This is a genomic window from Streptomyces glomeratus (assembly GCF_021462825.1).
GTDB lineage: Bacteria > Actinomycetota > Actinomycetes > Streptomycetales > Streptomycetaceae > Streptomyces > Streptomyces glomeratus.
This window is the reverse complement of sequence record NZ_JAKEEB010000007.1, coordinates 173,015-283,866: the sequence shown is the minus strand read 5'-3', so window position 1 is coordinate 283,866 and position 110,852 is coordinate 173,015. Positions and strand designations below refer to the sequence as shown.

Genomic DNA, 110,852 nt, shown 5'->3' with positions numbered 1-110,852 from the left:
GGCCCGCCGCCGCGCCGACGGCCTGCCCGGTCTCGCGATCGGCTGGGGCCCCTGGGCCGAGGTCGGCATGGCCGCCCACATGGCCGACCGCATGGCCAGGACCGGCACCGCGATGATCCCTCCGGAGCAGGGCGTCGACGCCCTCGTGGCCCTGCTCGGCGCGCCCGTCGCGCAGATCGGCGTGATGCCGGCCGTCGGGCGGGAACGGCCCGTCCGGGCCGGGTCCGGTGACGGTTCTCGGCCGGCCCCCGCCGCCCCGTCCGCCCCGTCCGAGTCCTGGCGTGCCCGGCTGACGCGGACGCCGTCGGCCGAGCGCCCCGGGCTGCTGCGCGGCTACCTGGAACGGCAGCTCGTCACCCTGATGGAGCTGCCCGCCGGGTACCGCGTCGACGGGCACACCACGTTCGCGGAACTCGGCATGGACTCGCTGATGGTCGTCGAGCTCCGCAACCGCCTCCAGCGCGATCTGGAGGTCTCGCTCGGCTCGACCGTCGCCTTCAACCACCCCACGGTCGAACAGCTCCAAGCACACCTGGAGGAACAGCTCGGCCTCGACGCGGAGCCCGCCGGCGCGACGGCGCCCGCGGACGCCTCCGGCCGCCCGGACGACTCCCGCCACCCGGAGAACTCCGGCGGTCGCGACGCCCCGGGCGACCCGGACGCCCTGCCCCTGGACGACCTTCGGGCGCTTGTCGACCGCGAACTCGACCTGCTGCTGAACGACGATGAGGACGCCACGCCGTGACCGACCACCACGACAGCACCGACGCGCTCAGGCTGCGCAAGGCGCTCACCGCCATCCGCGGACTGCAGGCCCGGGTCCGCGAACTCGAGCAGGAGCGGTCACAGCCGATCGCCGTCATTGGTATGGGCTGCCGCCTGCCGTCGGCGCCCGACCCGGACGCCTACTGGGAGCTGCTGCGCACCGGGCGTGAGGCGATCGGGGACATTCCCGCCGACCGGTGGGACGTGAAGGCCCTCTACGATCCCGACCCCTCGGCCGAGGACCGCATGTACTGCCGCCGCGGCGGCTTCCTCGACGACGTAGCCGGGTTCGACGCGGCCTTCTTCGGGATCTCACCGCGCGAGGCCAAGCGTCTGGACCCGCAGCAGCGGCTGCTCCTCGAAGTGGCGTGGGAGGCGCTGGAGGACTCCGGGCGCGACCCCCGCCGGCTCGGCGGCAGCCGCACCGGCGTGTTCGTCGGCATCTCGGAGGCCGAGTACCTGCACCAGATGCAGCGTGGGGCCGCGCACTCCGTGGAGATGCACGATGTGACGGGTACGGCCCTGAGCGTGGCCAGCGGCCGGCTCTCCTACCACCTCGGTCTGCGCGGCCCCAGCCTGGCACTGGACACGGCCTGTTCGTCGGCCCTGGTGGCCGTGCATCTGGCGGTACGCAGTCTGCGCGCAGGCGAGTGCGACATGGCACTCGCCGGCGGAGCCAGCCTGATGCTGTCGCCGGACGCGTTCATCGCGTTCTGCAAGGGCTCGGCGCTCGCCGCCGACGGCCGCTGCAAGACCTTCGACAGCCGCGCCGACGGCTACGCGCGAGGCGAGGGCGCCGGCGTCGTCGTACTGAAGCGGCTCGCGGACGCCCTCGCGGACGGCGACCCCGTGCACGCGGTGATCCGGGGCACCGCCGTCAACCAGGACGGACGCACCAACGGGCTGACCGCGCCCAACGGCCTCGCCCAGCAGGAGGTCATCCGGGCGGCGCTGGCGGACGCCGGGATCGCGCCGCACGAGGTGGGCTATGTCGAGACGCACGGCACCGGCACCCAACTCGGCGACCCCATCGAGGTGGAGGCGCTCGGCGCTGTCTTCGGCGACCGCGGCCCGTCGGGGCCGCTGCTGATCGGCGCCGCGAAGACCAACATCGGGCACCTGGAGGCCGCCGCCGGGGCGGCCGGACTGATCAAGGCCGTCCAGGTGCTGCGGCACGGCCAGGTTCCCGCCAACCTCAACTTCCGGGAGCCCAACCCGCACATCCCGTGGGCGGACCTGCCGGTGGAGGTGCCCACCGGGCTGCGGGACTGGCCCGAGGGCACCCGCGCCGCCGGAGTCAGCTCCTTCGGCTTCAGCGGGACCAACGCCCATGTCGTCCTGGAAGCGGCCCCCGTACCGGCCGCGCCCGCCGCGACCCAGGGCCCCGACCGGCCCCGCCATGTGCTGCCGCTGTCCGCGCGCAGCCCCGAGGCGCTGCGCGAACTCGCGGGCCGCTACGCCACGTTGCTCGCCGACCCTTGCGCGCCCCCGCTCGCCGACGTCGCCCACACCGCCGGCACGGCACGCTCGGCCCACCCGCACCGGCTGGCGGTCCCCGCGGCCGACGCCACCGAGGCGGCCGGGCTGCTGGCCGCCTACGCGGAGGGCCGCCGCGCCCGTGTCTCGTCGGGCCACGCCACCGAACGCCCCGCCGTCGCCTTCCTGTTCACCGGCCAGGGATCCCAGTACGCGGGGATGGGCCGGCTGCTGTTCGACACGCACCCGGGCTTCCGGCGGACCCTGGAGACCTGCGACGAGATCCTGCGCGGGCACCGCCTCCTGGACGTCCCGCTGCTCGACGTGCTGTACCCCAAGCCGGACGGCCCGGGACAGGGCCTGATCGACCGCACCTCGCACGCCCAGCCGGCGCTCTTCGCGCTGGAGTACGCGCTCGCGGAGCTGTGGCGCTCGTGGGGCGTCGAGCCGCAGGTCGTGCTCGGGCACAGCACAGGGGAGTACGCGGCCGCCTGCGTGGCGGGCTTCTTCAGTCTGGAGGACGGACTGCAACTGGTCGCCCGCCGAGCCCGGCTCATCGAGGACACCACCTCGGGCGGCGCCACGGCGGCGGTCCTCGCGCCGGCGGACGAGGTCGTGCCGGTTCTCGAACCCTTCGCCGGGCAGGTCGGTGTCGCCGGGCTGAACGGGCCCCGCGAGACCCTGATCGCGGGCACCGCCGACGCCGTCGCCGAGGCGCTCGCGGAGCTGAAGGCCCGGGGGCTGGACGGCCGGCCGCTGCGCGTTCCGCACGCCCCGCACTCCCCGATGATCGAGCCCGCCCTCGCCGCGTACGAGGAGGCCGCCGCGCGGGTCACGTACACCGCGCCCCGCGTCAGGATGATCTCGAACGTGACGGGCGGACCGGTCGACACGGTGGACGCCGCCTACTGGCGCCGCCACATGCGGGAGCCGGTCCGGTTCTCCGACGGCATGGCCGCCCTCGCCCGGGAGGACTGCGGCGCGATCCTGGAGATCGGTCCCCAGCCGGTGCTGCAACTGATGGGCCGGCAGAGCTGGACCGGACCCGCCGTGCGCTGGCCGTCCTCGCTGTGGGAGGGCCGCGACGACTGGAGGCAGATGCTGCACAGCGTCGCCGAGCTGTACACGGCGGGCGTGGACGTCGACTGGGCCGCGTTCGACGGCCCGTACCCGCGTCGACGCGTGCCGGCTCCCACGTACCCCTTCCAGCGCACTCCCCACTGGTTCGCACGGAGAGAAGAGTCCACTGTGTCCGAGCAGCCCTCGCCCCAGGTGTACGACCCCGCGCCGGCCACCGAGGCGGGGCGGCACGAGCGCATCCTCGCCGATCTGCGGGAACGCATCGGCGCCGGACTGGAGATGGAGGTCGCGGACATTCCGCCCGGGACCCCCCTCGTCGACCTCGGGGCGGACTCGCTGCTGATGGTGCGGATCATCCAGGACCTCACCGATCTGTACGGCATCACCCTCACCGTGGGCCGGCTCTTCGACGACCTGGACACCCCCGAGGCCCTCGCGGAGCATGTGGACGCCCACGTTCCCGCCGGGCACCCCCTGCCGGGCGACACCCCCGCCCCGGTCCGGATGCCCGCCCCGGCCTCCGTGCCCGCCCCTGCGCAGGCCGCCGGACCCGTGGCGCCCACCGCCCTGCCGGCCCTCCCGGCCGGCGCCGCGGAACAGGGCGGACTCGCCCGGCTGATGGCGGCCCAACTCGAGGTGATGCAGCGCCAGCTGGAGGTCCTGGCCCGGCATGGGGACGGCGCACCCGCCGCCCTGCCCGGCCCCACCCCGGCCGCCGCCCTGCCCGTACCGCGCCGTGAGACGGCCGCCGCACCGGCCGCCGCCGCCCGGCCCCCCGCCGCGGCCGGCACCCCGCCCCGGGAACTCACCCCGCGTCAGCGCGCCCACCTCGACGAGCTGCTGGACACCTACAAGAAGCGGACGGCGGGCTCGCTGGCGCGAGCCGTCGACCACCGGGCGCGGCGGGCCGACACCCGGATGCGGTCCGTGCGGCCCGAGACCCGCTCCGTCTCGTACCCGGTGATCGGCGAGCGGGCGCGTGGCGCCCGCTTCTGGGACATCGACGGCAACGAGTACATCGACATCGCCATGGGAGTCGGGGTGCTGCTGTGCGGCCACGACCCCGACTTCGTCACCGGGGCCGTCGCCGAGCGGCTGGAATTCGGCCTCCAGCTCGGCCCCATCTCGTCGCTGTCCGACGAGGTCGCCGAGCTGGTGTGCGAGATGACGGGCGTGGAGCGGCTGTTCTTCGCGGTGACCGGCACCGACGCGGTCCGCGGCGCGCTGCGCATGGCCCAGGCGGCGACCGGCCGCTCCCGGTTCGTGATGTTCTCCGGGTCCTACCACGGCCAGGACGACCGGGTGCTGGCCCTTCCGGACGTGCTCGGCGACCCCACGCACTCCGTCCCGATGGCACCCGGCATCTCACCGCAGGCCGCCCAGGACCCGCTGATCCTCACCTACGGCGCCGCCTCGTCGCTGAAGGCCATCGAGGAGCACGCGGACCAGCTGGCGGGTGTGCTCGTCGAGCCCGTGCAGAGCCGCAACCCGGCGCTGCAGCCCGCGGACTTCCTCAAGGAACTGCGTGAGCTGACCGCACGGCTCGGCATCCCGCTCATCTTCGACGAGGTGATCACCGGCTTCCGGGTGCACCCGGGCGGCGCACAGGCGCACTTCGGGGTGAAGGCCGACATCGTCGCGTACGGAAAGGTCGTCGGTGGCGGCCTGCCGGTGAGCGTCGTGGCCGGCAAGGCCGAGTTCCTGGACCGTGTCGACGGCGGGGTCTGGGCCGACGGGCCGGGCCCCGACCCCGACAGCGAGAAGACCTACATCGGGTCGACGTTCGAGATGCACCCGCTGGCCATGGCCAGTGCCCGGGGCATCCTGCGCCACCTGCGCGACCAGGGCCCCGGGCTCCAGGAGGCCCTCACCGCGCGCACCACCCGCCTCGCGGAGACCCTCAACGCCCTCTTCGAGGCCGAGGAGGTGCCCATCCGGGTGCTGCACTTCTCCTCGGTGTTCCGGTTCGCCTGGCGCGGCAACGCCAGCTACGCGTACCAGCCACTGGAGATCGAGGTGTTCCACTTCCACCTCCTGAGCCGGGGCATCTACATCTGGGAGGGACGCACCTGCTTCCTGTCCACCGCGCACACCGACGAGGACATCCAGGGCATCGTCACCGCCGTCGAGGAGTCCATCGCGGCCATGCGCGACGGGGAGTTCCTGCCGCCCGCCCCCGGTGCCACCACGAGCGCCCCGCGTCCCGTTCCCCTCGGCGAGGAGCAGCGGCCCCTGCCGGCCCTGGAACGCCGTGCCGAGGGCGGTCCCTCGTGGACGGTGCCCGAGGACATCCGGTTGCACGGGCCCCTCGACCTGCCCGCGCTGCGCCGCGCCATGGCCGCCCTGACCAACCGTCACGAGGCGCTGCGCACGGTCTTTCCCGACGGCGGCGCGAGCGGAACCGCCGAGGTGCGGCCCGCCGCCGACATCCCCGTCGAGGTCGTCGATCTCAGCGGGACCCCCGCCGGCCGGCGCGACGCGGCGGTCGGGGAGTGGTGGCGGGAGGCGATGGGACAGCCGTTCTCCCTCACCGAGGGTCCGCTGCTGCGCGTCGCCGTGCTCAGGCTCGCCGACGACCTGCACGAGCTGACCCTGCTCGCCCACCACATCGTGTCGGACGGCTGGTCCGTCTCCGTCCTCACCGAGGAGCTTGCCGCGCTGTACACCGCCGAGCGCCGTGGCACGCCCGCGACGCTCGGCCGCCCCCTCCAGCACCGCGACGTCGTGGAGTGGCAGCAGCGGCGGCGGCCCGAGCTGGGCGAGCAGCAGGCGTACTGGCTGGAGCTGTTCCGCGACGGCTTCCCCGACACGCTGCTGCCCACAGACCGTGCCCGCGACGGCGACGCGGGCTCCCACCACGGCGCGCGGTTCACCACCACCCTCGACCCAGAGCTGCTCACCGCGGTCAAGAAGGTGGGGCGGGCCCACAAGGCGAGCCTGTTCATGACCCTGCTCACCGCGTACAACCTGCTCGTCCACGAACTGACCGGCCAGGACGACATCGTGGTCGGCACCCCGCAGGCGGGCCGCACCCTCAAGGGCAGCGAGTCGGCCGTCGGCTACTGCGCCCACTTCCTGCCGGTGCGCAGCCGGCTGGCCGCGGACGCCACCCTCGCCGACCACCTGCGGGCCACCCGGACGGCCGTGCTGGCCGCGTTCGAGCACCAGGAGGTGCCGTTCGCGCGGCTGCGCGAAGCGCTCGGCGCGGACCCCGCCACCTACCCGCTGCCCCTGCGGACCGTCTTCAACCTGGACCGGGCCACCCCGTGCCCCGACTTCGGCGGACTGCGGGCCGAGTTCCGGCCCGTGCCGACGCGGTTCGCGCTCACCGACTTCCGCCTCGACGGCCTGGAACACGACGGCGGACTGCGCCTGGACTTCGACTACCGCACGGACCTCTTCGACGACGTCACCGTCCGCGCCTGGGCGGCACGGTTCCGGGCGCTGCTGGAGGCACTGGCCGCCCATCCGGAGCGACGCGTCGACGACCTGCCGCGCTGAAGGCCCCCGAGTACCCATAGAGCCGCGACCCGAGGAGAGCCCGTGATACCCGTACTCGCACTCGCCGACCTGGAGGCCGGCCGGCGGGCGACGCTCGACCAGCTGCACGACGCACTCCGTGACCACGCCATCGTCCACGTCGACGCCCGGGCCGAACTCGGCCCGGAGTTCTTCCCTTCCCTCCACGAGCAGACGCGGGCGTTCTTCGCGCTGCCCGAGGAGGCCAAGCAGGCCCTGGACATCGACAAGTCGCCCAACTACCGGGGTTATGTGGCGCAGGGCGCCGAGTACACCAACGGCGTGCCCGACCTGAAGGAGTCCTTCGAGTTCGGCAAGGAGACCGCGGCGCCCGAGGGCGAGGAGCAGCCCTGGCACGCCGGCCTGTACGGGCCGAACCAGTGGCCCGACGCGTCCGTGCTGCCCCGCTTCCGGCCCGTGGTCGAGGCCTACTCGGCGGCCATGGACCGCATCGCCCTGGCGACCCTGCGCGCACTGCTGCTCACCCTGGACCAGCCGGCCGACTCGGACCACGCCGTGACGAGCGGCGAGCTGTGCTCCTACTCCCGGCTGATCCGCTACCGCGACCCGGCCGGTTTCGGCGCCGGGGACTCCCGGCTGGAACGGCACACCGACAGCGGGCTGCTGACCGTCAGCCTCCAGGAGCAGCGCGGACTGGAGGCCGAGGCGGCGGACGGCCGGTGGGTGCCGGTGGAGCCGCCCACGGATGTCTTCTCGGTGTTCGGCGGCGAGCTGATGGAGGTGTGGACGCACGGCTACTACCGGGCCTGCCCGCACCGCGTCCACAACTCGGCGCTGCGCACCGAGCGTCTTTCCTACGCCTCGTTCTTCCTGCCGGACCTGCGCCGGCCGCTGGTGCCGGCCGACCGCGCGTCCAGTCCCCGGCTGAGCGGGCCGGTCGCGGTGCCCGCCGGCAACTCCTGGCTCGCCGGGGGCCGGGAGCTGTCCACGACCGCTCCCGTCGGCGAGCTGGAGTGGGCGCGCATGAACGTGATCTTCCCCGGGCGGAACAACGACGGCCCGGACACCGAGAACGGAGAGGGGCAATGAGCGACAACACCCACGGAACGGCCTTCAAGGAAGTCCCGGTCATCGGCATCGGCCCCCTGGTGACGCCCGACCCCGACCCCGAGGAGCTGCGGCTGACCGTGGAGCGGATCGGCGAGGCCTGCCGGGATGTCGGCTTCTTCTACATCACCGGCCACGGCATCTCAGACGCCGACAGCCGTGCCCTGTTCGACGCGGCCCGGGACTTCTTCGCCCTCCCCCTGGAGGAGAAGATGAAGATCCGTCTCGGCATCACCGAGCAGTTCCGCGGCTATGTCCCGCTGGGCGGCGAGGTCACCGCCGGCAAGACGGACTGGCACGAGTGCCTGGACCTCCAGCCGCAGTCCGGCCGGCAGGCCAGCACGATCGCCGCAGCCGCGGCGGCCCGGCGGGCCGACCTCCATCCCCTGGACGACCCGGGCCAGTGGCCCCCGGCCCTGCCGTCGTTCCGTGAGACCGTGATGCGGGCCTGGGACCAGCTGTACGGCCTGAGCGCCCGCATCGCCGCCGGCATGGCCCTCAGCCTCGGCCTGGACGAGCACTACTTCGCGCCGTTCCACGGCGTGGAGCTGAGCGACCTGCGGATGGTGCACTATCCGCCCTACAACGAGACCATCGGCAGGACGGCGCCCGACAAGCTGTCGATGGACGAGGTCGACCACGGCTTCGGCGCCCATGTCGACTACGGCTTCCTCGCCGTGCTCCAGCAGGACGAGGTGGGCGGCCTCGAGGTGCGCAACGCGGAGGGCGACTGGATCCCGGCACCGCACATCCCGGGCACCTTCCTCGTCAACATCGGCCAGATGATGCAGCGCTGGACCAACGACCGTTACCGCGCCACATGGCACCGCGTCCAGCTCCCGGGGGCCGTCGACCGCTACTCGATCCCGTTCTTCTTCGAGCCCGCCTACGACGCCGTGATCACACCGCTGGACGTCTGCTGCGACGACGACAACCCGCCGCGCTACGAGCCCTGCCGGTTCGGCCCCTATGTGGTGGAGCTCTTCTCCAAGGCCTACGACTGAGCCGGCGCGGCACGTCACGACTCCCGCACACCCGACACCAGGAGACAGGTACCCCTTCATGGACAAGCCCCTGATCGTCAACTCGTGGAACGAGTGGGACCCGCTGCAGGAGATGGTGGTCGGCTCCGCCGACAACGCCAACTTCGAACCCACCGAGCCGGGCAGCCGTCCCGCCGTCCGCAACGCGCCCGACACCCCGTTCCCCACCGGCCCCAAGTCCAAGGAGGCCATCGACCGGGCCAACGAGGAACTGGAGGGTCTCGTACGGCTGCTGAAGTCCCAGGGTGTCACAGTGCGCCGCCCGGAGACGCACGACTTCTCCGCCCCGGTGCGCACCCCCGACTTCGAGGCGGAGAACCAGTACTGCGCGGTCTGCCCACGCGACGTGATGATCACCATGGGCAACGAGATCATCGAGGCCACCATGTCGCGCCGCGCCCGGTACTTCGAGTACCAGCCCTACCGCAAGCTGGTGTACGAGTACTGGAACGCCGATCCGCGCGTGGAGTGGACCACCGCGCCCAAGCCGTCCATGGCCGACGGGATGTACCGCGAGGAGTTCTGGGAGTGGCCGCTGGAGAAGCGGCACGCCCGGATGCATTCCTTCGAGTTCTGCATCACCCAGGACGAGGTCGTCTTCGACGCGGCGGACATGAGCCGGCTGGGCCGCGACATCCTGGTCCAGGAGTCGATGACCACCAACCGGGCCGGCATCCACTGGCTCAAGCGGCACCTGGAGCCGCGAGGGTTCCGCGTCCACCCGGTCCACTTCCCGCTGGACTTCTTCCCGTCGCACATCGACTGCACCTTCGTACCGCTGCGTCCGGGGCTGATCCTCACCAACCCGGAGCGCCCGCTGCGCGAGGGCGAGGAGCGGATGTTCCTGGACAACGACTGGGAGCTGGTCGAGGCCCCGCAGCCGGTCCTGAGCAACGACGAGATGCCGCTGTACTGCCAGTCCTCCAAGTGGCTGTCGATGAACGTGCTCAGCATCTCCCCGACCAAGCTGATCTGCGAGGAGCAGGAGAAGCCCCTCCAGGAGCTGCTCGACAAGCTCGGCTTCGAGGTCTTCACCGTCCCCTTCCGCAACGTCTTCGAGTACGGCGGCTCCCTGCACTGCGCCACCTGGGACGTACGGCGCGAAGGCACCCGCGAGGACTACTTCCCCCGTCTCGCCTACCAGCCGCTGGTCTGACCGCTCACGATGGGAGCCCCCATGTACATCCTCGGCATCAACTCGGTCTACCACGAGTCGTCGGCCTGTCTGCTGAAGGACGGGAACGTGGTCGCGGCGGCGGAGGAGGAACGCTTCAACCGCATCAAGCACGGAAAGCAGGCGCGCGCCGACAACCCCGACGAACTGCCCGTGAACGCCATCCGGTTCTGTCTGGACAAGGCAGGCATCACCCTGGCGGACGTGGACCACGTGACCTGCGCGGCCGACCCCGCGGAGATCAAGGCCGTCAAGGACGGGGGACTGCCCTCCCCCTGGGACAGCGCCGAGAAGCAGTCGCTGTTCCTGGGCACCCTGCCCAACATCCCCAAGAAGTTCGCGGAGCTGGGCTTCACCGGCGACTTCCACTGGGTGGCGCACCACACCGCGCACGGCGCGTCGGCGTACTTCGCGTCCACCTTCCCCGACGCCGCGGTGCTGGTCGTGGACGCGCTCGGCGACGACGCCTACTCGACCCGCTTCTACCACGGCAAGGGCAACGAGCTGGACTGCGTGCAGAGCGTCCGCTACCCGGCGTCCATCGGCTACCTGTGGGAGCTGGTGTCGGTCTTCCTCGGCTTCGGGGTCTACGACGCCGCCAAGGTCATGGGACTGGCCGCGTACGGCGACCCGCAGCGGTTCGCGGAGGGCTTCGCCCGGCTCGCCTGGACCACCGACGACGGCGGCTTCGACATGCGCCACGACGTGCTGAACTTCAGCGACATCCTGTACTACCCGCCGTCCGCGGACACCTCGGGTCTGGAGTCGGTGCTCGGCGTCCGGCCGCGCCGCCCCGAGGAGCCGCTGGAGGACGTCCACCACGACATCGCCGCGGCACTCCAGGAGAAGACCAACGAACTCGTCCTGCACATGGCGCGCCATCTGCACGGCCTGACGGGCGCGAGCAGGCTCTGCCTCGCGGGCGGTGTCGCCCTCAACTGCGTCACCAACCAGGTGGCCTTCGAGCAGGGCCCGTTCGAGGAGCTGTACGTCCAGCCCGCGGCGCACGACGGCGGCCTGTCCCTGGGCGCCGCCCTCCATGTGTGGAACGCGATCCTCGGCAAGGAGCGCGGCCAGGAGATGCGCCACGCCTACTGGGGCCCGTCCTACACCGAGGCGGAGATCGACAAGGAGCTGGCCGCCCGCGACGGCCTGGTGGTGGAGCGTCCCGAGGACTTCGAGGCGCACGTGGCGCGACTGCTCGCCGAGGGCCATGTCATCGGGCTGTTCCAGGGCGCCATGGAGCTCGGTCCCCGGGCGCTCGGCAACCGCAGCATCATCGGCGACCCCCGCAGCCGCTCCATGCGCGACGACCTCAACCACAAGGTCAAGCACCGGGAGTACTTCCGTCCGCTGGCGCCCAGCGTGCTCAGCGAGGCGGTGCCCGAGTGGTTCGAGATCGCCAAGGAGACCAGCGCGGGCGACTTCATGCTGATGGCCTACCCGGCGAAGGCCGACAAGCACGACCGGATGGGTGCCGTCCTGCACGTCGACAACACCTGCCGCATCCAGGCCGTCCGAGCCGACGTCAACCCCCGCTTCCACCGCATCATCAGCGAGTTCGAGGCCCTCACGGGTGTGCCCATGGTGCTGAACACCTCGTTCAACGACCAGGAGCCCATCATCTGCTCTCCGGCCGACGCTCTGGCCACCTTCCTCAAGACCGAGATCGACTACCTGGCCATCGGACCGTTCCTGGTACGCAAGGCGGACGCGGTGGGAGGCAGGGAGGAGGCCGCCGAGTGAAGCTGCACATCGCGCGCCTCCAGGAGGCGGTGCGCCGCATGGTCGAGGACCGGGGGCCGTACTGGGCTCCCGACCCGTCCGACGTGCACCTCGCCGACCGGGTCGCCGCCCTGCGGGAGGCCGGCGGAACCGACACCGCCGGCCGGTCCGCCGCGGGGCGGTACCTCGCCGAGGTGATCGTCGCGGCGGTGGCGCTCGCCAACAGCTACGGCATCCCTCTTCAGCAGGCCTTCAACGAGGCGTCGTGGCCGGCCGACCTGACCGAGGGATCGCTGTGGCCCGAGCGGCCGCTGCCGCTTCCGCAGGCCGTGGCCCGGCTCGAGGCCGCGGCCGCGCCGGTCCGCCGCACCCTGGCCTTCGACCGCTCCGACGCCCGGCAGGGCAGCGATCCGAGTGTGGTGGCCCTGCGCCGTCTTCTGCCCGGTCTGCTGACGGCCGCCATGGCCGGCTTCGCCTCGCACGAGGAGCTGACCGATCAACTGGTGCGGCTGCTGGAGAGCACCCGGAGCATGGACCGGGCGGCGGAGGAGTCGGAGTTCGACCCGTCCCGGGCCGAGTCGGTGCGGATCATCCGCCCCGTCCAGATGGAGACCTTCTGCCCGTTCGCCCAGAAGTCGGTGCTGTGGGGGCCGCCGGCCTACGACGAGGACCGCTCGTTCGGGGACAACATGAAGGCGTCCCTTCCGGCCGTGCGCCGCTTCCTGAGGATTCAGGACCGGGATGTCATCGACGGGTTCGTGTACGCCTTTCCCACCCGGGTCTTCGGCGGCACGTTCGACGACCTGACCCAGCTTTTCCGGGATTTCGTCGAGTTTCTGCACAGAAATCTCACCGAGGCGGCTCCCGCGGGTCTCGACCCGGCGATCGCCGCGGATCCCGAGTGGTTCTTCGTGCTGGAGGGAGAGGAATGTTTCATCAGTGTGTTCGCGCCCTGCTACCCGCATGACCATTCGCGGTACATGAATGGCGTCGAGGGCCATTTCCTCTTCATGCTGCAGCCCGAGGCGGCCATCGTCCGGGTGCTGACGAAAGACGACTACCACCCGCGTTCCGAGGCGATACGCCAGCGATTCCGGGACGGATTCCAGCGCTATCCGCTGGCCGACCTGGAGATCGACCGGTTCCTGCTTCCGCTGCGGGCGGACGATCCACCGGTCAGGTGGTACGAACTGGCCCCCACCCGCTGAACCGGCCGCGGACGACGGCGGGGTGGCCCGGGACCGGGTCCCGGGCCACCCCGCCGCCCGGCGTCGGTGCTCGGCGGCTCAGCTCAGCAGCAGCTTCCCGATCCGGCGCGAGGCGACGTACAGCCCGCCGGCGGCCAGCACGGCGAGGAACCCGACGTGACCGATCATGGTCGGGTCCAGGGTGCCCGCGGACAGTCCGCGGGCCAGCTCGATGCCGTGGTACAGCGGCGACAGCTCCACCAGCCACCGCAGCGACGGCGGGTACACCGACATCGGGTAGAAGGTCGTGGAGAACAGGAACATCGGCATCACGACGGCGTGGATGTAGTCGAACTGCGACGACGACCTCAGCAGTGTCGCGCACACCATGCCGATCGCCGCGAAGGCGGTCGCGATGAGCAGGGCCGTCGGGATCAGCAGCAGGGCCCACGGGGACGTGGCCAGCCCCATGGCCGCCATGACGCCGAGGAACGCCGTCGCGTACAGGCCGCTGCGCAGCACCGCCCAGGAGATCTCGCCGATCGCCACGTCGAGCGTGCCCATGGGCGTGGCCAGCACCGCGTCGTACAGCCGGTCGAAGCGCAGCTTGTAGAAGATGCTCAGCGTCTCGTAGACCGCGCCGTTCATCGCCGAGGCCACGAGAAGTGCCGGGGCGACGAACGCCACATAGCTCATGGGGCGGCCGTCCGGGCCGGTCACATCGCCGATCAGCGAGCTGAAACCGACCCGGAACGCCAGCAGGTAGAACAGCGGCTCGAAGACCCCGGACACCAGCACCAGCCAGGCCCGCGAGTACAGGAGCACGCTGCGCTCGACGAGACGGAAGGACAGCCCGGCGTAGGAGCTGGAGGGCAGCATCCGCAGCAGCGGACCGCCGCCGACGGGCCGTCCGGCGACGGCCGGCCGTGCGTGGGGGACCCCGGCCGCCGGGATCCGGGTGGGGGGCGTCCCCTCGGTCATGTCAGATCACCAGCCTGCGGTAGAAGCTCCGGCGGCCGGCCAGCATGCCGGTGACCAGCATGGCCACCAGGAACAGCGCGTGCCCGAGGGCCGGCAGCGGCGACAGACCGCCCAGCGTGACCGCTCTGACCAGCTCGTTGCCGTGCCAGATGGGGGAGATCCACACCAGGGGCAGGCACGGCCCGGGCAGCCGGTCGACGGGGAAGAACGTGCCGGCGAACAGCGTCATCGGCAGGACGACGAACCGGTTGAGGGCGACGAAGGCGTGTCCCTCCCCCCGGGTGACGGCGGCGAAGGCCATGACCGGGGCGGCGCACGCCGCTCCGGTGAACACCGCCAGCGGCAGCGCGAGCAGCACCCCTGGTCCGGTCCAGGCACCGAAGAGTGCGGCGGCGAGCCCGTAGATCACCGCGGAGATCGACAGGCGCAGGACGATCCACAGCAGTTGCGCCCCGTACAGCTGCTGGGGCGTGATGGGCGTGGCGACGACCGCGACGTAGTCCTGCTTCCACTTGAAGCCGGACAGGACGGGGTGGCCGGCTTCGTTCACCGCGGTGGCCACGATGCCGCTGACCAGCAGCGACGGGGCGATGTACTGGAGGTAGGTGATACCGCCCAGGAACGAGCCGTCCTTGACCTGGGAGCCGAGGCCGAGGCCCATCGCGCCGAGGAACAGCAGCGGCTGGAGGCCGGAGGAGTACAGGTTCGCGCGCCAGTAGCGCCGGTACCAGGACCACAGGACCTCCATGCGCAGTGCCATGGCCCGCCAGGGGCCGACCACCGAGCCCGTGGCCCGGACGGGCGTGGTCAGGGTCTGCCGGGGGGTGTCGGTGGCCATCTCAGTCCACCAGGGTCCGGCCGGTCAGACGCAGGAACACGTCCTCCAGGGTGGAGCGCCGCACCAGGCTGGACAGCGGCCGGACGTCCCGCTCCGAGACGCGGGCGGCCGTCGCGTCGGCGTTCTTGGTGTACAGCAGCAGCCGGTCCGGCAGCACTTCGACGCGCTCGGCGAGGTCCTCCACGGCGGACACGTAACGGGTCTGGGTGCCGGGATGGAACCGCAGCTCCAGGACCTCGCGGGTGGAGTACTGCTCGATGAGCCCGGCGGGGGATCCCTCGGCGACGATCAGGCCGCCGTCCATCACCACCAGCCGGTCGCACAACTGCTCGGCCTCGTCCATGTAGTGCGTGGTCAGGATGAGGGTGACGCCGCTCTGCTTGAGCCGGAACAGCCGCTCCCACAGCAGGTGCCGGGCCTGCGGGTCCAGACCGGTGGTCGGCTCGTCCAGAAGCAGCACCTCGGGGTCGTTGACCAGGCCGCGGGCGATGGCCAGCCGCCGCTTCATACCGCCGGACAGCGGCTGGACCTCGTCGTCCGCGCGGTCCGAGAGGCGGGCGAACTCCATGAGCTCGACGGCCTTGTCGCGCACATGCGCCCGTGACAGCCCGAAGTACCGCCCGTAGGTCTGGAGGTTCTGCCGGACGGTCAGTTCCATGTCCAGGTTGTCGGTCTGCGGGACGGTGCCGATGCGGGCCCGGATCGCCGGACCGTGCGTCTGCGGGTCCATGCCGAGCACCCGCAGGGTGCCGCCGGTGCGGGGCGAGGTGCAGGCGATCATCCGCATGGTCGAGGACTTCCCCGCGCCGTTCGGACCGAGCAGGCCGAATGCTTCCCCGCGGGCCACCTCGAAATCGATGCCGCGCACCGCTTCGAACGAGTCGAACCGCTTTTTCAGGCCTCTGGCCGAAACGACTGCGGTATCGTCGAAGCCCGCCTCGGTCCTGCTCACAAGCCACCTCCCCCATCATTCCATTGGCCGGTCGGATCCTATGAGGTCCGTGCACCACCCGCAACAACTCCAAGAGCCGACATGCGATGTTCGTGCCTGCCGCATGACGTCCAGTCACATTCCGTCGGCAGCGCCCTCATCGAGCCTTGCCGCACCTTCGGGCCGGTGTTAGCGTGACCACCGTGAACGCAATCGACCAGCACAACTCGTCCGTGGATACGGGATATTTCGTCGAGGTGTCCATTCCCGGAATGGAACTCTGGCCGGAGTTGCGAAACCGCGCCCGAAGTCTTCGCGAGCACGGCGTTCCCGTTCTCTTCCTCTGTGCCGCCGAGTTCGTCTCGGTGTACGAGGAGGTCGCCGACGAAGTGGTCGTCTGTTCCGACGTCTTCTCCGAAGAGGCCGTGGTGGAGGCGCTGACCCCCTACCGCGGCAGGCTCGACCGGTTCTCGATCGTCAACGACAAGATCTGGCCGATGCAGTTGGGCGCCGCGCGCCGCCTCGGCATGGACTTCCCCGGCTTCGAGGGGCAGCTGAACTGCCGTATCAAGCCCAGGCTGCGGGAGGTGCTGGGCGGCGTGCTGCCGCTGCGCACCGAGGTGTTCAAGGCCGCCGACCTGTCCCGGGAGAACGCCGCCGCCGTGGTCGAGCGGCTGGGCGTGCCCTTCGTGATCAAGCCGATCTGGGGCCAGGCGAGCGCCTTCGTCGAGATCGTGCAGGACCCGGAGCGCGCCTACGACGAGCTGGCGGAGACCTTCGAGGGCCTGCGCGAGGGCCATCCGCACGGCCCGTTCGACGACGGGACCCGGGTGTGGGACCCGCGCGGCGAGGTGCTGCTGGAGTCGTTCATCGCCGAGGGCCGGGAGCTGTCGTTCGAGGCGTTCGTGCAGGGCGGTCAGCTGGTGTCGCTGCTGATCCAGGAGAAGCTGCTCTGGGCCCAGGAGGACGGGTTCCGCCTGGAGACGGCGAACGTCTGCCCGACGCCGTTCGTCTCGGCGGAGGAGGAGGAGCGCATCCGTGTGATCCTCCAGGACGCGCTGCGCAAGCTCGGCGTGGACGACACCTTCGTCCACATCGAGCTCAAGTGGGACGGCGAGCGCGTGTCGATCATCGAGGTGAACCCGCGCATCGGCGGGGGCAGCGTGGCCAAGACGCTCATGGCGTGGCTCGACGTCGACGTCCGTGACATGGGCCGCAAGCTCCAGATGGGCGAGCCGCTGCCGCGGACGTACCCGCGCGCCAAGGAGGGCTTCCTGCTCGGGGTGTTCGTCAACGCCGAGGAGTCCGGGATCTTCAAGGAGTTCACCGGACTGGACTGGGTGCGCGCCCAGCCGGAGTTCGACTTCGAGCAGCAGTACCTGCAGCCCGGCCACCGGGTGCCGGCCCGTGGCGAGTCGAAGGCCACCCGCGAGGGCTGGATGTACACCTACGACGCCTTCTACCACTGCACGGACGTCGACCGGATCTCGTATCTGCACGAGGAGACACGGAACCGCGTCAAACTTGTGTTCGAATAGGAGGGGGTGGGGCCGGGTGTCCCCGGCGCCCCGCTGTGCGGATCGGTGGGCCACCGCCGGGTGAGAGACTGGTGGCCCAGAGACCGTTCCGACCCGGGGGTCGGCCAGAAAGGAGCCCGGCCGTGTCCAGTGCGCGGACCATCCGCCAGTTCGAGCAGCGTATGGCCGAGGTCCTCAGGATCCGGCCGGCCGAGGTCAACAAGATCTTCCGGGGCGCCCGCCCGACCTCCATCAGGGTCAACCGGCTGCTCGACGAGGACACGTACCAGGACACGCTGCGGGCCGTGCGGGAGAAGGCGCCCAAGGCCTTCCCGGTCGACTGGTGCGAGCACACGTTCCTGTGGCCGGAGAGCGACGGCTTCGAGGACATGCTCGCGCTGGCCCACGAGGGCCGTGTCTACCTCCAGAACGCCTCCAGCCTCATCCCGCCCGTGGCGCTGTCGCCGCGCCCCGGCGACAGCGTCCTCGACGTGGCCGCGGCCCCCGGCGGGAAGGCATTCCACCTCGCCGCGCGGGTCGGCAACGACTGCCGGCTGTGGCTCAACGACGGCGCGGCCCCCCGCGCCCGCAAGATGGGGGAGCTGGCCGAGCTCTACGGCGTGCGCTACGCGGAGCTGACCACGCACCCCGCGCAGTACATCGACAAGTCGCTGCCCGCCGAGTCCTTCGACCGCATCATGCTGGACGTCCAGTGCTCCGGCGAGGGCCGGATCGACCTGCGCCGCCCCAGCTCTCTGCGGTTCTGGTCCGAGGAGCGCATCGAGAAGTACAAGTTCCTCCAGACCAAGATGATCAGCGCGGCCTACAAGCTGCTGCGGCCCGGCGGCGTCATGGTGTACTCCACCTGCACCCTCAGCCCCGAGGAGAACGAGTTCCCGGTCAGCCGGAACCTCGAGCGGCACAAGGACCTCACCCTGGAGCCGCTGGACTTCTCGGAGCCGTCGTTCCTGCCCGGCGTCACCTCCTGGCGGGGCATGAAGTTCGACGAGCGCCTGAAGGACGCCGTCCGGGTGGCGCCCACCGACACCTTCGAGGGCTTCTTCGTCGCCCGCATCGTCAAGGCGCCGGCCGGGAGCGAGTAACCCGCGCGCGGGCCGTGCCGCCGCTCCCCGACCGGCCCTCGGCTCAGCCGGCCGGCGGAACGACGTCCGCCGCGACCTTCTGCTCGGCGACGTCCAGAGCGTGCCTCGTGCCCTCCTCGTCGTCGGCCACCGCGATCAGCGCCGCGAGCCGCGGAATCGGGTTCCTCGGCGGCAGTAGCAGCCGGGTCCCGGGCGGGGCCAGCACCGTGGCCTGGACGATGCCGGGCACGGCGGCGGCCTCTTCGAGATCGACGCCGCGCACCTCGCAGTCCTCCGCGGGATAGACGAAGCGGACCTCCGCCGTGCGGGCCCGGTCGCGCTCCGCCGCCGCGGGGAACCGGGGCGCGCGGCCCAGGGCGATCTCGGCGGCCGCCTTCACCAGGTCGATTCCGGTGGCCATCCGGCTGATCAACGGGATCAGATCCCCGCCGAGCCGGCCGTTCAGCTCGACCAGCCGGGGCCCGGCCGGCGTGAGCCGGACCTCGGCGTGCGTGACCCCGAAGTCGACCCCGAGCACCCGGTGTGCGGCCCGCACCAGTTCCACCACCTCCGGCGGCAGCGACTGCGGGGTGACGGCCGTCACCAGATGGCCGACCTCCTCGAAGTACGGCGGGAACCCGAGGCGCTTGCGGGCCACGTGCACACAGTGGACCTCCCCGTCGAAGACCGCGCTGTCCACACTGATCTCGGGTCCGTCCAGGTACTCCTCGACGAGGATGCCCTCACCGGCCGGCAGTGTGGCGTACGCCGCCTTGGAGGCCAGCTCGAAGGCCGCACGGACCGCGTCCCCGTCCGTGGCTTTGACCACGCCGATGCTGCCGGCCAGCGAGCGCGGCTTGACCACGACCGGCCAGCCCGACTCCGCCGCCGCGTCCGCCGCCTCGTCGGCGGACGTCACCAGCCGGTGGCGGGGCGACGGCAGTCCCGCCTCGGCCATCAGCGACCTGGTCAGGTACTTGTCCCGGCACCGGGCCACCGCGGTGGGCGACATATGCGGCAGCCCCAGCTTTGCGGCGGCCGCGGCGGTGGCCTCCAGAACCAGCTCGTCCCAGGTGAACACCCCCGTCCGCCCGTCCGGACCGGCGAGTTCGGACACGGCGGCGGCGATCGCGCCCGGATCCGTGCAGTCGACCACCCGGTGATCCGCCAGATACCGGGACTGCCAGGTGGGGGGCGCCGGCAGAACCGCCGTCAACTCGTAGTCCTCGACGAGCGAGTGGAAGGAGTACTCCCGGTAGGGCTGCCCTCCGCTTCCCACGACCGTCAGCCGCGGCCTCGCCTGTCCTGTCACAGCATGTCTCCCCTCGATGATGCCGGTGCGGTCGTGCCGGTGTGCGAGAGGCCGGCCGGCTCAGCGTCCCGCGGCGCGGCCGAGGAGTTCCCGGCCGTCTTCCCCTCGTACGTGATCGACACGGATCCCACGATCCACCAAGAACGCGACGGATGCCACGGCCGCAGGTGAACGTCGCCCGACGGGTATCCCGGCGGGCCGCAACACCGTTCCCCGGCCGAGGAGTTCGGGACGTCCCGGGTAGGCGGTCAGCCGCGCCGCGCCGGACCGCTCGCTCACCCCTATCTCCGTGGGCGGGACACGCAGACCGTCCCCGGTGGCCTTCAGGACCGCCTCCTTGTACGTCCACCACCGCACCAGCATCCCCGGCCGCAACTCCTCGGGCGCCTCACCCAGCTCGGCCCGCTCCTCCGACCGCAGCGCGCGTTCCAGGGCGGCCGGCCGTGGCGCGGCCGGGCCTCCGGGCGGCGCCTCGGCCGCGTCGAGACCGACCGCCGCGCCCGTGCTCACCGCCACGGCGACCGCTTCGCCCGCGTACGACACCGACACATGCAGCGGTCCCTCGATCCGGGGCCGTCCGTGCGGCACGGCGCAGTCCGGACAGTCCCGCACCACCGGCACCTCCCGCGCGGCACACCCCAACTCCCGGGCGGCGGCCAGCCGCAGCAGGGCGGCGGACACGGTGAAGCGGCGCCGGTCCGCCTCCCTGGCGTAGCGGTCGCGGCGGATGGCCTCGGCGGGGCCCAGCAGGGCGTCCAGTTCCGGCCGGTAGTCGCCGCCCCGGGCCCACCACACCCGGCAGGCGGCCGCCGGGATCATCCGACCCTCTGCCCGGCGGACTCCACGGCCGTGCGCACATCCCGTACGACATGTGTCAGCAGGGGCCGTGGGTCGTCGCTGAAGTAGAAGTGGCCCCCGTCGAACAGCCGGGTGCCGAGGAACGCGGCGGACCGCTCCGTCCACGCGGCCAGCTGCCGCGGCGGCACGGAGGCGTCGTCGTGGCCGCCGTACACCGACAGGGGCACGCGCAGGGGCGGGCCCGCGGTCGACTCCCAGGTCTCCACCAGGCGCAGGTCGGCCCGGATGAGGGGGCCGAAGATCCCCCACAGGCCCGGGTCGTCCAGCAGTTGCCGGGGCGTGCCGCCGAGTTCGGCGACATGCCGGCGCAGCTCCTCGTCGCCGAGCGTGTGGCGGCGCAGGGTGAGCGGGGTGCCGGGTGCACGGCAGGCGGAGACGCCGAGCCAGACCGGCGGAACGCGCCCTTCCGCGACCAGCCGGCGGGTCAGCTCGTAGGCGACGATGCCCCCCATGCTGTGCCCGAAGAAGGCGTAGGGGACCTCCGGTTCGGGACGGACGGTCTCGAGGAAGAACGCCAGAAGGCCGTCGAGGTCGTCGATCGGCCGTCGTCCCATGAGGGTGCCGTGTCCCGGCGCGTCGAGGGCTTGCAGCTCCCAGCCGTCCGGGAGCAGCCGGCGCCAGGCCTGGAACAGGCTGCTCGATCCCCCGGCGTGGTGGAATCCGAACAGCCGGACCTCGCCGGGGTGACGCGTTGCGGTACCGCTCAAGGGTGGTCCTTCCGTGCCGGCCGTGCCCCTTGGGGCCACGGTGCCCGTTCATTGCAGCTGCCTTGTCCGCCGGCAGCCTGACGGCGTTCGCGACGGTGGCGTGCGATCCGGGGGCCACGAGGGTGATGCCGGCCGCGCGTCACACCGGTGCCGAGGGCGACCGGCCGCCTGGTCGTGGTGATCCATCGCCGTCGGGACCGGTACGCCCCCTACGAAAACTACGTCAATCACGCTGGCTGTGCGGTGAGTTGCGTCACCGCGCAGGTCGGTGTCGCAGGCGTGCCCGCGGACGCCGCCGAGTGGCGCTCGTGGCGGCCATCGACGATGTGCCCGCCGTCCGCGGGCGCCCGTGATCAGGCCAGGCTGTCCCGCCAGGCCCGGTGCAGATCGGCGAACCGGCCGGTGCCCGCGATCAGTTCGGCGGGACTGCCGTCCTCGACGACGCGTCCGCCCTCCATGACCAGCACCCGGTCCGCGATCTCCACCGTCGACAGCCGGTGCGCGATGACCACGGCCGTACGACCGCGCAGCACCGTCTCCATGGCCCGCTGCACCGCCCGTTCGCCGGGGATGTCCAGTGAGCTGGTCGCCTCGTCGAGGATCAGGGCCGCCGGGTCCGCCAGCAGTGCGCGGGCGAACGCGACGAGCTGGCGCTGACCGGCCGAGATGCGGCCACCGCGCTTGCGGACGTCGGTGTCGTAGCCCTCGGGCAGCGCGCTGATGAAATCGTGCGCACCGATCGCCTTCGCCGCCCGCTCGATCTCCTCGTGCGTCGCGTCCGGACGGCCGATCGCGATGTTCTCGGCGACCGTGCCGGAGAACAGGAACGCCTCCTGGGTCACCATCACCACCGCGCGCCGCAGTTCGGGCAGGGCGAGGTCCCTCAGGTCCACACCGTCCAGCAGGACCCGGCCGCCCGTGGGGTCGTAGAAGCGGGCGAGCAGCTTGGCGAGCGTCGACTTGCCGGCGCCCGTCGCGCCGACCACCGCGACCGTCTGCCCGGCGGGCAGCGTCAGCGAGAAGCGCGGCAGCACCTCCCCGCCCGTCCGGTACGCGAACCGCACGTCCTCGAACACGACCTCGCGGCCCGGCTGTCCGCCCGCGCGCCCCGGGAGCGGCACCGGCGCGGACGGCTCGGGCACCGACGGCGTCTGCGCCAGCAGCCCCGCGATCTTCTCCAGCGAGGCCGCCGCCGACTGGTAGGCGTTGAGGAACATCCCGAGCCGGTCGATGGGGTCGTACAGGCGCCGCAGATACAGGACCGCGGCCGCGAGCACACCCAGCGCCAGCGAGCCGCCCGCCACCCGGTAGGCGCCCCACAGCACGATGCCGGCCACGGCCGTGTTGGCCACCAGCCGGGAGCCGGTGACATAGCGGGCCATCTCCAGGAGCGCGTCGCCGTTGGTCCGGGCGTGCCGGGTGTTGAGGTCGCGGAACTCTCCGTCGTTGACGGCCTCCCGGCGGAACGCGCGCACCGGCCGGATGCCGTTCATCGTCTCGGCGAACTTGACGATGACCGCGGCGATCGCGGTCGACCGGCGGCGGTAGATCCGGCCCGCGCGGCGCCGGTAGAGCCGCACCAGCCAGTACAGCGGCACCAGGGACGCCACCGCCACCGCGCCCAGGCCGGGGTCCAGCCAGAGCAGCATCACGGAGATGTAGACGAACGACAGGATGACCGTGACCAGTTCCTGGAGGCCCTCGCTGAGCAGTTCCCGCAGCGACTCCACGTCCGTCGTGGAGCGGGAGATCAGCCGGCCGGAGGTGTAGCGCTCGTGGAAGTCGACGCTCAGTGCCTGCGCGTGGCGGAAGATCCGGCCGCGCAGATCGAGCAGCACGTCCTGGTTGACACGGGCCGAGGCGACGACGAACGCGTACTGGAGCCCGCCGCCGGCCGCGGCGGACAGCAGATAGCCGACTCCGACCGCGATCAGCGGACCGTGGTCGCCGTGCCGGAAGGCCGGTACGGCACGGTCGATGGCGTACGCCACCAGCAGCGGGCCCACCTGCACCGCGGCCTGCTGGAGCAGGAGCAGGACACAGGTCGCCACGGTCCGGGCCCGCAGCGGGGAGAGCAGGGAACGCAGCAGTGCGGCCGTGGCGCCCGGGGGTGTGGGCAGGGCGTCACGGTCGAACAGGTCTCCGGAAGTGGCGGACGGCGGGACGGGCAGGCCCCTCTCCTCGTCCTCCTCGTTCGGCGCGGCGGTCGTCTGCGCCGTCATCGGGCCTCCTCGCGGTCCTCGCCGTGCCCGGGGTCTCCGGACATCAGATGGGCGTACTCGGCGTTGGTGCGCAGCAGTTCCTGGTGGGTGCCGACGGCGGCGATGCGGCCGCCGGAGAGGAGGGCGACACGGTCGGCGAGCAGGACCGTGGACGGGCGGTGCGCCACGACCAGCGCGGTCGTGCCGTCCAGCACCCGGCGCAGGGCGGCCTCCACCGCAGCCTCCGTGTGCACGTCCAGGGCGGACAGGGGGTCGTCCAGGACCAGGAACCGGGGCCTGCCGACGACCGCGCGGGCCAGGGCGAGGCGCTGCCGCTGGCCGCCGGAGAGACTGAGGCCCTGCTCGCCGACCTGCGTCCGGGTGCCCTGCGGAAGGGAGTACGCGAAGCCGGCCTGAGCGATGCCGAGGGCACGCTCGAGGTCCTGCTCACCGGCGGTGTCCGGAGCCCCCATGAGGACGTTCTCGCCGACGGAGGCGGAGAAGAGCGTGGGTTCCTCGAAGGCGACGGCCACCTCGGAGCGCAGCTCCTGGCGGGACATGGCCGTGATGTCCAGGCCGTCCAGCGTGATGCGGCCCGAGCTCAGTTCGTGCAGTCGGGGGATGAGCGCGGTGAGGGTGGTCTTCCCGCTGCCGGTGGCACCGACCAGGGCCATGGTCTCGCCGGGGCGGATGTGCAGATCGATGTGGTCCAGGACGGGGGGCGAGCCGGAGGGGGCGTCGGGGTAGCGGAACCGGACGCCCTGGAACCGCAGTCCGCTGTCCTCGGACTTCGGTGACCGGCCGCCCGGGCCCCCGGGTCCTTCCGTCTCCGGCTCCTCGTCCATGACTTCGAAGAACCGATCGGTCGCCGTCGCCGCCTCCTGGCTGATCGCCAGCAGGAACCCGATCGAGTCGACGGGCCACCGCAGCGCGAGCGCGATGGACAGGAAGGCCACCAGGGTGCCCGCGGAGAGGTCGCCGTTCGCCACCCGCACGGTGCCCAGCACCAGTGCCGCGCCGATCGCGACCTCCGGCAGGGTGACGATGACCGCCCAGATCCATGCGAGCAGCCGTGCCTTCTCCAGCTCGGTGCCGCGCAGCGTGCGGGAGAGCTCCCCGAACGCCCGTGCCTGGCTGCGGTGGCGTCCGAACCCCTTGATGATCCGGATGCCGAGCACGCTCTCCTCGACCACGGTCGTCAGATCGCCCACCTGGTCCTGTGCCCGCCGTGCCACCTGCGAGTACCGCCGCTCGAACACCGCGCACATGACCACCACCGGGATGCCGGGCCCGAGGATCACCAGGCCGAGCGTCGCGTCCTGGGCCAGCATGATGATCACACCCACGACGATGGTCACCCCGTTGACCAGCAGGAACGTCAGCGGGAAGGCGAGAAACTGACGCAGCAGCATCAGATCCGTCGTACCTCGCGACAGCAGCTGTCCCGAGGCCCAGCGGTCGTGGAAGGCGACCGGAAGGCGCTGCAGATGCCGGTACAGATCCGCGCGCATGTCGGCCTCGACGCGGGACAGCGGCCGTGCCACCAGCCACCGCCGTATCCCGAACAGCACCGCCTCGGCGATCCCGAGCAGCAGTACGTACAGCGCGCCGAGCCACACGCCCGCCGGGTCCCGGTCGGCCACCGGCCCGTCCACCAGCCACTTCAGGACGAGCGGGATCACCAGGCCGACGCAGGAGGCGACGATCGCGACGGACGCGGCGGCGAGAAGCCGTGTCCGCACCGGCCGCACATACGGCCACAGACGCAGCAGGGTGCGGACGGCCGAGCGCTCCTTGGGCGTTACACGTTGTGTGGGCATCACTGGCGAGCGTACGGAACGGCACTGACAGTGCCCACCGAGTTTTGGCCGGACCCGGCTCCGCCGTAAGTCCTACGACCTGCGTGTTCGGGGTCGTACGACCTGTCGTGGCGGAGCCGGCGCACGGCACCGGTCACGCCCTCTTCAGTCCGCCACCCGCAGCAGCAGCACCGCCCGGGCGGGCACCGTCACGGTCGAGCCGGCCGGGTACGCCGTCCCCGGCGCACGGGTCTGCTCCTCCCGGGAGGTGTCCACGACCAGCTCGTACCGCCGCGCCCAGGGCGGTCCCGGCAGCACGAAGCTCACCGGCCGGTCCCCCGCGTGCAGGACCGTCAGGAAGCTGTCGTCGGCCACCGGTGCCCCCCGGGAGTCCCGGCCCGGTATGTCGCGGCCCGACAGATACATGCCGAGGGTGGCCGCGGGCGCGTACCAGTCGTGTTCCGTCATCTCCTCCCCGCGCGCCGTGAACCACGCCAGGTCCCGCAGTCCGTCCGCCGAATGGGCCCGTCCGGAGAAGAACGCGCGGCGGCGCAGCACCGGGTGGCGGTGGCGCAGCGCGATCAGGCGGGAGGCCAGCTCGAACAGCTCCCGCCATCCGGGGTCCCGCAGCAGGCCCCAGTCCACCCAGCCGGTCTCGTTGTCCTGGCAGTAGGCGTTGTTGTTGCCGCGCTGGGTGCGGCCCATCTCGTCACCCGCCACCAGCATCGGCACCCCCGTCGACAGCAGCAGCGTGGTGAGGAGGTTCCGCAGCTGCCGCCGCCGCAGCGCCCGTACCCCCTCCTCGTCCGTCTCCCCCTCCGCTCCGCAGTTCCAGGAGCGGTTGTCGTCGGAGCCGTCGCGGTTGCCCTCCCCGTTGGCCTCGTTGTGCTTGCGCTCGTATGTCACCAGGTCGCGGAGCGTGAAACCGTCGTGCGCGGTCACGAAGTTGACGGACGCGTACGGGCGGCGGCCACCCCAGGCGTACAGGTCGCTCGAACCCGACAGGCGGTAGCCGAGGTCCCGTACGTCCGGCAGCGCGCCCCGCCAGAAGTCCCGTACGGCGTTGCGGTAGCGGTCGTTCCACTCCGTCCACAGGGGCGGGAACGCGCCGACCTGGTAGCCGCCCGAGCCCACGTCCCAGGGCTCCGCGATCAGCTTCACCCGGCGCAGCACCGGGTCCTGGGCGATCACGGCCAGGAACGGGGAGAGCATGTCGACGTCGTGCATCGACCTGGCCAGCGCCGCCGCCAGATCGAAGCGGAAGCCGTCCACCCCCATCTCCGTGACCCAGTAGCGCAGGGAGTCGGTGATCAGCCGCAGCACATGCGGCTGCACCACGTGCAGTGTGTTGCCGCAGCCCGTGTAGTCGGCGTACCCGCGGCCGTCGGACTGGAGACGGTAGTAGCCGCGGTTGTCGATGCCCTTCAGGGACAGGGTCGGGCCCTGCTCGCCCGCCTCCGCCGTGTGGTTGTAGACCACGTCGAGTATCACCTCGATCCCGGCCGCGTGCAGGGCCCGCACCATCCGCTTGAACTCGCCGACCTGCTGGCCGGTCGTCCCCGTGGAGGCGTAGGCGGCGTGCGGGGCGAAGTAGCCGATCGAGTTGTAGCCCCAGTAGTTGCTCAGACCCCGCCGCAGCAGATGGTCCTCGTGGGCGAACTGGTGCACGGGCAGCAGTTCCACGGCCGTCACGCCGAGCCGCACCAGGTGGTCGATCGCCGCCGGGTGCGCCAGACCGGCGTAGGTGCCGCGCAGCTCTGCGGGGATGCCGGGGTGCAGCCGGGTGAAGCCGCGGACGTGCAACTCGTAGATCACCGAGTCCGCCCACGGCGTCTTCGGCCGCCGGTCGTCCGACCAGTCGTCGTCATCGTGCACCACGACGCCCTTGGGCACGTACGGAGCCGAGTCCCGCTCGTCGCGCACGGTGTCCGCGACCCGCTGGTCGGGCCAGTCCCGCACATGCCCGTACACCTCCGGCGGCAGACCGAAGTCGCCGTCCACCGCGCGCGCGTACGGGTCGAGGAGAAGCTTCGCCGGGTTCCAGCGCGCGCCCGTCCACGGGTCCCAGCGGCCGTGCACCCGGTAGCCGTACCGCTGGCCGGGCATCACGCCCGGCACGAATCCGTGCCAGATCTCGTGCGTCAGCTCGGTGAGCGCGACCCGGGTCTCCCGGCTCTCGGGGCCCCGCCCGTCGAACAGGCACAGCTCGACCGCCTCCGCACCGCCGGCCCACAGCGCGAAGTTGGTGCCCATGGCCCCGTCCGGGCCCGTGCGAAAGCGCGCCCCGAGCGGGGTGGGCGCGCCCGGCCACACCGGCACGGCCGGCACCGGGCGCCGCCTGCCGTTGAGCACGGCGGCCGGGCGCGCGGACCGTCCCCCGTCCGCCCGCTCCCTCTGCACTGCCTCCTGCTCGGCTGCGCTCGACACCGTTCAGCCTCCCGCGGCTCGTCGGGGCGACACGGGAAAAGGGCGCGCGGCATCCCGCCCTTTTCTGGCCTGCCCGCCTTCGGGGCGCCTCGGCCGGTGCCGGGAGGCCGGCCGCGCGGGACCCTCGGGCCTCGCACGCTCGGTCGTCCGGCACGGGCGCGCCCCTGCGGCTCACGGGCGCGGCTTCCCGTCGCGTCGTCCTCCCCACTGTTCTGCCCAGAGCGTGGCTCGCACTCACGTTTCCCCAGGAGACCTGGGTCGTTGGGCCCGGCGTGATGCACGTACAGACGCACGCGCGGCGCACGGCAGCCGCCCTGGCCGCCGCACTGACCTGGGCGGGCCTCGTGGCCGGCTGCACCTCCCACGGAGACGACGACGTGCTCGACAAGCCGCCCGCGCCCGAGGATGTCATCCGCGTCTTTCCGGACGACGGCAGCAGGGCCGTGGGCCCGGGCCGGCGGCTGCGAGTGCGGGTCGCGCGCGGCCGACTGGAGTCGGTGACCGTCGTCAGGTCCCAGGACGCGCAGGACTCCCCGGTGCCCGGCCACCTCTCCGCCGACGGCAGGGTCTGGCAGCCCGACGACGACCGGCTCGCCCTCGCCGCCCGCTACACGGTCGACGCGGTGGCCCACGACGGCCACGGCCGCCGGTCCGCCCGGCACGCCACGTTCACCACGTTCGTCCCCGGCCGGCGGTTCATCGCGTACGTCACCCCCGAGAACCGCTCCACGGTGGGCACCGGGATGATCGTCTCCCTCCAGTTCAACCGGGAGATCGAGCGCCGGGCCGCCGTCGAGCGCGCGATCCGGGTGACCGCGTGGCCGCCCGTGGAGATCCGCCCGCACTGGTTCGGCGGGGACCGTCTCGACTTCCGGCCCCGGGAGTACTGGAGACCCGGCACCCGGGTCTCCGTCACCCTGCGGCTGCGGGACCTGGAGGGCGCGCCCGGGGTCTACGGCCTCCAGCACAAGACGTTCTCGTTCACCGTCGGCCGCAGTCAGGTCTCGCTCGTCGACGCGGCGGCGCACACCATGCAGGTCCGCCGCGACGGCAGGCTGATCGCCACGGTGCCCATCACCGCGGGCGCCCCGAGGACCACCACGTACAACGGGAAGATGGTGGTCATGGAGATGCTCGAGGTCACCCGCATGGACGGCCGCACGGTCGGCTTCGGGGGCGAGTACGACATCCCCGACGTCCCGCACGCCCTGCGCCTGACCGACTCCGGCACCTTCGTGCACGGCAACTACTGGGCGCCGGGAGCTCCCGGGCACGTCAACGTCAGCCATGGCTGCGTGGGTCTCAGGGACGTCAAGGGCGGCGGCCCGGACACCCCCGCGGGCTGGTTCTTCGACCGCAGCCTCGTGGGGGATGTGATCGAGGTCGTGCACAGCGACGACAAGAAGGTCGCTCCCGACAACGGGCTCGGCGGCTGGAACATGAGCTGGCAGGAGTGGAAGGCGGGCGGCGCGGCGCAGTAGCACGGGGGGCGCGGGGGTTCGCGGGGGTGCGCGACCGGCGGCCCGTCATGCGCCTTGGCGCGCCCGAAGTTGGGACTGAACAGTGACAATCGCGGGGAGTCATCCGGCCGGGGGGTGTGATTAATTTGCGCAATGCGCGCGCGGTCGCGCTGCAGTGAGGGGTGCAGGCCTGGGATCGGGCCGTGCGAGGGGAGAAGGAACGTGAGCGGGCGACCGATATCGGGGGCGTCGGTTGGTGCGGGGACGCGGGGACGCAAGGGATTCACGGCACTGATACTCGGTGCCCTCCTGCTGACCGCCACCGCGTGCGGCGGGGGAGGGAAACCGGGCGCGGGGGCCGGTGACGGCAGGGGCCAGGACTCCGGCAATGCCGGGAGCAAGCAGTCGCAGGCCGTCGTCACCATCGCGCCGAAGAACGGCGCCGAGGCCGTGGACACCGCGGGCGTCCTGAAGGTGACGGCCGCAAAGGGCAAGCTGACCGAGGTCAGGGTCGAGGACGCCAAGGGCCGTGCGGTCGCCGGGACGATGTCCGGCTCGGGCACCACCTGGACGCCCTCGACCCATCTGGCCGCGGCCACGACGTACAAGGTCCACGCGGTCGCCAAGGACTCCGCCGGACTCACGTCCGCCGAGGAGTCCTCCTTCACCACGCTCACCCCGAAGAACACCTTCGTCGGCATCTACCGGCCCGACGACGGCACCACCGTCGGCGTCGGCATGCCGTTCTCGATCCGCTTCACCCGGGGCATCACCCACCCGGCGGACGTCCGGAAGGCCATCACCATCAAGACCGAGCCGGCCGTCGAGGTCCGCGGACACTGGTTCGGCAACGACCGCCTCGACTTCCGGCCCGAGCACTACTGGAAGGCCGGCACCAAGGTCACCGTGAACCTCGACCTCGACGGCGTCGAGGGCCGGCCCGGCGTGTACGGCAAGCAGAGCAGGACCGTGCGCTTCACCATCGGCCGCAGCCAGGTCTCCACCGTCGACGCCAAGACCCACAAGATGGTCGTCACGCGTGACGGCAAGGTCGTCAAGACCCTCCCGGCCACCACCGGCAAGCCGGGCTACGACACCTGGAACGGCCAGATGGTCATCAGCGAGCGTCTCGACGTGACCCGGATGAACGGCGAGACCGTCGGCTACGGCGGCGAGTACGACATCAAGGACGTGCCCCACGCCCAGCGCCTGACCGACTCCGGCACCTTCATCCACGGCAACTACTGGGGCGGCGACGCCTTCGGCAACTACAACGCGAGCCACGGCTGCGTCGGCCTGCGCGACGTGCGCGGCGGTTACGACAAGTCCGTCCCGGCCGCCTGGTTCTACGGCAACTCGATGATCGGTGACGTGGTCGTCGTGAAGCACTCCCACGACCGGACGGTCGCGCCCGACAACGGGCTCAACGGCTGGAACATGCCCTGGGACGAGTGGATCAAGTAACCGCTTCTTCGGACCGGGCCCGGTGTGCCGCTGTGAGCGAGCACACCGGGCCCGGTGGCGTTAGTGCCCGTTAACCTTCCTGGCATGACTGTGCATCTCGAAGTCGCCGAGGGCGTCGGCACCCTGAGCCTGGACCGCCCGCCGATGAACGCGCTGGACGTCGCCACCCAGGACCGGATCAAGGAACTCGCCGAGGAGGCCACGCGCCGCGAGGACGTGCGCGCCGTGGTTCTCTACGGCGGGGAGAAGGTGTTCGCGGCGGGCGCGGACATCAAGGAGATGCAGGGCATGGACCACACCGCGATGGTGCTGCGCTCCCGCGCCCTGCAGGACTCCTTCACCGCCGTGGCCCGCATCCCCAAGCCGGTCGTCGCCGCCGTCACCGGCTACGCCCTGGGCGGGGGCTGCGAGCTGGCGCTCTGTGCGGACTACCGCATCGCCGCCGAGAACGCGAAGCTGGGGCAGCCGGAGATCTTGCTCGGCCTGATCCCGGGGGCGGGCGGCACCCAGCGGCTGGCGCGCCTGATCGGCCCGTCGAGGGCCAAGGACCTCATCTTCACCGGGCGGATGGTGAAGGCCGACGAGGCGCTCTCGCTGGGCCTCGTCGACCGGGTGGTCCCGGCCGAGGAGGTGTACACCGAGGCGCACGCCTGGGCCGCCAGACTCGCCCAGGGGCCGGCGATCGCGCTGCGCGCCGCGAAGGAGGCCGTCGACACGGGTCTGGAGACGGACATCGAGACCGGTCTCGCGGTCGAACGGAACTGGTTCGCGGGGCTGTTCGCGACCGAGGACCGGGAGCGCGGGATGCGCAGCTTCGTGGAGGAAGGGCCCGGCAAGGCGAAGTTCGTCTGATCGCGGTCGCGAACCGAGCCGCTCCGGGTGGACCTGAGAATTGTTCAGGAAATCACGCTGATCCACTTGCAGTTGACGCGGCGTCTTACCCGTGTCCCTCGAAGGAGCGGATTATGACAGCCTTAAGGCAACCTTAAGGCTGTCTCGCATCCGATGCGTGGTTCTTGCCGCCAACTGAGCCGTCTTTCCAGGTCAGTTGGTGCATCGAGGGCCCCAAGTTGCGTCTGACATATGTCAATCGAATCGTGTGGAATGTGTGGTTCCGGGGGGCGTATTCCGTTGTAACGCCCCCTGGTGGCCCTCTGGGCGGCCATGATGGGGCCATGGCGGGGCTGGAGGGTTTCGAACAGCCGCGGCGGCACGCAAGTGCGACCGCGGCACGCTGGTCGCCTGCGGTCGAGGACGAACGGGCGCTGAAGGCACTGGAGTTGTTCGGCAACCCCGCCGAGGCGGAGGTCCCGCTGCCGTCCCTTCCCGAATCCGCGGCCACCGCGCGCCGCCTGGCGCAGGTCGTGGTCCTGCGGCACTGGGGGCTCTCCCCGAGAATGGCCGAGGACGCGGTGCTGCTCGTCTCCGAACTCGTCGGCAACGCCGTACGGCACACCGGTGCCCGCGTCTTCGGGTTACGTATGCGCCGTCGCCGGGGCTGGATCCGCGTCGAGATCCGCGACCCCTCCCGCGGGCTGCCCTGTCTGATGCCGGTGCAGGACTTGGACGTGAGCGGCCGAGGCCTCTTCCTCGTCGACAAGCTCGCCGACCGCTGGGGCGTCGACCTGCTGCCGCGCGGCAAGACGACCTGGTTCGAGATGCGCGCGGCCGACCGCTGACCGCACGCCCCGAACCACCGGCCGGCGTGCGCCCGTACGGCGAAAGCCCCCACCGCCAGGCGGCCGGGCTTCCTCCTGAGCCACCGCACGGAGCCGGAGCGCGTGGGCGGTTCGTCCGATCATGTGCCGGTGCGACCCGCCCTTACCCCGGGCGGGCCAATCGCTGATTTGGGCACCTTCTGGGCCTTAAATGGGGAGAGTGACCACGCCCGTCCCTCCCTCTCCCCCGGATCCCGCAGTCTCGGACCCCACCCCACGGGACCGTGCGACGGGCACCCCGTGCCCGGCGCCCGACCGTCGCTCGGCGCTGCGAGCGGGCGCGGGGTTCGTCGTCGGCGCGATCGCCACCGCCTGTTCCCCCGGCCCCACCGTCGTCCACCCGTCGTTCCCCACCCCGACCGCCGACGGCCTCTCCGCCGGGTCCGGCATCCATGCGCCCGCGCCCCGTGCCCTTCCCGGCCAGCCCGACCAGATCTCCCACGGTCCCCGCGACCGCCCCCGGGTGGCCCTCACCTTCCACGGGCAGGGCGACCCCTCCATCGCCACGGCGATCCTCGACACGGCCGAGCATGCGGGCGCGAGGATCACCGTGCTCGCGGTCGGCACCTGGCTGGACGAACACCCCGACATAACCCGACGGATCCTCAAGGGCGGTCACGACCTCGGCAACCACACCCAGCGCCACCTCGACATCAACACCATGTCCGAGGCGGACGCACGCGCCGAGATCCAGAAGTGCGCGGACCGGCTGCGGCGGCTCACCGGTTCCATCGGCACCTGGTTCCGCCCTTCGCGGGCGCGCCGCGCGACCCCGCTCGTCTCGCGGCTGGCCCGCGACGTCGGCTACCCGCACGTCCTGTCGTACGACGTCGACTCGCTCGACCACACCTCGCCGGGCGCCCCGGCCGTCACCCACAAGGTCGCCGACGACGTCCGCAACGGGTCCGTGGTGAGCCTGCACTTCGGGTATCCGGACACGGTCGTCGCCCTTCCCGCCATCCTCCACGCACTCGACCGCCGCGGCCTCTCCGCGGTGACCACCACGGAGCTGTTGAGCTGATGCCCCTCTCGACCGTCACGCGTGTACTGATCGCCGGCGCCGCTCTCGTCGCGCTCGCCGGCTGCAGCAGCGGATCCTCCCACAAGGACCGGAGCCTCGGTTCCAAGGCCCCGGCCCGCCGTTCCCAGCAGCAGAGCGCCGTGCAGGTCCTGCCGGGCATGCCGCCCGTGCTGGACCGGAACGACATCTACACGGCCGACCGGCCGGGCCGGCTCGCCGGGGCGGTCAGGGACTACCCGTCCCGGGTCTATGTTCCCAACACCAACTCCAACACCGTGACCGTCATCGACCCCAAGACGTACAAGGTCATCGACACGATCCCGGTCGGCCGGCAGCCCCAGCACGTCGTGCCGTCCTGGGACCTGAAGACCCTGTGGGTCAACAACGACCTGGGCAACTCCCTCACCCCCATCGACCCGAGGACCGGCGAGGCCGGCCGGCCGGTCGCCGTGCACGACCCCTACAACCTGTACTTCACCCCGGACGGCAAGTACGCGGTCGTGATGGCCTCCAAGGACCGCCAGCTGGTCTTCCGCGACGCGCACACCATGAAGGTGGTCAAGGCCCTGCCGGTGAGCTGCTACGGCGTCAACCACGCCGACTTCTCGGCCGACGGCCGCTACTTCATCGTCTCCTGCGAGTTCAGCGGCGAGCTGATGAAGGTCGACACAGCCAAGATGGAGGTCACCGGCCAGCAGAAGCTGCCGTACCACGGGGCCATGCCGCAGGACGTGAAGATCTCCCCGGACGGCAGGACGTTCTACGTCGCCGACATGGTGGCCGACGGAGTGTGGATCCTGAACGGCGACACCTTCGCCAAGCCGTCCTTCCTCGCCACCGGCAAGGGCGCGCACGGCCTCTACGTCAGCCGCGACTCCCGGAACCTGTACATCTCCAACCGCGGCGAGGGCACCATCTCCGTCTTCGACTTCCCGGAGAACAAGCTCACCGCCAAATGGCGCCTGCCGGGGGGCGGCAGTCCCGACATGGGCGGCGTCTCCACGGACGGCACCGTGCTGTGGCTGTCCGGCCGTTACAACTCCGTGGTGTACGCCATCGACACGCACACCGGGAAGCAGCTCGCCCGGATCAGGGTGGGCAGCGGTCCGCACGGCCTCGCGGTCTATCCGCAGCCCGGCCGCTACTCGCTGGGGCACACGGGCGTCTTCCGCTGACGGACGGCGTGCCGGAGCAGGCCGGCCCGCCCGGGTGGCCGCCGCGCTGAGGACCCGGGCGTGCCGTTAATCTGACCTGCGTCAGTAGGACGGCCGTACGACGGCAAAGGCACCAAGAAGGGGCGGATCGGTGGCGGACATCGAGGAAGCACGCAGGCAGTTCGAACGGATCGACGCGGACGGTGACGGATTCATCACCGCCGCCGAGTTCAAGTCCGCCCTGGCCCAGGGGGGCGACTGGAACGTCACCGAGGCGGTGGCCGAGGCCGTCATCAAGACCCGTGACCTCAACGGCGACAAGGTTCTGTCGTTCGACGAGTTCTGGACGTACCTGAACAAGTGAGCCGATGACGAAGGGGCGCCCGCCCGGTGAGGGACGGGAGCCCCTTCGTCGGCCGTCAGGCGCACTCGGCAGGAATAGCCCCGACGGTCCCGGGGTTGGTGCTGGCCACGAACGTTGTGCAAGGACACCGACCCCCGGAAGGGCGAGACGAGTGATGAAGATCGGCATCATCGGGGCGGGCAACATCGGCGGCAACCTCACCCGGCGGCTCACCGCCCTCGGGCACGACGTCTCCGTCGCCAACTCCCGCGGTCCCCACACGCTCACCGCACTGGCCGAGGAGACGGGCGCGACGCCCGTCACGGTCGAGGAAGCGGCACGCGGCGCCGAGGTCGTCGTGATCACGATCCCCGTCAAGGCGGTACCGGACCTGCCGTCCGGGCTGCTGGACGGCGCGGCCGAGGGCGTCGCCGTGATCGACACCGGCAACTACTACCCCAGGCAGCGGGACGGACGGATCGCGGCGATCGAGGACGAGGGCCTCACCGAGAGCCGCTGGACCGAACGGCAGATCGGCCACCCCGTGATCAAGGCGTTCAACGGCACCTATGCCCAGGACCTCCTGGACGGCCCACGCCCCGCCGGCGATCCCGACCGGATGGCGCTGCCGGTCGCGGGCGACGACGAGGCGGCGAAGCGCACGGTGCGGGCCCTGATCGACGCGCTGGGCTTCGACACGGTCGACGCCGGCGGCATCGACGACTCCTGGCGCCAGCAGCCCGCCACCCCCGTGTACGGCCTGCGGGCCGGCGCCGACGCCGTCACCAAGGCCCTCGCGGAGGCGTCCCCCGAGCGCACCCCCGAGTTCCGCGGGTAAGGCCGCCACCTCAGCCCGGCAGGGAGACCCCGTCCCCGCCGGGCATCTCGCCACGGTTCGCCGGGCCCGCCCGGCCGTCAGCCCCAGATCCCGGCCACGGACGCGGCGACCGCCACGCCCTGGGCGTGGCCCGCGCGGGCGGCGGCCGGGCGGCGTGAGTCGTCCGCCCGATTGCGGCCCCTCGCCCGCCGCGCGGCACGGTCCGGCGAGAGCAGGACGACGTGCGTCCCGTCGTCGGACAGTTCGTCCGCCTCCCGCGAGGCGCTGGGATGCGGGCCGACCGCGCGGGGCACCGGTACGACCGCCGGCACTCGCCGGCAGCCGCGGGCAAGGCGGAGGTCGGCGGTCGAACGGGAGCCGGCAGGGCACGGTCCGGCCGGACGTCACCACCGAGGACCTGCTGTTCGCCCTGGCGGCGCTGGGCCGGGCCGCCCCGGCACTCACCTCGGCCCGGCCCGACGCCTGGCGCCGTCCGCTCGCCCTGCTCCTCGACGGGCTGCGCGCACGCCCCGCCGTACCCCGTCTGCCCGCGCCTTCGCTCACCGCCGCCGAGCTGGGCGAGGTGCTGCTCGATCCGGGGCCGCACGGACGGTTGTGAGGGAACGCGAGCGGTTCAGGCGCTCTTGGCCCACGCCAGCAGGGCGGCCATGCTCGTGAAATTCGCGACGTCCTTGTCCACGGGGTCCGAGGTGTACTGGTGGAAGCGCCACGGCGCCTTGATGCGGGGCTTGCCCGCCGTGACGTAGTCGGCGATCCACAGGCCGTCCCCGGCGTAGGAGGTGGTGTCGATGGTGAGCCAGAAGTTGCGGCTGGCGTAGAGGACGACGCGGTTGTTCGGCCGGAGCTGCTTCACCTGGCGGATGAAGCGGTCCTTCTCCGCGCTGCTCGCGTGTGTGCCGTCGCCGGTCGTCTCCCAGTCCACGGCCAGTACGTCGCCCGCTTTCTCCGGGGCCTTGGCGACGAAGTACTCGGCCTGGGCCTCGATGTTCCCGGGCCACAGGAAGTGGTAGAAGCCGACCACGCAGCCGGCGTCCCGGGCCGTCTTGGTCTGGGCCGTGAGTTTGGGGTTCACATACGAACGCCCCTCCGTCGCCTTGATGAAGACGAAGGAGAGGCCGTCCGTGTCGTAGGCGGATGACTGGTACGCGCTGACATCGATGCCTCGCAGCATGGGGGCTCCCTGAAGTGCTCGTGGGGGGCAGGGATCGCTGCCTGGTTCACCCTGATACCGGTGGTATGCCCCCTGGGCGGGAGTGTCAGCCGCGGTCGGCCACCGAACTGAGGAGCGAGGCCGGCTTGGCCGCCCAGTCGGAGGTGATCACGCTCGCGTGACGCGCGGCCAGCAGCCGGAGTCGTGCCGTCACTTCCGCGTCCGTCGGGTTGGTGGACGAGATCGCCGGAGAGACACCGGCCGCGTCCGTCATGATCAGCAAGTAGTGGTTGGTGTCGTACCAGGCGGTGTCATAGCCGTTGTTGACGTAGGTCGCCGCGTCCCCGTCGAAGAACACGAACCACGGGCGGATCGAGGCGTCGTAGCGGGCGGCGCGCGGATCGCCGGAGGAGGCGCCCAGGACGGCCGGGAACGCCTCGGCCTTGGAGATGTTCCCGGATGCGTACAGGTCGCGCAGGTAGTCCCCGTACTCCCGGTCGGTCCAGTAGTGGTCGAACGGGTTGTTCATCTCGACCGTGCCCGGGATGAGTTCGAAGAGGACCTTGCCCTTGAGGGCGTCCCGGGAGGGCCAGCCGTTCGCCTTCGCGGCCGCGTCCGGCGTCGAGTACGCCGAGCCCAGCAGGTCGGAGGGCTTGTAGACCATATCGCCGAGCTTCGAGGACACCAGCGCGTCGAACTCGTCCGGGCCGAGGCCGCCGTTGTTGTTGAAGCCGTTCTTCATCTCCACCTTGAAGACGATCGGCCGGTGGGCGGGGTGCAGCCGGTGCCAGGCGGCGATGTTGTCGAGGCAGCTGCCGAGGTCCTGGTTGCGGCTCTTGCTGTACAGCTCGTCCGGGGTCTTCGCGGCCTCGCAGTTGTTGTCGTTGCCGAACGGGTTGCTGTGGCTGACCCGCCAGCGCTTGCTGATGCTGTCGGTGTAGACGTCCAGTTCGAGCAGCGAGGCACCGGAGTCCAGTGCCTGCGCGAAGTACGTGTACTTGGCCTTGTCGTAGGCGTTGTGCGTCCCGATCGTGGTCGCGTCGGCGAACGTGGGCGTCGCCGCATGGGCGGTGCTCCCCGCTGCCATCACCATCGCGGCGGCACCCAGCAGTGCCGCCGCCTGTCTCGTCACTCGCACGTCAACTCCCCTTCCAAGCGGCCGAGTTGGCGGCAGCCTAGAAGGAGTGGATTACTGCACGGTAGCCCCGGGGGGAACATCGGCCCCGAGGGGCCCGGAGCCGTGGACATCGCCGCGGTCGTTCGCGTACGGGTCCGCTGTGTGCACAGCGCCGTGCGGGCCGCCGAAGGGTGCGGGTCGCCGCATCTCCCTGAGACGGCTTGCCGGGGGCGAAGCCATCCAGACGACTTTGCTCACCCGGGTATCACCGCGGCGGTACCCGGCAGCGGAGAGGGCCCCACACCGTGCCACCCCTCTCCCAGGCCGTCGCCTTTGGGAGCGGCATCGCGATCGGCTCCACGACGCCTCCGCAACGAGGCGACAAGCTGACCTTCACCGGCAGACCGCGGCGGTTCCCCCGAACAGAGGCCCCCCGTCGTTACCGAAGCCGTTGGGCCGTTCGAAGGAGTCCAGGCAGCGAGACGGCCGAGAGCCTCACGGACCGTCAGCTGCCTGTTCTCCTGCTCTCAGCGCGAATACGAGTCGGGGCAGGGCCGACGCCCAGGCCCCTCCCCGGCATCAATGGCCCATACAAGGGAGAGTTACGGATATATCCGCGCTTTGTAACGCGAATCGTTTCCTTGGCCTGGTGTCGCCGAGGAGGGCCACAGTGTGGGGCCTCGGCACCGAGCCGGGAATTTCGGATTGCACGCCCGGCCCCGACCAGGGTCGGTGTGCACGAACGTGAGGTGACAGATTCATGTCTGTTTCTCGTACGGCGGTCCGCCTGATCGCCACCTGTGTGGCTTCGGGCGCACTCGTCTGCGCGGCCGCCATGCCGGCCCTGGCCGCCGGCGCCGGCGATGACCGCGACAACGGTAGGGGTTACTCGCTCGGCCACGGGAGCGAGCACGACCACGACGGTCCCTTCGGCGACCGGGATCGTGGCTGGCACCGGGGCTGGGACCGGGGCTGGGAGCGGAACCGGGGCTGGCACCGGGGCTGGGGCTGGCACCGGGGCTGGGACCGGGGCCGGGACGGGCACCGCGGCTGGTACGGCGACCGGTACCGGGACCGCGACCGCTACTTCGGCCACCGCTAGCCCGCCCCGGGGGCTGTGCCGTGATACGGAGGCCGACACCCTCTGCCGCCCGTCGTCATGGCCGGCACGGCCGCTACACCCAGCCGGAGGGCCGAAGACCGCTCCTCGCGGTCTTCGGCCCTCCGGCCACGTGCCGCACCCGTGCGGCCGTCGCCCGGGTACCGCACCGCCAACGCCCGTTCCGCCACGTGAGCAGGGAAGGCCCTGACAGCGCTGAGGAAACGCGCTGGTCAGGGCCTTCTGCCTGGCAAGGGCCTGCTTTCTAGCACTCGATGATGTTGACCGCGAGCCCGCCCCGCGCCGTCTCCTTGTACTTCACGCTCATGTCGGCGCCGGTCTCCTTCATCGTCTTGATGACCTTGTCCAGGGAGACCTTGTGCGAGCCGTCCCCGCGCATCGCCATGCGGGCCGCCGTGACGGCCTTGACCGCCGCCATGCCGTTGCGCTCGATGCACGGAATCTGGACCAGGCCGCCCACCGGATCGCAGGTCAGGCCGAGGTTGTGCTCCATGCCGATCTCGGCCGCGTTCTCCACCTGCTCCGGGGTGCCGCCCAGCACCTCCGCCAGCGCGCCCGCCGCCATCGAGCAGGCCGAGCCGACCTCGCCCTGGCAGCCGACCTCCGCGCCGGAGATGGACGCGTTCTCCTTGAACAGCATGCCGATCGCGCCCGCGGCGAGCAGGAAGCGGACCACGCCGTCCTCGTCCGCGCCGGGCACGAAGTTGATGTAGTAGTGCAGCACCGCCGGGATGATGCCCGCGGCGCCGTTCGTCGGGGCCGTGACCACGCGGCCGCCCGCCGCGTTCTCCTCGTTCACCGCCATCGCGTAGAGGGTGATCCACTCCATCGCGTGGGCCAGCGGGTCGCCCTCGGCACGCAGCTGACGCGCGGTGACGGCCGCGCGGCGGCGCACCTTGAGGCCGCCCGGCAGGATGCCCTCACGGGACAGGCCGCGCGCCACGCATCCCTGCATGACCCGCCAGATCTCCAGCAGGCCCTCGCGGATCTCCTCCTCCGTCCGCCAGGCCCGCTCGTTCTCCAGCATCAGCGAGGAGATCGACAGACCCGTCTCCTTCGTCAGGCGCAGCAGCTCGTCCCCGGTGCGGAAGGGGTACTTCAGGACCGTGTCGTCGAGCTTGATGCGGTCCGCGCCGACGGCGTCCTCGTCGACGACGAAGCCGCCGCCCACCGAGTAGTACGTCTTGGTCAGCAGCTCTTCACCCGAGGCGTCGTAGGCCCACAGGGTCATGCCGTTCGCGTGGTAGGGGAGCGCCTTGCGCCGGTGCAGGACCAGGTCGTCGTCGAAGGAGAACGCTATCTCGTGCTCGCCGAGCAGCCGGAGGCGCCCGGACGCCTTGATGTCCTCCACCCGCTGGTCGGCGCTCTCCACGTCCACCGTGCGCGGAGAGGAGCCCTCCAGCCCGAGCAGGACCGCCTTGGGTGTGCCGTGGCCGTGGCCCGTGGCGCCGAGGGAGCCGTAGAGCTCCGCGCGTACGGACACGACCGATTCCAGCCGGCCCTCGCTGCCCAGGCGGCGGGCGAACATGCGTGCCGCGCGCATCGGGCCGACCGTGTGGGAGCTGGACGGGCCGATGCCGATCGAGAACAGGTCGAAGACCGATATGGCCACGGTGACTCCTCAATTACGGGGTGGTGCAGGGGCCGGCCGGGCACCGCGCCTCACTCCAGTGTGCGCGGTGCCGGCCGGTAGGTGACTTACTTGCCGAGACCGGGGTACAGCGGGTGCTTGCCGGCCAGGGCCTTCACCCGGGCCTTCAGCGCCTCGGCGTCGTAGGACGGCTTCAGCGCCTCGGCGATGACGTCCGCGACCTCGGCGAAGTCCTCGGCCGTGAAGCCGCGGGTCGCCAGGGCGGGCGTGCCGATCCTGAGGCCCGAGGTGACCATCGGCGGGCGCGGGTCGTTCGGGATCGCGTTGCGGTTGACCGTGATGCCGACCTCGTGGAGGCGGTCCTCGGCCTGCTGCCCGTCCAGCTCGGAGTCACGCAGGTCGACCAGGACGAGGTGCACATCGGTGCCGCCGGACAGGACGTCCACGCCCACGGCCCTGACGTCGTCCTTGACCAGGCGCTCGGCCAGGATGCGGGCGCCCTCCAGCGTCCGCCGCTGCCGCTCCTTGAAGTCCTCGCTCGCCGCAACCTTGAAGGCGACCGCCTTGGCCGCGACCACATGCTCCAGCGGACCGCCCTGCTGGCCGGGGAAGACAGCGGAGTTGATCTTCTTGGCCAGCTCGGCCGTCGACAGGATCACGCCACCGCGCGGGCCGCCCAGCGTCTTGTGGGTGGTCGTGGTGACCACATGGGCGTGCGGGACCGGGTTCGGGTGCAGACCCGCCGCCACCAGACCGGCGAAGTGCGCCATGTCGACCATGAGGTACGCGCCGACCTCGTCCGCGATCCGGCGGAACGCGGCGAAGTCCAGCTGCCGCGGGTAGGCCGACCAGCCCGCGACGATCAGCTTCGGCCGGTTCTCCTTGGCGAGGCGCTCGACCTCGTCCATGTCGACGGTGCCGTCGGCGCCGACGTGGTACGCGACCACGTTGTAGAGCTTGCCGGAGAAGTTGATCTTCATGCCGTGGGTCAGGTGGCCGCCGTGCGCCAGGTTCAGACCCATGATCGTGTCGCCGGGCCGGAGCAGCGCGAACATCGCCGCCGCGTTGGCCTGCGCGCCCGAGTGCGGCTGCACATTGGCGTGCTCGGCGCCGAAGAGCGCCTTGACGCGGTCGATGGCGATCTGCTCGACCACGTCGACGTGCTCACAGCCGCCGTAGTAGCGGCGGCCCGGGTAGCCCTCGGCGTACTTGTTGGTGAGGACCGAGCCCTGGGCCTCCATGACCGCGACCGGGGCGAAGTTCTCCGAGGCGATCATCTCGAGGGTGGACTGCTGGCGGTGCAGCTCGGCGTCGACGGCGGCGGCGACGTCCGGGTCGAGCTCGTGCAGGGGTGTGTTCAGAAGCGACATGGATGCGGTTCCTCAGCTGCCGGAGAACTCGGTGTACTCGTCCGCGGTGAGCAGGTCGGCGGGCTCCTCCGACACGCGCACCCGGAACAGCCAGCCGCCCTCGAAGGGGGCGGTGTTCACCAGCGACGGGTCGTTCACCACGTCCTCGTTGACCTCCGTGACCTCGCCGGAGACCGGGGAGTAGAGGTCGCTGACCGACTTCGTCGACTCCAGCTCGCCGCAGGTCTCGCCCGCGCTCACCGTGTCACCGACCTCCGGGAGCTGGACGAAGACGATATCGCCGAGTGCGTTGGCCGCGTGCTCCGTGATGCCGACCGTCGAGACGCCGTCCTCGGCGGCCGACAGCCACTCGTGCTCCTTGCTGTAACGCAGCTGCTGGGGGTTGCTCATGGCCTGAATTCTCCTGTACGCGGGGGAGTGATGGTGAAGGGGGGACTGCTGAAGACGCGCGTGGGCAGGGCGGACGGGTGCGGTCCCCGTCCGGCCCGGGCCCAGTGTCTACTTCCGGCGCTTGTAGAACGGCAGCGCCACGACCTCGTACGGCTCATGGCTGCCCCGGATGTCCACCGCGACCCCGGCCGTTCCGGGCGCGGAGTGCGCGGCGTCGACGTACGCCATCGCGATCGGCCGGCCCAGCGTCGGCGAGGGGGCGCCGGAGGTGACCTCGCCGATCACCTCGCCGCCGGCGACCACGGCGTACCCGGCCCGCGGCACACGCCGGCCCTCGGCCACCAGGCCGACCAGGACGCGCGGCGGGTTCTGCGCCGCACGCTCGGCGGCCTCGAGGAGCGCGGTGCGCCCCACGAAGTCGCCCTCCTTCTCGAACTTCACGACCCGGCCGAGCCCGGCGTCGAAGGGGGTCAGCGAGGTGGTCAACTCGTGCCCGTACAGCGGCATGCCCGCCTCCAGGCGGAGCGTGTCCCGGCAGGACAGGCCGCAGGGGACCAGGCCGGCCGGCGCGCCCGCCTCGGTCAGCGCCTGCCACAGCTTCTCGGCGTGCTCGGGGGCGACGAACAGCTCGAAGCCGTCCTCGCCGGTGTAGCCGGTGCGGGCGATGAGGGCCGGGACGCCGGCGACCGTGCCGGGCAGGCCCGCGTAGTACTTCAGGCCGTCCAGGTCTGCGTCGGTCAGGGACTTCAGGATGCCGGGGGACTCGGGGCCCTGGACGGCGATCAGCGCGTAGGCGTCCCGGTCGTCGCGCACCTCGGCGTCGAAGCCGGCGGACCGCTCCACGAGCGCGTCCAGCACCACCTGGGCGTTGGAGGCGTTGGCGACGACCATGTACTCCCGCTCACCGAGCCGATACACGATCAGGTCGTCGAGGATGCCGCCGTCCGCCTGGCAGATCATGGTGTAGCGGGCGCGGCCGACGCCGACGGAGCCGATGTTGCCGACCAGGGCGTGGTCGAGCAGCCGGGCCGCCTCCGGTCCGGTCACCGTGATCTCGCCCATGTGCGAGAGGTCGAAGAGGCCCGCCCCGGTCCGGACGGCGATGTGCTCGTCGCGCTCGGAGCCGTACCGCAGGGGCATGTCCCAGCCGGCGAAGTCGGTCATCGTGGCGCCGAGCGAACGATGCAGGGCATCGAGCGCGGTGCGGCGCAGGGGGCTGCTGCTCATCGGTTGTGCTCCCAAGGCGATGGGTGTCCCCCGCGCGAGCGTGGGGGAGGGGCGAGGTCGTTCCTCCCCATCTGTCATCGGAACCTGAGAGGTTCGCCATGACCCCGCCGGGCGGGTCGTCACGGCTTGCACCTTGGGTGGAGCCACCTGAAGCGGCCCGCTTTCCAGATGTGCCTCGCCCGCGCGGTATCGGGGCCTGAGAGATTCAAGGGAGGGACTTGCTCCTTCGGCGCCCGGGCGGTCGTACGGCAGAGGTACGGGCCCGGGACTCTCCCGCGCGGATTCAAGCGGCCGGTATGCAGTTGGCGGGCACATCATTGCATGCCTCGTCCGATCGTGGCAGGGCCGCATCTGTAACCGGCCTGTGGCGCTACGACGACGGAATCACGAGACACCGCGCATTACCTTCTCTTTACACTCGACGGGCACGGGACTTCCTGACCCCCAGGGGAGGACGATCACGGTGAACAGGACGACGGCGTACGCGACGACCTCGGGCATCGCGGTGCCCGGGCAGCCGGGATCCCCCGCCCAGCAGGCCCACCGGCCGCCGCGGGCGGTCAGGGTCCGCGACCTGCGCGACCGCGCGGGCCGTGGCCCCCGGGGCCTCACCTTCGGCCCGAGCGACGTCGTCGTGGTCACAGGACTGCCCGGCAGCGGCAAGTCCACTCTCATGCGCCGTGCCGTGCGGGGCGTGCGGATCGACTCCCAGGACGTCCGCGACCGCTGGGACGCGCGCCTTTCCCGCTTCCTGCCGTACGCGGTCTACCGCCCCCTCGTCCGCCTCGCCCACTACGCCGGTCTGCGCCACGCCCTGCGGGCCGGCACCGGCGTCGTCGTCCACGACTGCGGTGCGCAGACCTGGGTGCGTGCCTGGCTGGCCAGGTCGGCCCGCCGTCGCGGCGGCACGCTCCATCTGCTGGTGCTCGACGTCACCGCGGACACCGCCCTGGCGGGCCAGCGGGAGCGCGGCCAAGGCGTCTCGCGGTATGCGTTCCTCAGGCACCGCCGGGCCACCCGGCGCCTGCTGGGCTCCGTCGAGCGGGGCACGGTCCCGGACGGCTGCGGCTCGGTGGTGCTCCTGGACCGGGAAGCGGCGGACGTCCTGGGCCGCATCGACTTCGAGGGCTGAGCCGTATCCACTCGGGGGCGGCTGCCTGGGCTTCGGGGGGCGGGTCGTATCCGCGTCGCGGGTTGAGGTGCGTCGGCTTCGGGGTGCTGGGTCATGTCGGCCTGGCGGGCCGAGTCGGGTCGGTTCCGGGGCCCGGGCCGTGTCGGCATCGCGGGCCCAGCCGATCGACTCGGGGGCTGGGGCCGTATCGGGTAGGCGGGCTGAGCGGGTCCGCTTCGGGTGGAGCTGAGCCGTATTCAGTTCGGGCGCCGGGCCGGGCCGGGCCGTGTCGCCACCCCCGTATCGGTGTCGCGGGTTGAGGTGCGTCGGCTTGGGGCCGTGTCGATTTCGGGGGCTTTCTGATGCTTTCGGGGACTAGCGTCGGCTTCGCGGGCCTGGGCCGTACCCGCTTCGCTGGCCGAAGAGGGGGTCGGCGGGCCGTGTGGACTTCGGTCGCTGAGCCATGCCGACTTCGCGAGCCGGGTAAGGCGACGGCGGCTCCGGAGCCCCGACGTCGTATTGCTGTCGCGGGCCGATCCGCATGAACCCGGGGGGGCGGCCCGTACCGGCTGCTCGGCCCGACCCGTACCGACTTCCCGGAGCCGAGCCGTACCGACTTCCCGGACCCGAGCCGTACCGGCTGCTCGCCCGAGCCGTGCCGACTTCCCGGACCCGAGCCGTACCGGCTGCGCGGCCCGAGCCGTACGACTTCCCGGACCCGAGCAGTACCACCCCGGGGCCTGAGCGGTACCACTCCGGGGCCACCGCCGTACAGGCTCCGGCCGAGCGGTGGTCCCGGCCCCCGCACCCGATAGCCTTGCCGGTCTCAGCAGCGGTTCCTCAGCAGGCGGTAGCAGATGGACTTCCCGGCGGACCTTCCCGCGGACTTCCCCGCACAGGCACACCCCCACCCACACGGCGGATGGCCGGGCAACGAGCTGGAGGAGGTGCTCTCCGCCTCGCTCGGCATCCCCTCGGCCGGTGGCCGGATCGTCGAGGTCCTAGGCCGCAGCTTCCTGTGGGTGCCGCTGCCGAACGGCGGCGGCCCGCACAGCGGCCCGCTCGACCTGCCCACGACGGAGATCGAGGGGCAGGCGTATGTGCCGGTGTTCAGCTCGGAGGAGCAGTTCCGCCAGGTCGTCGGCAACCACATGTCGTACACGATCGCGCCCGCCGTCGAGTTCGCCCGCGGGCTGCCCCCGCAGGTCGGCATCGCGGTCAACCCGGGCGGCATGGTCGGAGTGCCGCTGCCGCCGGACGCGGTGGCCGAGCTGTGCCGCGTCGGGCGTACCCCGCTGGACGGCCCGGTGAGCGGCGGGCGTGTCCGGCTCTTCGAGCCCGACTGGCAGGACGACCCGGTGGACTTCCTCGCCGCCGCGTCGGCCGAGTTCGCGGCGACCGGGGTGGTGCTCACCGCACGCCGCTGCCTGGCCGCGATCGAGACCGCCGACCCGGTGATGTTCATCGGCGTCGAACTCTCCTCCCGGGACGCCGACATACGCGCGCTCCCGCTGGAGGCGCTCGGCCGGGCGCTCGGCAAGGTGCCGGTGCCGACGCCCGTGAACATGGTGTTCCTGGACGTGGCCCAGGACCCGGTAGGGGAGTGGCTGCGGGAGCGGGTGCGGCCCTTCTACCAGCACGGTTACTGAGCCTCCGCCCGCACGCTCACCGAGCCGCCCGCGGACGCGGCGCGCGGTGCCGGGGGATGTGGGGTGGTACGCGCCGAGGTGCTGTCAGTATGGCGCCTTAACCTGGTTTCATGGCCGGGACGGAACAAGCCCGCTTCCGGCCGGGGGGCCCGGCCCGCGGCGCGGCCGCACACAGGGGGATGCGGTGTTCTGCGGACAGGGGAGAATGGCTCGGTCGGGGTGACGCGGCTGAAAACCGTGCACACCGCACCGAAGAGCCTCCGTCGGGGTTGTCAGGTTTGTCGTGAAGGGGCGGTAGAGGGTGAGCGCGTCGGGCACGGCCGCGGCCGGACAGGTCGAGCAGATGCTGCGCCAGGTGACGCCCGGGCGTTACGACGCCTACGAGGCGCTGCTGCGCGCACTCGCGACCCCGTCGTCCGGCCAGGTCTGGATGCTGCTGTGGCACGGCCAGGCCGGATCGCCCGACGCCCAGTACGGAAACATGGAGGTGAACGGCTACGGCTACGCGCCCTGCGTCACCTCCGCCCAGGAACTCTCGGCCAGCGGCTGGAACCGCTCGTACGAGGTGGTCGACGGCCTCGACGTGGCCCGCACCCTCTACCCGGACCACTACGGCCTCTGGCTGAATCCGCACGCGCCGGGCGGCGGCGTCGGCATCCCCTGGCTGGACCTGCGCCGTATCGCGACCGGCCTCGAGCGCCAGCCCGCCGGCCCGCTCCGGCTCGGCGAACCGGCCATCGAGATCCCGCAGTTCTACGCCCTCCTCACGCAGAACGCGCACCGAACGCCCGCCGTGCGCTCGCTGCGCCGCGCCTGGGTGCAGCCCTCCCTCGGCGCGCCCTATCTGGCGATCGGCCTGGACGTCTACGACACCTCGCCGCCCGCCGTCGACTCGGTGCGCGCGATGATGCAGCAGTCCGTGGTGGCGGTCCCTGAGGGACTGCCCGTGTCGACCGTCGCGATGTCCGACGAGTACGACCCGGTCGCGATGTGGCTGCGCGCCCACGCCCGCCCGTTCTACGACCGCGAGGCCCATGCGTCCCCGGCCCAGGCTCCGGCGGGCGGGGGATACGGCTATCCGCCGGTACGCGGCGTGTACTGACCGCCGGCCGCGCGGAGCTGCTCCGCCGCGGTGTCCGGCTGCCGGTCACCTCCGTCGCCCGAGAGCCCCTCTTCGCGCGTAGATCGGCGTGGATGGTCCAAGTAGCGTGTGAAGTGTCCCGATTGGCGGGTGTCCGCACCCCGCTACCCATCGTCCGGATAACGGAACCCCTCTACCCGTATCACGTTTACGCATCCTTTCACCCTCAAGTCTGGCAACTGATCGCCGAAGCGTTGAAGACTCCCGCTTCAAGGGGTTCGCCCCCTGTGTACGACGGACTGATCATGCCGCCAACCGCGGCAAGTGCGCGCCGGTCACCGCCGGTTGAGAGGGGTCCCTGCCAGATGACGGCACCATTGCACGAGCCGACCGCGGAAGCGGCGCCGAGTGCTGCCGAGGAAGCGGCCGTAGTCAGCGCTGACGCGAAGGCTGTACAGGGGCGTTCCCTGGGCCGGATCGCCTGGGAGCGCCTCAAGCGGGACAAGCTCGCCCTGACGGGTGGCGTAGTCGTGCTTGTCCTCATCGTGATCGCGCTGCTCGCGCCCGTCATCACGAACCTCGTCGGACAGGACCCGGACGCCTACCACGAGAACCTGATCGACCCGCTGTTCGGCACACCCACGGGTTCGCTGGGTGGAATCAGCGGCGACCACCTGCTGGGCATCGAGCCGGTCAACGGCCGCGACATCTTCGCCCGCATCCTCTACGGCGCCCAGATCTCGCTCCTGGTCGGCTTCCTCTCGGCGGTCGTCGCCGTCATCCTCGGTACCGTCCTGGGCATCCTGGCCGGCTTCTTCGGCGGCTGGGTCGACTCCGCCATCAGCCGGGTCATGGACGGACTGCTCGCCTTCCCGCAGCTGCTGTTCATCATCGCCCTGGTCTCTGTCATGCCGAACGAGATGCTGGGACTGAGCGGCACGGGCGTCCGAGTGTTCGTGATGATCCTGGTCATCGGCTTCTTCGGCTGGCCCTACATCGGACGTGTGGTGCGCGGCCAGACGCTCTCGCTGCGTGAGCGCGAGTACGTGGAGGCGGCCCGCTCGCTGGGTGCCGGACGCTTCTACATCCTCTTCAAGGAACTGCTGCCCAACCTCGTCGCGCCGATCATCGTGTACACGACGATGATGATCCCCACCAACATCCTCACCGAGGCGGCGCTCAGCTTCCTGGGCGTGGGCGTCAAGCCGCCCACGGCCTCCTGGGGGCAGATGCTCTCGAACGCGATCGACTACTACGACTCGGACCCGATGTACATGGTGGTCCCGGGCGTGGCGATCTTCATCACCGTTCTTGCCTTCAACCTCTTCGGCGACGGCGTGCGCGACGCGCTGGACCCGAAGGGCTCCCGCTGAACTGCCGTACCCCAAGCGACCCGTGGCACTACACACGGGGTCTCTCATCTAACCCGGAGGATCCGAGATCGTGACTACCCAACGCACCTCAGGGCGGCGCAAGCAGGCCATGGCCGCTGCCGCCGTGGTCGCCGCGCTGCTGACCACGGCGGCGTGCGGCGGCGGCAAGGACAGCGACGGTTCGAAGAACGGCGCGGCCGGCTTCGACGCGGCGAACAACAAGGTCGCCCAGGCCTCGCTGGCCAAGAAGGGCGGCACGCTGAGGTTCGGCGGTGCCCAGGACGCCGACTCGTGGGACACCACCCGCGGCTACTACGGCTTCGCGTGGAACTTCATGCGCTACTACAGCCGTCAGCTCGTCACGAACAAGACGGAGCCGGGCAAGGAAGGCGCCAAGCTCACCCCGGACCTCGCCACCGGGCTCGCCAAGGTCAGCGACGGCGGCAAGACGTACACGTACACGCTGCGCGACGGGATCACCTGGGAGGACGGCAAGCCGATCACCTCCAAGGACATCAAGTACGGCATCGAGCGTGTCTGGGCGCAGGACGTGCTGTCCGGCGGTCCCACCTACCTCAAGGACTTCCTGGACCCCGACGGCAAGTACCAGGGCCCGTACAAGGACAAGGCCGCGGACCACCTCGGTCTGAAGGCGATCGACACGCCCGACGACAAGACGATCGTCTTCCACCTGCCCAAGGCGAACGCGGACTTCGAGGAAGTGCTCGCGCTGACCTCGGCATCCCCGGTCCGCCAGGACCAGGACACCAAGTCCAAGTACTCCCTGCACCCGTTCTCCTCGGGGCCGTACAAGTTCGAGTCGTACAACCCGGGCAAGGACCTGACGCTGGTCCGCAACACCAATTGGAAGCAGTCCTCGGACCCGGTCCGCAAGGCGTACCCGGACAAGATCACGATCAAGTTCTTCTCGAACGCCAACGACCTCGACCAGCGCCTGATCAACGGCGACATCGACCTGGACATCAACCAGACGGGCATGTCGCCGCAGGGCCGCACCGCCGCCCTGAAGCAGCACAAGGCGAACCTGGACAACCCGGTCTCCGGCTACATCCGCTACGCGGTCTTCCCGCAGAGCGTGAAGCCGTTCGACAACATCCACTGCCGCAACGCCGTCATCTACGGCGCCGACCACGTGTCGCTGCAGACCGCGCGCGGTGGCCCGGTCGCCGGTGGTGACATCGGCACCAACATGCTGCCGCCGTCCGTCCCGGGCTCCGAGGGCCAGAAGTACGACCCGTTCGAGCTGGCCGGCGCCAACAAGACCGGCAATGCCGCGAAGGCCAAGGAAGAGCTGAAGGCCTGCGGCCAGCCGAACGGCTTCAAGACCACCATCGCCGTCCGCAACAACAAGCCGGTCGAGGTGGCCACCGCCCAGTCCCTGCAGGCGTCGCTGAAGAAGATCGGCATCACCGCCGACATCGACCAGTACGACGGCTCGCAGACCACCGGCATCATCGGCAGCCCCTCGAACGTGAAGAAGAAGGGCTACGGCGTCATCATCATGGGCTGGGGTCCGGACTTCCCGACCGTCCAGGGCTTCGGTCTGCCGCTGTGGGACAGCAAGTACATCCTGCAGAGCGGTAACAACAACTACGCCCTGATCAAGGACAAGGCGATCGACGGGCTGTTCAACGACTACGTCAACACGCTCGACGAGGCGAAGAAGACGCAGATCGCCACGCAGATCAACCACAAGGTGATGGAGGGCGGTTACTACCTGCCCTTCGTCTTCGAGAAGTTCATCAACTGGCGCGGGGACCGACTGGCGAACGTGTACACGACCGACGCGTACAGCGGTCAGTACGACTTCGTCAACCTGGGCCTCAAGTCCGCGAAGTAAACCCCGGCACACCCGCCGCACGGCACGAAAGGCAGGTGAAGGCCGGCGCGGCGGGACCGCGGGCCACCGGACAACCTCCGGTGCCCGCGGTCCCGCGGCGGGCCGTAAGCTGTGCTCGCTTACCTCATCAGGCGGCTGTTCGCCGCCGTAGTGATGCTGGTGGTCATCATCCTGGTGGTCTTCAGCATCTTCTTCCTCGTCCCCAAGTGGGCAGGCGTCGACATCGCCACGAGCTTCGTGGGCAAGCAGGCCGACCCCGCCGCCGTCCAGGCGGTGCGGGAGAAGCTGGGCCTCGGTGACCCGATCTACATCCAGGTCTGGGATTTCTTCAAGGGCATCTTCGCCGGCCGCACCTACGCGGCGGGTGGCGACGTCACCCACTGCGCCGCGCCGTGCTTCGGCTACTCCTTCCGCAGCGAACAGGCCGTCTGGCCGGTGCTGACCGACCGCTTCCCGGTGACCCTGGGTCTCGCGCTCGGTGCCGCGGTGCTGTGGCTGGTCTTCGGTGTCGCAGCGGGTGTCCTCTCCGCGCTCAAGCGCGGCAGCCTCTGGGACCGCAGCGCGATGGTCGTCGCCCTCGCGGGCGTCTCCCTCCCGATCTACTTCACCGGTCTGCTGTCCTTGGCGATCTTCGCCTTCGGTCTGAAGTGGATCGACGCGCAGTACGTGCCCCTCGGTCAGAGCTTCACCGGCTGGCTCGGCGGCATGATCCTGCCGTGGGTCACCCTCGCCTTCCTCTACGCGGCGATGTACGCGCGGATCACCCGGGCCACCATGCTGGAGGTCCTCGGCGAGGACTACATCCGCACCGCCCGCGCCAAGGGCCTGCGCGAGCAGACCGTCATCGGCAAGCACGCCATGCGCTCCACGATGACGCCCATCCTGACGATGCTCGGTATGGACCTCGGCGCCCTCATCGGCGGCGCGATCCTGACCGAGACCACCTTCAGCCTGCCCGGCCTCGGCCAGGCCGTGCTCAACGCCATCAGGAACCAGGACCTGCCCATCATCCTGGGCGTCACCCTGATCACCTCCCTCGCGGTGCTGCTCGCCAACCTCGTGGTGGACGTCCTGTACGCCGTGATCGACCCCCGAGTGAGGCTCGCATGACCGAACTCAGCAAGAGCGGAGCGGCCGTGGGGGAGCCCGCCACCGCCTCCCCTGCTTCGACCGCCTTCCTGGAAGTGCGCGACCTGAAGGTGCACTTCCCGACCGACGACGGCCTGGTGAAGTCCGTCGACGGGCTCAGCTTCCAGCTGGAGAAGGGCAAGACCCTCGGCATCGTGGGCGAGTCCGGCTCCGGCAAGTCCGTGACCTCGCTCGGCATCCTGGGCCTGCACACCGCGGGCCAGTACGGCAAGCGCAAGGCGCAGATCTCCGGCGAGATCTGGCTGAACGGCACCGAGTTGCTGTCCGCCGATCCCGACCACGTGCGCAAGCTGCGCGGCCGCGACATGGCGATGATCTTCCAGGACCCGCTGTCCGCGCTGCACCCGTACTACACGATCGGCCAGCAGATCGTGGAGGCGTACCGCATCCACCACAACGTCGACAAGAAGACCGCACGCAAGCGCGCGATCGAGATGCTCGACCGGGTGGGCATCCCGCAGCCGGACAAGCGGGTGGACAGCTACCCGCACGAGTTCTCCGGCGGTATGCGGCAGCGCGCCATGATCGCGATGGCGCTCGTCAACAACCCCGAGCTGCTCATCGCGGACGAGCCGACGACCGCCCTCGACGTGACCGTCCAGGCGCAGATCCTCGACCTGATCCGCGATCTGCAGAAGGAGTTCGGCTCCGCGGTCATCGTCATCACCCACGACCTGGGCGTCGTCGCCGAGCTGGCCGACGACATCCTGGTGATGTACGGCGGCCGCTGCGTGGAGCGGGGCCCGGCCGAGAAGGTGTTCTACGAGCCCCGGCACCCCTACACCTGGGGCCTGCTGGGTTCCATGCCGCGCCTGGACCGCGAGCAGCAGGAGCGCCTCATCCCGGTCAAGGGCTCCCCGCCCTCCCTCATCAATGTCCCGTCCGGCTGCGCCTTCAACCCGCGCTGCCCGTACGCCGACGTCCCGAAGGACAACGTGACCCGCACGGTCCGGCCGGAGCTGACCGAGGTCGGCAGCCGCCACTGGGCCGCCTGCCATATGACGCAGGAGCAGCGGGAGCGTATCTGGACCGAAGAGATTGCGCCGAAGCTGTGAGTGAGAACGCAGAGGACAAGGCAGTGAGCATCCCTGCACAGAGCGACGGCGCGGAGGCGAAGAGCTCGGGTGCGGCCACCCTCACGAAGGACGCCGCGCCGGGCGAGACCCTGCTGAAGGTCACGGGGCTGCAGAAGCACTTCCCCATCCGCAAGGGCCTTCTCCAGCGGCAGGTCGGTGCGGTGCGCGCGGTCGACGGTATCGACTTCGAGGTCAAGTCCGGCGAGACCCTGGGCGTCGTGGGCGAGTCGGGCTGCGGCAAGTCGACGATGGGCCGGCTGATCACCCGGCTGCTGGAACCGACGGCCGGCACCATCGAGTTCGAGGGCAAGGACATCACGCACCTCGGTGTCGGCGGCATGCGCCCGATGCGCCGCGATGTGCAGATGATCTTCCAGGACCCGTACTCGTCGCTGAACCCGCGCCACACCATCGGCACGATCATCGGCGCTCCCTTCCGGCTCCAGGGCGTCACGCCCGAGGGCGGGATCAAGAAGGAAGTGCAGCGGCTGCTGTCGGTCGTGGGTCTCAACCCCGAGCACTACAACCGGTATCCGCACGAGTTCTCCGGCGGTCAGCGCCAGCGCATCGGCATCGCCCGCGCGCTCGCGCTCAACCCGAAGCTGGTCGTGGCCGACGAGCCGGTCTCCGCGCTGGACGTGTCCATTCAGGCACAGGTCGTCAACCTGCTCGACGACCTCCAGCAGGAGCTGGGCCTGACGTACGTGATCATCGCGCACGACCTGTCGGTCGTCCGGCACGTCTCGGACCGGATCGCGGTGATGTACCTCGGCAAGATCGTCGAGCTGGCCGACCGGGAATCGCTGTACAGGGCGCCGATGCACCCGTACACGAAGGCGCTGATGTCGGCGGTGCCGATCCCGGACCCCAAGCGCAAGTCGGCCAAGAGCGAGCGGATCCTGCTCAAGGGCGACGTCCCCTCGCCGATCGCGCCGCCGAGCGGCTGCCGTTTCCACACGCGGTGCTGGAAGGCGACGGAGATCTGCCGGACGACCGAGCCTCAGCTTCTGGAGCTGAAGCCCGGCCAGCGCGTGGCCTGCCACCACCCGGAGAACTTCGAGGACCAGGCGCCGCAGGACACCGTGCTGCTGTCCGACGCCAAGGAGGCGGCCGAGCTGGTGCCGGACGCGGTGCTGGAGGAGTCGGCGGAGACGTCGGCGGCCGTGGCCGCGGAGGTCCACGCGGACACGGCCGAGCCGGCGGCGGAGGAGCCGTCCGAGCCGGCCGCCGAGGAGGCCACTGAGGCTCCGTCTTCGGAGGCGGCCGAGGCCGGTTCCGAGGAGGCCCCGTCCTCGGAGGCCGCGGAAGAGGCTCCGGACGCCGCGGAGGCTTCCACGGAGGAGACCGCCGAGGATGCCGCCCCCGGCGCATCGGACGCGTCCGACGACGCGCCGGAGTCCGGCGGCCGGAAGTAGACAGACGGTCGCATCGGCACATGTGCCCCGGCAACCCGCACTCCGGTTGCCGGGGCACACGCGTCAGGAGCCAGTGACCGAGTTGCGCATGACAAATTGGTAAAGCCATGTACATGACCGAACGGGAGAGCGCAGAGTCTGGCGTGTCCGTCTGATCGCCGGATCGACAGCACGCTCGAAGGGACGACTCATGGCACTCTCCCGTTCGGCACGCTTAGGGACGCTCGCCGCCGCGGCGGCCTCCTTCCTCGTCATCGCGGCCTCCTCCGCCCCCTCGCCCGGGGCGGACGGCATCGGCGACTCCTACTTCCCGCAGCTCGGCAACGGCGGCTTCGACGCCCGCCACTACGCGCTCGACGTCGCGTACGACCCGGGCAGCGGCCGTCTCGACGGCCGTACGACGATCAGCGCCCGGGCCACGCGGAGCCTCACGTCCTTCGATCTCGATCTCCAGAAGCTGGACGTCACGCGGATCGAGGTGAACGGCAGACGGGCCGCGTTCACGCGTGAGGGCGACGAGATACGCATCACCCCGCGCGGTGTGCTTCCCCGGGGCCGCGACTTCACGGTCACGGTCACCTACGGCGGTGTTCCCGAGCCGCTCGGCGGCCCCATCGTCTTCGGCTCCCAGTACGGGTGGATGAAGACGGCCGACGGCGTCTTCGTCGCCTGCGAGCCCAATGCGGCCTCCACCTGGTTCCCCTCCAGCGACCACCCCTCGGACAAGGCCACCTACGACATCCGCATCAAGGCGCCGAAGGGCCTGACCGCGGTGTCCAACGGCCGGCTGGTGTCGGCATACGACGAGGGCGGCCGGACCGTCACCCACTGGCGGGAGTCCCGGCCGATGGCCACCTACCTGGCGACGGCCACCATCGGCAGGTTCGATGTGCGGACCGGGAGGACGCCGTCGGGAATCCCGATCTACGTGGCCATCGACCCGTCCCTCGAGAGCGGCGAGAACGTCGACGTCTACGCCGTCACGGCCGAGGCCACCGACTACTGGTCGCAGATATTCGGCCCGTACCCCTTCGAGGAGACGGGTGCCATCGTCGACGACATGCCCGAGGCGGGCTTCTCGCTGGAGGTCCAGTCCAAGCCCGCGTACTCGGCCGTCCGCAACGAGACGACCATCGTGCACGAGCTGGCCCACCAGTGGTTCGGCGACTCGGTCTCGGTGGAGCGCTGGAAGGACATCTGGCTCAACGAGGGCTTCGCGACCTACGCCCAGTGGCTGTGGGCCGAGCACAAGGGCACCCGCTCCGCGCACGACTCGTTCCTCGCGGCGTACAACGCCCGCCCGGCCGAGAGCGCGTTCTGGCAGATCCAGGTCGCCGATCCGCAGCGTGACACCATGTTCGCCTCGGCGGTCTACCAGCGCGGCGCGATGGCCCTCCAGGCGCTCCGCGAGCGCATCGGCGACACCGCGTTCTTCAGGCTCCTGCCCGCCTGGACGAGGCTTCACCGCTACGGCAACGCGAACACCGGCGACTTCGTCCGGCTCGCGGAGCAGGTCTCCGGGCGGCAGCTGGACGACGTGTTCCAGAAGTGGATCTACAGCACGGGGAAGCCGGTCTTGTAACCTAGATTTTTCGGAGCCCTGGCCTTGCATTGCAAGGTGCATTCACTCGGATGGGTGAGAATGTAAAGGTGCTCCAGCAACTGTTCAGCCCCTCCGTCCAGCACACGCTGGATCTCGTAGGCATCTTCGTCTTCGCGATCTCCGGCGCGCTGCTGGCCGTCCGCAAGAACTTCGACGTCTTCGGCATCGCCGTGCTCGCCGAGGTCACGGCGCTGGGCGGAGGGCTGTTCCGCGATGTGATCATCGGTGCCGTACCGCCGGCCGCGTTCACGGACCTGGGGTACTTCCTGACCCCCCTGCTCGCCGCCCTGCTGGTCTTCTTCCTCCACCCGCAGGTGGAGCGGATCCAGGTGGCCGTCAACGTCTTCGACGCGGCCGGCCTCGGCCTGTTCTGCGTCGCGGGCACGACCAAGGCCTACGACTACGGGCTCGGCCTCACCGCGAGCGCGGCCCTCGGCCTCGCCACGGCGGTGGGCGGAGGCGTCCTGCGCGACGTCCTCGCCAACGAGGTGCCCTCGCTGCTGCGCTGGGACCGCGACCTCTACGCGGTGCCGGCCATCGTCGGCGCCACGATGGTCGTGCTCTGCATCCGCTACGACGCGCTGACCCCGCTGACCTCGGCGCTCGCGGTCGTCACCGCTTTCGTGCTACGCCTTTTGGCGATGCGCTTCCACTGGCGAGCGCCGCGCGCTTGGAACCGTCGGTCAACGGTTGCCGAGGAGTAGTCCCGGCGGTGTTCCTCCCGGTCATCTGCTGGCTGAGCCAGGTGAACACGTACGGGATCTGCGGCCGCCACAGGGCCATGCTGTGCCCGCCCGCACTGCGCGGGATCAGCACCGCGCGCACCACGGTCGGAGGCTTGGCGATCTGCTCCAGCGCGGCGGCCGCCTGGTAGCCGTCACCGAGCTGGCCGGACAGGTAGAGCGAGATGTGCGGCGGGGTGTGCCGTCCCTTCAGCAGGAAGTAGGGGTTGTTCGCCCGGCGCAGCGCGGCGCTCCGCGCGGCCAGCGACTTGCGTTCGCCGATCGGGTCGTTGTAGCCGGACAGGCTGATCGCGGCCCGGTAGCGGTCGGGGTGCGCGGTCACGAGCTTCGTGGCGCAGTGCGCGCCCGCCGAGTAGCCGGCCGCGGCCCAGCCGTTCGGTGCGGACTGGGCGCGGAAGTTGTCCATCACCATCTTCGGCACGTCGATGCTGAGCCAGGTGTCGGCGTTCACCACGCCGGGGACGTTCGCGCAGCCCGTGTCGACCTTGGCGATGAGGTTGGTGCGCGGCGCCACCAGGATGAAGGGCGCCACCTGCCCGCTGCGCATCAGCGGCAGCAGCTGCTCGTGCGCCTTGAGCGATCCGAACCACGCCTTCGCCGAGCCGGGATAGCCCGAGAGCAGCTCCACTACGGGGAACTTCTTGTTCTTGTAGGCGGGGTCGTCGTACTGCGGCGGCAGCCAGACGTAGACCTCGGCCTCGACGCCCGACACCTGCCCCTTGAGCTGGGTGACGCGCACGCCGCCCGCCGCTTGCATGCCCGGCCCCTCGGCCGGGGTGAAGGTCTGGCGGACCTTGGGCAGGGTCCTGATCTGGATTCCGCCGGTGCCGTCCTTGCCGAGGTCGGCGGCTTGGCGCACATGGTTGCCCGTGCCGAGCAGATCGGACCAGTTGTCGTACAGACTGTTGGCGTTGTTCACCAGGACGAAGACCAGGGTGACTGCGGTGACCTGCGCGAACAGCAGCATCATCATCCGGGCGGCGTGGCGCAGCAGTACCGGGCCGCGGATCCGGGACCACAGGACCAGAGGCAGGATGAGGGCGACCGCCACGAGGACGATCGACGTGAGGAGGAACGGCGTCCCTGTCAGGCTCATCGGCGTGGCGGCTCTTCCTGTGAACGGGCGGAACAAGCTGTACGTCTTCTCAGAGGGAAACCGGAGGCCAAGGGTCACGGACGAGTGCGGACACTTACCTAAAAATTGCCAAAAGCTCACCTGAGGATGGCTGGATCCGAGCGCCCGCGTCTGGAATGTCACGGACTTGAAACAGGGAAAAGCTACTGCTTAGTAATTTCTCGTTGTACGGTTTGTGCATGCCAGAAGGAGCTACCGCACAGGCCGCGACGGCGATGATCGGCGACAGCGAGTTCGACCGCGACACCGCGGTCACCCTCCGGGAAACCGGCGTCTACGACATCGACCTCTCCGCCGGCTGGACGATCATCAGCGCCGTCAACGGCGGCTATCTGCTGGCCGTGCTCGGCCGTGCCCTCGCGGACGCCCTGCCGCACGCGGACCCGTTCACGATCTCCGCGCACTACCTCACCGCCTCGCAGCCGGGACCCGCAGTGATCCGTACGGACGTGGTCCGCACCGGCCGCACCCTCTCCACCGGCCAGGCTTCCCTCTTCCAGTACGACGACGAGGGCCGCGAGGTCGAGCGCATCCGCGTCCTCGCCTCGTACGGCGACCTGGATGCCCTGCCCGACGACGTGCGCACCACCGCGCGGCCGCCCGCCATCCCGCCCATGGACCAGTGCTTCGGCCCCGAGGACGGCCCGGCGCCGGTCCCCGGCAGCTCGGCGATCACCGACCGGCTGATGATCAAGCTGGACCCGGCCACCCTCGGCTGGGCCCTGGGAGCGCCCTCCGGAAAGGGCGAGATGCGCGCCTGGTTCGGGCTCGCCGACGGCCGCGACGCGGACCCGCTGTCGCTGCTCCTCGCGGTGGACGCGCTGCCGCCCACCGCCTTCGAGCTCGGCATCTCCGGCTGGGTGCCGACCGTCGAGCTGACCGTGCACGTGCGGTGCCGTCCGGCGCCCGGACCGCTGAGGGTGTCCATCACCACCCGCAACCTCGCCGGCGGCTTCCTGGAGGAGGACGCCGAGGTCTGGGACAGCCGGGACCGCCTGGTCGCGCAATCCCGTCAGCTGGCCCGGGTCAGGCTGGGCTGAGCCGGACGCGGAACCGGGCCGCGCCCCGGCGGGGGCACGGCCCGGTTCCGCGGTCCGGCCGGGTGCGGGTCAGCGGGCCGCCGTCGGCCCGCGGCCCAGCCAGGCCGCCAGCCGCCCGTAGGCGTCGGCCCCCTCGGGAGCCGGGCGGGCCGAATCGAAGGGCACGTCGTCGCCGCGCTCCGGCTCGGGCAGCACGAGACGGGCGACGCCGAGCGCGAACTCGGCCACATCCGGGTCGAGTTCGAGCGGCCGGCCGAGCGCTTCCCACAGGTCCCAGGTGTGGGTGACCTTCTCCATCACATACCCGGACAGCGCGTTGCGCCCCGTCGTCTCGCCCCACGGCACCCGCACCGGCGCGTCCAGCCGGGCGTCGTCCGCCCAGGCCCGCCGGACCTCGCGGCCGGCCGCGACGTACGCGGCCGCCCAGCCGTCGTCCGCGACGCCGTCCGCGAAGGGGCGCACGGCCAACCCGTCGCCGCCCGCGCCGACCACGGCGATCCGGCGGGTGCCGCCGACGATGTGCGACAGCAGCGTCCGTACGTCGAACTCGGTACACGGTGTGGGGCCGGCGAGCTGTTCCGGCCGTACGGTCTCGATCAGCGCGGCGACCTGCGCGGAGGCGCGGGCGTACACGGGACGGGGATCGGTGTTCATGAGGGTCCTTCCGGTGAGTCGGTGCCCCGAGGTTCCCCGCAGAACCTGACAGTTTCCGTCAACTTTTGCGGGCCTTCCGCCGCCACCGCGATGCTGGGCCGGTGAAGTCGGACCGCCTGCTCTCGATCCTCCTGCTGCTCCAGACCCGCGGCCGCGTCCCGGCCCGCGAACTCGCCGACCGGCTGGAGGTGTCGGTGCGCACCATCTACCGCGACGTCGAGGCCCTGTCCGCCTCCGGCGTGCCGGTGTACGCCGAGCGGGGACGGTACGGCGGCATCGAGCTGCTCGCCGGATTCCGTACGGACGTCACGGGGCTGACCGCCGACGAGTCGCGCGCCCTGTTCGTCCTGGCCGCGCAGGGCGCGCACGCCGCCCTCGGTCTGGACGCGGCCCTCGGTTCCGCGCTGCGCAAGGTGATGGCGGCGCTGCCCGTGCCGCACCGGCCCGCCGCCGAGGCCACCAGCCGCCGGATCCTCGTCGACGCGACGCGTTGGAAGGGCGGCCCGCAGGCCGCCGTCGACCTGGACATCCTGCACGACGCGGTGTTCGCCGACCGCCGGCTGCGGCTGCGCTACCGGCACAGCGGGGACGACGAGCCGCACACCTACACCGTCGACCCCTACGGGCTCGTCTCCAAGGCGGGCGTCTGGTACCTGGTCGCGGACCGTCGCGGCAGACCGCGGCTCTTCCGTGCGGACCGGGTGCGTGCGGCGACCCTGCTGAGCGATCCCGTCCGGCGGCGCCCGGGGGTCGAACTCGCCGACGCCTGGGAGGTGCTGCGCCGACAGGTCGAGGAGCGGCCGGGCGGTCTCGGGGTGACGGTCCGGGTGCGCCGCGAACACCTCGACATGTTCCGGCGCCTGACCGCCTTCGCGCTGGTGGACCTGCCGGAGGAGGACGGCGACGGCGCCTGGGTGACGGCCCGGCTGTCGTACGGCGCCGTGCGCGAGGTGCGCTCACTTCTGGTGTTCGCCGACCGGGTGGAGGTGCTGACGCCGCCGGAGGCGCGCGAGGAACTGGCCCGGGCGGCCGCCTCCGTCACGGACCTGTACGCCACGGACCGACCCGCTACGACTTCCAGTGATGGCGCCCGATACTGATCAGGCGCAGCCGCTGGGCCGCCATCCTGGCCACCTGATCCCGCTCCTCGGCGGCACCCTCCCGTGCCTCCAGGAACTGGCAGGCACTCGCCAGCATCTGGTCGACGTACAGGCCGGCGAGCATCAGCAGGTCGTCCTGGCTCCACCCCTCGGACTCGGGGTGCCCGGCCAGCGCGACCGTCACCTCCTCGGCGAACCGGGCCAGTTGACGCCGGATCTCCTCGCGCACCGGCTGGACGCCACCGTGCCGCTCCCGCGCGATGAACCGTACGTGCGCGGGGTACGCGTCCACATGGCGGGCGATCAGCTCGACGGTGCGCACGATGCGCTCGTCGCTGTCGCCGTCCGCGGTGACCGTTGACTCGATCATGGGGTGGAGGCTGCCGAGGGCCTCCTGGACCAGTTCCACGCCGAGGTCCGCGGTCGACCGGAAGTGCCGGTAGAAGGCGGTGGGGGCGACGCCCACCGCGCGGGTGACCTCGCGCAGACCGAGGCTGCTCAGGCTCTGCTCCTCCAGCAGCCCGAGCGCCGCGTCCAGGAGTGCCTGACGGGTCTTCTGCTTCTGGGCCTGCCGGATGCCGAGGGTGTGACTCATACCATGCAGTTAACAACTGTTCGCTGGAATTGGAAAGCCATAAGACACGTTAGACTGGGAAGTCAGTGAACGAGTGTAACTACAAGCGTTCACCGAACTGTAACGCGAGGTATCCCGGAGGGGGATCCGATCCCATGCTGTTCCTCGTCGCCGCCCTACTGCTGCTGGGGACCGTCCTCGGCACCGTGGCCCACGCCCCGCTACCCGTCACCCTCGTGGCCGCGGCCGGTATCGCCGTCTGGCTCGTGATCTTCGCGGTCCGCGAGCGGCACGGGCGCCGGCGGCACACGTCGGCCCACTGATCGCCGTACGCCATCCGACCGTTCGGGAGTTGACCGCATCATGAACCTCACCGCGACACGCAACGAGAGCACCACCACCCGGGCCACCGGGAACACCACGGCCCCGGCCCGCCGCACCGGCACGCGCGACGCCGAGGGCATGGCCGTGGCGTCCTTCATCCTCGGCCTGCTCGGCCTGCTCGTCCTCAATGTCTTCCTCGGCCCCATCGCCATCGTCCTGGCCGCCGTGGCCCTGTGGCACGGCACCGCGCGCCGTGGCCGCGCCTACCTCGGCCTCGGTCTCGGGATCGCGGACCTGGTGGTCCTGGTGACCGCCATGCAGGTGGACCACACCGTTTCCTGGAGCTTCTAGGGCCGGGCGCCTCGACGGCCGGGGCGCGCGGCAGCACCCGCTCCGCTGACGGGCCCCACCCCGCCCGGAAAGCGGCCGGTCATAGAATTGGCGCACCATGGCTTACCTCGACCACGCCGCGACCACCCCGATGCTCCCCGAGGCGGCAGAGGCACTGACCGCCCAGCTCGTGGCCACCGGCAACGCCTCGTCGCTGCACGCATCCGGCCGCCGCGCGAGGCGCACCGTCGAAGAGGCCCGCGAGACCCTCGCGGATGCCCTCGGCGCCCGCCCCAGCGAGGTCGTCTTCACCTCCGGCGGCACCGAGGCCGACAACCTCGCCGTCAAGGGCCTGTACTGGGCCCGCCGCGGCGCCGACCCCGCCCGCACCCGCGTACTGTCCAGCCCCGTCGAACACCACGCGGTGCTCGACGCCGTCCACTGGCTCGGCGAACACGAGGGCGCCACGGTCGAGTACCTGCCGGTCGACTCCTACGGCCGCGTCAGCCCGGAGGTCCTGCGCGAGGCCATCGCCCGCAACCCCGGCGATGTCGCGCTCGCCACGGTCATGTGGGCCAACAACGAGATCGGCACGGTCATGCCGGTCCGCGAACTGGCCGATGTGGCGGGCGAGTTCGACGTCCCGCTGCACGCCGACGCGGTCCAGGCCTTCGGGCAGGTACCGGTCGACTTCGGCGCGTCCGGCCTCGCCGCCATGACGGTCTCCGGCCACAAGATCGGCGGCCCGTACGGTATAGGCGCGCTGGTCCTCGGCCGCGAGTACAGCCCGGTGCCCGTGCTGCACGGCGGCGGCCAGGAGCGCCATGTGCGCTCCGGCACCCTGGATGTGCCGGCCATCGCCTCCTTCGCGGTCGCCGGACGGCTCGCCGCCGAGCAGCGCGAGTGGTTCGCCCGTGAGATCGGCGCCCTGCGCGACGCCCTGATCGGCGCGGTACGTACGGCGGTCCCGGACGCGATCCTCGGCGGGGACCCGGTGCACCGGCTTCCCGCGAACGCCCACTTCACCTTCCCCGGCTGTGAGGGCGACTCGCTGCTCCTGCTGCTGGACGCGCAGGGAATCGAGTGCTCCACGGGCTCCGCCTGCACCGCCGGGGTGGCCCAGCCGAGCCATGTCCTGCTCGCCACCGGAGCCGATGCCGACCTCGCCCGCGGCACCCTGCGCTTCTCCCTCGGCCACACCTCCACCGAGGCGGACGTGGAGGCGGTCGCGAAGGCGATCGGGCCCGTGGTGGAGCGTGCGCGCAGCGCGGGCCTGAGCTGAGCGGCCCCTTTCCGGCCCCATGGATACTCGCGAGCCCGGGGCGCCGGACGACCCGTACTCTTGAAGGGCTATGACTGAGACCCCGCAGCGCCCCCTCCGCGTCCTCGCCGCCATGTCCGGCGGAGTCGACTCCGCCGTCGCCGCCGCCCGTGCCGCCGAAGCGGGCCACGACGTGACCGGCGTCCATCTCGCGCTGTCCGCGAACCCGCAGTCGTTCCGCACGGGCGCGCGCGGCTGCTGCACCATCGAGGACTCGCGCGACGCCCGCCGCGCCGCGGACGTCATCGGCATCCCGTTCTACGTCTGGGACCTCGCCGAGCGGTTCCGCGAGGACGTGGTCGAGGACTTCGTCGCCGAGTACGAGGCCGGCCGCACCCCCAACCCGTGCCTGCGCTGCAACGAGAAGATCAAGTTCGCGGCGCTGCTCGACAAGGCCCTCGCGCTCGGCTTCGACGCCGTCTGCACGGGCCACTACGCCAAGGTCGTCACCCTCGACGACGGCACGCGCGAACTGCACCGCGCCTCAGACATGGCCAAGGACCAGTCGTACGTCCTCGGTGTGCTCGACGAGAGGCAGCTGGCGCACGCGATCTTCCCGCTCGGCGACACGGTCACCACCAAGGACGAGATCCGCGCGGAGGCCGAGCGCCGGGGCCTCGCGGTCGCCAGGAAGCCCGACTCGCACGACATCTGTTTCATCGCCGACGGCGACACCCAGGGCTTCCTGGCCAAGCGGCTCGGCAGGGCCGAGGGCGACATCCTCGACGAGTCCGGCAGCAAGGTGGGCACCCACGAGGGCGCCTACGGGTTCACGATCGGCCAGCGCAAGGGCCTCAGAATCGGCACCCCGGCACCCGACGGCAAGCCGCGCTACGTCCTCGACATCTCGCCCGTCACCAACACCGTGACGGTGGGCCCGGCCTCCTCCCTGGACGTCGGCGCCCTGACCGCCGTCAAGCCCCGCTGGTGCGGCACCGCACCGGCCGGCCCCGGCACCTACACGGCCCAGCTGCGCGCCCACGGCGGCGAGAGCGAGGTCACCGCGGAACTCGTCGACGGCGAGCTGCGGGTCACCTTCGGCGAGCCGGTCCGCGGCGTCGCCCCCGGCCAGGCGATCGTGCTGTACGACGGCACGCGCGTGGTGGGCTCGGCGACGATCGCGTCGACGACACGCGCGACGAGCGCGGTCGCCTGACCCCGGGCACGCGGCCGCTGCGGCGTGCGGCCGCTAGCTCGTGAAGAACTCCGCCAGCACCGGAGCGAGCACCTGCGGCTCCACCATGTGGTTCTGGTCCTCCAGGGTCCGGTAGGTGCCGCGGGGTGCCGACCGCGCGACCGCCTCGGCCGCCCTGCGCAGCCACTCCGGGCTCGCGCCGCCCGCCAGGGACAGTACGGGGACGGGGATCGAGCCCAGCCGCTCCCCGGGCACCAGTCCGTTGCCCATCACGGCGTCGTCGTAGGCGAGGGTCGGGGCGATCGCCTCCATGTCGGCCCACATGGGGGACTGCCGGGCGCTCGCGATCACCTCCGGGGCCAGACCGGTGAGCCGGAGGAAGAGCTCCACCGCGTCGCCGCGCCGGCCCTGCCCGAGCGCCTCGTGGAGATTCACGGTGTATTCCGCGCGTTGCGGTTCGCCGCCCCCGAAGTCGGCGTACGGCGTCTCGTAGACGGCGACCCCGCGCACCGGCAGCCCGCTCGCCGCCGCCTCCAGGGCCAGCGCGCCGCCGGACGAGATGCCGTAGAGCCACGCCTCCTCGCCCGCCGCCTCGATGAGCGCCGCGAGGTCCTCGACCTCGCGGGCCACGGCGTACGGCTGTGTGTCGCCGCTCCCGCCGCGGCCCCGGCGGTCGTACACGATGACGCCGAAACGGTCGGAGAGGCGTGCGGCCAGGGGCGCCACCGTGGCGCCCGTGGACATCGCACCGCTCACCAGGACGACCGCCGGGCCCTGTCCGGTGCGTTCGAAGGCGATGCGGGTGCCGTCGCGCGAGATCGTCTGCTTGTCCATGTCTGTGAGACTGCCCCAGGGCGCGGCTTTAGTCGCTCACGACACCTCCACTTCGTAGAAGCAGAGGTGGTCCTTGATCAGGGCGACGTCCGGCCTGGGGTCGGGGTACGCCCACACCAGGTCCGCCGCGTCCGGCAGCGACCAGTACGACGCCGTCCCCTTGAAGGGGCAGTCGGTGTGCGTCTCGGAGGGGGTCAGGAGATCCATGCGGACGTCCTCGGCGGGGATGTAGTACCGCATGGGGCAACCGGTCTCGCGCAGCACGAGGGCGCGGTCGCTCTCCGCGAGGATCTGTCCGCCGTGCACCACGCGCACGTGCCGGTCGGTTTTCTCGATGGTGATCGTGTGTCCTTCGGCCATACCTGAACAGCATGCGCGAGGGCCCCGGTTCTTCCCGCTTACGGTGACGGGGCGAAAATCCGTGTCGCGCGGGCGCTGCCCGGCGCCACCCCGGGGCCCGGGCCGCCGGGCGGACGGCGGGAGTCCGACGACAGGACCCGGCACCGGGGTGCGAGCATGGCGGGCATGGCTACTCATGTGATCACCGGAGCCGGTTCCGGCATCGGCGCGGCCGTGGCCCGCCGCCTGCACGCGCGCGGGGACGATCTCGTGCTCCACGCGCGCGACGCGGGCAGGGCGAAGGACCTGGCCGCCGAGTTCCCCGGGGCCACGACCCTGGTGGGCGACCTCGCCGACCCGGACAAGCTGTCCTGGGCGTTCTCCCACCAGACCCTGCCCGACCGGGTGGACTCCCTGCTGCACATCGCCGGCGTGGTCGACCTCGGCCCGGTGAGCGAGCTGACCCCCAAGTCCTGGCGCCACCAGCTGAACGTCAACCTGATCGCCCCCGCGGAGCTGACCCGCCACTTCCTGCCCCAGCTCCGGGTCGCGCGGGGCCATGTGGTGTTCGTGAACTCCGGCGCGGGTCTGAACGCGCATGCGGACTGGTCGGCGTACGCGGCCTCCAAGCACGGTCTGAAGGCCCTCGCGGACTCCCTGCGCCAGGAGGAGCGCGCGAACGGCGTCAAGGTCACCTCGGTCTACCCGGGCCGCACCGCGACCCCCATGCAGGCCAAGGTCCATCAGCAGGAGGGCAAGCCGTACGACCCGTCCGGGTGGATCGACCCCGAGTCGGTCGCGACGACGATCCTGATGTGCCTGGACCTCCCGAGGGACGCGGAGGTCAACGACCTGACGGTGCGGCCGGGACGGTGAGCCCGCGAAGGGCGGGCGGCGCGGCGGGCGGTGACGAGTTCCGCGCCTGGCTGGACGAGGCGTGGGCGTGCAGCGAGGCAGCGGTGATGCTGCGGGGCGGGGAGGACGCCGGACCGCTCGCCGGGCGCCCGGTCGTGGCCGGGGTCTTCGAACGCGACGACCTCGCGCAGCTCCGGGGGCTGACCACCACCGGGGAGTCTCCGGGCGACATCTGCCGCCGCTTCGGCAGCCTGGCCATCGCGCTGCCGGACGCCGAGGACGAGTGCGCCGGGAGCGGCAGCCACCACGGCCGCACGGACATCGCCCGGGAGCGCGGACGGTTCGGCGACAACCTCGAGGTGGCCGACCCCGCCGGGCCGCTCGCCCTTCTGGAGCGGCTCGGCGCGTACGGGCGTTGAAACCGGCCCGGGATGATTCCGTAGGCTGCACCGGTGAGCGAAAACAGCCAGTTCGGATTCGGTGCCGCCACCGGAGTGGGGTCCATGCCCGGTGGGGACGCCCGGGAGGCCGCCAAAACCGTCACCGGAAGCTTCGAGGACTTCCCGTTCCTCGCCGAGCTCCCCGCCCGGGGCCCCGGCGCGGACATGATCGGGCGGACCGCAGGGATGCTCGTCGATCTGTACGCGCGTGTGGAGCCCAGCGGCTGGCGGTTCGGGGACCGGCCCGGGCGCGACACCAGACGGGCCCGCTCCTGGCTGGGCGAGGACCTGGACGCGCTCGAGGAGTTCACCCAGGGGTACGAGGGGCCGCTGAAGGTGCAGGCGGTGGGGCCCTGGACGCTCGCCGCCGCCCTGGAGATGAGGAACGGCGAAGCAGCGCTGTCCGACCCCGGCGCCTGCCGCGATCTCGCCGGGTCCCTCGCGGAGGGGGTGCGGCTCCACCTCGAGGAGGTGCGGCGCCGCGTACCGGGCGCCCGGCCGGTCCTCCAGCTCGACGAGCCGTCCCTGACGGCGGTGCTGCGCGGGCAGGTGAAGACCGCGAGCGGCTACCGGACGCACCGGGCCGTCGACCGGCAGGTGGTCGAGGCCACCCTGCGCGAAGTCGTCGCGGTGCACGCGGACGGCCCGGTCGTCGTCCACTCCTGCGCACCCGACGTGCCCTTCGCCCTGCTGCGCCGGGCGGGCGCCGCCGCCGTGTCCTTCGACTTCTCGCTCCTCACCGAGCGTGACGACGAGGCGATCGGGGAGGCGGTGGAGGGGGGCACCCGGCTCTTCGCCGGGATCGTGCCGGGCACGGACGGCCCATTGTCGGACCCTGCCGGTAGCGTCATGGGTGTCAGGACGCTGTGGCGCAGGCTGGGCCTGCGTCCGGGACTTCTCGCGGAGACGGTCACGCTCACCCCCACGTGCGGGCTCGCGGGCGCTTCCCCGGACTACGCCCGCCGGGCGCTCGCCCACTGCGTCCGGGCGGCGAGATCCCTCGCGGACAACCCAGAGTAACGGGAGGACAACACGGTGGCCGGCGACAAGCAAGCGGAGACGACGGTGCCCGTCGAGGCCCGGGAGCAGCACGCGCAGCTCGCCGAGCAGATCGAGGAGCACCGCTTCCGGTACTACGTGAAGGACGCTCCCGTCATCAGCGACGCGGAGTTCGACCGGCTCCTGCGCTCCCTGGAGGCGCTCGAGGAGCAGTACCCCGAGCTGCGCACCCCCGACTCGCCCACCCAGAAGGTCGCGGGGGCGTACGAGACGGAGTTCACGGCCGTCCAGCACCGCGAGCGCATGCTCTCCCTCGACAACGCCTTCGACGACGCGGAGCTCGCCGCCTGGGCCGACCGCGTCGCCAGGGAGGTCGGCACCTCCGCGCACCACTTCCTGTGCGAGCTGAAGGTCGACGGCCTCGCGGTCAACCTCACCTACGAGCACGGCCGCCTCACGCGCGCGGCGACCCGGGGAGACGGCCGCATGGGTGAGGACATCACCCCGAACGTCCGGACGATCGCGGAGATCCCGGACCGCCTCAAGGGCGACCGGGTCCCCGACCTCGTGGAGATCCGGGGCGAGGTCTACTTCCCGATGGACAAGTTCGAGGAGCTGAACGCCCGCCTGGTCCAGGGCGGCGACAAGCCCTTCGCCAACCCGCGCAACGCGGCGGCGGGTTCCCTGCGGCAGAAGGACCCGCGTGTCACGGCCACCCGCCCGCTGCACATGGTGGTGCACGGCATCGGCGCCCTGAAGGGCCTCAAGGACGGCCTCACCCGTCTCTCCCAGGCGTACGACCTGCTGCAGTCCTGGGGCCTGCCCACCGCCAGGCACAACAAGGTGGTCGGGGACCTCGACGGCGTACGCGAGTTCATCGCGTACTACGGCGAGCACCGCCACTCCGTGGAGCACGAGATCGACGGGGTCGTCGTCAAGCTCGACGAGATCCCCCTTCAGGGGCGTCTGGGTTCCACCTCGCGCGCCCCGCGCTGGGCGATCGCGTACAAGTACGCGCCCGAGGAGGTCAACACCAAGCTCGTCAACATCCGTGTGGGCGTGGGCCGTACCGGCAGGGTGACACCGTACGCGCAGGTCGAGCCGGTCACGGTCGCTGGCTCCGAGGTCGAGTTCGCCACCCTGCACAACCAGGACGTCGTCAAGGCCAAGGGCGTGCTCATCGGCGACACGGTGGTGCTGCGCAAGGCCGGCGATGTCATCCCGGAGATCCTCGGCCCGGTCGTCGACCTGCGGGACGGCACCGAGCGCGAGTTCGTGATGCCTTCCGAGTGCCCCGAGTGCGGTACGCCGCTGCGGCCCATGAAGGAGGGCGACGTCGACCTCCGCTGCCCGAACGCCCGGACCTGCCCGGCCCAGCTGCGTGAGCGGCTGTTCTACCTCGCCGGCCGCAAGGCGCTGGACATCGAGCACTTCGGATACGTGGCCGCCACCGCCCTCACCAAGCCGCTTGAGCCCGCCGAGCCGCCGCTGAGGGACGAGGGCGACCTCTTCGGCCTCACCGCCGAACAGCTGCTGCCCATCACGGCGTACGTCCTGGACCAGGACAGCGGTCTGCCCAAGCGCGACCCGAAGACCGGCGAGGAGAAGATCGTCACGGTCTTCGCCAACCAGCAGGGCGAGCCCAAGAAGAACGCCCTTGCGATGCTGGAGAACATCGCGGCCGCCAAGCAGCGCCCGCTCGCGCGTGTCCTGACCGGCCTTTCGATCCGTCACGTCGGTCCGGTCGCCGCGGAGGCGCTGGCCCGCGCCTTCCGCTCCATCGACCGTATCGACCAGGCCACCGAGGAGGAGCTGAAGAACACGGACGGCGTGGGGGAGATCGTCGCGCGTTCCGTCAAGGAGTGGTTCGCCGAGGACTGGCACCGCGAGATCATCCGCAAGTGGAAGGCCGCGGGCGTCCGTATGGAGGACGAGGGCTCGGGCGAGGACAAGGGCCCGCGCCCGCTGGAGGGGCTGACCGTCGTCGTCACCGGCACTCTCGAACAGTTCACCCGCGACGGGGCCAAGGAAGCCCTCCAGAGCCGGGGAGCGAAAGTGACCGGTTCCGTTTCGAAGAAGACGTCCTTCGTGGTCGTCGGTGAGAATCCGGGCTCGAAATACGACAAGGCCATGCAGCTGAAGGTTCCCGTGCTCAACGAGGACGGTTTCACGGTTCTGTTGGAGCAGGGACCCGACGCGGCGGCGGAAGTGGCCCTTCCGACCGGGGAGTAGTGGTTGAAGGCCACCCGTACTGCGCATATCAGATGCATAGGGTGGCCGGGTCGCATTCGGGCAACCGTCTCCGACCGCTGCCCGTAGACGCCTTCTGCGGCCTACTGTTGACGTGTGCGCCTGCCGTGCCCGGACGCGTGGCGGGTTCTCAGACGCGGTGCCGTTGACGGTTCGTCGGGCAGCGGGCCGCGTGGCGTGGGCACCGCCGGCTGTGAGAGGGACGGGAATGGAACCGACCGAGAGCGCCCCCTCGGACTCACGGCTGCGCCTGCGCCGGATGTCCGGCGCCTGGCGGCCCTGCCGCCGCACCGCGCGCACCCCGCGGCGCCCCCACGGCGCGAGTGCCGTGCCGGGCACCCTCCCGGGCCCGGCACCCGCGGCGGGCACCGTCCGCGGCGCCGGCACCCCGCCGAGGAACCTGCCGGCCGTCGTCCCCGTGCAGGCCGCCGCACCGCGGGCCGGGGCGCTGTCCGCCGGGCTGCCGTCCGGCCATCCCGGCCTGGACGGCGAGGGGCACGGGTCCCGGCCCGTGCTGCCCGCGGCGGTCGTCGCGGCGGCCGCGGGCGTCCTCGGCGCCGGCTTCTACCGAGCGTTCGGCGGACACCACGCGCTCTTCCCGTCCGGCACCGTCGGCTGGTCCCTGGCCGTGCTCACCGGCATCATCGTCGGCCACCTGGTCGCGCTCGGCCGTGTGCGGTGGTGGGGCGCCACGGGCTCCGGCGCGGCCCTCACCCTCGCCGTGCTGCTGCTGTACGGCTGGGTGCCCGCCGGACTGGTCAGCCTCACCGTCGTCGCGCTGGCCGGCGCGGCCCGGCTCGGCCACTGGCGGCAGGGCATCCTGTACGGCGCGGTCGACATCCTCGGCATCGGCGCCGGAGCCCTCGTCCTGGCCGTCTTCGGGCGCGTCCCGACCGTCGAGGATCCCTGGAACCCGCAGAGCTGGACCCTCTACACCGCGCCCCAGGTCGTCCTCGTCGCCGCCGCGTACCTCCTGGTGACCCGGCTGCTGCTGTGGTACGTGCAGGTGCCTCGCGCCGGAGGACTGCCCACGGTCGCCCGCTCAGCCCTGGTCAGGCAGGGACTCGTCGCCCTCGCCCTGCTCGGTATCGCCCCGCTGATCTGCGTCGTCGCCGTCGCCCTCCCGATCCTGCTGCCCCTGTTCGCCATCCCGCTCATCGCGCTGGACTCCACCCTGCGGATCGCCCGGGCCCGGGCCGAGGAACAGCTGCGCGACCCGCTGACCGGGCTGCCCAACCGGCAGTGGCTGCTGGAGCGCACCTGGACGGCGCTCGACGACGCCGAGCGGATCGGTGCGCGGGCCGCCCTGATGCTGATCGACCTCGACCGCTTCCGGTCGGTGAACGACACGCTCGGTCATCTCGCCGGCGACCGGCTGCTCCTTCAGATAGCCGAGCGGCTGCGCCTCGCGCTGCCGCGCGGTGCGGAGGCGGCGCGGCTCGGAGGGGACGAGTTCGCCGTGTTACTGCCCGTCGCGGACTCCACGACGTCCGCGTCACGGGCGGCCCGCAACCTGGTCGCGGCGCTCGGCTCGCCGCTGGACCTCGACGGACTCACGCTGGTCCTGGAGGCCAGCGCCGGGGTGGCCGTCTTCCCCGAGCACGCGCTGGACGCGGAGGGGCTGCTGCAGCGGGCGGACGTCGCGATGTACCAGGCGAAGCGGGACCGTACGGGGGTGGAGGTCTACGAGTCCAAGCGGGACTCGAACACCCCGGACCGGCTCGGGCTGCTGGGTGATCTGCGACGCGCGCTGGACGCCCACGAGGTGGAGCTGCACTACCAGCCCAAGGTCCGCTTCGACGGGCAGGTCGCCGGGCTGGAGGCGTTGGTGCGGTGGGTGCACCCGGAGCGCGGGAAGGTGCCGCCGGACGAGTTCATCGCGATCGCGGAGTCGTCCGGGCTGATGCCGCACCTGACGGAGTACGTACTGGAGACGGCGCTCGGGCAGGTGGCGCGCTGGCGGGCCCAGGGGCTGCGGGTCCCGGTGGCCGTGAACGTCTCGCCCCGGGACGTGCACACGCCCGGATTCGCGGGCGCGGTCGCCGCGCGGCTGGCGCGTCACGGGGTCCCCGCGGGTGCGCTGCAACTGGAGATCACCGAGCACGTACTCCTGGAGGACCCGCAGCGCGCCGCCGACACGCTGGCCGGGCTGGCCGGGCACGGCGTGAAGATGTCGCTGGACGACTTCGGCACGGGCTACTCGTCGCTGGTCCATCTGCGGCGGCTGCCGGTGAGCGAGCTGAAGATCGACCGTTCGTTCGTGGCGCGGCTCGCGGTGGACGCGGAGGACGCGGAGATCGTGCGCTGCACGGTCGACCTGGCGCATTCGCTGGGGCTGCTCGTCGTCGCGGAGGGGGTCGAGGACGACGAGACGTGGGAGCGGTTGCGCGACCTCGGGTGCGATGCGGTGCAGGGCTGGCTGGTCGCGGCCGCGATGCCGCCCGACGAGACGACGGCGTGGCTCCGAGCGCGTGGCGCCCGGGGCTGGCAGCGCCCGAGGGCCGCGCTTCCCGCGGCGGCGACGGACGAGTAGACGAGCAGGCAGCCGCACGCGACGGCCTGCGGCCGGCAAGCGGTGTACACCGGGCGAGCGGTTCGCCTCCGCTGCACCGTCCGCACCGGACAAGGCCGGTGAGCGCACCCTCCACGGCCGACGCGTGCCCCGCTGTCAGCGAGGCGCGCACGGCCGGTCGGTGCCCCGGCCGGAGCTCGGTGGGGGCCTGCGGCCGGCGAGTCTCCGGCGCCGGTGAACCGCCCGTCAGAGGCGAGGGGGCCTGTCCCTCGTGGCGTCGGGTGGTCCGTGGGCGGCCGGGCCGGGGCAAACCCATGCGCGGGCACCCGGGCTCGCGCCATAGGATTGGCCCCAAACCACACACACTCACCCCAGAGGATCGCTGCATGCCTGGCATCACGCGCGAGGAGGTCGCCCACCTCGCCCGGCTGGCGCGTCTGGAGCTGAAGCCCGAAGAGCTCGACCACTTCGCAGGCCAGCTCGACGACATCATCGGCGCGGTCGCCCGCGTCAGCGAGGTCGCCGACCAAGACGTACCCCCGACCTCCCACCCGCTGCCGCTGACGAACGTCATGCGCGCGGACGAGGTCCGTCCGTCGCTCACCCCCGAGCAGGCGCTGTCCGGCGCCCCTGCCCAGGAGCAGCAGCGTTTCAAGGTGCCGCAGATCCTGGGGGAGGAGTAGCCCGCCATGACGGACAAGAACAGCATCATCCGGCTCACCGCGGCCCAGACCGCCGAGAAGATCGCCTCCGGCGAGCTGACCGCCGTCGAGGTCACGGAGGCCCACCTCGCCCGCATCGAGGCCGTGGACGAGAAGGTGCACGCCTTCCTGCACGTCGACCGCGAGGGCGCGCTCGCGCAGGCCCGTGCCGTGGACGAGAAGCGGGAGCGCGGCGAGAAGCTCGGCCCGCTGGCCGGCGTGCCGCTCGCGCTCAAGGACATCTTCACCACCAAGGGCGTGCCCACCACCGTCGGGTCCAAGATCCTCGAGGGCTGGATCCCGCCGTACGACGCGACCCTCACGAAGAAGCTGAAGGACGCGGACGTCGTCATCCTCGGCAAGACCAACATGGACGAGTTCGCCATGGGGTCCAGCACCGAGAACAGCGCCTACGGCCCGACCGGCAACCCCTGGGACCTCACCCGCATCCCGGGCGGCTCCGGCGGTGGTTCGAGCGCCGCGCTCGCCTCCTTCCAGGCCCCGCTCGCCATCGGCACGGACACCGGCGGCTCCATCCGCCAGCCCGCCTCCGTCACCGGCACGGTCGGCGTCAAGCCGACCTACGGCGGTGTCTCCCGCTACGGCATGGTCGCCTTCTCCAGCTCCCTCGACCAGGGCGGCCCCTGCGCCCGTACGGTCCTGGACGCCGCCCTCCTGCACGAGGTCATCGGCGGGCACGACCCGCTCGACTCCACCTCCATCGACGCCCCGGTCCCGCCGGTCGTCGAGGCCGCGCGCAACGGCAGCGTGGCGGGCATGCGCATCGGTGTCGTCACGCAGTTCCGCGGCGAGGGCTACCAGGCCGGTGTGGTGCAGCGCTTCGACGAGGCCGTCGCCCTGCTCAGGGAGCTGGGCGCCGAGATCGTCGAGCTGGACTGCCCGTCCTTCGACCTGGCGCTGGCCGCGTACTACCTGATCGCCCCGAGCGAGTGCTCCAGCAACCTCGCCCGCTTCGACGGCCTGCGCTACGGCCTGCGCGTCGGCGACGACGGCTCGCACTCCGCCGAGGAGGTCACCTCCTTCACCCGGGAGGCGGGCTTCGGCGCCGAGGTCAAGCGCCGCATCATGCTCGGCACGTACGCCCTCAGCTCGGGCTACTACGACGCGTACTACGGCTCCGCCCAGAAGGTCCGTACGCTCATCACCCGCGACTTCGAGAAGTCGTTCGAGCAGGTCGACGTGATCGTGTCGCCGACGACCCCCACCACCGCCTTCCCGATCGGCGAGCGCGCCGACGACCCGATGGCGATGTACCTCGCGGACCTGTGCACCATCCCGGTCAACCTGGCCGGCAACGCCGCCATGTCGCTGCCCTGCGGCCTCGCGCCGGAGGACAACCTTCCGGTGGGCCTGCAGATCATCGCCCCGGCGATGAAGGACGACCGCCTCTACAAGGTCGGCGCCGCCGTCGAGGCCGCCTTCGTGGAAAAGTGGGGGCACCCGCTTCTCGAGGAGGCTCCGTCGCTGTGAGTAAGGCACTGTCCAAGGCCAAGGGCTTCAAGAAGTCCAAGTCCGGTATGTACCTGTCCATGGCCACCACCGCGTTCGGCGCGATCAGTGTCGCGAAGCAGGCCAAGAAGGCCCGCGTCGAGAACGACACGCTGCGCCTGATCGACGCGGCCGTGTCCGCCGCCGCCATCGTCACCGGCCTCGCGATCCTCTACCGCGAGCTGAAGCGGCTGGGCGACGACGACGTCCTGCTGGGCTGAGAGGGAAGTTTCACCGTGACCACCACGACCGACCTGGTGTCGTACGAGGACGCGCTGGCGTCGTACGACCCCGTCATGGGCCTCGAGGTCCATGTCGAACTCGGCACCAAGACCAAGATGTTCTGCGGCTGCTCCACGGCACTCGGCGCCGAGCCGAACTCGCAGACCTGCCCCACCTGCCTCGGCCTGCCCGGCTCCCTCCCGGTCGTCAACGCGACCGGCGTGGAGTCCGCGATCAGGATCGGTCTCGCGCTGAACTGCGAGATCGCCGAGTGGTGCCGCTTCGCCCGGAAGAACTACTTCTATCCGGACATGCCGAAGAACTTCCAGACCTCCCAGTACGACGAGCCGATCGCCTTCAACGGCTACCTCGACGTACAGCTGGAGGACGGCGAGACCTTCCGCGTGGAGATCGAGCGCGCCCACATGGAGGAGGACACCGGCAAGTCGACGCACGTCGGCGGCGCCACCGGCCGTATCCACGGCGCCTCCCACTCCCTCCTCGACTACAACCGCGCCGGCATCCCGCTGATCGAGATCGTCACCAAGCCGATCGTCGGCGCGGGCGAGCGCGCCCCCGAGGTGGCCAAGGCGTACGTCCGCGAGCTGCGCGAGCTGATCCGGGCGCTCGGTGTGTCGGAGGCCCGGATGGAGATGGGCCAGATGCGCTGCGACGTGAACCTGTCGCTGATGCCGAAGGGCTCCGAGAAGTTCGGCACCCGCTCCGAGACGAAGAACGTCAACTCGCTGCGTTCCGTGGAGCGCGCGGCCCGCTACGAGATCCAGCGCCACGCCGCCGTGCTCGACGGCGGCGGCAAGGTGATCCAGGAGACCCGCCACTTCCACGAGGACACCGGCTCGACGACCTCGGGCCGCACCAAGGAGGAGGCCGAGGACTACCGGTACTTCCCCGAGCCGGACCTGGTGCCCGTCGCGCCCCCGCGCGAGTGGGTAGAGGAGCTGCGCGCGGCGCTGCCGGAGCTGCCTCTCGTGCGCCGCACCCGGCTGCTGGAGGAGTGGGGGATCTCCGCGACCGACATGCAGGCGATCCTCAACGCCGGCGCCCTTGACCCGATCGTCGCCACCATCGAGGCGGGCGCCGACGCGGCCTCCGCCCGCAAGTGGTGGATGGGCGAGCTGGCGCGTCACGCGAACGAGTCCGGCAAGGCCCTGGACGAGCTGTCGATCACGCCGGAGCAGGTCGCCCGGGTCGCCAAGCTGGTCGCCGCAGGCGACCTGAACGACAAGCTGGCCCGCCAGGTCATCGAGGGCGTCCTCGCGGGCGAGGGCACGCCGGACGAGGTCGTCGAGAAGCGCGGTCTGAAGGTCGTCTCCGACGAGGGTGCGCTGACCGCCGCCGTCGACGAGGCCATCGCCGGCAACCCCGCCGTCGCGGACAAGATCCGCGGCGGCAAGGTGGCCGCGGCCGGTGCCCTGGTCGGCGCGGTCATGAAGGCCACCCGCGGCCAGGCCGACGCCGCCCGCGTCAAGGAGCTGATCCTGGAGAAGCTGGGCGTCAGCGAGGGCTGAGAGGTCACGAGCGGAACGCCCTCAGGGGCGAACGTCCTCAGGGGCGGTCCATCGCATGCGATGGACCGCCCCTTTGTGTGACGTGGGTCGCATTCCTGTGACTAACCCCACGAAAGAGACAAATGATCTCCTTCGGATGCCACAGTGTTGGAGATTGCTCATTCGTTCTTTGCGGGCTGTTCAGTTCCACCAGAGGCTGTTCCCGGTCAAAGATCCACGAACCACCACCCCCAGGGAGCACGTCTGTGGCAGCCCTCGCGCGCTGGTGTGTGCGCCACCGCCTTGTGACCGTCCTGCTTTGGCTGATCGCCTTCGCCGGTGTCACGGTCGGCGCCACCGTCGCAGGCTCCGCGTACTCGAACCACTACGACGCCCCCGGCACCGAGGCCGGCCGCGCGACCCAGCTGCTCCAGCAGGGCTTCCCCGGCCTCGGCGGCGACAGCGACAGCGTCGTATGGCGCACGACCGATCCCGGCGGGGTGCGCTCCGCCGACGTCGAGCAGACGATGACCCGCACCCTGGACCGGATCGGGAGCCTGCCCGGCGTCGCCTCCGTCACCAACCCCTACCAGGGCGGCCACAGCGGCCAGATCAGCGGGGACGGCCGCACCGCGTACGCCACCATCACCTTCGACGAGCCGAGCGAGAACATCGGCAAGGGCGAGGCCAAGGCCCTCGTCGACACCGCCAAGGCCGCCGAGACCCGCGGCCTGAAGGTGGAGCTGGGCGGCAGCGCTGTCGCGCTCTCCCAGCCGAAGGGCGGGCATCTCGCCGAGGCCGTCGGCGTGGTCGTCGCCGCGGTGGTCCTCTTCCTCGCCTTCGGCTCGCTCGCCGCCTCCCTGCTGCCCATCGCGACCGCGCTGATCGGCGTCGGCACCGCCTACTCCGGCGTCGGCCTGCTGGGCCATGCCATGACCGTCGCCGACTTCGCGCCCATGCTCGGCCTGTTGATCGGGCTCGGCGTCGGCATCGACTACGCGCTGTTCATCGTGACGCGGCACCGCCGGAGCCTGAAGCGCGGCATCCCGGTGACGGAGGCCGCCGTGGGCGCCGTCGCCACCACCGGGCGGGCCGTCGTCTTCGCGGGCGCGACGGTGTGCATCGCGCTGCTCGGCATGCTGATCCTGCGGCTCGGCTTCCTCAACGGTGTGGCGTTCGCCGCGTGTCTGACCGTCCTCCTCACCGTCGCGGCCTCCGTGACCCTGCTGCCGGCCCTGCTGTCGTTCATCGGTCCGCGCGCCCTCAGCAAGCGCGAGCGGCGCCGGCTGGCCGAGCACGGGCCCGAACCCGAGGTGCCCACCGGGCTCGCCGCCCGCTGGTCCGCGTTCGTCGAGCGTCACCCCAAGAAGCTCGGCGCCATCGCGCTCGCCGTGATGGCGCTGCTCGCCCTGCCGACGCTCTCCCTCCACCTCGGCACCTCCGACCAGGGCAACGATCCGAAGACGTCGACCACCCGGCAGGCGTACGACCTGCTCGCCGACGGCTTCGGACCGGGCGTCAACGGCCCGCTCACCCTGGTCACCCATGTCGGCGGCGCCGAGGACAGGCTCGCGCTCGACAACCTCGACACCACCCTCGCGGCCACCAAGGGCGTCGCCTCGGTGACCCCGGTGACCTACAACAGCGGCGGCGACACCGCCTACCTCACCGTCGTACCGCAGTCCTCCCCGCAGTCCGAGCAGACCAGCGACCTTGTGCACCGGCTGCGCGACGAGGTGCTGCCGCGCGCCGAGCAGGGCACCACGCTGGACGTGTCCGTGGGCGGCGTGACGGCGGCCTACGACGACTTCGCCGGAGTGATCGTCGGCAAGCTGCCGCTGTTCGTGGGCGTGGTGATCAGTCTGGGCTGTGTGCTGCTCCTGCTCGCCTTCCGGTCCTTCGGCATCCCGCTGAAGGCCGCGGCGATGAACCTCGCCGCCGTCGCCTCCGCGTTCGGTGTGGTCGTCGCGATCTTCCAGTGGGGCTGGGGGAGCGAGCTGCTGGGTCTCGGCCGCGCCGGACCGATCGAGCCCTTCCTCCCCGTGATCATGGTCTCGGTGCTCTTCGGCCTCTCCATGGACTATCAGGTGTTCCTGGTCAGCCGTATGTACGAGGAGTGGCTGGAGACCCGGGACAACCGGCGGGCCGTGCGAGTCGGGCTCGCCGAGACCAGCCGGGTGATCAACTCGGCGGCCGTCATCATGATCTCCGTCTTCCTCGCCTTCGTGGCCGGCGGCGACCGGGTGATCGGCATGTTCGGTGTCGCGCTGGCCTCGGCCGTCGCGCTGGACGCGTTCATCCTCCGCACCCTTCTCGTCCCCGCCCTGATGCACCTGCTCGGCGGCGCCAACTGGTGGCTGCCGGCCTGGCTGGACCGCCGGCTGCCGCGTCTGTGCATCGAACCGCCGGAGTGCCGTGCGGCGATGCCGAGGCAGCGCGCCGACGAGGACGCGCTGGTGGGCGTACTCCTGAAGGAGCGGCAGCAGGACGTGCGCGACATCCACGGGTGACGACGGGGCGGGACTGCGTCCCCCGGAACCGCGGCACGCCGAGGAGTTCCCGGCGCACCCGGACCGCGGGCGGGGGCTCGTCAGCCGTGGCATGCGGGTGCTCATCGATTGGGCGGTCGACGAGCGTGGTATGCACCGTGTGGAGTGGTACGCCCCCTCCGCCGACGTCCCGAGCATCAAGGTGGCGCGGCGGCTGGGCATGACCAGGGACGGCGTACTGCGCGAGAGCCACGTGCCCGGCGCCCGCGACGGTCATCAGACGATCATTAAGAGACCTCTCAGACAGCGTCCGTACGGTGCGAGGCATGGGAACCGAGACAGTCGACGAGGCCGGGGCCGCAACCGGCGCCCAGGCGACCAACGACGAGGAGAAGGTGGAGGCCATCGACGGCGACGAGAGGGCCGGGGAGTCCGGGACCGAGGGCCGGCCCGAGGAGAACACGCCCGAGGAGACGGCGTCCGAGGAGACGGCGCCCGAGGAGACGGCGCCCGCGGGGCCGTCCGGAGTCGGTCAGGGAGCGGGCGCGGTCGTCGCGGCCGGGCTCGGCATCGTCTCCCTCACCGGCAGCTGGGTCTCCACGGTGGCCTCCGCGCGGGAGACCCTCGTGGGCCAGCTGCGGACCTCGTCGACGGCCAGCGTCTCGCAGCAGATCAAGGAGGTGTACGGCAACGCCTGGCACGCCACCGCGCTCTGGGGCGGTCTGTTCGCGCTGGCCGCGCTGATCGTCGGCGTCGTCGTCCTGGCCCGCCCCGCGTTCGGGGCGCCGGGGAAGCCGCAGGCCGTGTGGATCAAGTCGGTCGCCTGGGGCGGTGTCGCCCTGGGTGTCATCGGGCTGTTCCTGGCCGTCCTCAAGTACACCGACGTCCTGCTCGGACTGCCGTCCGCCGGCTGAGTCCGCGCAGCTCCCGCCAGGGGCCCTGGGCCTTCCGCCGCATCCGCGCGGAAACCCCGGGGCCCTTTCGCGTGTCCGGCGGAAGCCCTGGGGCCCTCCGCGCGTTCAGGGAAGGGCCATCCCGGCGAGCGCGGGTGGGACTGCGCCCCCGGAAGCGGGGCACTAGGAGGCACTGTGTTCAACATGTTCGAGGAACTGTTCGCACCAGGCCGCAAGCACGCCCACGACGAGCACCGCCGCCTGGAACTGTCCCGACTGGACGTGACGAACGGCGATCCGGGAACGGGCCCGATCGACCTGTCCTCCGGAAAGGTCGTCATACGGATCTCGGAGCCGGCTCCCGACGACGATCCGGACACCCGCCCGGCCTGAGCGCGGCGGGCGCCCTACGAGATCTCCAGCTCCAGGATCCGGTCGTCGGTCTTCGAGGGTTTGCCCCGGCCGTCCGTGTTGCTCGTGGTCAGCCACAGCCTGTTGCCGTCGGCCGCGACCACGGTGCGCAGGCGGCCGTAGGCACCCTTCAGGAACGCCTGCGGGGGTGCGGACGCCTCGGTTCCGTTCAACGGCACGCGCCACAGCCGCTGCCCGCGCAGGCCTGCCATCCACAGGGAGCCCCCGGCGTAGGCGATGCCACTGGGGGAGGCCGCGTCGGTGTGCCACTGGGCGAGCGGGTCGTGGTAACGGGGGTCGGCCGACTTCCCCTCGGCGTTCGGCCAGCCGTAGTCGTCGCCCGGTTTGATCGCGTTCAGCTCGTCCCAGGTGTCCTGGCCGAACTCCGCGGCGAACAGCCGCTGTTCGCCGTCCCAGGCCAGACCCTGGACGTTGCGGTGGCCCCAGGAGTACACGGCCGAATTCCCGAAGGGATTGCCGGGGGCGGGCTCGCCGTCCGGCGTCATGCGAAGGATCTTGCCGCCGAGGGAGGCCCGGTCCTGAGCCAGACCCCGCTCGCCGGATTCACCCGTGCCCGCGTACAGCATGCCGTCCGGGCCGAACGCGATCCTGCCGCCGTTGTGGATCAGCCCCTTCGGGATGCCCTTGAAGACCGTGTCCGGTGCGCCCAGCTGCGCACCGGCGGGCCTTTGCGGCTCGTACAGCATGCGCACGATGCGATTGTCGGAGTCGGTCGTCAGGTAGGCGTAGACCAAGTGGTCCGAGGCGTAGCCGGGGGAGAGGGCGATCCCCAGCAGGCCCCCCTCGCCGGCGGCCGAGGCACCGGGCACCGCGCCCAGCTCGGTCTTCCTCCCCGTCTTGTCGTCGATACGGGTGATCGTCCCGTCGTCCCGGGAGGAGACCAGCAGCCCGCCGCCGGGCAGCGGGGCAAGGCCCCAGGGAGTCCTGAGGCCCTCGGCGACCGTCCGCACCACACGGACGGAACCCTTCGCGGGCGGGGTCCGCTCGCCCGTCCGCCCGGGCGCGGTCGTCCCCGGAGCGGAGGAGGAGCTCCCGCCGCCGGGCGTGTCCCCGGCACCGGGGGAGCAGCCCGCCGCCAGCAGGAGCGCGGCCGCGGCCGACACGGCCGCCACAGCTCGACGTCGCACGATCCAGGTCCCTTCGACGCGGGGCTTCTCCCCTACGTACGCTGCGCGACGCCCCGGGGTTCCCCGCCCGGCGGAGAACCGGCCGATCGGGTCGGACCCGCGCCGCCGCTCAGTCCCACGACTTCTGCGCCGTCGGCAGGTACGCGAGGTCCGTGAGGTCCCGCGGGGTCAGCCGGAGGCCGGGCGCGCCCGCGTTCTCCGTGACCCATCGCTCCCGTTTCGCGCCCGGCACCGGGACCACGTGCCGTCCCTGTGCCAGGACCCAGGCCAGGGCCACCTGAGCGGGCGTGACGTCCTCACCGTGGCGGCGCGCCACCCGGCGCAGGCCGGCCACGATGGGCTGGTTGGCCGCCATCATCTCGGCGGTGAAGCGGGGGTGCCTGGCACGCAGATCGTCCGGCTCGAAGCCCTCGCCCGGCGTCAGCGTGCCGGTCAGGAAGCCGTTGCCGAGCGGCATCGCGGCGAGAAAGCCGACCCCGCGCGCGGCGCACCAGGGCACCAGTGCGTCCAGCGACTCCGCCGACCACACCGACAGCTCGGCCTCCACCGCGCTCACCGGGAACACCTGCTGCACCCGCTCCAGCTGCCGGATCGTCCCGTCGTACAGCCGTGCCCCGGTCCGCCGTCCGCCCCGCGCGCCCACCGCGCACAGCCCGAGCGCCCGTACCTTCCCGGCCCGTACCAGCTCTGCCATGGCACCCCAGGTCTCCTCGACGGGAACCTCGGGGTCCGCACGGTGCAGCTGGTACAGGTCGATGACGTCCGTCTGCAGCCGCCGCAGCGAGGCGTCGCAGGCGCGGCGTACATAGCCCGGACGGCCGTTGGCCACGATGTGCTGCTCACCCACCAGCAGACCGACCTTGGTCGACACGAACGCCTCGGCACGCCGCTCCTTGAGCACCCGGCCCACCAGCAGCTCATTGGTGAACGGTCCGTACATGTCGGCCGTGTCGAGCAGCGTCAGCCCCAGGTCGAGCGCCCGGTGCACCGTCCGCAGCGACTCGTCACCCCGCTGCCGCGAACCGGAGTACGCCCAGCTCATCGGCATGCACCCGAGTCCGACGGCCCCCACTTCGAGCGTTGCCGCGCCGATCGTCCTGCGCTCCACCTGGCCGTGCCCTCCCTTTCCTGGCACCCCAAACTAACCAATGCGACACGCGATCCTTCGCATAGCCTCCTGACCATGACCGAAGACGTTTGGCTTCCGTTCCGCACCGACGAGATAAGGGACCTCCCCGAGGGCTTCCACTACCGCTTCTGGGACGGCGGCCAGGAGTTTCCCGCGGATCCCGCCGACTGCGCGTTCTACGTGGTGCCCTACATGAAGGGCAGCGAGGTGGCGGTGCGCCCGATGGCCGCCATGACGTCCGTGAAGGTCGTGCAGACGCTCTCCGCCGGCTTCGACCACGTCGAACCGGGCCTGCCGCTGCTGCCCGACGGGGTGCAGCTGTGCAACGCGCGCGGGGTGCACGACGCCAGCACCGCCGAGCTCGCGCTGACCCTCATCCTCGCCTCGCTGCGCGGCATCCCCGATTTCGTCCGGGGACAGGACCGCGAGGAGTGGCGTTCCGGTTTCCGTCCCGCACTCGCCGACAAGTCCGTCCTCATCGTCGGATACGGCTCGGTCGGCGCCGCCGTCGAGGACCGGCTCGCGCCTTTTGAGGTCGCGCGGGTGGCGCGCATCGCGCGCCGCGAGCGTGAGTCGGCGCGCGGTCCCGTGCATCCCCTCTCCCGATTGTCGGAACTTCTTCCCGACGCCGATGTCGTGGTGGTCGTCACGCCGCTCACGGCGGAGACGAAAGGCCTGGTCAACGCGGGCTTCCTGGCCCGGATGAAGGACGGGGCGCTGCTCGTCAACGTCGCGCGCGGCGGCGTCGTCGACACCAAGGCGCTGCTGGCCGAGCTGGAGACCGGCCGCATCACGGCCGCCCTCGACGTCACGGATCCCGAACCGCTGCCCGCGGGACACCCCTTGTGGCATGCGCCGGGCGTGCTGATCACTCCTCATGTGGGCGGTCCCACTTCGGCTTTCCGGCCCCGCGCCACACGCCTTCTGAGTGCCCAGCTGAACCGTTTCGCGCAGGGGGAACCGATGGCGAATGTGGTTTTGACGACCGGTCTCGAATAGGCCGGTGCGCCGGGACGGGGCGGGGGCCGGCTGCGGCTGCCGGGACGGCCCGGGGGCGTATGTTTCACGCCATCGCCGCCGTCCGCGCGCCTGCCTTTCGAGGGGGCGCACCACCGGCGCACGTGTCGTTCCCCGTTGTCCCCCCGTCCGCTTCCAGTACGCTCCGCAGTCCCTCGTACGCGGTACGTACGCGCATCCTCGCTGGTCGTCACTGAGCGTAGAGAAGCTATGTCCCTGAGTGACGAGACTGGTGTATCGTCCCGGACAGGGGCTGCGCCGCGCACCGTTCGGCGCCGGGGACTGAACTTTGAGACATGCGAGGGGGGCGACGGGCGATGCACGGCCTATGGACGAACGATCCGACGCGGCGGGGTCGCGGGCTGCGACCCTGGCGGGCGACGACGCGCAGACGCGTCCACAGCGGACACGGCGGTCATCATCATCACCACCGCAGGCACAGCGGCCGCAAGAGGCATGCGCACCCAGCGCACCGGGACCAGCGGGACCCGGCGGCCCCCCGGACCGGGAGGATCCGGTGACTTCCCCCGGAGCACTGCCGGTCGGCCGTCCGGACCACGGATGCCGGACGCGCCTGGTTCCGCAACTGGTCCTGACCCTGGTGTGCGCGGGATACGCCGTCGGTTCCGCGCTCGACTGGGGTTGCCGGAGCCTCGCGCTCTTCATGGGTGACTTCGGCCTGAGCCTCGCGGCGGGCACCGCATCGGTCTCCTGCTTTGTCTACGCCCGTCGCAGCCGCAGCCGCTTTCGACCCGCCTGGCTGCTGTTCGCGCTCTCCTCCGCCATGGCCTCACTGGGCAACGGCGTCTGGGGCTGGTACGAGGTCGTCCTCGACCGCGCAGTCCCCTCGCCCAGCTTCGCCGACTTCTGCTTCCTCTGCTTCGCTCCCCCCGCCATCGTAGGACTGCTCGTGCTCGCCAAAAGGCCCGTCACCAAGGCGGGTTGGGTATGCCTCGCGCTTGACGCGTGGCTGATCGGCGGCTCGCTGCTCACCCTGTCGTGGAGCCTCGCGCTCGCCCAGGCGGCGAGATTCGACGGGCCGAGCGTCGCGCACGCCGCGCTGTCGCTCGCCTACCCCCTGCTGGACATCGCCCTGATCAGCATGGTGGTCGCACTCCACTTCCGGCGCTCGGCGGTCAACCGGTCGGCGGTCAACACCGCCATCGGCGCGCTCGCCCTGACCGTGATGTGCGACGCCCTGTTCACCTCGCCGCTGCTGCACAACAGCTACCACTCGGGGCAACTGCTGGACGCCGGATGGTTCTCCGGCTCGCTGCTCCTCGCGTACGCGCCCTGGGTCGGCACCCGGAACCGACTGCGGCGCGGCCACGCCCACGCGCGCGTGGTGCACGCGCACGTACCGGGCCGGCGCCGGCCGGACTCCGCACGGGCGGGCCGGGGACGGGAACACGCGTCCGTGCTCCCGCGGCAGGCGGTTCACACCTCCGTGCAGCAGCCCGCGCGCGACCGCTATCCGACCGGGGTCCCCCACGGAGCCGACCGCGACCGCTACCCGGCCACGCGCCCGATCTCCGGATCGCTGGCCGCGCTCACCCCCTACCTGGCCGCCGCCGTCTGCACCCTGGGGATCCTCTACAACGTCCTCAACGGCCACAGCGTCGACCGCGTGGTGCTCATCACCGCGGGAGCCGTGGTCCTCGCGCTCGTCGTCCGCCAAGGCATCATGCTGCTCGACAACATCACCCTCACCCAGGAACTCGCGCAGAAGGAGAACCACTTCCGCTCCCTGGTACAGGGCTCCAGCGACGTCATCATGATCGCCGCCCCCAGCGGCATCCTCAGATACGTCTCCCCGGCCGCCGCGGGTGTCTACGGACGCCCCGCCGAGGAGCTCGTCGGCACCGAGCTCGCCGCGCTCATCCACCCGGAGGACCTGGGCTGCGTGGTCCACGAGGTGCGCCGCTTCCTCGCCGTCAGCCCCATCGATGAACCCACCACCCGTATCGAGTGCCGCTTCAGGTCCGGCGACGGCGGCTGGCTCAACGTCGAGTCCACCGTCAACCGCCACGAGGGCGGCCTGATCTTCAACAGCCGCGACGTCACCGAACGAGTGCGCCTGCAGGCACAGCTCCAGCACAACGCCGAGCACGACCCGCTCACCGATCTGCCCAACCGCGCCCTGTTCACCAAGCGCGTCCAGCAGGGGCTCTCCGGCCGCCGCGCCTCCGACCGCGGCGCCGCCCTGCGGAACACGGCGGTCCTCTTCATCGACCTCGACGGCTTCAAGGCGGTCAACGACACCATCGGGCACCAGGCCGGCGACGAACTGCTCGTCCAGGCCGCCCGCAGACTCCAGGACTCGGTACGGCAGGGGGACACCGCCGCCCGCCTGGGCGGTGACGAGTTCGCCGCCCTCATCGTCGGCGACGGCACCCGAGACCGCGCCGCCCGCGAGGGACACATCCTGGAACTCGCCGACCGGCTCCGGGCGACCCTCTCACAGCCGTACGACATCGACGGCAACGATGTCCGGGTGGCGGCGTCCATCGGAGTGGCCTTCGCGGAGCCGGGACTGGGCGCGGGCGAACTGCTGCGCAACGCCGACCTCGCCATGTACCGCGCCAAGGCCGCCGGCAAGGGCCGCGTCGAGCTGTACGCGCCCCAGATGCAGCAGGACGTCGTACGCAAGGGCGAGCTGGCCACCCGGCTGCGGGCCGCGCTGCACGACGGCGAGTTCACCCTGCTGCACCAGCCCGTCGTGTCGCTCCAGGACGGCCGGATCGCATCCGTCAGCGCCCAGGCGCGCTGGCGCTCCTCCCAGGGTGTGCTCTTCACCCCCGCGGAGTTCCTGCGGGTCTCCGAGGACAGCGACAAGGCCGCCGAACTCGGCCGCTGGATGCTGGAGGAGGCAGTCCAGCAGGCCGCCGAACGCAACGCGACCGGGCTCGCCGTGCCCGTCGTCGTACGGATGAGCGCCCGCCGCCTTCTCGACCGCTCCCTGCCCCTCGGCTCGGTGGAGGGCCTGCTCACGCGGCACGGCCTGACCTCGGGCGCCCTGGTCATCGAGCTGTCCGACATCGACCCCAAGGTCTCCCTGGACGAGCTGGAGCGCAGACTCGGCGCACTGCGCAGGATCGGCGTCCGGGTCGCCCTGGACGGACTCGGCAGCGGCTACGCGGCGATCACGGCGCTGCGCCGGCTCCCCGTGGACGTACTCAAGCTCGACCGCGGCCTGGTCGAGGGCGTCGTGGAGTCCGCGCGCCTGCACAAGATCACCAGTGGGCTGCTGCGCATCGCCACGGACCTCGGCCTGCAGTCGGTCGCCGACGGGGTGGATCTGCCCGAGCAGGTCGTCGCCCTGCGCGCGATGGGCTGTACGCACGGGCAGGGCATGGCATTCTCGGGACCGCTGGACGAGCACCGGCTGCGCCGGGCGCTCACTTCCGGCCACTGTGCCGTGCCGCATGGCCCGGTGGAGCCGGCGCCGGCGTTCGCGATCGGGGGAGCGGCCCTGTACACAAGCGGTGTGCCTGCCGTTTTCGGCGGTGGGAACGCCCTACGCTCACATAATGAGACTCCCGTCCCACCCACTTGACAGTGATGGCGTGCCGGGGGGAGGGTCAGTGCCATGCGCACCCGAATTCTCGTACTTGGACAGCGCGTCGGCTGAGCTGGGACCCACCGGAAATGAACCGGAACACCCAGCGACCACACCCGGCGCGCTCCCCTCGCTTGCCTACCGGCACGAGGGGTTTTTTGTTGCACACGCACCTGTCGAACAACGCCCGAACCTCGCAAAAACCCTCAGCATCGAGAAGAGAATGCCGATGACCGAGCAGGCCACCGGGGCCCATCACCCGCAGCCGCGGCCCCGATCCGGAGGACACCAGTCCGCGCCCGAGCACGTCACGGGTGCGCAGTCCCTCATCCGCTCTCTCGAGGAGGTCGGCGCCGAGACGGTATTCGGTATTCCCGGCGGTGCGATCCTTCCGGCGTACGACCCGCTGATGGACTCCCGGCGGGTGCGCCACGTGCTGGTGCGGCACGAGCAGGGTGCGGGCCACGCGGCCACCGGCTACGCGCAGGCCACCGGCAAGGTCGGCGTCTGCATGGCGACCTCGGGTCCCGGCGCCACCAACCTGGTCACCCCCATCGCGGACGCCCACATGGACTCGGTCCCGCTGGTCGCGATCACCGGCCAGGTCGCCTCCAAGGCGATCGGCACCGACGCCTTCCAGGAAGCGGACATCGTCGGCATCACCATGCCGATCACCAAGCACAACTTCCTCGTGACCAAGGCCGAGGACATCCCCCGCACGATCGCGGAGGCGTTCCACATCGCCTCCACCGGCCGCCCGGGCCCGGTCCTCGTCGACATCGCCAAGGACGCCCTCCAGGCCCGGACCACCTTCAGCTGGCCGCCCGTCACGGACCTGCCCGGCTACCGCCCGGTGACCAAGCCGCACGCCAAGCAGATCCGCGAGGCAGCCAAGCTGATCACCTCCGCGAAGCGGCCCGTCCTCTACGTCGGCGGCGGCGTCCTGAAGGCCAAGGCCACCGCAGAGCTGAAGGTCCTCGCGGAACTCACCGGAGCGCCCGTCACCACCACCCTGATGGCGCTCGGCGCATTCCCCGACAGCCACCCGCTGCACGTGGGGATGCCGGGCATGCACGGCTCGGTCGCCGCCGTCACCGCGCTGCAGAAGGCCGACCTGATCGTCGCCCTCGGAGCCCGCTTCGACGACCGTGTCACCGGCAAGCTGGACAGCTTCGCCCCCTACGCCAAGATCGTCCACGCCGACATCGACCCGGCCGAGATCGGCAAGAACCGCGCCGCTGACGTGCCGATCGTGGGTGACGCCCGGGAGGTCATCGCCGACCTCGTCCAGGCGGTCCAGAAGGAGCACAGCGAGGGCCACCGGGGCGACTACACCGCCTGGTGGAAGGACCTCTCCCGCTGGCGCGACACCTACCCGCTCGGCTACGACCTGCCGGACGACGGCTCCCTGTCGCCGCAGCAGGTCATCGAGCGCATCGGGCAGCTCGCTCCGGAGGGCACGGTCTTCGCGGCGGGCGTCGGACAGCACCAGATGTGGGCCGCGCACTTCATCCAGTACGACAAGCCCGCCACCTGGCTGAACTCCGGCGGTGCCGGGACGATGGGCTACGCGGTCCCGGCCGCCATGGGAGCGAAGGCCGGGCAGCCCGACCGGACCGTGTGGGCGATCGACGGCGACGGCTGCTTCCAGATGACGAATCAGGAGCTGACGACCTGTGCCCTGAACAACATCCCGATCAAGGTCGCCATCATCAACAACGGCGCCCTCGGGATGGTCCGCCAGTGGCAGACCCTCTTCTACAACCAGCGCTACTCCAACACGGTGCTGCACTCCGGCCCGGACGACGTCAACCCGGAGGCCCGGGGCACCCGCGTCCCCGACTTCGTGAAGCTGTCGGAGGCCATGGGCTGCCACGCGATCCGCTGCGAGTCCCCGGACGACCTGGACAAGGTCATCGAGGAGGCGAACTCCATCAACGACCGCCCGGTCGTCGTGGACTTCGTCGTCCACGAGGACGCGATGGTGTGGCCGATGGTCGCCGCCGGCACCTCCAATGACGAGATCATGGCCGCTCGGGACGTCCGCCCCGACTTCGGCGACAACGAGGACGACTGAGAGAGAGCTGAGTGAGAACCATGTCCAAGCACACCCTCTCGGTCCTCGTCGAGAACACGCCCGGCATCCTCGCCCGGATCGCCGCCCTGTTCTCCCGCCGCGGCTTCAACATCGACTCGCTCGCGGTCGGTGTCACCGAGCATCCCGACATCTCCCGCATCACCATCGTGGTCAACGTCGAGGACCTGCCTCTCGAACAGGTCACCAAGCAGCTCAACAAGCTCGTCAACGTCCTGAAGATCGTCGAACTGGAGCCGTCCCAGGCCGTTCAGCGTGAACTCGTTCTGGTGAAGGTGCGCGCCGACAACGAGACGCGCTCCCAGATCGTCGAGATCGTCCAGCTGTTCCGCGCCAAGACCGTGGACGTCTCCCCGGAGGCCGTCACCATCGAGGCCACCGGCAGCAGCGACAAGCTGTCCGCCATGCTGAAGATGTTGGAGCCCTACGGCATCAAGGAACTGGTCCAGTCCGGCACGATCGCGATCGGCCGCGGCGCCCGTTCGATCACGGACAGGTCGCTGCGCGCCCTCGACCGGTCCGCCTAGGACACCCGGGAACATTCCCGTACGTCCGGAAACGGGCGGCCGGCAGGCCGCCGGCCGCCCGTATGCCGAGACCCCGAAACTTCCCTTCTCCCCGCCGTCATACGGTGGGACGCACCATCCGTACACAAGGAGAGAACCCAAAGTGGCCGAGCTGTTCTACGACGCTGACGCCGACCTGTCCATCATCCAGGGCCGCAAGGTCGCGGTCATCGGCTACGGCAGCCAGGGCCACGCCCACGCGCTGTCGCTGCGCGACTCGGGTGTCGACGTGCGGGTCGGTCTGCCCGAGGGCTCCAAGTCCAAGGCGAAGGCCGAGGAGCAGGGGCTGCGCGTGGTGGCCCCGGCCGAGGCCGCCGCCGAGGCCGACGTGATCATGATCCTGGTCCCGGACCCGATCCAGGCCCAGGTCTACGAGGAGTCCATCGCCCCCAACCTGAAGGACGGCGACGCGCTGTTCTTCGGCCACGGCTTCAACATCCGCTTCGGCTTCATCAAGCCCCCGGCCGGTGTGGACGTCTGCATGGTCGCCCCGAAGGGGCCGGGCCACCTGGTGCGCCGCCAGTACGAGGAGGGCCGCGGCGTTCCCTGCATCGCGGCCGTCGAGCAGGACGCCACCGGCAACGCCTTCGCGCTGGCCCTCTCCTACGCCAAGGGCATCGGCGGCACCCGTGCCGGCGTCATCAAGACGACCTTCACCGAGGAGACCGAGACCGACCTGTTCGGCGAGCAGGCCGTCCTGTGCGGTGGCGCCTCCGCCCTGGTGAAGGCCGGCTTCGAGACCCTGGTCGAGGCGGGCTACCAGCCGGAGATCGCCTACTTCGAGTGCCTGCACGAGCTGAAGCTGATCGTCGACCTCATGTACGAGGGCGGCCTGGAGAAGATGCGCTGGTCGGTCTCCGAGACCGCCGAGTGGGGCGACTACGTCACCGGCCCCCGCATCATCACCGACGCCACCAAGGCCGAGATGAAGAAGGTCCTCGCCGAGATCCAGGACGGCACGTTCGCCCGCAACTGGATGGACGAGTACCACGGCGGTCTGAAGAAGTACAACGAGTACAAGAAGCAGGACTCCGAGCACCTGCTGGAGACCACCGGCAAGGAGCTGCGCAAGCTCATGAGCTGGGTGAACGAGGAGGCGTAGGCCTCGCGGCCGAAGGGGCCGGAGCATTCTGCTCCGGCCCCTTCGGCGAACCCGGGGTAACGTCTGGAATGAGACGTTGTCCACCCCGTCCAGCCACGGACGGGTGATCCTTCCGCAACGGCGTAATACGACACGTGCGGCGCCACTAGACTGCTCAACAACAAACGCGTTCAGGCCCACAGCGTCGTGCGTCTTCCACGCGGCTAGCCCCCTCCACCGCCTGCGGCCGTCGGGACGGCCGTCCGCATTGGACATGTGAGGACTCACGTGAGCTCGTACCCCAGTCGAAAAGCCACGGTACTCATCGCTGAAGAGCTGTCGCCCGCGACCGTCGACGCACTCGGCCCGGACTTCGAGATCCGGCACTGCAACGGTGCGGACCGCGCGGAGCTGCTGTCGGCGATCGCCGACGTCGACGCCATCCTGATCCGCTCCGCGACGAAGGTCGACGCGGAGGCCGTCGCCGCCGCGCAGAAGCTGAAGGTCGTCGCGCGAGCCGGCGTCGGCCTCGACAACGTGGACGTCTCCGCCGCCACCAAGGCCGGCGTGATGGTCGTCAACGCCCCCACCTCGAACATCGTGACCGCCGCCGAGCTGGCCTGCGGTCTGATCATCTCCACGGCCCGCAACATCCCCCAGGCCAATGCCGCGCTGAAGAACGGCGAGTGGAAGCGCAGCAAGTACACGGGCGTCGAGCTCGCCGAGAAGACCCTCGGTGTGGTCGGCCTCGGCCGGATCGGCGCGCTGGTCGCGCAGCGGATGTCCGCGTTCGGCATGAAGGTCGTCGCCTACGACCCCTACGTCCAGCCCGCCCGGGCCGCGCAGATGGGCGTCAAGGTGCTGTCCCTCGATGAGCTGCTCGAGGTCTCCGACTTCATCACCGTCCACCTGCCGAAGACCCCCGAGACCCTCGGTCTGATCGGCGACGAGGCGCTGCACAAGGTCAAGCCGAGCGTCCGTATCGTCAACGCCGCGCGCGGCGGGATCGTCGACGAGGAGGCGCTGTACTCGGCGCTGAAGGAGGGCCGCGTCGCGGGCGCGGGCCTGGACGTGTACGCGAAGGAGCCGTGCACGGACTCGCCGCTGTTCGAGCTGGACCAGGTCGTGTGCACCCCGCACCTGGGCGCCTCGACGGACGAGGCGCAGGAGAAGGCGGGCATCGCGGTCGCCAAGTCGGTGCGCCTCGCGCTCGCCGGCGAGCTGGTCCCGGACGCGGTGAACGTGCAGGGCGGTGTCATCGCCGAGGACGTCAAGCCGGGGCTGCCGCTCGCCGAGAAGCTCGGCCGCATCTTCACCGCGCTCGCGGGCGAGGTCGCCGTCCGGCTCGATGTCGAGGTGTACGGCGAGATCACCCAGCACGACGTCAAGGTGCTCGAGCTGTCCGCACTCAAGGGTGTGTTCGAGGACGTCGTGGCCGAGACGGTCTCGTACGTCAACGCGCCGCTGTTCGCCCAGGAGCGCGGTGTCGAGGTGCGCCTGACCACCAGCTCGGAGGCCTCGGACCACCGCAACGTGGTCACGGTGCGCGGCACGCTCGCGGGCGGCGAGGAGGTGTCGGTGTCCGGCACCCTGGCCGGCCCCAAGCACCACCAGAAGATCGTGGCGGTGGGCGACTACGACGTGGACCTGGCGCTCGCCGACCACATGGTCGTGCTGCGCTACACCGACCGCCCGGGTGTGGTCGGCACGCTGGGCCGCATCCTCGGCGAGGCCGGCATCAACATCGCGGGGATGCAGGTCGCCCGTGACATCGCGGGCGGTGAGGCTCTTGCGGTCCTCACGGTCGACGACACGGTGTCGCAGAACGTTCTGACCGAGGTGGCCGAGGAGATCGGCGCGACGTCCGCCCGCTCGGTGAACCTCGTCTGAGGTTGCCGTTCGTCCGGGTGACCGCCGATTGAGGTCGCCGTATCCGGGGCGCGGTCCCCGGCCCCGTTCGCCCTGAACGGACTCGTCCTGGAACGCCGGACGGGCTGGTCTGCCAGCCCGTCCGGCGTTCGCCTGTGTGCGGGTGCCCTCAGGCGGCGCTCTTCTCCGCCTCCGTCGCCTCCCGGACGTGGATCCGGCGCAGTGTCGCCGCCGCACAGACCGAGGCCCCCACGAGGACCAGCGCCCCCGCGATCCCCGCCCCGTTCATCCCGCTGGTGAACGCCTCCCGCGCGGCCGTCGCCAGGGCGTCGCCCGTGTGGCCCGGAAGCCGGCCGGCGACGGCCAGCGCGCCGCCCAGCGTCTCGTGGGCCGGGGCCGGCGCCGAGGACGGGATCTCGTGGCGGTAGACCGCCGTACCGATCGAGCCGAGGACCGCCATACCGAGGGCGCCGCCGAACTCCGCACCGGTCTCCAGGAGGGAGGAGGCGGATCCGGCCCGTTCGACCGGGGCCGCGCTCAGCGCCAGGTCCGTCATCTGGGAGATGGCGACGACGATCCCGGAGGCGAGGACGCCGCACGCGGCCAGCACCAGCCAGAGCGCGTCCGAGCCGGCGAGGGCGAGCATTGCGTAGCCGGCCGCGGCGATCGCGAAGCCCGCGCAGACGACATAGGCACGGTTGACGCCCTTCTGGACCAGCTGGGTGGCGATGGGGGCCGCCATGCCGATCGGGACGGAGGGCAGCAGCGCCCACAGGGCCGCCTCCATCGCGCTCTTGCCGAGCACCGACTGCAGGTACTGGGTGGTGAAGTACGCCGAGCCCATCATCGCGAACGAGGAGACGAGGTTCAGAACCACGGCGGGGGCGAAGCCCCGTCCGCGGAACAGGGCCGGGGAGATCATCGGGGAGGCCGAGGTGCGCTGGCGGTGGACGAACAGCGCCGCGAAGAGCAGACCCACGGTGATCGAGACGACGTACCGGACGTTCCAGCCCTCCGACGGGATCTCCTTCAGGCCGTAGATCACCGGGAGCACCGCCGCCATCGACAGCGGGACGCCGAGGAGGTCGAAGCGGCCGGGCGCGGGGTCCTTCGACTCCGGGAGCAGGAAGGGGCCGAGGATCAGCAGCAGGGCCATCGCCGGCAGATTGACCAGGAAGACCGAGCCCCACCAGAAGTACTGGACCAGGACGCCGCTCATCACCGAGCCGAGCGCGATACCGGCCGTCATCACCCCGGACCACATTCCGATCGCCTTCGCCCGCTGGGCCGGGTCGGTGAACATCGTGCGGATCAGGGCCATCGTGGACGGCATCAGGGTGGCGCCGCCGATGCCGAGGACCGCGCGGGCCGCTATCAGGGTCTCGGCGCTGTTCGCGTAGGCCGCCGCCAGTGAGGCGGCCCCGAAGGCGGTGGCTCCGATCAGCAGCAGCCTGCGGCGGCCGATGCGGTCGCCCAGCGAGCCCATCGTCATCAGCAGCCCGGCGAGGACGAAGGCGTAGATGTCGAAGATCCACAGCTGCTGGGTGCTGCTCGGCTCCAGGTCCGCGCTGATCGCCGGGATCGCGAAGTACAGGACCGAGACGTCCATCGAGACCAGCAGCAGCGGAAGCATCAGGACGCCGAGGGCCGTCCATTCACGGCGGCCGGCCCGGGTGGCCGAAGTCGAGGCGTTGCTCGTCGAGTTCGTCATGACAGGGACTGTACGGGCGTCTTAAACGCTTGTCTAGAACGCTTGTATAAGTCATGCGTCTAGGACGGCTGTATGGACGGGCGCTAGGGTGGACCGCATGGGACATCGTGAGGATCTGCTCGAGGGCGCCAAGCGCTGCCTGCTGGAGAAGGGCTTCGTGCGCACGACCGCGCGCGACATCGTCAAGGAGTCCGGGACCAACCTCGCCTCGATCGGCTACCACTACGGCTCGAAGGACGCGCTGCTGGTGGAGGCGTACGTCTCGCTGGTCCAGGAGATGGGCGACCGTTACGGGCCCGGCTGGGGAGCCGGCGGCGAGACACGCACGCCACCGCGGTCGCTCGACCGGTTCCGGGAGGTGTGGACGAACATCATCCGTTCGGTTCCCGGATCACGGGCGATCTGGCTGCTGAGCTTCGAGCTCATCCTCCAGGGCGACCGGGTGCCGGAGGTGCGCAAGCTGCTCGCCCAGGCGCAGGAGGAGGGCCGCTCGGGAATCATTCCTCTGTTCAACGACGTCCCCGAGAGCGACCTCGACAAGGAGACCGTCGACACCGAGGGCCGCTTCTACCAGACCCTCCTCCAGGGCCTCATGGTGCAGTGGCTCTTCGACCCGGACACCGCCACCGACGCCGACCAGCTCACCGAAGGGCTCCGCCGCGTGCTGGAAGCCGCCCGAAGCTAGAGCCGCGCTCCCTTCAGCGCCATGTGCAGCAGCAGGCGGTCCTCGCCGTCGTCCAGGTCCAGGCCGGTGAGCTGTTCGACCCGGGACAGGCGGTAGTAGAGGGTCTGGCGGTGGATGCCCAGTTCCGCCGCGGTGCGGCCCGCCTGGCCCGCGCAGTCCAGGAACACCTCGGCCGTGCGGGCCAGTTCGCGATGGGCGGGGGACAGCAGGACCCGGACGGCCGGATCGTGGGCCGCCTCGCGCGGGAGCGACGTCAGCAGGCGGTACGGCCCGATCGACGACCACTGCGCGACCGGGCCGAACCCGGGCTCGGCCAGGGCCGCACGGGCCGCCGCCGACGCCTCCTGCCACGCGACGCCCAACTCGGCCAGGCCATGGCGGGCACCGGCCACCCCGGCCGCCGTCAGTCCGCCGCCACGGGTCACCTCCGCCTCCCGCAGCAGCCGCGAGGCCGCCGTGAGCGCCGGGGCCGGCACGTCCGCCGAGCGCAGCCGCACCAGCAGGGCCAGGCTCTGGCCGCTCGGGCCCCACGGCACCGTGCACAGCGCGGTCGCCGCCGGGATCGTACGGACCGAGGGGGCGTCGTCCGGATCGGACGAGGGCCAGGGGGCGACGCAGACCACCGTGTGCAGGCCCTCGCCCCGCACGCCCAGCGCCGTCCGCAGCTCGGCCACCGCCGCCTCCTGCTGCCAGCCCCGCTCGGCGGTCAGGACCGCCCGCAGCTCGCGCGTCAGATCCGCGCCCGCCTGCACCTCGTCCGCGAGCAGCGCGCCGATGCGGGCGGCGACCTCCATCGCGGCGGACAGCTGCGCCTCGGACGGGCCCGGCTCGTCGGCGAGCAGCCACACATAGCCGAGGACGACGCCCCGATGGCGTACGGGCAGACAGATCCGCCCCCGGTAGACACCCGCCTCCGGAGTCGGCGGAATGCGCACGGGACCGGTGGCACGGGCGATGCCGAAGCCCTCGAACCAGGTGCGCACCGCCGCCGTGGAGCGGCGGGTGAGGATCGAGCGGGTGCGGACCGGGTCGAGGGACGCCTCGTCGAACTCCCCGTCACTGTCGTAGGCCGCGAAGGCGATCAGCTCGAAGTCCCGGTTCTCCAGGGTCGCGGGGGCGCCGAGCAGCGCCGAGATCTCGTCGACGAGTTCCTGGTAGTCGCCCCGGCCCGGCTTGAAGACATCCGCCACACGGGCATTCTCCCGCATTCCCCCACGACGCTCATACAGATGTCTGAGATCCAGGGCACGGATGCGTGACAGCTGTCGATGGCCGACGATCGGAGCAATCCATAGGTTTCACGGTGGTTCTCCGTGCCGTACCCGAATCGTCGGGATTCGGCCTCCTGTTGCCCTTGTGGAGGTGCCCGTGCTGGGTCCCGTGATTCTCGCCGCGTCGCGCAGCGACCGGATGCGCCGTCTGATCTCGGCCGCCCCGGTGACGAAGTCGGTCGTGGACCGCTTCATCCCCGGCGAGACCGTCGACGAGATCGTCCCGATCATCGAGGACCTCACCGGCAAGGGCCTCGAGGTCACCATGGACGTCGTCGGGGAGGACATCACGACCCCGGAGCAGGCCATGGCCGCGCGGGACGCGTACCTGGAGCTGATCGGCCGCCTCGAGGAGCTGGGGCTCGGCGCGAGGGCCGAGATGTCCGTCAAGCTCTCGATGTTCGGCCAGGCGCTTCCCGGCGGCCACGAGCTGGCCCTCGCCAATGTGCGCCCGGTCGTCGAGGCCGCCGCCGCGATCGGCACCACGGTCACCCTGGACGCCGAGGACCACACCACTCTGGACTCGATGTTCGCCATCCACGAGGAGCTGCGGAAGGACTTCCCCGGTACCGGCTGCGTGATCCAGGCGTACCTCTTCCGCACCGAGGCCGACGCCCGCCGTCTCGCCGCGAGCGGCAGCCGGGTGCGTATCGTGAAGGGGGCGTACAAGGAGCCCGCGTCGGTCGCGTACCAGAACAAGCACGAGATCGACAAGGCGTACGTCCGCATCCTGAAGACCCTCATGGAGGGCGAGGGATACCCGATGATCGGCTCCCACGACCCGCGGATCATCGCCATCGCGCAGGACATCGCCCGGCGCGCCGGACGCAAGCTCGACGAGTACGAGTTCCAGATGCTGTACGGCATCCGCGGCGAGGAGCACCTGCGGCTGGCCGCCGAGGGCCACCGCATGCGCGTCTACACCGCCTACGGCACCGACTGGTACGGCTACTTCATGCGCCGTCTGGCCGAGAAGCCGGCGAACGTCCGCTTCTTCGCCCGCTCGATGGTCAGCAAGGGCTGATGCGCGGGATGAGCGGTGACTGTGGCCCTCCGGGGATTGTCCGGAGAACAACGGCCACCGCCCCGCGGCCGGCGGAGCCGGACCCGGTTCCGCGGAAAGGAGTTACGGAACCCGTGACTCCGCCCCCGAAGAGGCTTCTCGCGAGCTCGCCGCAGCGAGTCCGTGAAGGTCAGGCCCTGACCGCTGCTCACCATACGCAACCGCTTCACCTCCCCCGGGCTGGAGCCCGAGAATCACTCGGAAGAGGTACCCCATGGACGCTGTGACCCAGGTCCCCACCCCCGTCAACGAGCCGGTGCACGGCTACGCCCCCGGTTCGCCCGAGCGCGCCCGGCTGGAGGCCAAGCTCAAGGAGCTGGCCGACAACCCGATCGACCTGCCGTGCACCATCGGCGGCGAGAAGCGCATGGGCGGCGGCGAGCCGTTCCAGGTGGTGCAGCCGCACAACCACCAGGCGGTTCTCGGCACCCTGCACCACGCCACCCAGCAGGACGCGCGGGACGCCATCGACGCGGCCCTCGCCGCCGCCCCCGCCTGGCGCGCGATGTCCTTCGACGACCGCGCCGCGATCATCCTGCGCGCCGCCGAGCTGCTGGCCGGCCCCTGGCGCGAGACGATCGCCGCCTCCACCATGCTCGGCCAGTCGAAGACCGCGCAGCAGGCGGAGATCGACAGCCCGTGCGAGCTGGTCGACTTCTGGCGCTTCAACGTCCACTACGCCCGCCAGATCCTGGCCGAGCAGCCCCCGGCCAACTCCCCGGGTGTCTGGAACCGCCTGGACCACCGCCCGCTGGAGGGCTTCGTCTACGCGATCACCCCGTTCAACTTCTCGGCGATCGCGGCCAACCTGCCCACCGCCCCCGCCCTCATGGGCAACGTGGTGGTCTGGAAGCCGTCCCCGACCCAGACCCACGCGGCGGTGCTGCTGATGCAGCTGCTGGAGGAGGCGGGCCTGCCCAAGGGCGTCATCAACCTCGTCACCGGTGACGGCATCGAGGTCTCCAAGGTCGCCCTCGAGCACCGCGACCTCGCCGGCATCCACTTCACCGGGTCGACCAAGACCTTCCAGTACCTGTGGAAGACGGTCGGCAACAACATCGAGAAGTACCGCTCCTACCCGCGCCTGGTCGGCGAGACCGGCGGCAAGGACTTCCTGGTCGCGCACCCGAGCGCCGACCGCGCGGTCCTCAAGACGGCGCTCACCCGCGGTGCCTTCGAGTACCAGGGCCAGAAGTGCTCGGCGACCTCGCGCGCCTACATCCCGGCCTCCATCTGGAACTCCGGTTTCAAGGAGGAGTTCGCGGCCGAGGTCGACTACCTGACCATGGGTGACGTCACCGACCTGTCGAACTTCATCGGCGCCGTGATCGACGAGCGTGCCTTCGCGAAGAACAAGGCCGCCATCGACCGTGCCAAGGAGGACCCGACCTGCACGATCGTCGCGGGCGGCTCGTACGACGACTCGGTCGGCTACTTCGTCCGTCCGACCGTCATCGAGTGCACCGATCCGGAGAACGAGGTCTTCACGACCGAGTACTTCGGCCCGATCCTCGCGGTGCACGTCTACGAGGACGAGAAGTACGACGAGATGCTCACCCAGATGGAGTCGGTCTCCGACTACGCCCTGACGGGCTCGGTCATCGCGAACGACCGCGCCGCGGCGGCGTACACGGCTCGGAAGCTGCGCTACGCGGCCGGCAACTTCTACATCAACGACAAGTCGACCGGCGCCGTGGTCGGCCAGCAGCCCTTCGGCGGCGGCCGCGCCTCCGGCACCAACGACAAGGCGGGCGCCCCGCAGAACCTGCTGCGCTGGACCCTGACCCGCGCCATCAAGGAGGCGCTGGTCGCGCCGACCGACTACACCTACCCGCACATGGGCTGAACCCGCCCGCACGGGGCCGACGCCCCCTGAGCACCGCCCCCGCCCGGGGTCACCACACCCGGGGCGGGGGCGGTCGTCATATGCGGCCCTCGCAGGTCGTACCGCCTCGTGTGGGCGGCAGGCCGGTCACGTGGGAGAACGCCGGGGGGAGGTCATACTGGTCCCGTGGCCACCCCTCTGCGCACCGCTCACACCGCCGACCTCGACCCGGCCGAACTCCGGGCGGCCCGCGCCCTGCTGGACGAGGCGTTCGGCGGCGACTACGACGACGAGGAGTGGGAGCACGGGCTCGGCGGGATGCACGTCCTCCTGAGCGACGAGCGGGGCCTTGCGGCACACGGGTCGGTCGTCCAGCGACGCGTCCGGTACCGCAAGCGCTGGCTCCGTGTCGGGTACGTCGAGGGCGTGGGAGTGCGTCCGGACGCACGGCGCCGGGGGTTCGGCGGGCGCGTCATGGCCGAGATCGAGCGGATCATCGACGGTGCCTACGACCTCGGCGCGCTCTCCGCGAGTGACGAGGGCATCCCGTTGTACAAGGCCCGGGGCTGGCAGCTGTGGTCCGGCCGTCTCTGCGCCCTCGGCCCCCACGGAGTGGTCCGGCTGCGTGACGAGGAGGACTGCACCTTCGTGCGCCCGGCGGCCGCGGGACCCCTCGATCCGAAGCACAAGCTGGTCTTCGACTGGCGGGACGGCGACGTGCTCTGACGGCCGGTGACGCCGTCGGTGCCGGCACGGCCGGGCGGGCCGGTCCGCCGTCTCAGATAGTAGGAAGTCCGAGTAATTGTGGAGACAGACGCCCGGTCCTCGCTTAGTTTTGTAGGAGCCGAACGTCTCGCTCGATCCAGCGAATGGCGGTCGAGAGCCGGGCCCCATGCAGGTCACCCCTGCGGCACCGCTCCCCGCCCCTCCGGCGTCTCGTAACCCTTTTTCCGTGCTCCGGGATCTCGAAGGAGTCGATTCCCCATGGCCGAGACGACCGCCCGCCGCCGAGTCCGTCACGTTTCCCGCACCAGTGAGTCCGACCGCAAGAACGCCGCCGCCGCGCTCCAGCGTGCCCTCGACCGCCGGGACAACGGCGGCGAGACCGGCCACTGAGCCGCCGCGGGCGGCGCTTTCCGAGCCGGGAGCCGCGCCCGTGAGGTGCGGCGCGGTCCCGTACCGCGCCGCACCTCGAATCCCGCGCGTGTCTGTCCGTATCCCGGACGCACCGTGTCATTGCGTGGGACAAGGAGTACGGTGCCGTCATGTCTCGCAGCATCAATCTCGCAGTGATTCCCGGTGACGGCATCGGCCGGGAGGTCGTGGCCCAGGGGCTGAAGGTCCTCTCCGCCGTCCTCGCGCAGGATGTGAAGCTGGAGACCAAGGAGTACGACTTCGGCGCCCGGCGCTACCACGCCACCGGTGAGACCCTCACCGACGCCGACCTGGAGCAGCTGAAGCAGCACGACGCGATCCTGCTCGGCGCGATCGGCGACCCCTCGGTCCCGTCCGGCGTCCTGGAGCGCGGCTTCCTGCTCAAGCTCCGCTTCGCCTTCGACCACCATGTCAACCTGCGGCCGTCCAAGCTGCTCCCGGGTGTCCAGACCCCGCTCGCCGGCCAGCCCGAGATCGACTTCGTGGTGGTCCGGGAAGGCACCGAGGGCCCGTACACGGGTAACGGCGGCACCATCCGCACCGGCACCCCGCACGCGGTCGCCACCGAGGTCTCGCTGAACACGGCCTTCGGCATCGAGCGTGTCGTGCGCGACGCTTACGCCCGTGCGCAGGCCCGCCCCCGCAAGAAGCTGGCCCTCGTCCACAAGAACAACGTGCTGGTGCACGCCGGTCACCTGTGGACGGACATCTTCAACAAGGTCGGCGAGGAGTTCCCCGAGGTCACCACCGAGTACATGCACGTCGACGCGGCGACGATCTACCTTGTCACCCAGCCCGAGCGCTTCGACGTGATCGTCACCGACAACCTCTTCGGCGACATCATCACCGACCTCGCCGCCGCCATCTCCGGCGGCATCGGGGTCGCCGCCTCCGGCAACATCAACCCGTCCGGCGCGTTCCCGTCGATGTTCGAGCCTGTGCACGGCTCGGCGCCCGACATCGCGGGCCAGGGCAAGGCCGACCCGTCGGCCACCGTCCTGTCGGTCGCCCTCCTGCTGCGCCATCTCGGCCATGAGGCCGAGGCCGCCCGTATCGAGGAGGCCGTCTCCGCCGACCTCGCCGAGCGCGTGGGCAAGCCCGCCCGCACCACCGACGAGATCGGCGACGCGCTCGCCGTACGAGTAGCCGGCTGACCCGGGCCACTCACACACCCTGAGTAAGCCGCCGGGTCGCGATCGCGCCCGGCGGCTTTCCCATGTCTGCGCCGGGTGTCACCATCGACCCACCCCTGGGCAACCATGGGGCCGTATTCACACCGTTTCGTCCGGCCTCACCCCTTGCGATAATCGAACGCGGAGCCGCGGTATGAGGGAATGCTCGGACGTCCAAGCACTGGCCGTGCCAGTGCGGGCGTGAGCGCGGCCCGCCACGACAACCGGTGAAGGACAACGACACATGACGACGCCCACGATCGAGCTGAAGCCCTCCGCCCACGCGCTCTCCGACGCGGAGCGGGTGGCGATCCTGGCCAACCCCGGGTTCGGCCGCCACTTCACCGACCACATGGTGACCATCAGGTGGACCGAGGGCCGGGGCTGGCACGACGGCCAGCTCGTCCCGTATGCGCCGATCTCCCTCGACCCGGCCACCAACGTCCTGCACTACGCGCAGGAGATCTTCGAGGGTCTCAAGGCCTACCGCCAGCCCGACGGCTCGGTCGCCACCTTCCGCCCGGAGATGAACGCCCGGCGCTTCCAGCGGTCCGCCCGGCGCCTGGCGATGCCGGAGCTGCCGGTGGAGACGTTCATCGAGGCCTGCGACGCGCTGGTCCAGCAGGACAAGGCGTGGGTGCCGGCACACGGCGGTGAGGAGTCGCTGTACCTGCGCCCCTTCATGATCGCGACCGAGGTCGGCCTCGGTGTGAAGCCGGCCAACGAGTACCTCTTCCTGGTGATCGCCTCCCCGGCCGGCGCGTACTTCCCGGGCGGTGTGAAGCCCGTCTCGATCTGGGCGTCCGAGGACCGTGTCCGTGCGGTTCCGGGAGGCATGGGCGACGCGAAGACGGGCGGCAACTACGCGGCCTCCCTGCTCGCCCAGGCGGAGGCCGCCGCCAAGGGCTGCGACCAGGTCTGCTACCTCGACGCCGTGGAGCACAAGTGGGTCGAGGAGCTGGGTGGCATGAACCTTTACTTCGTGTACGGGGACAGGATCGTCACCCCGACGCTCACCGGCTCGATCCTGGAGGGTGTCACGCGTGACTCCCTGCTGACGGTCGCCCGCGACCTCGGCTACGAGGCCGAGGAGCGCCGTGTCTCCCTCGACGAGTGGCAGGCCGACTCGGAGAACGGCAGCCTCACCGAGGTGTTCGCCTGCGGCACCGCGGCGGTCATCACCCCGGTCGGGACGGTCAAGCGGGCCGGTGCCGAGTGGAAGCAGTCGGGTGGCGAGCCGGGCAAGGTGACCCTCAGGCTCCGCGAGGCCCTGCTGGACATCCAGCGCGGCAACCGCGAGGACGTCCACGGCTGGATGCACAAGCTGGGCTGACGCCCGCCGCGCACCGTCGGGGCCGCTTCGGACTTCGGGTCCGGGGCGGCCCCTTTTTTGCGCGCCCGTTCCTCGTCGTCGTCGGGTCGTACGCCTGGTCATCGGGCCGAGCGCCGGTCATCGTTTGATTTGAGTGTCGTTCAAACTCACAGTTTTGAAGCCTTCCCCTGCCACTGCTCCGTGCTTAGAGTGTTGCTCTAAATGATGCGAGACAAGGAGACGCGGTGCGACTGACTCCCACGGAGCGTGACCGGCTGCTGCTGTTCTCGGCCGCCGAGCTGGCCAGGGCCCGCAGGGCCCGCGGCCTCAGGCTGAACGTGCCGGAGGCGACCGCACTGATCGCCGACACGGTGTGCGAGGCGGCCCGCGACGGCGCCCGGCTCGCCGAGGCCGTCGAGCGGGCGCGCACGGTGCTCGGCCCGGACGACGTGCTGCCGGGTGTCGCGGACGTCGTCACCGAGGTGCACGTCGAGGCCGTCTTCGACGACGGCTCCCGGCTCGCGGTGGTCTCCCGTCCTCTCGAAGGCGGCCTGGGCGACCTGGCTCCGGGCGCACTCCTGCCGGGTCCCGGGCACGCCGAGGCCGAGGCGGCCGTGCGGCTGACGGTCACCAACACCGCGGATGTGCCCGTCTCCGTGACCTCGCACTTCCACTTCTTCGAGGCCAACCCACGGCTCGACTTCGACCGAGGGGCCGCCTACGGGATGCGGCTCGCGGTGCCGGCGGGTTCCTCCGTGCGGTTCGGGCCGGGGGAGAGCGTGGAGGTGGGTCTGGTGCCGATCGGGGGCCGGCGGACCGCGATCGGGTTCGCGGGGCTCGTCGACGGCCCGCTGGACGCGCCGGGCGCCAAGGAGGAGGCCCTGCGCAGGGCCGCCGCCTGCGGATACCTGGGGGCGGGCCGATGAATCCGGTGGAGCGGGCGATGGACCCCCACGCGTACGCGGCCGCGCACGGCCCCCGCGCCGGCGACCGGATCCGTCTCGGCGACTCGGGCCTGGTGGTGCGCGTGGAGTCCGACGCCCAGAAGCACGGCGACGAGTTTCTCGCCGGGTTCGGCAAGACGGCCCGTGACGGGCTGCATCTGAAGGCCGCCGCCGTGCGCGAGACCTGCGACGTCGTCATCAGCAACGTGGTCGTGATCGACGCGGTGCAGGGCATCCGCAAGGTCTCCATCGGCATCCGCGAAGGCCGGATCCACGCCATCGGCCGGGCCGGCAACCCCGACACCCTCGACGGCGTCGACGTCGTGGTCGGCACGGGGACGTCGATCGTCTCCGGTGAGGGCCTGATCGCCACCGCCGGTGCCGTCGACACCCATGTCCACCTGCTGTCGCCGCGCATCATGGAGGCCTCGCTCGCCTCCGGTGTGACCACGATCATCGGCCAGGAGTTCGGCCCGGTGTGGGGCGTGGGCGTCAACTCCCCTTGGGCACTGCGGCACGCGTTCAATGCCTTCGACGCCTGGCCGGTCAACATCGGCTTCCTGGGCCGGGGTTCGTCCTCCCACTCCGCGCCCCTGACCGAGGCGCTGGCCGAGGGCGGCGCGTCCGGCTTCAAGGTGCACGAGGACATGGGCGCCCACACCCGCGCCCTGGACACCGCGCTGCGCGTGGCCGAGGAGCACGACGTCCAAGTGGCGCTGCACAGCGACGGGTTGAACGAATGCCTGTCCGTGGAGGACACGCTCCGGGTGCTCGAAGGGCGGACCATCCACGCCTTCCACATCGAGGGCTGCGGCGGCGGCCATGTGCCCAACGTCCTGAAGATGGCGGGCGTCGCGAACGTCATCGGCTCCTCCACCAACCCCACCCTGCCCTTCGGCCGGGACGCCGTGGCCGAGCACTACGGCATGATCGTCTCCGTCCACGACCTCAAGACCGACCTGCCCGGCGACGCCGCCATGGCCCGCGACCGCATCCGCGCCGGAACCATGGGCGCCGAGGACGTGCTGCACGACCTGGGAGCGATCGGCATCACCTCCTCGGACGCGCAGGGCATGGGGCGCGCGGGCGAGACCGTGCGCCGCACCTTCGCGATGGCCGGGAAGCTGAAGGCGGAGCTGGGGCCTGTGGAGGGCGACGGCCCGGACGACGACAACGCCCGCGTCCTGCGCTACATCGCCAAGCTGACCGTCAACCCGGCCATCGCCCACGGCCTCGCGCACGAGGTGGGCTCCCTGGAGACCGGCAAGCTGGCCGACATCGTGCTGTGGCGGCCGGAGTACTTCGGTGCCAAGCCGCAGCTGGTGCTCAAGGCCGGCTTCCCGGCGTACGGCGTGGTCGGGGACCCCAATGCGGCCACCGACACCTGCGAGCCACTCGTCCTCGGCCCGCAGTTCGGCGCACACGGTGCCACCCCCGCCGACCTCTCCGTCGCCTTCGTGGCCCGGGCGGCGCTCGACCAGGGCAACGACCGGATGCCGACCCGGCGGCGCAGGGTCGCCGTCCGGGGCACCCGAGGCATCGGCCCCGCCGATCTGCGCCTGAACTCCCGCACCGGATCCGTCGACGTCGACCGGCGCACCGGCCTGGTCACCCTCGACGGGGACCCGATCCGCTCCGAGCCCGCCGACTCGGTGTCCCTCAACCGCCTGTACTTCCTCTGAGGACCCCTCCATGAGCACCCCTGCCGCCGACGGCTTCCGTATGCCCGCCGAGTGGGCCCCGCACGAACGCACCTGGATGGCGTGGCCGGGTCCCAACCCGACCTTCGCCACCCCCGAGGACCTCGCCGCCTCCCGCGCCGCCTGGGCCTCGGTCGCCCGCGCGGTGCGCCGCTTCGAACCGGTCACCGTGGTCTGCGGTCCCGGGCAGTCGGCGGCGGCCCGCACCTTGCTGGGTGACGGCATCGACACGGTCGAGCGGGATCTCGACGACGCCTGGATGCGCGACATCGGCCCCACCTTCCTCACCGACGGACGCGAACTGGCCGCCGTGGACTGGACGTTCAACGGCTGGGGCGCCCAGGGCTGGGCCCGCTGGGAGCACGACGCGAAGATCGCCGCGTGTGTCTCGGACCTCGCGGGCGCGAAGACGTACGCGTCGAAGCTGGTCAACGAGGGCGGCGCGATCCACGTCGACGGCGAGGGGACCGTGCTGCTGACCGAGACCGTGCAGCTCGGACCCGAGCGCAACCCGCACTGGACCCGCGAGGAGGTCGAGGCGGAGATCCATGCGCACCTCGGCACCCGCAGGGCGATCTGGCTTCCGCGCGGCCTGACCGGCGACTACCCCCGAGGAGGAGGCACCGGCGGGTTCGGCACCCTCGGCCATGTCGACATCGTCGCCGCCTTCGCCCGCCCGGGTGTGGTGGTCGCCCACCATCAGCCGGACCCGGCGCACCCCGACCACGAGGTGACCCGTGAGGTCATCGGGATCCTCAGGTCCGCCACCGACGCGCGCGGCCGCCGCCTGGAGGTCGTGGAGGTTCCCGCCCCCACCGTCCTGGAGGCCGACGGCCACTGGGCCGACTACTCCTACATCAACTACTACCTGTGCAACGGCGGCGTCGTGCTCTGCGCCTTCGACGACCCGCGCGACGAACTCGCGGCCGGCCTCTTCCGCCGCCTGTTCCCGGAGCGGACGGTGACCCTGGTGGACGCCCGTACGATCTTCGCGGGCGGCGGAGGCATCCACTGCATCACCCAGCAGCAGCCGAGGATCTAGAGGAGTCGCGGATGGCCGGTGCGGCACGGGCGCGCAGGAACGCGCCGCCGCGTGAGGAGGTCCTGGCCGCCGCCATGGAGATGATCGCCGAGCGCGGTCTGGAACAGCTGACCATGGCGGCACTCGGCCGGGAGGTCGGCATGAGCAGCGGCCACCTTCTGTACTACTTCGGTTCCAAGGACGAGCTGCTGCTGCGGACCCTGGAGTGGAGCGAGCGGTCGCTGGGCGCCGAGCGCGGCCGGCTGCTCGCGCGCACCGGCACCGCCCGCGAACGCCTCGACGCCTATGTCGACCTCTACGTCCCCGACGGCCACCGCGACCCGCACTGGACCCTGTGGCTGGAGGTCTGGAACCGCTCGCAGAACGCCGACGACGACGCCCGCGACCGGCAGGCGGCCATCGAGGGCGCCTGGCACCGCGACCTGGTCGCCCTGGTCGCCGAGGGCGTCTCGCACGGCGAGTTCCGCCCCGTCGACGCCGACCGCTTCGCCGCGCGGCTGCGCGCCCTCCTCGACGGCTTCTCCATCCATGTGGCGATCGGGCTCAGGGGCACCGACCGGGAGCAGGTTCTCGGCCACGTGCGGGAGTTCCTGGACGAGACGCTGGGGCGGCCGGGGCCCGAGTGACGTCCGCAGATGGCCGATTGCGGTGAATCCCCGCCGGGCCGCGGGGGCAGTTACGGCTCATGGGACGAGAGCACTGGAAGAGGATCTGGATCGGCTCGGCCGGCAACATGGTGGAGTGGTACGACTGGTTCGTCTACGCCAGCTTCGCCACGTACTTCGCGGGGGCCTTCTTCCCCGACGGGAACCCGACGGCCCAGCTGATGAACACCGCGGGCATCTTCGCCGTCGGGTTCTTCATGCGCCCGGTCGGCGGCTGGCTGCTCGGCCGGGTCGGCGACCGCAGGGGCCGCAAGGCCGCCCTGACCCTCACGGTCAGCCTGATGTCCGCCTCGGCGATCCTCATCGCGATCGCGCCGACGTATGCCGTCGCGGGTTACGGCGGCGCGCTCGTGCTGCTCGTCGCCCGGCTGTTGCAGGGCCTGTCGGTGGGTGGTGAGTACGCGGCCAGCGCGACCTACCTCACCGAGGCGTCCGACCCGGGACGGCGCGGCTTCGCCTCCAGCTTCCAGTACGTGTCGATGACCGCGGGCCAGATCGTCGGCCTGGGTCTGCAGATCCTGCTCCAGCGCACGATGTCCGACGACGCGCTGCACGGCTACGGCTGGCGCGTCCCCTTCGTGGTGGGGGCGCTCGGCGCCGCGGTGGTCTTCTACCTGCGGCGGAACATGCTGGAGACGGAGGTCTACGAGGCCGACGAGACCGGGGGCGAGGAGCGCGGCACGCTGCGCGCGCTGTGGCGGCACAGGCGCGAGGCCCTCCTGGTGATCGCCCTGACCATGGGCGGCACGGTCGCGTACTACACGTACACCACCTATCTGACCAAGTACCTGTCGAACTCGGCGGGCCTGCCCAAGGAGACCGCGACCCTCGTCTCCTTCACCGCGCTGATCGTCTTCGCCTGTCTGCAGCCGCTGGCGGGCCGGCTCTCCGACCGGATCGGGCGCCGCCCGCTGCTGATCACCTTCGCGGTCGGCTCCACCTTCCTGACCGTGCCGGTCATGACGCTGCTGAAGCACGCGGGCGGTTTCTGGCCGGCCCTGGGGCTGTCGCTGCTCGCCCTGGTCGTGGTCACCGGATACACGTCGATCAACGCGTGCGTGAAGGCGGAGCTGTTCCCGACGGGCATCCGCGCCCTCGGCGTCGCCCTGCCGTATGCCCTGGCCAACGCGCTGTTCGGCGGCACGGCGGAGTATGTCGCCCTGTGGTTCAAGAACGTCGGCGCCGAGTCCGGATTCTTCTGGTACGTGGCGGGCTGCGCCGCCGTGTCGCTGGTGGTGTACCTCACCATGCGGGAGACCCGCGACCTGGACCTGGTCCGGATGGACACCGCCCGGGCGTCCACCATGACGCCCGCATCCTGAGACGGCGGTGAGTGCGGGGGCGGATTGTGCCAGACTGCCCCCGTGCTCACGTTCGCCATGATTATTGGCAGCAGGCGCGCCGGTCCGCAGTGACCGCCTCGTACGACCAGGTGCGGGCGGCCATCGTCGTCCTCGACCCGCGCGCAGACCTCTCGCACCCGCGAGAGGTTTTTCCGTTTTCTGGCCCACCTTCAGCCAGGAGGGAAGCGCGAGGGACCATGGGTGGACGGTGGAGCCGGTCATTCCGGTAGACCGAGATCCAAAACAGGAGCCTTGAGACCATGACGGAAACCAGCGAACTCGACGATTCGTTCCACGTCTTCGACACGACGCTGCGCGACGGCGCGCAGCGCGAGGGCATCAACCTCACCGTCGCGGACAAGCTGGCCATCGCACGGCACCTGGACGAGTTCGGCGTGGGCTTCATCGAGGGCGGCTGGCCCGGCGCGAACCCGAGGGACACCGAGTTCTTCGCCCGCGCCCAGCAGGAGATCGACTTCCGCCACGCCCGGCTCGTCGCCTTCGGCGCGACGCGCCGCCCGGGTGCGAAGGCGGCGGAGGACCCGCAGGTCAGGGCGCTGCTGGAGTCGGGTGCGCAGGTGATCACTCTGGTCGCGAAGTCCCACGACCGTCATGTCGAGCTGGCCCTGCGCACGACGCTCGACGAGAACCTGGAGATGATCCGCGACACCGTCTCCCATCTGCGGTCCGAGGGACGCCGGGTCTTCGTCGACTGCGAGCACTTCTTCGACGGCTACCGGGCGAACCCGGGGTACGCCAAGGCGGTGGTCAGCGCGGCGTGGGAGGCGGGCGCCGACGTCGTCATCCTCTGCGACACCAACGGCGGCATGCTGCCCGCGCAGGTCCAGGCGGTGGTCTCCACGGTCCTGGCGGACACGGGCGCGCGGCTGGGCATCCACGCGCAGGACGACACGGGCTGCGCCGTCGCCAACACCCTGGCGGCCGTGGACGCGGGCGCCACGCATGTGCAGTGCACGGCGAACGGCTACGGCGAGCGGGTGGGCAACGCGAACCTCTTCCCGGTCGTGGCGGCCCTGGAACTGAAGTACGGCAAGAAGGTGCTGCCCGAGGGCAGGCTCCGCGAGATGACGCGCATCTCGCATGCGATCGCCGAGGTCGTCAATCTGACGCCCTCCACGCACCAGCCGTACGTGGGCGTCTCGGCCTTCGCGCACAAGGCGGGCCTGCACGCGTCCGCGATCAAGGTGGACCCGGACCTGTACCAGCACATCGACCCGGAGCTGGTCGGCAACACCATGCGGATGCTGGTCTCCGACATGGCGGGCCGGGCCTCGGTGGAGCTCAAGGGCAAGGAGCTGGGCGTCGACCTGGGCGGCGACCGGGAACTGGTCGGCCGGGTCGTGGAGCGTGTGAAGGAGCGCGAGCTCGAGGGCTACACGTACGAGGCCGCGGACGCGAGCTTCGAGCTCCTGCTGCGCGAGGAGGTGGCGGGCAGGCCGCTGCGCTACTTCCGCACCGAGTCCTGGCGGGCCATCGTCGAGGACCGCCCCGACGGCACCCACGCCAACGAGGCGACGGTGAAGCTCTGGTCGAAGAGCGAACGCATCGTGGCCACGGCGGAGGGCAACGGTCCGGTCAACGCCCTGGACCGGGCGCTGCGGGTCGCCCTGGAGAAGATCTATCCCCAGCTGGCCGCCCTCGACCTGGTCGACTACAAGGTCCGCATCCTGGAGGGCAAGCACGGCACGCAGTCCACGACACGCGTGCTCATCTCCACGTCGGACGGCCGGGGCGAGTGGTCCACGGTCGGCGTGGCGGAGAACGTGATCGCGGCGTCGTGGCAGGCGCTGGAGGACGCCTACACCTACGGCCTGCTGCGCGCCGGGGTGGAGCCCGCGGAGTAGCGGGCCCCGGCAGGAGCCCCTCGAAGCGGCGGGCCGGGCAGGAGGGGGAGCGGCTCGGTACCGCCCCCGCTCAGCAGGACCATCGCACCGATCGTGCCGTGCCACCGCCGGGCCCGTCCGCCGCATGGGCTCCGCCCCCTCCCGTCGAGGGGGCGGAGCCCGCCGTCACCTCCGGAGCTACTGAAGTCGCCACTTCTGGTTCGCCGCGCCCGTGCACGACCAGATCTGCGCGCGTGCCCCGTTCGCCGACGAGTTGTCCGTCACGTCGAGGCACTTGTTCGCCGCAAGGCTGACCACATCACCCGCCGAAGAGTTGTACGACCACTGCTGTGCACCGGTGCCATTG

91 protein-coding genes, 2 pseudogenes and 2 riboswitches (1 of these 95 cut by a window edge) are annotated in these 110,852 nt (G+C 71.1%); of the genes and pseudogenes, 67 read left to right on the top strand and 26 right to left on the bottom strand.

Features of this window, described 5'->3' with window-relative positions; all coding sequences use genetic code 11:
• From LZ604_RS11675 to LZ604_RS11645, 7 genes are all read left to right on the top strand, one after another.
• The coding region (locus LZ604_RS11675) for an acyl carrier protein (RefSeq protein WP_234514923.1) at nucleotides 1–745 on the top strand (745 nt) is incomplete at its 5' end.
• Nucleotides 742–6,822: an aminotransferase class III-fold pyridoxal phosphate-dependent enzyme gene (locus LZ604_RS11670; RefSeq protein ID WP_308283578.1), complete on the top strand. Its 6,081-nt coding sequence runs from the start codon at nucleotides 742–744 to the stop codon at nucleotides 6,820–6,822. The genes LZ604_RS11675 and LZ604_RS11670, both read left to right, overlap by 4 nt.
• Before the next feature lie 42 nt (nucleotides 6,823–6,864).
• Entirely contained in the window at nucleotides 6,865–7,890 is a 1,026-nt protein-coding gene (locus LZ604_RS36025) for a 2-oxoglutarate and iron-dependent oxygenase domain-containing protein (RefSeq protein ID WP_234514922.1), read from the top strand.
• The gene (locus tag LZ604_RS11660; protein ID WP_234514921.1) at nucleotides 7,887–8,912 is read left to right on the top strand and encodes an isopenicillin N synthase family dioxygenase; all 1,026 of its coding nucleotides are present in this window, start codon (nucleotides 7,887–7,889) and stop codon (nucleotides 8,910–8,912) included. The genes LZ604_RS36025 and LZ604_RS11660 overlap by 4 nt, the downstream gene beginning before the upstream one ends.
• A gap of 58 nt (nucleotides 8,913–8,970) precedes the next feature.
• Nucleotides 8,971–10,107 (top strand): glycine amidinotransferase, encoded by a 1,137-nt coding sequence (locus LZ604_RS11655; protein ID WP_234514920.1) that lies wholly within the window; start codon nucleotides 8,971–8,973, stop codon nucleotides 10,105–10,107.
• A 21-nt stretch (nucleotides 10,108–10,128) separates the two neighbouring features.
• A complete protein-coding gene (locus LZ604_RS11650; RefSeq protein ID WP_234514919.1) occupies nucleotides 10,129–11,871 on the top strand; it encodes a carbamoyltransferase family protein in 1,743 nt (580 codons plus the stop codon).
• Nucleotides 11,868–13,058, top strand: a complete 1,191-nt coding sequence (locus LZ604_RS11645; RefSeq protein WP_234514918.1) for a YqcI/YcgG family protein — start codon at nucleotides 11,868–11,870, stop codon at nucleotides 13,056–13,058. The genes LZ604_RS11650 and LZ604_RS11645 overlap by 4 nt, the downstream gene beginning before the upstream one ends.
• A 78-nt stretch (nucleotides 13,059–13,136) precedes the next feature.
• On the opposite strand, the gene LZ604_RS11640 is transcribed toward LZ604_RS11645, so the two are convergent.
• From LZ604_RS11640 to LZ604_RS11630, 3 genes are read right to left on the bottom strand one after another with little or no spacing between them, the layout of a single operon-like run.
• A complete protein-coding gene (locus LZ604_RS11640) occupies nucleotides 13,137–14,018 on the bottom strand; it encodes an ABC transporter permease (RefSeq protein WP_234514917.1) in 882 nt (293 codons plus the stop codon).
• 1 nt (nucleotide 14,019) lies between these two features.
• A complete protein-coding gene (locus LZ604_RS11635; protein ID WP_234514916.1) occupies nucleotides 14,020–14,856 on the bottom strand; it encodes an ABC transporter permease in 837 nt (278 codons plus the stop codon).
• Between the two features lies 1 nt (nucleotide 14,857).
• Nucleotides 14,858–15,808 carry an ABC transporter ATP-binding protein gene (locus LZ604_RS11630; protein ID WP_234514915.1) on the bottom strand — a complete coding sequence of 317 codons (951 nt, stop codon included), beginning with the start codon at nucleotides 15,806–15,808 and terminating at the stop codon, nucleotides 14,858–14,860.
• 182 nt (nucleotides 15,809–15,990) lie between these two features.
• Between LZ604_RS11630 and LZ604_RS11625 the strand changes: the two genes are divergently transcribed.
• Entirely contained in the window at nucleotides 15,991–17,325 is a 1,335-nt protein-coding gene (locus tag LZ604_RS11625; RefSeq protein ID WP_234514914.1) for an ATP-grasp domain-containing protein, read from the top strand.
• Between the two features lie 122 nt (nucleotides 17,326–17,447).
• Nucleotides 17,448–18,407, top strand: a complete 960-nt coding sequence (locus LZ604_RS11620) for an RsmB/NOP family class I SAM-dependent RNA methyltransferase (RefSeq protein ID WP_234514913.1) — start codon at nucleotides 17,448–17,450, stop codon at nucleotides 18,405–18,407.
• 43 nt (nucleotides 18,408–18,450) lie between these two features.
• On the opposite strand, the gene LZ604_RS11615 is transcribed toward LZ604_RS11620, so the two are convergent.
• The 6 genes from LZ604_RS11615 to glgX form a co-directional block, all read right to left on the bottom strand.
• Complete coding sequence (locus LZ604_RS11615; protein WP_234514912.1) at nucleotides 18,451–19,698, bottom strand: ATP-grasp domain-containing protein; 1,248 nt, start codon at nucleotides 19,696–19,698, stop codon at nucleotides 18,451–18,453.
• A 60-nt stretch (nucleotides 19,699–19,758) separates the two neighbouring features.
• Nucleotides 19,759–20,517, bottom strand: coding sequence for a 4'-phosphopantetheinyl transferase family protein (locus LZ604_RS11610; protein WP_234514911.1), 759 nt, complete (start codon nucleotides 20,515–20,517; stop codon nucleotides 19,759–19,761).
• A complete protein-coding gene (locus LZ604_RS11605; protein ID WP_234514910.1) occupies nucleotides 20,514–21,263 on the bottom strand; it encodes a thioesterase II family protein in 750 nt (249 codons plus the stop codon). The genes LZ604_RS11610 and LZ604_RS11605 overlap by 4 nt, the downstream gene beginning before the upstream one ends.
• A 353-nt stretch (nucleotides 21,264–21,616) precedes the next feature.
• Nucleotides 21,617–23,485, bottom strand: coding sequence for an ABC transporter ATP-binding protein (locus LZ604_RS11600; protein ID WP_234514909.1), 1,869 nt, complete (start codon nucleotides 23,483–23,485; stop codon nucleotides 21,617–21,619).
• A complete protein-coding gene (locus LZ604_RS11595) occupies nucleotides 23,482–25,284 on the bottom strand; it encodes an ABC transporter ATP-binding protein (RefSeq protein ID WP_234514908.1) in 1,803 nt (600 codons plus the stop codon). The genes LZ604_RS11600 and LZ604_RS11595 overlap by 4 nt, the downstream gene beginning before the upstream one ends.
• Before the next feature lie 144 nt (nucleotides 25,285–25,428).
• Nucleotides 25,429–27,690 (bottom strand): glycogen debranching protein GlgX, encoded by a 2,262-nt coding sequence (gene glgX, locus LZ604_RS11590; protein WP_234514907.1) that lies wholly within the window; start codon nucleotides 27,688–27,690, stop codon nucleotides 25,429–25,431.
• 275 nt (nucleotides 27,691–27,965) lie between these two features.
• Between glgX and LZ604_RS11585 the strand changes: the two genes are divergently transcribed.
• From LZ604_RS11585 to LZ604_RS11550, 8 genes are all read left to right on the top strand, one after another.
• Entirely contained in the window at nucleotides 27,966–29,171 is a 1,206-nt protein-coding gene (locus tag LZ604_RS11585; protein ID WP_234514906.1) for a L,D-transpeptidase, read from the top strand.
• A 201-nt stretch (nucleotides 29,172–29,372) separates the two neighbouring features.
• Nucleotides 29,373–30,614, top strand: coding sequence for a L,D-transpeptidase (locus LZ604_RS11580; RefSeq protein WP_234514905.1), 1,242 nt, complete (start codon nucleotides 29,373–29,375; stop codon nucleotides 30,612–30,614).
• 84 nt (nucleotides 30,615–30,698) lie between these two features.
• Complete coding sequence (locus tag LZ604_RS11575) at nucleotides 30,699–31,466, top strand: enoyl-CoA hydratase/isomerase family protein (RefSeq protein WP_234514904.1); 768 nt, start codon at nucleotides 30,699–30,701, stop codon at nucleotides 31,464–31,466.
• A gap of 323 nt (nucleotides 31,467–31,789) precedes the next feature.
• Complete coding sequence (locus LZ604_RS11570; RefSeq protein ID WP_234514903.1) at nucleotides 31,790–32,293, top strand: ATP-binding protein; 504 nt, start codon at nucleotides 31,790–31,792, stop codon at nucleotides 32,291–32,293.
• Between the two features lie 190 nt (nucleotides 32,294–32,483).
• On the top strand, nucleotides 32,484–33,353 hold the full coding sequence (locus LZ604_RS11565; RefSeq protein WP_234514902.1) for a polysaccharide deacetylase family protein: 870 nt from the start codon (nucleotides 32,484–32,486) through the stop codon (nucleotides 33,351–33,353).
• Nucleotides 33,353–34,528, top strand: coding sequence for a YncE family protein (locus tag LZ604_RS11560; RefSeq protein ID WP_234514901.1), 1,176 nt, complete (start codon nucleotides 33,353–33,355; stop codon nucleotides 34,526–34,528). Before LZ604_RS11565 ends, LZ604_RS11560 begins: the two co-directional genes overlap by 1 nt.
• 130 nt (nucleotides 34,529–34,658) lie before the next feature.
• Nucleotides 34,659–34,871, top strand: a complete 213-nt coding sequence (locus LZ604_RS11555; protein ID WP_234514900.1) for an EF-hand domain-containing protein — start codon at nucleotides 34,659–34,661, stop codon at nucleotides 34,869–34,871.
• A gap of 4 nt (nucleotides 34,872–34,875) precedes the next feature.
• Nucleotides 34,876–35,688, top strand: coding sequence for an NADPH-dependent F420 reductase (locus LZ604_RS11550; RefSeq protein ID WP_267971217.1), 813 nt, complete (start codon nucleotides 34,876–34,878; stop codon nucleotides 35,686–35,688).
• A 77-nt stretch (nucleotides 35,689–35,765) separates the two neighbouring features.
• Here LZ604_RS11550 and LZ604_RS11545 read toward each other — a convergent pair whose 3' ends face one another.
• Entirely contained in the window at nucleotides 35,766–35,981 is a 216-nt protein-coding gene (locus tag LZ604_RS11545; protein ID WP_234514932.1) for a hypothetical protein, read from the bottom strand.
• A 71-nt stretch (nucleotides 35,982–36,052) separates the two neighbouring features.
• Between LZ604_RS11545 and LZ604_RS11540 the strand changes: the two are divergent.
• Nucleotides 36,053–36,286: pseudogene (locus tag LZ604_RS11540) on the top strand (SbtR family transcriptional regulator); the annotation flags it as partial.
• 15 nt (nucleotides 36,287–36,301) lie between these two features.
• Here LZ604_RS11540 and LZ604_RS11535 read toward each other — a convergent pair.
• Nucleotides 36,302–36,859: a glycoside hydrolase family 25 protein gene (locus tag LZ604_RS11535; protein ID WP_234514898.1), complete on the bottom strand. Its 558-nt coding sequence runs from the start codon at nucleotides 36,857–36,859 to the stop codon at nucleotides 36,302–36,304.
• An 85-nt stretch (nucleotides 36,860–36,944) separates the two neighbouring features.
• A complete protein-coding gene (locus LZ604_RS11530; protein WP_372482125.1) occupies nucleotides 36,945–37,931 on the bottom strand; it encodes a phosphatidylinositol-specific phospholipase C domain-containing protein in 987 nt (328 codons plus the stop codon).
• Nucleotides 37,932–38,715: 784 nt separating this feature from the next.
• On the opposite strand from LZ604_RS11530, the gene LZ604_RS11525 reads away from it, so the two are divergent.
• Nucleotides 38,716–39,057, top strand: coding sequence for a hypothetical protein (locus LZ604_RS11525; RefSeq protein ID WP_234514896.1), 342 nt, complete (start codon nucleotides 38,716–38,718; stop codon nucleotides 39,055–39,057).
• Nucleotides 39,058–39,319: 262 nt separating this feature from the next.
• Here the strand turns inward: LZ604_RS11525 and LZ604_RS11520 are convergent, their stop codons facing one another.
• From LZ604_RS11520 to gcvT, 4 genes are all read right to left on the bottom strand, one after another.
• Complete coding sequence (locus LZ604_RS11520) at nucleotides 39,320–40,687, bottom strand: L-serine ammonia-lyase (RefSeq protein WP_234514895.1); 1,368 nt, start codon at nucleotides 40,685–40,687, stop codon at nucleotides 39,320–39,322.
• Between the two features lie 86 nt (nucleotides 40,688–40,773).
• Nucleotides 40,774–42,036, bottom strand: coding sequence for a serine hydroxymethyltransferase (glyA, locus tag LZ604_RS11515; RefSeq protein WP_234514894.1), 1,263 nt, complete (start codon nucleotides 42,034–42,036; stop codon nucleotides 40,774–40,776).
• A gap of 12 nt (nucleotides 42,037–42,048) precedes the next feature.
• On the bottom strand, nucleotides 42,049–42,426 hold the full coding sequence (gene gcvH / locus LZ604_RS11510; RefSeq protein ID WP_234514893.1) for a glycine cleavage system protein GcvH: 378 nt from the start codon (nucleotides 42,424–42,426) through the stop codon (nucleotides 42,049–42,051).
• A gap of 108 nt (nucleotides 42,427–42,534) precedes the next feature.
• On the bottom strand, nucleotides 42,535–43,653 hold the full coding sequence (gene gcvT / locus LZ604_RS11505; protein WP_234514892.1) for a glycine cleavage system aminomethyltransferase GcvT: 1,119 nt from the start codon (nucleotides 43,651–43,653) through the stop codon (nucleotides 42,535–42,537).
• A gap of 61 nt (nucleotides 43,654–43,714) precedes the next feature.
• Nucleotides 43,715–43,827: riboswitch (glycine riboswitch) on the bottom strand.
• A riboswitch (glycine riboswitch) is annotated at nucleotides 43,828–43,939 on the bottom strand.
• Between the two features lie 171 nt (nucleotides 43,940–44,110).
• On the opposite strand from gcvT, the gene LZ604_RS11500 reads away from it, so the two are divergent.
• From LZ604_RS11500 to LZ604_RS11455, 10 genes are all read left to right on the top strand, one after another.
• On the top strand, nucleotides 44,111–44,785 hold the full coding sequence (locus tag LZ604_RS11500) for an AAA family ATPase (protein ID WP_234514931.1): 675 nt from the start codon (nucleotides 44,111–44,113) through the stop codon (nucleotides 44,783–44,785).
• 836 nt (nucleotides 44,786–45,621) lie between these two features.
• Nucleotides 45,622–46,413, top strand: a complete 792-nt coding sequence (locus tag LZ604_RS11495; protein WP_234514891.1) for an enhanced serine sensitivity protein SseB — start codon at nucleotides 45,622–45,624, stop codon at nucleotides 46,411–46,413.
• Between the two features lie 301 nt (nucleotides 46,414–46,714).
• Nucleotides 46,715–47,515, top strand: a complete 801-nt coding sequence (locus LZ604_RS11490) for an enhanced serine sensitivity protein SseB C-terminal domain-containing protein (RefSeq protein ID WP_234514890.1) — start codon at nucleotides 46,715–46,717, stop codon at nucleotides 47,513–47,515.
• A 344-nt stretch (nucleotides 47,516–47,859) separates the two neighbouring features.
• Nucleotides 47,860–48,867, top strand: a complete 1,008-nt coding sequence (locus tag LZ604_RS11485; protein ID WP_234514889.1) for an ABC transporter permease — start codon at nucleotides 47,860–47,862, stop codon at nucleotides 48,865–48,867.
• A gap of 70 nt (nucleotides 48,868–48,937) precedes the next feature.
• Complete coding sequence (locus LZ604_RS11480) at nucleotides 48,938–50,728, top strand: ABC transporter substrate-binding protein (RefSeq protein ID WP_234514888.1); 1,791 nt, start codon at nucleotides 48,938–48,940, stop codon at nucleotides 50,726–50,728.
• 111 nt (nucleotides 50,729–50,839) lie between these two features.
• Nucleotides 50,840–51,838 carry an ABC transporter permease gene (locus LZ604_RS11475; RefSeq protein ID WP_234514887.1) on the top strand — a complete coding sequence of 333 codons (999 nt, stop codon included), beginning with the start codon at nucleotides 50,840–50,842 and terminating at the stop codon, nucleotides 51,836–51,838.
• Nucleotides 51,835–52,932: an ABC transporter ATP-binding protein gene (locus tag LZ604_RS11470; protein WP_234514886.1), complete on the top strand. Its 1,098-nt coding sequence runs from the start codon at nucleotides 51,835–51,837 to the stop codon at nucleotides 52,930–52,932. The genes LZ604_RS11475 and LZ604_RS11470 overlap by 4 nt, the downstream gene beginning before the upstream one ends.
• A 23-nt stretch (nucleotides 52,933–52,955) precedes the next feature.
• On the top strand, nucleotides 52,956–54,368 hold the full coding sequence (locus tag LZ604_RS11465) for an ABC transporter ATP-binding protein (RefSeq protein WP_234514885.1): 1,413 nt from the start codon (nucleotides 52,956–52,958) through the stop codon (nucleotides 54,366–54,368).
• Nucleotides 54,369–54,558: 190 nt separating this feature from the next.
• Complete coding sequence (locus LZ604_RS11460) at nucleotides 54,559–55,950, top strand: M1 family metallopeptidase (protein WP_234514884.1); 1,392 nt, start codon at nucleotides 54,559–54,561, stop codon at nucleotides 55,948–55,950.
• Nucleotides 55,951–56,018: 68 nt separating this feature from the next.
• A complete protein-coding gene (locus LZ604_RS11455) occupies nucleotides 56,019–56,675 on the top strand; it encodes a trimeric intracellular cation channel family protein (RefSeq protein WP_234514930.1) in 657 nt (218 codons plus the stop codon).
• On the opposite strand, the gene LZ604_RS11450 is transcribed toward LZ604_RS11455, so the two are convergent.
• Nucleotides 56,584–57,810: an alpha/beta hydrolase gene (locus tag LZ604_RS11450; RefSeq protein WP_234514883.1), complete on the bottom strand. Its 1,227-nt coding sequence runs from the start codon at nucleotides 57,808–57,810 to the stop codon at nucleotides 56,584–56,586. The genes LZ604_RS11455 and LZ604_RS11450 overlap by 92 nt on opposite strands.
• A 218-nt stretch (nucleotides 57,811–58,028) precedes the next feature.
• Between LZ604_RS11450 and LZ604_RS11445 the strand changes: the two genes are divergently transcribed.
• Nucleotides 58,029–58,889 (top strand): thioesterase family protein, encoded by an 861-nt coding sequence (locus LZ604_RS11445; RefSeq protein ID WP_234514882.1) that lies wholly within the window; start codon nucleotides 58,029–58,031, stop codon nucleotides 58,887–58,889.
• A gap of 69 nt (nucleotides 58,890–58,958) precedes the next feature.
• Here the strand turns inward: LZ604_RS11445 and LZ604_RS11440 are convergent, their stop codons facing one another.
• A complete protein-coding gene (locus LZ604_RS11440) occupies nucleotides 58,959–59,543 on the bottom strand; it encodes a TIGR03086 family metal-binding protein (RefSeq protein WP_234514881.1) in 585 nt (194 codons plus the stop codon).
• 101 nt (nucleotides 59,544–59,644) lie between these two features.
• On the opposite strand from LZ604_RS11440, the gene LZ604_RS11435 reads away from it, so the two are divergent.
• On the top strand, nucleotides 59,645–60,643 hold the full coding sequence (locus LZ604_RS11435) for a helix-turn-helix transcriptional regulator (RefSeq protein ID WP_234514880.1): 999 nt from the start codon (nucleotides 59,645–59,647) through the stop codon (nucleotides 60,641–60,643).
• On the opposite strand, the gene LZ604_RS11430 is transcribed toward LZ604_RS11435, so the two are convergent.
• Nucleotides 60,612–61,238 (bottom strand): TetR family transcriptional regulator, encoded by a 627-nt coding sequence (locus LZ604_RS11430; RefSeq protein ID WP_234514879.1) that lies wholly within the window; start codon nucleotides 61,236–61,238, stop codon nucleotides 60,612–60,614. The two genes, LZ604_RS11435 and LZ604_RS11430, sit on opposite strands and share 32 nt — an antisense overlap.
• A gap of 134 nt (nucleotides 61,239–61,372) precedes the next feature.
• On the opposite strand from LZ604_RS11430, the gene LZ604_RS11425 reads away from it, so the two are divergent.
• From LZ604_RS11425 to mnmA, 4 genes are all read left to right on the top strand, one after another.
• The gene (locus tag LZ604_RS11425) at nucleotides 61,373–61,540 is read left to right on the top strand and encodes a hypothetical protein (RefSeq protein ID WP_234514878.1); all 168 of its coding nucleotides are present in this window, start codon (nucleotides 61,373–61,375) and stop codon (nucleotides 61,538–61,540) included.
• Nucleotides 61,541–61,580: 40 nt separating this feature from the next.
• Nucleotides 61,581–61,892, top strand: coding sequence for a DUF4190 domain-containing protein (locus tag LZ604_RS11420; protein WP_372482124.1), 312 nt, complete (start codon nucleotides 61,581–61,583; stop codon nucleotides 61,890–61,892).
• Nucleotides 61,893–61,989: 97 nt separating this feature from the next.
• Entirely contained in the window at nucleotides 61,990–63,153 is a 1,164-nt protein-coding gene (locus LZ604_RS11415) for a cysteine desulfurase family protein (RefSeq protein WP_234514877.1), read from the top strand.
• A gap of 70 nt (nucleotides 63,154–63,223) precedes the next feature.
• Nucleotides 63,224–64,348, top strand: a complete 1,125-nt coding sequence (gene mnmA, locus LZ604_RS11410) for a tRNA 2-thiouridine(34) synthase MnmA (protein ID WP_234514876.1) — start codon at nucleotides 63,224–63,226, stop codon at nucleotides 64,346–64,348.
• Nucleotides 64,349–64,381: 33 nt separating this feature from the next.
• Here the strand turns inward: mnmA and LZ604_RS11405 are convergent, their stop codons facing one another.
• Both LZ604_RS11405 and LZ604_RS11400 read right to left on the bottom strand, forming a co-directional pair.
• Nucleotides 64,382–65,161, bottom strand: a complete 780-nt coding sequence (locus tag LZ604_RS11405) for an alpha/beta fold hydrolase (RefSeq protein ID WP_234514875.1) — start codon at nucleotides 65,159–65,161, stop codon at nucleotides 64,382–64,384.
• 36 nt (nucleotides 65,162–65,197) lie between these two features.
• Nucleotides 65,198–65,521 carry a DUF427 domain-containing protein gene (locus LZ604_RS11400; protein ID WP_234514874.1) on the bottom strand — a complete coding sequence of 108 codons (324 nt, stop codon included), beginning with the start codon at nucleotides 65,519–65,521 and terminating at the stop codon, nucleotides 65,198–65,200.
• Nucleotides 65,522–65,686: 165 nt separating this feature from the next.
• Here LZ604_RS11400 and LZ604_RS11395 point away from each other — a divergent pair, with 165 nt between their 5' ends.
• The 13 genes and pseudogenes from LZ604_RS11395 to LZ604_RS11335 all read left to right on the top strand — a co-directional run bounded on the left by LZ604_RS11395 (nucleotide 65,687) and on the right by LZ604_RS11335 (nucleotide 80,271).
• Entirely contained in the window at nucleotides 65,687–66,376 is a 690-nt protein-coding gene (locus LZ604_RS11395; RefSeq protein ID WP_234514873.1) for an SDR family oxidoreductase, read from the top strand.
• Nucleotides 66,373–66,774 (top strand): hypothetical protein, encoded by a 402-nt coding sequence (locus tag LZ604_RS11390; RefSeq protein ID WP_234514872.1) that lies wholly within the window; start codon nucleotides 66,373–66,375, stop codon nucleotides 66,772–66,774. Before LZ604_RS11395 ends, LZ604_RS11390 begins: the two co-directional genes overlap by 4 nt.
• Before the next feature lie 33 nt (nucleotides 66,775–66,807).
• The gene (locus tag LZ604_RS11385; protein WP_234514871.1) at nucleotides 66,808–67,815 is read left to right on the top strand and encodes a methionine synthase; all 1,008 of its coding nucleotides are present in this window, start codon (nucleotides 66,808–66,810) and stop codon (nucleotides 67,813–67,815) included.
• Between the two features lie 15 nt (nucleotides 67,816–67,830).
• The gene (gene ligA, locus LZ604_RS11380) at nucleotides 67,831–70,026 is read left to right on the top strand and encodes an NAD-dependent DNA ligase LigA (protein ID WP_234514870.1); all 2,196 of its coding nucleotides are present in this window, start codon (nucleotides 67,831–67,833) and stop codon (nucleotides 70,024–70,026) included.
• Nucleotides 70,027–70,252: 226 nt separating this feature from the next.
• Nucleotides 70,253–72,577 carry a putative bifunctional diguanylate cyclase/phosphodiesterase gene (locus LZ604_RS11375; RefSeq protein ID WP_234514869.1) on the top strand — a complete coding sequence of 775 codons (2,325 nt, stop codon included), beginning with the start codon at nucleotides 70,253–70,255 and terminating at the stop codon, nucleotides 72,575–72,577.
• Nucleotides 72,578–72,942: 365 nt separating this feature from the next.
• A complete protein-coding gene (gene gatC / locus LZ604_RS11370) occupies nucleotides 72,943–73,239 on the top strand; it encodes an Asp-tRNA(Asn)/Glu-tRNA(Gln) amidotransferase subunit GatC (RefSeq protein WP_006130840.1) in 297 nt (98 codons plus the stop codon).
• 6 nt (nucleotides 73,240–73,245) lie between these two features.
• Nucleotides 73,246–74,748 carry an Asp-tRNA(Asn)/Glu-tRNA(Gln) amidotransferase subunit GatA gene (gene gatA / locus LZ604_RS11365; RefSeq protein ID WP_234514868.1) on the top strand — a complete coding sequence of 501 codons (1,503 nt, stop codon included), beginning with the start codon at nucleotides 73,246–73,248 and terminating at the stop codon, nucleotides 74,746–74,748.
• A complete protein-coding gene (locus LZ604_RS11360) occupies nucleotides 74,745–74,987 on the top strand; it encodes a hypothetical protein (RefSeq protein WP_234514867.1) in 243 nt (80 codons plus the stop codon). Before gatA ends, LZ604_RS11360 begins: the two co-directional genes overlap by 4 nt.
• A 15-nt stretch (nucleotides 74,988–75,002) precedes the next feature.
• The gene (gatB, locus tag LZ604_RS11355; protein WP_234514866.1) at nucleotides 75,003–76,517 is read left to right on the top strand and encodes an Asp-tRNA(Asn)/Glu-tRNA(Gln) amidotransferase subunit GatB; all 1,515 of its coding nucleotides are present in this window, start codon (nucleotides 75,003–75,005) and stop codon (nucleotides 76,515–76,517) included.
• Between the two features lie 245 nt (nucleotides 76,518–76,762).
• A complete protein-coding gene (locus LZ604_RS11350) occupies nucleotides 76,763–79,006 on the top strand; it encodes an MMPL family transporter (RefSeq protein ID WP_234514865.1) in 2,244 nt (747 codons plus the stop codon).
• 13 nt (nucleotides 79,007–79,019) lie between these two features.
• A pseudogene (locus LZ604_RS11345) lies at nucleotides 79,020–79,241 on the top strand (GNAT family N-acetyltransferase); the annotation flags it as partial.
• 70 nt (nucleotides 79,242–79,311) lie between these two features.
• A complete protein-coding gene (locus tag LZ604_RS11340; protein ID WP_234514864.1) occupies nucleotides 79,312–79,899 on the top strand; it encodes a hypothetical protein in 588 nt (195 codons plus the stop codon).
• A gap of 183 nt (nucleotides 79,900–80,082) precedes the next feature.
• The gene (locus LZ604_RS11335) at nucleotides 80,083–80,271 is read left to right on the top strand and encodes a DUF6191 domain-containing protein (protein ID WP_267971245.1); all 189 of its coding nucleotides are present in this window, start codon (nucleotides 80,083–80,085) and stop codon (nucleotides 80,269–80,271) included.
• A 14-nt stretch (nucleotides 80,272–80,285) separates the two neighbouring features.
• Here the strand turns inward: LZ604_RS11335 and LZ604_RS11330 are convergent, their stop codons facing one another.
• Complete coding sequence (locus LZ604_RS11330) at nucleotides 80,286–81,437, bottom strand: PQQ-dependent sugar dehydrogenase (protein WP_234514862.1); 1,152 nt, start codon at nucleotides 81,435–81,437, stop codon at nucleotides 80,286–80,288.
• A 109-nt stretch (nucleotides 81,438–81,546) separates the two neighbouring features.
• Nucleotides 81,547–82,545, bottom strand: a complete 999-nt coding sequence (locus LZ604_RS11325) for an aldo/keto reductase (RefSeq protein WP_234514861.1) — start codon at nucleotides 82,543–82,545, stop codon at nucleotides 81,547–81,549.
• Between the two features lie 75 nt (nucleotides 82,546–82,620).
• On the opposite strand from LZ604_RS11325, the gene LZ604_RS11320 reads away from it, so the two are divergent.
• From LZ604_RS11320 to serA, 6 genes are all read left to right on the top strand, one after another.
• A complete protein-coding gene (locus LZ604_RS11320; protein ID WP_234514860.1) occupies nucleotides 82,621–83,565 on the top strand; it encodes a 2-hydroxyacid dehydrogenase in 945 nt (314 codons plus the stop codon).
• 346 nt (nucleotides 83,566–83,911) lie between these two features.
• On the top strand, nucleotides 83,912–87,139 hold the full coding sequence (locus tag LZ604_RS11315; protein ID WP_234514859.1) for an EAL domain-containing protein: 3,228 nt from the start codon (nucleotides 83,912–83,914) through the stop codon (nucleotides 87,137–87,139).
• 232 nt (nucleotides 87,140–87,371) lie between these two features.
• A complete protein-coding gene (locus LZ604_RS11310; RefSeq protein WP_234514858.1) occupies nucleotides 87,372–89,219 on the top strand; it encodes an acetolactate synthase large subunit in 1,848 nt (615 codons plus the stop codon).
• 20 nt (nucleotides 89,220–89,239) lie between these two features.
• On the top strand, nucleotides 89,240–89,764 hold the full coding sequence (ilvN, locus tag LZ604_RS11305; RefSeq protein WP_166002432.1) for an acetolactate synthase small subunit: 525 nt from the start codon (nucleotides 89,240–89,242) through the stop codon (nucleotides 89,762–89,764).
• A gap of 142 nt (nucleotides 89,765–89,906) precedes the next feature.
• Entirely contained in the window at nucleotides 89,907–90,905 is a 999-nt protein-coding gene (ilvC, locus tag LZ604_RS11300) for a ketol-acid reductoisomerase (protein ID WP_234514857.1), read from the top strand.
• Nucleotides 90,906–91,172: 267 nt separating this feature from the next.
• Nucleotides 91,173–92,774 (top strand): phosphoglycerate dehydrogenase, encoded by a 1,602-nt coding sequence (gene serA, locus LZ604_RS11295; RefSeq protein ID WP_234514856.1) that lies wholly within the window; start codon nucleotides 91,173–91,175, stop codon nucleotides 92,772–92,774.
• A gap of 148 nt (nucleotides 92,775–92,922) precedes the next feature.
• On the opposite strand, the gene LZ604_RS11290 is transcribed toward serA, so the two are convergent.
• Nucleotides 92,923–94,464, bottom strand: coding sequence for an MFS transporter (locus LZ604_RS11290; protein ID WP_234514855.1), 1,542 nt, complete (start codon nucleotides 94,462–94,464; stop codon nucleotides 92,923–92,925).
• 97 nt (nucleotides 94,465–94,561) lie between these two features.
• On the opposite strand from LZ604_RS11290, the gene LZ604_RS11285 reads away from it, so the two are divergent.
• Nucleotides 94,562–95,149 (top strand): TetR/AcrR family transcriptional regulator, encoded by a 588-nt coding sequence (locus LZ604_RS11285; protein WP_234514854.1) that lies wholly within the window; start codon nucleotides 94,562–94,564, stop codon nucleotides 95,147–95,149.
• Here LZ604_RS11285 and LZ604_RS11280 read toward each other — a convergent pair.
• Entirely contained in the window at nucleotides 95,146–96,357 is a 1,212-nt protein-coding gene (locus LZ604_RS11280) for a PucR family transcriptional regulator (protein WP_234514853.1), read from the bottom strand. The genes LZ604_RS11285 and LZ604_RS11280 overlap by 4 nt on opposite strands.
• A gap of 160 nt (nucleotides 96,358–96,517) precedes the next feature.
• Here LZ604_RS11280 and LZ604_RS11275 point away from each other — a divergent pair, with 160 nt between their 5' ends.
• From LZ604_RS11275 to cimA, 12 genes are all read left to right on the top strand, one after another.
• On the top strand, nucleotides 96,518–97,444 hold the full coding sequence (locus LZ604_RS11275; protein WP_234514852.1) for a proline dehydrogenase family protein: 927 nt from the start codon (nucleotides 96,518–96,520) through the stop codon (nucleotides 97,442–97,444).
• Between the two features lie 253 nt (nucleotides 97,445–97,697).
• Nucleotides 97,698–99,329, top strand: a complete 1,632-nt coding sequence (gene pruA / locus LZ604_RS11270) for an L-glutamate gamma-semialdehyde dehydrogenase (RefSeq protein ID WP_234514851.1) — start codon at nucleotides 97,698–97,700, stop codon at nucleotides 99,327–99,329.
• Nucleotides 99,330–99,494: 165 nt separating this feature from the next.
• A complete protein-coding gene (locus LZ604_RS11265; protein ID WP_234514850.1) occupies nucleotides 99,495–100,034 on the top strand; it encodes a GNAT family N-acetyltransferase in 540 nt (179 codons plus the stop codon).
• 258 nt (nucleotides 100,035–100,292) lie between these two features.
• Nucleotides 100,293–100,424: a hypothetical protein gene (locus LZ604_RS35690; protein ID WP_267971215.1), complete on the top strand. Its 132-nt coding sequence runs from the start codon at nucleotides 100,293–100,295 to the stop codon at nucleotides 100,422–100,424.
• 149 nt (nucleotides 100,425–100,573) lie between these two features.
• Nucleotides 100,574–101,617: a 3-isopropylmalate dehydrogenase gene (locus LZ604_RS11260; protein ID WP_234514849.1), complete on the top strand. Its 1,044-nt coding sequence runs from the start codon at nucleotides 100,574–100,576 to the stop codon at nucleotides 101,615–101,617.
• A 262-nt stretch (nucleotides 101,618–101,879) separates the two neighbouring features.
• Nucleotides 101,880–102,968: a branched-chain amino acid aminotransferase gene (locus LZ604_RS11255; protein WP_234514848.1), complete on the top strand. Its 1,089-nt coding sequence runs from the start codon at nucleotides 101,880–101,882 to the stop codon at nucleotides 102,966–102,968.
• 224 nt (nucleotides 102,969–103,192) lie between these two features.
• Entirely contained in the window at nucleotides 103,193–103,873 is a 681-nt protein-coding gene (gene ureA / locus LZ604_RS11250; protein WP_234514847.1) for an urease subunit gamma, read from the top strand.
• A 17-nt stretch (nucleotides 103,874–103,890) separates the two neighbouring features.
• Nucleotides 103,891–105,573, top strand: coding sequence for an urease subunit alpha (locus tag LZ604_RS11245; protein WP_234514846.1), 1,683 nt, complete (start codon nucleotides 103,891–103,893; stop codon nucleotides 105,571–105,573).
• A gap of 10 nt (nucleotides 105,574–105,583) precedes the next feature.
• The gene (locus tag LZ604_RS11240; RefSeq protein ID WP_234514845.1) at nucleotides 105,584–106,633 is read left to right on the top strand and encodes an agmatine deiminase family protein; all 1,050 of its coding nucleotides are present in this window, start codon (nucleotides 105,584–105,586) and stop codon (nucleotides 106,631–106,633) included.
• Between the two features lie 11 nt (nucleotides 106,634–106,644).
• Entirely contained in the window at nucleotides 106,645–107,259 is a 615-nt protein-coding gene (locus LZ604_RS11235) for a TetR/AcrR family transcriptional regulator (RefSeq protein ID WP_234514844.1), read from the top strand.
• 59 nt (nucleotides 107,260–107,318) lie between these two features.
• Complete coding sequence (locus LZ604_RS11230) at nucleotides 107,319–108,620, top strand: MFS transporter (RefSeq protein WP_234514843.1); 1,302 nt, start codon at nucleotides 107,319–107,321, stop codon at nucleotides 108,618–108,620.
• 281 nt (nucleotides 108,621–108,901) lie between these two features.
• Nucleotides 108,902–110,506, top strand: coding sequence for a citramalate synthase (cimA, locus tag LZ604_RS11225; RefSeq protein ID WP_234514842.1), 1,605 nt, complete (start codon nucleotides 108,902–108,904; stop codon nucleotides 110,504–110,506).
• A 177-nt stretch (nucleotides 110,507–110,683) separates the two neighbouring features.
• Here the strand turns inward: cimA and LZ604_RS11220 are convergent, their stop codons facing one another.
• Nucleotides 110,684–110,852 carry the 3' portion of a ricin-type beta-trefoil lectin domain protein gene (locus LZ604_RS11220; protein WP_234514841.1) on the bottom strand. Its footprint extends 1,700 nt past the window's final position, so 169 of the gene's 1,869 nt are visible here — the last part of the coding sequence; its start codon lies off the right edge, out of view; it ends in the stop codon at nucleotides 110,684–110,686.

Bases quoted from the DNA above. Each gene is read 5' to 3' on its own strand.
- LZ604_RS11660 (WP_234514921.1), top strand. From the start codon at position 7,887: ATGAGCGACAACACCCACGGAACGGCCTTCAAGGAAGTCCCGGTCATC.
- LZ604_RS11655 (WP_234514920.1), top strand. From the start codon at position 8,971: ATGGACAAGCCCCTGATCGTCAACTCGTGGAACGAGTGGGACCCGCTG.
- LZ604_RS11650 (WP_234514919.1), top strand. From the start codon at position 10,129: ATGTACATCCTCGGCATCAACTCGGTCTACCACGAGTCGTCGGCCTGT.
- LZ604_RS11640 (WP_234514917.1), bottom strand. From the start codon at position 14,018: ATGACCGAGGGGACGCCCCCCACCCGGATCCCGGCGGCCGGGGTCCCC.
- LZ604_RS11635 (WP_234514916.1), bottom strand. From the start codon at position 14,856: ATGGCCACCGACACCCCCCGGCAGACCCTGACCACGCCCGTCCGGGCC.
- LZ604_RS11610 (WP_234514911.1), bottom strand. From the start codon at position 20,517: ATGATCCCGGCGGCCGCCTGCCGGGTGTGGTGGGCCCGGGGCGGCGAC.
- LZ604_RS11600 (WP_234514909.1), bottom strand. From the start codon at position 23,485: ATGACGGCGCAGACGACCGCCGCGCCGAACGAGGAGGACGAGGAGAGG.
- LZ604_RS11595 (WP_234514908.1), bottom strand. From the start codon at position 25,284: ATGCCCACACAACGTGTAACGCCCAAGGAGCGCTCGGCCGTCCGCACC.
- LZ604_RS11585 (WP_234514906.1), top strand. From the start codon at position 27,966: ATGCACGTACAGACGCACGCGCGGCGCACGGCAGCCGCCCTGGCCGCC.
- LZ604_RS11575 (WP_234514904.1), top strand. From the start codon at position 30,699: ATGACTGTGCATCTCGAAGTCGCCGAGGGCGTCGGCACCCTGAGCCTG.
- LZ604_RS11570 (WP_234514903.1), top strand. From the start codon at position 31,790: ATGGCGGGGCTGGAGGGTTTCGAACAGCCGCGGCGGCACGCAAGTGCG.
- LZ604_RS11565 (WP_234514902.1), top strand. From the start codon at position 32,484: ATGGGGAGAGTGACCACGCCCGTCCCTCCCTCTCCCCCGGATCCCGCA.
- LZ604_RS11560 (WP_234514901.1), top strand. From the start codon at position 33,353: ATGCCCCTCTCGACCGTCACGCGTGTACTGATCGCCGGCGCCGCTCTC.
- LZ604_RS11550 (WP_267971217.1), top strand. From the start codon at position 34,876: ATGACGAAGGGGCGCCCGCCCGGTGAGGGACGGGAGCCCCTTCGTCGG.
- LZ604_RS11535 (WP_234514898.1), bottom strand. From the start codon at position 36,859: ATGCTGCGAGGCATCGATGTCAGCGCGTACCAGTCATCCGCCTACGAC.
- LZ604_RS11530 (WP_372482125.1), bottom strand. From the start codon at position 37,931: ATGGTGATGGCAGCGGGGAGCACCGCCCATGCGGCGACGCCCACGTTC.
- LZ604_RS11525 (WP_234514896.1), top strand. From the start codon at position 38,716: ATGTCTGTTTCTCGTACGGCGGTCCGCCTGATCGCCACCTGTGTGGCT.
- glyA (WP_234514894.1), bottom strand. From the start codon at position 42,036: ATGTCGCTTCTGAACACACCCCTGCACGAGCTCGACCCGGACGTCGCC.
- gcvH (WP_234514893.1), bottom strand. From the start codon at position 42,426: ATGAGCAACCCCCAGCAGCTGCGTTACAGCAAGGAGCACGAGTGGCTG.
- gcvT (WP_234514892.1), bottom strand. From the start codon at position 43,653: ATGAGCAGCAGCCCCCTGCGCCGCACCGCGCTCGATGCCCTGCATCGT.
- LZ604_RS11495 (WP_234514891.1), top strand. From the start codon at position 45,622: ATGGACTTCCCGGCGGACCTTCCCGCGGACTTCCCCGCACAGGCACAC.
- LZ604_RS11485 (WP_234514889.1), top strand. From the start codon at position 47,860: ATGACGGCACCATTGCACGAGCCGACCGCGGAAGCGGCGCCGAGTGCT.
- LZ604_RS11470 (WP_234514886.1), top strand. From the start codon at position 51,835: ATGACCGAACTCAGCAAGAGCGGAGCGGCCGTGGGGGAGCCCGCCACC.
- LZ604_RS11460 (WP_234514884.1), top strand. From the start codon at position 54,559: ATGGCACTCTCCCGTTCGGCACGCTTAGGGACGCTCGCCGCCGCGGCG.
- LZ604_RS11450 (WP_234514883.1), bottom strand. From the start codon at position 57,810: ATGAGCCTGACAGGGACGCCGTTCCTCCTCACGTCGATCGTCCTCGTG.
- LZ604_RS11445 (WP_234514882.1), top strand. From the start codon at position 58,029: ATGCCAGAAGGAGCTACCGCACAGGCCGCGACGGCGATGATCGGCGAC.
- LZ604_RS11440 (WP_234514881.1), bottom strand. From the start codon at position 59,543: ATGAACACCGATCCCCGTCCCGTGTACGCCCGCGCCTCCGCGCAGGTC.
- LZ604_RS11430 (WP_234514879.1), bottom strand. From the start codon at position 61,238: ATGAGTCACACCCTCGGCATCCGGCAGGCCCAGAAGCAGAAGACCCGT.
- LZ604_RS11425 (WP_234514878.1), top strand. From the start codon at position 61,373: ATGCTGTTCCTCGTCGCCGCCCTACTGCTGCTGGGGACCGTCCTCGGC.
- LZ604_RS11420 (WP_372482124.1), top strand. From the start codon at position 61,581: ATGAACCTCACCGCGACACGCAACGAGAGCACCACCACCCGGGCCACC.
- LZ604_RS11415 (WP_234514877.1), top strand. From the start codon at position 61,990: ATGGCTTACCTCGACCACGCCGCGACCACCCCGATGCTCCCCGAGGCG.
- mnmA (WP_234514876.1), top strand. From the start codon at position 63,224: ATGACTGAGACCCCGCAGCGCCCCCTCCGCGTCCTCGCCGCCATGTCC.
- LZ604_RS11405 (WP_234514875.1), bottom strand. From the start codon at position 65,161: ATGGACAAGCAGACGATCTCGCGCGACGGCACCCGCATCGCCTTCGAA.
- LZ604_RS11400 (WP_234514874.1), bottom strand. From the start codon at position 65,521: ATGGCCGAAGGACACACGATCACCATCGAGAAAACCGACCGGCACGTG.
- LZ604_RS11395 (WP_234514873.1), top strand. From the start codon at position 65,687: ATGGCTACTCATGTGATCACCGGAGCCGGTTCCGGCATCGGCGCGGCC.
- LZ604_RS11375 (WP_234514869.1), top strand. From the start codon at position 70,253: ATGGAACCGACCGAGAGCGCCCCCTCGGACTCACGGCTGCGCCTGCGC.
- gatC (WP_006130840.1), top strand. From the start codon at position 72,943: ATGCCTGGCATCACGCGCGAGGAGGTCGCCCACCTCGCCCGGCTGGCG.
- gatA (WP_234514868.1), top strand. From the start codon at position 73,246: ATGACGGACAAGAACAGCATCATCCGGCTCACCGCGGCCCAGACCGCC.
- LZ604_RS11340 (WP_234514864.1), top strand. From the start codon at position 79,312: ATGGGAACCGAGACAGTCGACGAGGCCGGGGCCGCAACCGGCGCCCAG.
- LZ604_RS11335 (WP_267971245.1), top strand. From the start codon at position 80,083: ATGTTCGAGGAACTGTTCGCACCAGGCCGCAAGCACGCCCACGACGAG.
- LZ604_RS11320 (WP_234514860.1), top strand. From the start codon at position 82,621: ATGACCGAAGACGTTTGGCTTCCGTTCCGCACCGACGAGATAAGGGAC.
- LZ604_RS11315 (WP_234514859.1), top strand. From the start codon at position 83,912: ATGGACGAACGATCCGACGCGGCGGGGTCGCGGGCTGCGACCCTGGCG.
- LZ604_RS11310 (WP_234514858.1), top strand. From the start codon at position 87,372: ATGACCGAGCAGGCCACCGGGGCCCATCACCCGCAGCCGCGGCCCCGA.
- ilvN (WP_166002432.1), top strand. From the start codon at position 89,240: ATGTCCAAGCACACCCTCTCGGTCCTCGTCGAGAACACGCCCGGCATC.
- LZ604_RS11290 (WP_234514855.1), bottom strand. From the start codon at position 94,464: ATGACGAACTCGACGAGCAACGCCTCGACTTCGGCCACCCGGGCCGGC.
- LZ604_RS11285 (WP_234514854.1), top strand. From the start codon at position 94,562: ATGGGACATCGTGAGGATCTGCTCGAGGGCGCCAAGCGCTGCCTGCTG.
- LZ604_RS11280 (WP_234514853.1), bottom strand. From the start codon at position 96,357: ATGCGGGAGAATGCCCGTGTGGCGGATGTCTTCAAGCCGGGCCGGGGC.
- pruA (WP_234514851.1), top strand. From the start codon at position 97,698: ATGGACGCTGTGACCCAGGTCCCCACCCCCGTCAACGAGCCGGTGCAC.
- LZ604_RS35690 (WP_267971215.1), top strand. From the start codon at position 100,293: ATGGCCGAGACGACCGCCCGCCGCCGAGTCCGTCACGTTTCCCGCACC.
- LZ604_RS11260 (WP_234514849.1), top strand. From the start codon at position 100,574: ATGTCTCGCAGCATCAATCTCGCAGTGATTCCCGGTGACGGCATCGGC.
- LZ604_RS11255 (WP_234514848.1), top strand. From the start codon at position 101,880: ATGACGACGCCCACGATCGAGCTGAAGCCCTCCGCCCACGCGCTCTCC.
- LZ604_RS11245 (WP_234514846.1), top strand. From the start codon at position 103,891: ATGGACCCCCACGCGTACGCGGCCGCGCACGGCCCCCGCGCCGGCGAC.
- LZ604_RS11240 (WP_234514845.1), top strand. From the start codon at position 105,584: ATGAGCACCCCTGCCGCCGACGGCTTCCGTATGCCCGCCGAGTGGGCC.
- LZ604_RS11235 (WP_234514844.1), top strand. From the start codon at position 106,645: ATGGCCGGTGCGGCACGGGCGCGCAGGAACGCGCCGCCGCGTGAGGAG.
- LZ604_RS11230 (WP_234514843.1), top strand. From the start codon at position 107,319: ATGGGACGAGAGCACTGGAAGAGGATCTGGATCGGCTCGGCCGGCAAC.
- cimA (WP_234514842.1), top strand. From the start codon at position 108,902: ATGACGGAAACCAGCGAACTCGACGATTCGTTCCACGTCTTCGACACG.